The sequence below is a fragment of the Rhodococcus sp. UYP9 genome (assembly GCF_040547235.1).
Classification (GTDB): Bacteria; Actinomycetota; Actinomycetes; order Mycobacteriales; family Mycobacteriaceae; genus Rhodococcoides.
On record NZ_JBEPPH010000004.1, the window covers coordinates 402,149 to 517,491 of the forward strand.

Genomic DNA, 115,343 nt, shown 5'->3' on the forward strand with positions numbered 1-115,343 from the left:
CGTGGGCGCGAACACGGTGTTCGCGTCTTCGACGACTATGCGCACCACCCGACGGAGGTCCGTGCGGTGCTGACTGCGGCACAGCAACTCGTCGCTGGAGTCGCGGGTCCAGACGAGCGTGGACGGGTGATCGTGGTCTTCCAACCGCACCTGTATTCGCGGACGGAAACTTTCGCTTCGGAGTTCGGTACGGCGTTGAGCCTTGCCGACGAGGTGGTCGTACTCGATGTGTACGGCGCGCGCGAAGAACCGCTCCCCGGGGTTACGGGTGCACTGGTGGCAGCGGCGGTGACCGTCCCGGTCAACTATCAACCGGATTTGTCTTTGGTGGCCAAGCAGGTTGCCGCGCTGACCGCCCCCGGAGATGTGGTCATCACCATGGGCGCGGGCGATGTCACGATGTTGGCCGGACCCATTCTCGATGCGTTGCGGTCGAAGACCGACTTCAGGATCGGGCAAGGTCGGGCATCGGAGTGACCGATCGGCCCGAGCGGGGGAGTCGACGCCGTGCCGCCAGGCCTGATCGCACGTCCAAGGCAAGACCGAAATCCGTGGCGACACCGAAGAATGGCGAATCCACCGGAAGGTCGACGGCCGGTGCGAATTCCGCGGCCGCATCGCACGAGGCGAAGGATCGCGAGCGCAGGCGCGAGGCTCGAGAAGCGGAACGTCTGCGTGTCTCGCGGTCGCGTCGCAAACTCGGACTGATCGCGGCGGCGGTGGTGGCTGTGATCGTGGCGGGATTTGCCCTGGTGTATCTCACCCCGGTGTTGTCCGTCCGCAAGATCGAGGTCACCGGAAACGTGACGGTGTCCGAGGAAGAAATTGTCGCCGACCTCGACATCCTGCTGGGGGAGAAGCTCGTTCGGGTCGATGTTGGATCAGCTGCACAGCGAGTCGCGGCTATCCCGGCAATGGCGTCGGTACGTGTTCAGCGGATGTATCCGTCGACCGTGCGGGTGACGGTGACGGAACGAGTGCCCGTGGCATTCGTGGACGAGCCGGACGGAACTCACTTGCTCGACAAGGACGGCGTCGACTTTGCCGTCGGTACGCCACTGCCAGGAGTCGTGCGCTTGGTGACCGATACGCCCGGTCCAGGGGATGCAGCTACGACAAGCGGACTGGCCGTACTGGATTCGATGCCTGACGCTCTTCGTGGTCAAGTCGGCGAGGTTCGCGCGACCTCGATATCGGAGGTGTCGCTGTCGTTGCTCGACGGGAGGACACTCGTATGGGGGAGTAGCGATAATTCGGAGCGCAAATCTGCTGTGGCGCTTACATTGTTGTCTCAGCCTGGACAGGTTCTGGATGTATCGAGCCCAGATCTACCCACCATCAAGTAGCTGTTCGGGTGACCGACAGGTACGGTCTGAAGCAAAATCTTTTCGCGGTGCCCGGCGCGCCTAATGGCAGAAGGTTGCACCGATCAATAGCGTTCATCAAGTCGAGTACTTGACATAACTCTAAGCCTATGGTTCAGGTTGAGACTTTTCCCGTACCTGACAGTCCAGACAACAACCACGGAAGGCGAGAGCCCATGACGCCCCCGCACAACTACCTCGCCGTAATCAAGGTCGTCGGCATCGGCGGCGGCGGCGTTAACGCGGTCAACCGAATGATCGAACAGGGACTCAAGGGAGTCGAGTTCATCGCGGTCAACACCGATGCTCAAGCACTTCTCATGAGCGACGCCGACGTCAAACTCGATGTAGGTCGCGAGCTGACTCGCGGACTCGGTGCCGGAGCGGACCCCGAAGTTGGTCGCCGCGCGGCAGATGATCACAAAGACGAGATCGAAGAGGTCCTCAAGGGGGCCGACATGGTTTTCGTCACCGCAGGTGAAGGCGGTGGCACCGGTACCGGTGGCGCGCCCGTCGTCGCCAATATCGCCCGCAAACTCGGCGCTCTGACTGTCGGAGTCGTCACACGACCGTTCTCGTTCGAGGGCAAGCGTCGCGGCGGCCAGGCCGACACCGGAATTCAGCAGCTTCGCGAATCCTGCGACACACTGATAGTGATCCCCAACGATCGGCTACTGCAGTTGGGAGATGCGGCCGTCAGTTTGATGGATGCATTCCGAAGTGCGGACGAGGTACTGCTCAACGGCGTCCAGGGAATCACCGATCTCATCACGACTCCAGGGTTGATCAATGTCGACTTCGCAGATGTGAAGGGTGTCATGTCCGGCGCCGGTAGTGCCCTGATGGGAATCGGATCTTCACGCGGTGAGGGTCGGGCCATCAAGGCGGCGGAATCTGCCATCAATTCGCCGTTGCTCGAAGCGTCGATGGAAGGCGCCCGAGGCGTACTGCTGTCGATCGCCGGCGGGTCCGACCTGGGTCTGTTCGAGATCAACGAGGCTGCTTCTCTGGTGCAGGAAGCCGCTCACATCGACGCCAACATCATCTTCGGTACAGTCATCGACGACTCGCTCGGTGACGAGGTGCGGGTCACCGTGATCGCCGCCGGTTTCGACGGTGGTACCCCCACGCGTCGACCTGTGGAAGCTGCGCCCGGAAATACGCGCGGATCCGTCGGTTCGGCCCGATCCGGCGAAGTGTCCTCGTCGAGGCCATCGGATTCGACCAGTTCGGCGGGAGTTTTTCGTGATTCCGCAGGTGCTCCGAGTGGAAGTAGTCTTCCGCCGCTACCGAATTCGGAGTCACGCAGTGCGCCGTCGAACGGTGTGCCCGGAACTGGGCGACGTGTATCGGTGTCCGAAGAAGAGGGCGAAGACGAGGTCGACGTACCGTCGTTCATGCGTCGCTGATCCGAACACTCATAGAGGGATTGCACCTACCGAGAGGAATGTCGCGCTGAACGGCAAAGTCCGCAGGGTTACCACCACCAGAGCGGGTGGGGTGTCGGCGCCGCCGTTCGACACTTTCAATCTCGGCGACCATGTGGGTGATGCTCCGGAGGCGGTCGCGGCAAACCGCGAACGACTGGGTCGGGAACTGGGCCTGGGCGTCGACCGCTTGGTGTGGATGGAACAGGTGCATGGTCGCACCGTCACGGTGGTGGACGGTCCGGTCTCCGAGACCGTACCGGTCACCGACGCAATCGTGACGACCGTTCCCAATCTTGGCCTGGTGGTACTGACTGCAGATTGTGTTCCGCTTCTGCTGTCCGACGACGAGGCAGGTGTGATCGCCGCAGTCCATGCAGGGCGGGTGGGTGCCCGAATCGGCATCGTGCCCAAGGTGCTGGAGGCGATGGTTTCGCTAGGAGCAGACCTCGGACGTGTCGGTGCTTTTCTGGGGCCGGCAGCAAGTGGCCGCCAGTACGAAGTGCCTGCGCATATGCGGGCCGACGTCGAGAGGCATCTACCCGGTAGTGCAACCACGACGGTTCGTAAGACGCCGGGTCTCGATATCCGTGCGGGCATTCGTAGGCAACTCGAGGCTTCCGGTGTATCGGCGGTGGTGGTAGATCCTCGGTGCACCATCGAGGACAGAACCCTGTTCAGTCATCGGCGGGAAGCACCGACCGGCAGGTTCGCCAGCGTGATCTGGATGGACACCGAGCCTGCTTGACTGGTGCCATGACTATCGCAAGTGACAGAGCCGTAGAGATAGAGAACGCACTGCTGTCGGTGCGAGATCGGCTGCGTGCGGCGTGTATCTCCGCCGGCCGCGCCGAAAAGGACGTGACGCTGCTTCCGGTCACCAAGTTCTTCCCCTCGAGTGACGTCGAAATTCTCTATCGACTGGGTTGCCGTGAGTTCGGTGAGTCGCGGGAGCAGGAAGCAACGGTCAAGGCACACGAGACGGCCGAGCACTTTGCCGACTCTCCCGCGAAATGGCACATGATCGGGCATTTGCAGAGGAACAAGGCGAAGTCGGTTGCGAAGTGGGCCTATTCGATCCACTCGGTAGACAGCGCGCGGTTGGTTCAGGCGCTTCAGAACGCAGTGCATCGTGCGCTGGGCGAGGGCGAGCGGACAACCCCTTTACAGGTGCTGATTCAAGTGAGTCTCGATGGCGATGTTCATCGGGCCGGCATCGAACGCGAACAACTGGACGAACTGGTCGACCTCGTCGCATCGGCAGAGAATCTCTCACTTGCGGGTTTGATGGCGGTCCCGCCGATCGAAGCCGACCCTGATAGTTCGTTCGCCGCTCTCGCCGAACTGCACCAGCGTGTTCTGGTCGATCATCCGGAGGCGGTCGAACTGTCTGCGGGCATGACCGGCGACCTGGAAGCAGCTGTGCGACACGGATCGACGTGCGTGCGTGTCGGTACCGCAATACTCGGTTCGCGGCCGATAACCTCGCCTGTAGAGACCACGGTTCACATCAGTCACAACTGACCCAATGTGAACCTGGAGACGACACGCTGAACACCCGCCCGGGAGTGAAGCCCGAATGGCCAGTTTTGAAGGAAGGCAAGGATCGATGAGCACCCTGCACAAGTTCAAGGCGTACTTCGGCATGGTTCCACTCGCGGACTATGAAGACGACTACCTCGACGAACCTGATACTCATCGGGTTTCGCGGGGGCGCGACACGTACGCCGAACTCGACGAGCGCGGCGACCGTGAATTCGGTGGCCCCAGCTTTACTTCTCGACGGCCCGCGCATGCCAATCTGGACGACGCCGAAGACTACGACGACTTCGAGGCGCCTCGGTCGGCTCCTGCTCTGGCACCCATCGGGGGCAGAAGTTCGCGCGGTTCAACCGGCGGAGGTGCTCGGCCGACGGCGACGCGTGGAAACCTCGCCGTCGATACCAGGATGGATGTACGGGCGGAAACTCGTCGAAGCCCGATCGTCGACGACGGAGGCCCCTTGTCCAAGATCACCACGTTGCAACCACGCGACTACAGCGAGGCGCGCACCATCGGTGAGCGCTTTCGTGACGGGACCCCCGTCATCATGGATCTCGTCGAGATGAGCAATGCCGACGCGAAGCGGTTGGTGGACTTCGCCGCGGGACTGGCGTTCGCACTGCGTGGCTCCTTCGACAAGGTCGCGACGAAGGTGTTTCTCCTCTCGCCCGCTGATGTCGACGTCTCGCCTCAGGAGCGTCGTCGGATCGCCGAAACCGGCTTCTACAGTCAGCAATGACTCGGACGAGTTGTGCGATAAGTCCGCGGCTCGATCGGGCGTCGGGGGTCTCTGACCTGGTCGCTTTGATCGAGCCGCTTTTTTCGGGCACAGTATGAGACGTGGCCTTGTTTGCGGTTCTCTATTTCGTACTTTTTATGTTCTGGCTGCTTCTCATCGGCCGCATCATCGTCGAATTCATCAGAACGTTCGCCCGCGACTGGCGTCCCACTGGAATTGTGGTGATATTGCTGGAAGCGATTTTCACGGTGACCGACCCGCCGGTCAAGCTGCTTCGCAGACTGATACCGCCGGTGAATCTCGGCGGAGTTCGACTCGACTTGTCGATCATGGTGTTGCTCTTCGGGGTGTTCATCCTGATGACTGTCGTGAGAGGGCTGGGATCGTAGGGTTCGATACTTTGGTACAAGACTTCGGGGACGCGAGCGACCAGCGCGACCGATGTGACAGAATGGACGCCAGTTACAGTTTGATTGTTCCGGACCGTATGGAATGGGATATAACTGAATGCTTGCTCTACCGCCTCAAGACGCGTGAAGGGATCCTTCCATGCCGCTGACTCCAGCTGATGTGCACAATGTCGCGTTCAGTAAGCCGCCGATCGGAAAGCGCGGCTACAACGAAGACGAGGTAGATGCATTCCTCGATCTCGTCGAGCAAGAGCTGTCGCGACTGATCGAAGAAAATGCTGATCTGCGCCAGCGAGTGGGCGAGCTCGATCAGGAGCTGTCCGACTCCAAGAGTTCGGCGCGACAGCCCGGCTCCGGCCAATCCGGCTCCGGCCAATCTGCACCCGTTCAGCAAAAGGTGCCAGAGCCGCAGCGACCTCCGGAGCCGCAACGCCCGGTCGAGCCTCCCAAGCCTGCACCTGTGGTGGCCCCAGCTCCGGCTCCCGTTGCCGCGTCGCAAAGCGCCGATTCCAACATGCAGGCGGCCAAGATCCTGGGCCTTGCTCAGGAAATGGCAGATCGTCTGACGAGCGATGCGAAAACCGAGTCGGAGCAGTTGCTCGGCAACGCGCGGACCAACGCCGAGCGCCTGGTCACCGATGCGCGTACGCGCTCGGAGGCAATGGTCACCGATGCTCGTCAGAAATCCGAGTCGCTATTGTCGGATGCGCAGACAAGGTCGGAGACCCAGCTCAGGCAGGCGAAGGAGAAGGCCGACGCACTTCAGGCCGATGCCGAACGCAAGCACACCGAGATCATGGCGACGATCAACGAGCAGCGATCTGTTCTGGAAGGTCGCATCGAGCAGCTCAAGACGTTCGAGCGCGAGTACCGGGTCCGTCTCAAGTCGTACCTGGAATCGCAGCTCGAAGAGTTGGAGAATCGCTCCTCGGCCCTGCCTGTGGACAATGGCAAGGACGGCTTCAACCAAGAGGGACAGTCCTCCGGGTACAGCCAGTCGTACGCCAAGGGCAACAACTAGAGGTTGTTTGCTTCACGCACGGCGCGCGACGGCTCGCTCCGGACCTGACGGTCGCTTGCCGGCGCATCCGGAACGAGGTGTGGTGTGCTTGTACTGACGCTGTGTGCGGCGGCAGTGGGGTTTGCCTTGCTGGTCATCGCTTTGATGACCGGCTCGGTGATCTGGGCTTGGGGCTGTATCGCAGTATGTGTAGTTGGTGCGGTTCTATTGCTGACGGGCGCGTTGGCCGGCAGGAAATCTCCTCCCGATCATCTCTCCCCGCCGAAGCATTAGTTCCTGAGCATCATCGGGTCTGGAAGTTCGATCGAAAGAAGTCAGGCGTTGATCCGGCGATCACCGGGGAGTCTTCGGAAGAACGGTGAGCCTTTACGGCCTGCTCAGTAGAACCGAACGGGTGGGCCCGTTACAGCCAGCGTGAGTGGCATCGGATCGTCCTGTGCGGGCGAATCCGATGCAAACGGGGTGGTACCGCGGTACCGACGTAAAGACACGTCGGACATCGTCCCCGTGCCGACTACGTTCCGCTCACACGAGCGGATGGCACGAGGAGTCATCATGACCGACGATCACACATCGACAAGCGATTCCTACCCGCTCGTCGACATCTACGGCACGAAAGCCGGCAGCGTATCGTTCCCCGATCTCGAGAAGAAGGTCCTCGACGCCTGGGCGGCGGATGGAACCTTCCGCGCCAGCGTGGACAATCGTGAAGGCGCCGAAGAATTCGTCTTCTACGACGGCCCTCCGTTCGCCAACGGACTGCCGCACTACGGCCATCTTCTGACCGGATACGTCAAGGATCTCGTACCGCGCTTCCAGACGATGCGGGGCATGAAGGTCGAGCGACGATTCGGCTGGGACTGCCATGGGTTGCCGGCCGAACTCGAAGCCGAGAAGCAACTCGGGATCAAGGACAAGTCCGAGATCGACGAGATGGGTCTGGCGAAGTTCAACGCTTACTGCAAGCAGTCGGTCCTGCAGTACACCGACGAATGGCGCGACTACGTGACCCGTCAGGCACGCTGGGTCGACTTCGACAACGACTACAAGACCCTCGACCTCGACTTCATGGAGTCGGTCATGTGGGCATTCAAGACACTCCACGACAAGGGGCTCATCTACCAGGGCTTCCGAGTTCTTCCGTACTCCTGGTACGAGCAGACGCCGTTGTCGAACCAGGAGACCCGTCTCGACGACGCATACAAGATGCGTCAAGATCCGGCCGTCACCGTGCGAATGGCGCTCTCCGCGCCGGGTTCGCCACTCGACGGCGCCGATGCTTTGATCTGGACGACGACGCCGTGGACCATCCCGTCGAATCTCGCGATGGCGGTGCGTCCGGACATCGACTACGTGCAGGTCGAGGACGGAGAAGGCGGACGCGTCGTACTCGCACGTGATCGAGTGGCTCATTACGCTCGGGAGCTGGGGGAGAACCCGACGGTGTTGTCCGAGCACACCGGTGCCGATCTTGTCGGGCTGAAGTACACGCCCCCGTTCGACTTCTTCATCGGACATCCCAACTCGCATCGTGTGCTGTCCGCCGACTACGTGACTACCGATTCCGGTACCGGAATCGTGCACTTGGCGCCCGCATTCGGTGAAGAGGACATGGACGTGGCGACGGCCAACGGTATCGAGGTGGTGCAACCGCTCGATCCGGGTGGAAAGTTCACCTCGATGGTGCCGCCGTACGAGGGCTTGATGGTGTTCGATGCGAACCCCGTCATCATCAAGGATCTGAAGGCCTCGGGACGGTTGCTGCGTCACGAGACGATCGAGCACTCCTACCCACATAGCTGGCGGAGTGGTCAGCCGCTCATCTACATGGCGGTTCCGTCGTGGTTCGTTGCGGTGACCAAGTTCCGCGATCGCATGGTCGAGTTGAACCAGGAGATCACGTGGGTCCCCGAACATATCAAGGACGGGCAGTTCGGTAAGTGGCTCGCGGGTGCGCGTGACTGGAACATCAGCCGAAACCGCTACTGGGGCAGTCCGATTCCGGTGTGGACCTCGGATGATCCGGCGTATCCGAGACTCGACGTCTATGGCAGCCTCGATGATCTCGAGCGTGATTTCGGTGTGCGACCGACCGATCTTCATCGTCCCTACATCGACGATCTGACGCGGCCGAATCCCGACGACCCGACCGGCAAGTCGACCATGCGTCGTGTTCCGGAGGTATTGGACTGCTGGTTCGAGTCCGGTTCGATGCCGTATGCGCAGGTGCACTTTCCGTTCGAGAACGAGGAGTGGTTCGCCACTCACAACCCCGGCGATTTCATCGTCGAGTACAACGGTCAGACGCGTGGATGGTTTTACACGCTGCATGTCCTGGCGACGGCCCTGTTCGATAGGCCGGCCTTCAAAACCGTTGCAGCACACGGGATCGTCCTCGGCGACGACGGCTTGAAGATGAGCAAGTCCAAGGGGAACTATCCGGATGTGAAGGAAGTGTTCGACAGGGACGGCTCCGATGCCATGCGGTGGTTCCTGATGTCTTCTCCGATCCTTCGAGGCGGAAATCTCGTGGTGACCGAGCAGGGCATCCGCGAGGGTGTTCGTCAGGCCTTGCTGCCGATCTGGAACGCGTGGAGCTTCTTGCAGTTGTACGCGGACAAGCCGGGCGTGTGGCGTACCGATTCGCCGCATGTTCTCGATCGGTACGTGCTTGCGAAGCTGGCTGCGACTCGCGATGCGATCACCGATGCGTTGGAGGGAAACGACATCGCAGGTGCGTGCGACGAGCTTCGCGTGTTCTGTGATGCATTGACCAATTGGTATGTGCGACGCTCGCGTTCGAGGTTCTGGAGTGAGAACGTCGATGCGATCGACACACTCCACACAGTGCTGGAAGTTCTGACGCGGATCGCGGCACCGCTTCTGCCGTTGATCAGTGAAGTCGTGTGGCGTGGTCTTACCGGCGGGCGTTCGGTGCACCTGATGGACTGGCCTGACGCGGGTGAGCTGCCTTCCGATCCCGAACTCGTCGATTCCATGGATGAGGTTCGAACCATCTGTTCCACTGTGCTCGGTCTACGTAAGGCGCAGAATCTTCGAGTGCGCCTGCCGCTGCCCGAGGTGACCGTCGCTGCCGAGAACGCGGAGCGGTTGCGTCCGTACGCCGACATCATCGCGGACGAGGTCAATGTCAAGAAGGTGGATCTGACCGACGACGTTGCAGTGCACGGCAAGTTCGAACTTGTCGTCAACGCTCGTGCGGCAGGTCCCCGCATCGGTAAGGACGTTCAGAAGGTCATCAAGGCCGTCAAGGCCGGTGAATGGTCCGAGGACGCGAACGGTGTTGTCAGCGCTGCGGGCATCGAGCTGCTGCCCTCCGAGTACGCTCGCAAATTGGTTGCTGCCGAGCCGGATTCGACGGCTGCGTTGCCCGGAAACGCCGGCCTCGTCGTGCTCGACTCGAATGTCACAGCCGAACTCGAAGCCGAGGGTTGGGCGAAGGATCGTATCCGCGAATTCCAGGATGCACGCCGTAACCTCGGGCTGGAGGTGTCGGATCGGATCGATATCGTCGTCGAGGTACCGGCTGATCGACGCGACTGGCTCGACACTCACCGGGAACTCATCAAGGGTGAGGTCCTTGCGCTTACCTTGGTGGATGGGGATCCGGGCCCGGACGCGATCGAGCTGGGCGAGGGTGTGCGCGCATTGGTCAGCCGGGCGCGATGACGGCAGCCGCATCGATGGAAGATGCTGTCCGCGAGATTCTCTCCTCGGCTCGCGGTGGCGTCGTGAAGATCGTGGTCGTCGGCGAACCGGTGCTTCGGGCGCCGGCCGCGCCATTGGTCGATCAACTCGAGATTCGGACACTCGAGAGGCTCGTCGAGGTCATGCGGGCGACGATGCACGATGCGCCGGGCGTGGGATTGGCTGCTCCGCAGATCGGTATTCCACTGCGGATAGCGGTGATCGAGGACATGTACGAGGTGGACCCGGAGATGGCGGAGGCGCGCGAGCGCACGCCGGTGCCGTTTCAGGTTCTCGTCAATCCCACGTACACCGCGATCGGGGATGCTCGACGCTCGTTCTTCGAGGGGTGTCTGTCGGTGCCCGGGTATCAAGCAGTCGTTTCGCGTCCTGCGGCCGTTCGGCTCGAATGTGTCGATTCGAACGGCAAGGAGATCGACGAGATCTTTCGCGGGTGGCCGGCACGGATCGTGGCGCATGAGACCGATCACCTCGACGGCACGGTATATATCGACAAGGCCGTCACCAGATCCCTGGCAGCGAACGAGGTCTACGCCGAACTGTGGCGCGATCCGTCACCACAGCGGGCGGCAGCGGCGTTGGGCTTCGAGCTCAGCCAAGAGTGAGAGACCGGCCGGGGGAGACAGCGGTGGAGTGTCGTGATGCAGGCGAGGTTCATCGCACATGACGGAGGCGCGCAGCGCGCGGTGGGTCCTGCATCTCGACATGGATGCGTTCTTCGCATCCGTCGAGCAGCTGACCCGTCCCACGTTGCGGGGTAGGCCGATCCTGGTCGGTGGGGCCGGTGGACGCGGGGTCGTTGCCGGATGCAGCTATGAGGCGCGAGTTTTCGGTGCTCGCTCGGCCATGCCCATGCATCAGGCACGACGGCTCGTCGGGGGAGGTGCCGTCGTGTTGCCGCCTCGAGGTTCGTTGTATCAGGCGCTCAGTCGCCGAGTGTTCGACGCGCTGCGTACTCCGATGCCGATCTTGGAACAGTTGTCGATGGACGAAGCGTTCGGGGAGCCGTCCGAGCTTGCGGGTGCGACGTCGGCGGAGGTACTCGACTTCTGCGAAGCACTGAGGACTCTGGTGCGTGAGGAAACCGGACTGGTGGCGTCGATCGGCGCGGGTACCGGAAAGCAGATTGCAAAGATCGCATCCGGGCTGGCCAAGCCGGATGGTGTCAAGGTGATCACTCCGTACGAGCAGACGGAGTTGATGGCGGCATTGCCCGTGCGCAAGCTTTGGGGGATAGGTCCGGTGGCGGAGGAGAAGCTTCGCAGGCTCGGGATCGACACGATCGGCACCTTCGTCTCCACTTCGGAATCGGAGGTTGCCTCGATTCTCGGGGCGACGGTCGGACCGAGCCTGCACCGACTTGCGCGGGGAATCGACGATCGCGCGGTGGCCGAGCGAGCCGAAGCGAAGCAGGTCAGCGCCGAAACTACGTTCGCACATGATCTCGTCACGTTGGCTCAACTGCGCGCCGCAGTGGAATCGAGTGGCGACGCCGCCCATCGTAGGTTGTGCAAGGACGGCCGAGGCGCTCGAACTGTCGTCCTGAAATTACGTAAAGCGGACATGAGCATCCTCACGCGCTCGGTGACTCTTCCATACGCAACCGTGGACAAGCAGACGATCGTTGCCGCGGCCCAGCGGCTGGTGCTCGATCCGGTGGAATTAGGCCCGATTCGCTTGGTAGGGGTGGGTTTGGCGGGGTTGTCGACCGTGCAGCAGGGCTCGCTCTTTCCTGAGCTCGACTACCACGCAGACGATGTTCTCGACGATCCGACGACCGCACCGGATCCAACGCCTATCTCGACGGAACCGAGCCCGAGGTGGCACCCCGGGATGGATGTAAGGCATCCTGAGTACGGACACGGATGGATACAGGGGGCAGGCCATTCCGTGGTGACGGTTCGTTTCGAGACCCGATCTTCCGGACCGGGTAGGGCTCGTACTTTTGCGGAGGGGAATGAGTTGCTCCTAGTAGCAGACGCGCTCGACAGTCTCCAGTGATGCAAGTTCCTACCGGTCGGTAAGCGAATCTGGCCGGTCGGTACCCGAATCTGGCCGTGCGAGATTTCGAATGGCATAGTGGGGCACCCGAGACGAACTATGACAAGTTGACCCCGCAGTGATCGACAGTGATCGCTGGCGATCAGAGTGAAAAGGACAAGCACTTGAAGCTTCGTAACACCCGCAAGGCCATGGTTGCAGGCATCGCGATCGCCGCAGCGTTCACGATGACCGCGTGCGGATCGGACGATGGCGGCGACGCTCCAGCCACCACCACTGCTGCGGCATCTTCCGCTTCAGCCGCACCCGACGCGAGCGGCGACTACCCGCCGGTTCCGACGGCGGAGGAACTCAACGCGGAACTGCTTCGCGGGCTCGATCCAGCCGTTCCGGTGGAGGAGAAGGCCGAACTGATCCAGGGTGCAGAGGCCGATCCCGACCTCATCAACCAGGTCGCGGCCGCAGCCGTACAGAACGGTGCGACGATTGAGCTCACCAGTGTCGACGACTTGGGTGACGGCACGCTCAATGCGGGCGCAACGCTGACGATCAACGGTCAGGCCAACCCCGGCAACTTCACCTTCGTCGCCGAAGACGGAAAGTGGAAGCTGTCGAAGGAGAACGCGTGTAGCTTCGTACAGCTCGCGCAGCTGACATCGCCCGCGTGCGCTTGATTTCGTAGCACTCGGTCGGATAGATGCCGGTGTCGTCCCTCTCGGGACGGCACCGGCATTTGCGTGTCCGGATAATCATGTTCGAGGAGATATCGCGAACGCGTCGTCTCACACGCCTCGGTCGGCGCCTCTGATCCGATCCACCGCGGTTGTGGCCAGGTCGGTCATGAGGGATGGATCGAAGGCATCCTGGCTAGTCCCGACAAGTTGTACGACCGTCGAATCGACCACGGCAACCACGACGTCCGACACCAGTGTGTAACCGCCACTGTCGATGGTCAGACGCACCGAGACCGACGCGTCGCCGACCGTTTTCTGCTCGCGACCCTCGAGTCGGTAGTCGACGCGCACTCCATCCGCATCGGTGCCGGAGTATTCGGTGCACTGAGCGAAAGTGTTTTGAAGTGCAGTGAAGGCCTCTGCTGCCCCACGGCCGGGGTAGCTCGCCGCGTCCTCGTCCAGCGAGGAGAAGTTCGGACCCGAGTAACGCACGTCGGCCCCAGCGGATGCACCGGGCAGCTGTTGCTCGATGGGTGCAACTACATTGCCGCAGGCTTCGGGATCGGTGCCCGATCGGTCCGGCGCGTCGTACTCGGGAGCCGGATCCATGCCGAGATCACGGACCGGGTCGGGAATCGGTGCAAACCCGTCGGGGAATAGATCCATGGTGAGCATCGCCGACTGTAGCGCCGCCGAATCGGTGATCGGTGATCCAAACAAGGGATCGGGTGCGGCGACAACCGGGCCGAGTGTGACCTTCGCCGCGGCATCGGACGCAGTATCGGACCCAACGCACGCGGCGGCTGACAACGCCGTCGCGACGGCCACAGCAGTGAGCAACAGTGGACGCGAGCTCATGGCGTGGTCCATCGAACGGTGTCGCTGATGTCCTGACGCAGGACGGTCGATCCTTCGGGGTCGCTGTACTGCTGTTTGCCGCCGACGGTGACCTCACCCGACAACGGAAGTGGTTTGCCGGCGTCGACTTCCAGGGTTCCCGTTCCCGTCATGGTGTAGGAATCGATGGTCAGTGAACCGGCGTCGTCGGGCAGTTCCAGCGTGGTCGACTCGGGTGTCTGGTCTATTCGCAGGTCGATGGTCATGCGATCGCCGTCCCGTGATCTCAGCGTTGCGGTCGTCACCTGGTTGAGCGTCACTCCGCTGATGATCTGTTGTTCCACGGTCCACACGGCGCCGACGCCGATCTCGGCGTCCGGATACGAGACCGACCTGTACACGGCCTGGTTCAGCGCCTGTTCGATGGCCGCACGTGCTGAATCCTGCGTCTCGTCCGACGGTGTGATCGTCAGCGCAGTGATCGCCCCGGCATCGGTCATCGTCAAGCCGGCAGCCGAACCTTCCGCTGGCGCCAACGCGTCGGTGAGTCGTTGATCTGCTGACGTCGCTGTGCCGACGCGAAGGTTCACCGTGTCGGAGGAGTCCATGTCTGTCGCGGTCAACGGCAGGGTGAGCTCGGGGGTGGAGAAGTCCTGCACTGCTTGGTCGTCGATCTGCTGAGTCACTGCCGAACGGGTGGAAAGCTGAACCGTCTGATCGCCGCTACGCACAGCGGTCACGGTCGATCGTGGTTCCGCACCCGGATCCAGCAGAGTTGTCGTCACCGGGGTGACGGGCAGCGAAACGCCGGAGGTAGGGGACGGGGTCGTCGCTGCCGACGTGTCCTCCCCGGAGGAGGTGCACGCCGTCATGAGAGTGGCGATTGCGGCGACGGCGGCAAGTCCGCGTAGACGTCGTACGGAGGTTTCGGAAGTCGAGATCACGGCACCCAGATTACGGACACGGCTCCCGTGCGAGTGGTCGCCGCCGGTCCGGATGTGTGGTGCGAGGCCTGGATGCGACATGATGGGGGTGTGAGTGAAGACCGCCCGACCGATCCGACCAGCCCCGACAGTACTGCCGACAAGCCCGACCCCGCGCGCACAGACGCGCATATCCCTGCGGAATCCGCGAAGTCGGACGGCGTGCCCGACAAGCCGCTGCGGACCCGGATGCTGGTTGTGATCGCGTTCGTCGTGCTCGCTTTCGACCTTGCAACCAAGATCGCCGTCGTTCATTGGATTTCGCCGGGCAGACCGGTCGAGATCTTCGGCGACGTCGTCACCTTGCGTCTGGTGCGGAACCCCGGCGCCGCGTTCTCCATGGCAACCGGTATGACCTGGTTGCTCACCATCGTGGCGGTGTGCGTCGTGATCGGCGTGATTCGGATCGGACGGACATTGCGTTCGCCCTGGTGGGCCCTCGGTCTCGGTCTCGTTCTCGGTGGCGCGCTCGGAAACCTCATCGATCGCTTCTTTCGTTCTCCAGGGCCGTTGCAAGGGCACGTGGTCGATTTCGTGTCGGTGGGGTGGTGGCCGGTGTTCAACGTCGCCGACTCCTCGATTGTGTGCGGCGCGATTCTTCTGGTCGCGTTGAGCCTGTTCGGGCTCGAACCGAACGGTCGACGTACCGAGTCGAAGAAGAACTCCACAGCGACGACGGCGGTAGAAAAATGAGGGAATCACGTTCGATGCCGGTTCCCGACGGACTCGACGGCATGCGTGTCGACGCAGGCGTCTCTCGGCTGCTCGGCTTCTCCAGGACCGTGGTGGCCACGCTCGCGGAAGAGGGCTCGGTGGTAGTCGACGGTGCCAAGGTCGGTAAATCCGACCGCCTGTCGGCAGGCACCTGGCTCGAGGTCGAACTGCCTGAGCCCGCCCGTGAGTTGACGGTGGTGGCGCAGTCGGTCCCGGGAATGGCCATTCTCTACGCCGACGACGATATCGTCGCGGTGGACAAGCCGGTCGGAGTGGCTGCGCATGCGAGCGTCGGCTGGACCGGCCCCACCGTGATCGGTGGACTGGCTGCTGCCGGGTATCGGATCTCGACGTCCGGATCACACGAGCGTCAGGGCATCGTGCATCGTCTCGATGTCGGTACCTCGGGTGTGATGATGGTTGCCACGTCGGAGCGCGCGTACACAGTACTCAAGCGCGCGTTCAAGGAGCGCACCATCTCCAAGCGGTATCACGCTCTGGTGCAGGGACATCCGGACCCGAGCAGCGGGACGATCGATGCCCCGATCGGGCGCCACGGCAGCAACGATTGGAAGTTCGCTGTACGTGCCGACGGCAAAGCCAGTGTGACGCACTACGACACGATCGAGGCTTTTCAGGCTGCGAGCTTGTTGGACGTGCACCTCGAGACCGGTCGCACTCATCAGATTCGGGTGCATTTCTCGGCGCTCCGGCATCCTTGCTGTGGCGACCTGACGTATGGGGCGGACCCGAAACTCGCAGCACGGCTCGGTCTGGAGCGTCAGTGGCTGCATGCCAAGTCGTTGGGATTCACTCACCCATCCGACGGCCGATGGTTCGAGATCGAAAGTGAGTATCCCGCCGATCTTCAGCACGCGCTGGAGGTATTGCGCAAGGCATGAGACGGTTCGGCGGGGCACTCGAGGCGGGCGTACTGGTGGCAGTCGTGGTTGGACTGCTCTGGTTGGTCGGGGCGATGAATCCGCTTCCGCGCCCCGGGGTGAACACCGATCGACTCGGGCCGGACAACGGCGAGATGGTGTCGGATTACCTCGACATGGCGCGGGGGACCCTGCGCGGTGTCGATGACGGCAATCCGCGTTGGGCTCTCGTTTCTTTCGACACGCCTCTCTCCCCGCAGCGGCTGGTCGCAGTTGCCGATGGTGCACGGATCGCGCGGGTACTTCTGCGAGTGCCGATGGACCGCGTGCAGAGTCAGGTGATCGACATCGGTGTCGCGGGGAGCGAGCAATCCGTGCTGCGGGCGGAGAGTCTGGCGGCGTCGCGGCTCGGCATGAGCGCCGGGCAGTGGGACCGCCAATCTCAGATCGACGCTGCATCGGCGGCGCGGCTCGGCTCCGGTTGCGACTGTGTCGTCGGCGCGGTACTCCGTGCCACTCCGTCGGCCTTGCTTTCCATCGAGAACACCGAGGGAGTACGAGCCGTCGAAGCGCTGCCTGCCGACGCGATTGCCGGGCGCTTCGCGGTGCGAGTACTGCTTCCTGAATTCGTTGCCGTCGTGGGACCCCTTCCCGACGACGGGCCCGTGCCCCCGCCGCGATGACGGCGCCTTCCGTCTCTTTCGTCACACCTGTCACGAGAGCTGCAGGACACGGTCATCGTTCCCTCAGGACACACCGACAGCATGGAAAATCTGTCGGCTCGAACGCTTAGAGTGGGTGGGCTTCGGTATGGATCCTTCCCGCTGGCGCGATAGGCACTGCCCGAAACTTTCGACCGAGATTCACACACAGTTCGACCTTCAGGAGACATGTTCGTGGCTGACTCGTTCGTTCATCTGCATAACCACACCGAGTACTCGATGCTCGACGGGGCCGCGAAGATCGCGCCGATGTTCGCCGAGGCCGGGCGCTTGGGGATGACCGCGGTCGGGATGACCGACCACGGCAACATGTACGGCGCGAGCGAGTTCTACAACGAGGCCAAGAAGGCCGGCATCAAGCCGATCATCGGCATCGAGGCGTACGTCGCGCCCGAGTCCAGATTCAACAAGAAGCGTGTGCTCTGGGGCGACCGGAGTCAGAAGTCCGACGACGTGTCCGGCAGTGGCGCGTACACCCACATGACGATGGTGGCCGAGAATGCCACCGGTTTGCGCAACTTGTTCAAGTTGTCCTCGCTGGCATCCATCGAGGGCCAGTTGGGCAAGTGGGCACGGATGGACGAAGAGCTGATCGCCACACACGCGGAAGGCATCATCGCCACCACCGGGTGTCCGTCGGGTGAGGTGCAGACGCGACTTCGGCTCGGTCAGGATCGCGAGGCGATGGAGGCTGCCGCCAAGTGGCAGGAAATCTGGGGCCCGGAGAACTTCTTCGTCGAGTTGATGGACCACGGGTTGTCGATCGAGCGTCGAGTCCGCGAAGGTCTGCTCGAGATCAGCAAGAAGCTCTCGATCCCGCCACTCGCCACGAACGACTGCCATTACGTCACGAAAGACGCAGCGGTCAATCATGAGGCGCTGCTGTGTATTCAGACGGGCAAGACTCTCAGCGATCCCACCCGCTTCAAGTTCGACGGCGACGGTTACTACCTCAAGTCGGCAGCAGAGATGCGCGAACTATGGGACGACCAGGTTCCTGGCGCCTGCGACAGCACGCTTGCCATTGCCGAGCGCGTCCAGCCCTACGACGACGTGTGGGCCCACCGTGACCGTATGCCGATCTTCCCCGTCCCCGAAGGACACACCCAGGGGACGTGGCTTCGACACGAGGTCATGACCGGGCTGGACCGCCGATTCCCCGACGGCCCGACCGAGGAATACCTCGCCCGGGCCGAATACGAGATCGGCGTCATCCTCGAGATGGGGTTCCCGGCGTACTTCCTCGTCGTCGGAGACCTCATCAACCACGCAAAGGCCGTCGGCATCCGGGTCGGGCCCGGCCGTGGCTCGGCTGCAGGCTCTCTCGTGGCGTACTCGATGGGGATCACCAATATCGATCCGCTTCCGCACGGACTGTTGTTCGAGCGGTTCCTGAACCCCGAGCGCGTGTCGATGCCCGATATCGATATCGACTTCGATGATCGCCGACGCGGTGAGATGGTCCGCTATGCAACCGAGAAGTGGGGCAGCGACCGCGTCGCTCAGGTCATCACCTTCGGAACCATCAAGACGAAGGCCGCGATCAAGGACGCCGCGCGTGTTCAGTTCGGGCAGCCGGGGTTCGGTATCGCCGATCAGATCACCAAGGCGCTTCCGCCTCCCATCATGGCCAAGGACATTTCGGTTGCCGGGATCACCGATCCGGCGCACGAGCGGTACAAGGAAGCCACCGAAGTCCGTGCGCTCATCGACTCCAATCCCGACGTCGCGACGATCTACAAAACGGCCAAGGGCCTCGAAGGGCTGATCCGTAACGCCGGCGTGCACGCCTGCGCGGTGATCATGTCCTCCGAGCCGCTCACCGACGCGATCCCGGTCTGGAAGCGTGCGCAGGACGGCGCGATCATCACCGGCTGGGACTACCCGTCGTGTGAGGCGATCGGCCTGCTCAAGATGGACTTCCTCGGCCTGCGAAACCTCACCGTGATCGGTGATGCAATCGAGAACATAAAGGCCAACAGAGGTATCGACATCGATCTCGATGCGTTGCCGCTCGATGATCCGGCGACGTTCGAATTGCTCTCGCGCGGAGATACTCTCGGCGTGTTCCAGCTCGACGGCAGTGCGATGCGAGATCTGCTTCGACGCATGCAGCCCACCGGATTCGAGGACATCGTCGCAGTTCTCGCGTTGTACCGCCCGGGCCCGATGGGGATGAACTCGCACAACGATTACGCAGATCGTAAGAATGCTCGACAAGAGGTCAAGCCCATCCACGCCGAACTCGAGGAACCCCTCAAGGTGATTCTCGGCGAGACCTACGGCCTTGTCGTGTACCAGGAGCAGATCATGCAGTTGGCGCAGAAGGTTGCCGGGTACTCGCTCGGCCAGGCCGACCTGCTGCGTCGGGCAATGGGTAAGAAGAAGCTGTCGGAGCTGGAGAAGGCGTATGCCGGTTTCCGGCAGGGCATGCTGGACAACAGTTTTTCCGAGGCAGCTATCAAGGCGCTGTGGGATACGGTTCTGCCGTTCGCCGGTTACGCGTTCAACAAGTCGCACTCCGCCGGTTACGGTCTGGTGTCCTACTGGACGGCGTACCTGAAGGCGAACTACCCCGCCGAATACATGGCAGGGCTTCTTACCAGTGTCGGCGACGACAAGGACAAGGCAGCGCTGTATCTGGCCGACTGCCGCAAGCTCGGTATCACCGTGTTGCCGCCGGACGTCAACGAATCCGAACTCAACTTCGCCTCTGTCGGCACGGACATTCGTTTCGGTCTCGGCGCAGTGCGCAACGTCGGCACCAACGTCGTGGCCTCCATTCTTCGTGCGAGGTCGGAGAAGTCGAAGTACACCGATTTCTCCGACTATCTCCAGAAGATCGATGCGGTCGCATGTAGCAAGAAGGTCACCGAGTCGCTCATCAAGGCGGGCGCCTTCGATTCACTGGACCACCCTCGAAAAGGGTTGATGCTCATTCACGCCGACGCTATCGATGCGGTGATGGGCACCAAGAAGGCCGAGGCGATCGGGCAGTTCGATCTCTTCGGCGGCGAGGACGCCGACGAGTCGATCTCGGCGGTGTTCAACGTGCGTGTTCCGGACGAGGAGTGGGATTCGAAGCATCGGCTGGCACTCGAACGAGAAATGCTGGGTCTGTATGTGTCCGGTCACCCACTGTTGGGTGTCGAGCACATGTTGAATGCGCAGTCGGACACCAACATTCCAGCGATTCTCGAAGGGGACGTCAAGGACGGCACCCAGGTCACCATCGGCGGAATTCTCGCCTCGGTCAACCGGCGCGTCAACAAGAACGGCCTTACCTGGGCATCGGCGCAACTGGAGGACCTCGTCGGCGGCATCGAGGTGCTGTTCTTCCCGCAGGCGTATTCGGTCTTCGGCGCAGATGTGACCGAAGATTCCGTGGTATTGGTCAAGGGTCGAGTATCGGTGCGTGACGATCGGATTTCACTGATCGCCAACGATCTCGCGGTACCGGACCTCTCGGCTGTCGGAGTTGCGAAGCCATTGGCCGTCAGCCTGCCGACCCGTCAGTGCACGGCGGACAAAGTCGGAGCACTGAAGAAGATATTGATGTCTCACCCGGGTACTTCGGACGTGCATCTACGTCTGGTGGGCGGAGACAAGGTGACCGCAATGAAGCTCGACGACAGTCTGCGGGTTACCCCGACGTCGGCGTTGATGGGTGATTTGAAGGCACTGTTCGGTCCTGGCTGCTTGGCAGGCTGACCGCTTCCGCGAGCTTCAGGGACCACCAGGCGAGGACCGTCGCACCTGCGCTACCGAGCACGGCCACCTGTAGGGAAGTGGTCAGTGCTAGAGCGCCGAGGAACACCAGAACGCCTACGGTAAGAGCTTCGAGCTTGTACACCGGCCACGGTGTGCCGGCGATGTCCACTGTGCGCAAGCGCGTACGCGTACCGGCTGTCGTCTCGGCGTGGGTCATCTCGTTGCTCCGATCGGAGGTGGCGAATTCTTGTTCAGGTTATACGTACCCAGGGTTTCGGGCTACCGAACTTCGGTGTCGGATATCCCTGTCATCGCGCAACCGGGAAGAAATCGACACTGGTGGCATGGGGGCCCGAGTAGGTGTTGACTGGACGCCATGCCGTTGACAGGGGAATACGAACCGAGCACCTCCGACTGGGCCCGCAAGCAGGCCGAACTTCTCGAGGAATCGGGGGGCACCCAAGGCACATCCATGAATGGAATGCCGGTAGTTCTGCTGACCACCAAGGGGAACAAGACGGGCAAGCTCCGTAAAACACCGTTGATGAGGGTCGAGCACGACGGTGAGTACGCCGTCGTTGCGTCATTGGGTGGAGCTCCGAAGCATCCGGTCTGGTACTACAACGTGGTGGCCGATCCGAATGTCGAATTGCAGGACGGTACGGACAAGGCCGACTACGTAGCGAGGGAGGTCACCGGCGAGGACAAAGCGGTGTGGTGGGAGCGCGCTGTTGCGGCGTACCCCGACTACGCGGATTACCAGAAGAAGACCGATCGCGACATACCAGTCTTCGTTCTGAGCCGGGCCTGAAACCTGCCGGTAGCAGTTCGCATTTCGCCGTGGAGTCCCGTTCATCGAGAGCGATTCATTGTCACGGCGCAAAGCGAATTATCGTCTACTCGTGACCCGCAACCAAACTTTCCCGCACCTTCTCGCCTCCGGGACCATCGGTCCTATGACCGTTCCGAACCGCGTCGTTCTTCCCGCAATGGATATGAACCTCAGCCATGACGGTGAAATCGAGAGTGGCGACATCGATCATTTCGTCGCGCGTTCGGCCGGCGGAACCGGGCTGATCATCACCGGATGCTGCGCTGTTGCCTACCCGGTGGGATGCACCAGCCGCAAGGAGCCGGGGCTCTCGGAAGACCGGTTCATCCCCGGAATCAAGGCGCTGGCCGACGCGGTGCACGCCACTGGCAGCAAGCTGTGCGTGCAGATGACGCACCACGGCAAGGTGGCGCGAATCGACACCCTCGACGGCCGACCGCAACTGGTGCCGTCCATGCCGAAGCCTCCGAGTGACATGAGTGCGATGGCCGATTGCACGCCCGAAGAACTGGGCAAGATGGGTGCTATCAACGAGGGCAAGAAGGCGACCTACCACGAAGCCACCAAGGAAGATCTGGATTGGCTGGTCCGCATGTTCGCCGAGGCTGCCGGACGGGTGAAGGCAGCGGGCGGCGACGCCGTCGAGATTCACTGTGCCCACAACTACGTCCTCGGGGCCTTCCTGAGTCGGTACACGAATCAGCGCAGCGACGAGTACGGCGGTTCCTTGGCGAATCGGGCTCGCCTGACGTGTGAAGTTATTCGGGCGGTCGAGGCGGAGGTCGGCGATTCGCTCGCCGTCATCGTGCGTTTGGCCGGTCAAGAGTATGGCGAAACCGACGGGCTGACCGTCGACGAAGCCGTTGCGGCCGCAAAGATGTTCGAGGAGGCCGGCGCTGACGCCATCCACGTCACCGGTACCGCACTGAACGCTTTCGCCAACTTCACCGACGGCCCCCTGCCCGACAAGGTCGGCTTTTACACCGATAATGCAACGCGAATCAAGCAGGCGATATCGATCCCCGTGATCACCGTCGGACGTATGCTCCCCGACGTCAGTGAGAAGATGATCGCCGAAGGACGCACGGACTTCGCGGCGATGGGTCGCCAGCTGCTCGCTGATCCGGACTTGGTGAACAAGCTCGAGGCCGGAACGCCGGAGCGCGTCCGTCCCTGCATCAATTGTTATGTGTGCGTTCAGGAGAACTTCTGGGACGAGACTCCGTTGTGTGCGGTGAATCCTGCCCTCGGTGACGAAACACTGCTTCCATTCGTGCGTACCGCCACCCCGAAGCATGTGGTCGTGGTCGGGGCCGGCCCCGGTGGACTCGAAGTCGCCCGTGTCGCCACCGAGCGTGGACATCGAGTTACGGTCGTGGACAAGGCCGATCGGCTCGGCGGCACGCTGTGGTTCTCGAGCCTTACGACCCCGGACAACGGGCGTTTACTGAAGTGGCTCGAATCGGAGACCTCGCGGCTGGGCGTCGATATCCGGTTGAACACCGAGGCGACGGTCGCTTCCATCAAGGCGCTCGACGCCGACGTGGTCGTCGTTGCCACCGGTGCTGTGCGTGAGCGGCCCTCCGTTCCCGGTGGCGATCTCCCGCACGTGCACACCGGCGATACGCTGCGTGCCTTGATGACCGGTGCCGGTGACACTTCCCAGGTGCCGCCGTTCCTGCGGACGATGGCCAAGCTGGGTAAGTTGTCCGGCATCACCAAGCGTCCTGCTCTCATCCGCGCCGTGACCCGCAAGTTCCTGCCGATGGGCAAGAACGTCGTCGTGGTCGGTGGCTCGCTCGTGGGGCTCGAGCTCGCAGAGTTCTTGGCCGAGCGTGGACGGAATGTGACGTTGCTCGAAGAAGGGCAGCAGCTCGGCGTGCCGATGGCGATGCCGCGTCGCTGGACTGCGGTTCGCCATGCGAAGGAGCACGGTGTGGTGATCCACCGCAACGCGACCGTGCAGCGAATCACCAAGGACCACGTCGAGTTCCGAGTCGGTGACCAGACGTTGACCGCGCCGGCCGCCATGGTCGTCGTCGCTTCGGGTGTTTCGGCGCAGGCTCCGCTCGCCGAAGCGCTGACGGGTGTAGTTGCCGATGTGCAGGTTGTGGGTGACGCTGTCTCGGTCGATTACATCGAGGGTGCGATTCATACGGCCTGGAAAGTCGCCACGGCTCTGTAAGCCACGGACTGCAGCCGACCTCGAGGTGATCGGGGTCGGCCGCAGCGGGTCTTCGGAAGCGCAATGGATGCCCGGTTCGAATCGGGAACTGTGCTGGTGGCAGCATGGACGAGTGTCCAACTCGCCTGATGTAGTCGTAGCCAACAGTCACACGTTCGCAGTCACTGCGGACGATATCGACACGGCTGCGCGACGAATTTCGGGCGTGGTGTCCGCGACGCCGTTGCAATACTGCGAACGACTCTCTGCTGTTACCGGTGCGCAGGTCTATCTCAAGCGCGAGGACCTGCAGATCGTTCGCTCGTACAAGATTCGCGGTGCCTACAATCTGATGGCGCAGCTGAGCCCTGAGGAGTTGGCGGTGGGGGTAGTGACTGCCAGCGCCGGGAACCACGCGCAGGGTGTGGCGTTCGCGTGCCGTTCGATGCAGGTGCACGGCCGGATCTATGTTCCTGCCAACACTCCCAAGCAGAAGCGTGACCGCATCCGCGTCCATGGTGGTGAGTTCGTCGAACTGATCGTCACGGGGGATACCTTCGATGCTGCCAGTGCCTCTGCCGCGGCAGATGTCGCGCGAACAGGCGCAACAATGGTTCCACCGTTCGACGACGCACGGACGGTGGCAGGGCAGGGAACCATCGCAGCCGAGATCATCGAGCAGCTCGGTGCCGCACCGGACACCGTGGTCATGCCGGTGGGTGGTGGTGGCTGTATCGCAGGCATCTCGACGTACCTGCGCGAGCGCTCCCCGGCGTCCGCATTGGTCGGTGTTGAGCCCTCCGGAGCCGCATCGATGACGGCCGCACTCGTCGCAGGCGGGCCGGTGACGCTGGCGGAGATCGATCCCTTCGTCGACGGCGCCGCAGTTCGTCGGATCGGTGACGTGCCCTACGCGGCGCTGCAGAACCTGGGTGCCGAGGTTGTCTCGCATGCGTCGCTGCCGCTCATGGCTGTGCCTGCTTTTCGGCCGGGAACCCTCGACGCCGGCCCGTTTCTCGTCACGCAGATCGACGAGGGGGCCATCTGCACGGCCATGCTCGATCTCTATCAGAACGAGGGTGTGATTGCCGAGCCCGCCGGCGCGTTGAGTGTCGCTGCGCTGCATCAGATTTCGGTTGCGCCGGGCAGTACTGTGGTGTGCCTGATCTCCGGCGGCAACAATGATGTGTCGCGATACGGCGAGATACTCGAACGTTCCCTTGTGCACCTCGGACTCAAGCACTACTTTCTCGTCGACTTTCCGCAGGAACCAGGCGCACTTCGTCGTTTTCTGGACGACGTCCTCGGCCCGGACGACGACATCACCCTGTTCGAGTACGTCAAGCGAAACAATCGTGAGACCGGCGCGGCGTTGGTCGGCATTCAACTCGGGGTCGCGTCAGGGCTCAGTTCGCTTCTCGAACGTATGCGCTCGTCTCATCTGCAGGTCGAGCAGTTGGAGCCCGGAACACCCGCATATCGCTATCTGACGTGATCGGTTCCGAGTAGCCGTTCGACGACCTGTTGATGCAATGTCGGGTCCACCGGCGGCAGATTCAGTAGCGCGCCCAGGTAGATGCCGTCGCCGACGAGTCGCACGATCTCGGCGTGCACCGGGTCGTCGATCTCGGCCTGGAGGCTCTCGTCCCAGAGTCGCATCATGTCGATGACGGCTTGTTGTATCTCTCCAGGCTTGCCGTCGACGCTGCGCAGTACGGCGAGGGTCGAGCGGTAGAGTGCCGTTTCCTTGTCCGAGATCGATCCGGGTGGCTGCAGATACCAGTGGGCGACGGTGGATCCGCCACGTTCGGCTTCGGCCCTTTGTTCGTCCGAACGCTCACCGAGTCTGCGGACCATGGCGGCGATCATCGCGTCCTTGGTGTTGAAGTGGTAGAGCAATCCGCCCTTCGAGACCCCGGCCGACGCGGCGACACTCTCGAGTGTCACCTTTGTCGACCCTTCGTCGAGGAGCAGTGTCTCGAGTGCGTCGAGTATTCGATCACGTGTGTCTGACGACATATATATCACTGTACCGACTGGACGGTGCACTGCTATTCTGGGTAACTGTACCGTCTGGACGGTCCAGTCACAAGGTTGTCGAACCGAGGAGAAGTTCGTGAACGAGTCGAGCATGCCCAGCATGCAATCCGCCCCTGACCGGCGGGCCACCACACAGGACTGGCTCGGGCTGGTGGTGCTCGCGTTCGCGGTGCTTCTGATCGCGGTCGACGGCACTGTGCTCGACCTTGCGCTGCCGTTCATCAGCTCCGACCTTGCGCCGACCAGTAATCAGCTGCTGTGGATCATCGATGTCTATTCGTTCGTGTTAGCAGGTCTACTCATCACGATGGGCACTCTCGGTGATCGGATCGGCCGTCGTCGACTGTTGCTCATCGGTGCTGCTGGATTCGGCATCGCATCGGTTGTTGCTGCATTCTCCGTCAGCCCCGAGATGCTCATCGCAGCACGGGTTCTGCAGGGCGTATCCGGTGCGACACTGATGCCTGCGACTCTGGGCCTCATCAGAACGATCTTCACCGACTCGCGTCAACGGATCATGGCGATCGGGATCTGGGGCGCTATGGCGGGCGGTGGTGCTGCCGCTGGTCCGCTCGTGGGTGGGTGGCTTCTGGAGCACTTCTGGTGGGGATCTGTGTTCCTCATCAACATCCCGGTCATGCTGGTGCTGATTGCGCTGGGGCCGCTGGTGATCCCAGAGTCGAAGGATCCGAACCCGGGCAAATTCGACCTCGTGAGCTCTGCCTTGTCTCTGGCTGCGCTCGTGCCCTTGGTTTTCGCAGTCAAGGAGACCGCGACCCATGGTTTCGATACGGTCAACGCCGTCGCTGCAGCCATCGGTATCGCTGCAGGTATCGCGTTCGTGAGGCGTCAGCGCACGCTGGAATCACCCATGATCGATCTTCGGCTCTTCGCCAAGCCGGCGTTCTCGACGGCGGTGTTCACCAACTTCCTGTCGGTGTTCGCGCTCGCCGGAGTCCTGTTCTTCGGCGCCCAATATCTACAGCTCGTCCTGGGAAACAGCCCACTCCAGGCCGGACTGCTGCTACTTCCGGGCACAGTCTCGAGCATCGTGACCTCCTTGATCGCGGCCTACCTGGTGCGCATCTTCTCGCCGGGGACGGTGCTCGGAACCGGGTTGGCCGTCGCTGCAGTAGGCGCGGCTCTGCTGATCGGACTTCGTGCCGACGGTGGACCCGGACTGTTCATCGCCGGCTTCGTCCTGGTCGGTGCCGGCGCTGGTACAGCGCTGACCCTCACCTCGGACCTGGTCGTGAGCGCGGTCGAGCCCGAGCGTGCAGGTGCGGCGTCCGCAGTATCGGAGACCGCGTACGAACTGGGCATCGCGCTCGGCGTTGCCATTCTCGGAACGGTCGTCATGTCGTACTTCCGCCGAGGCCTCGACGTGTCCGGGCTCGATCCGGTTCAGGCGATCTCCGCCCAGGAGACACTCGGTGGATCGGTTGCCGTCGCCCACACGCTTCCTACCCAGGCCGCCGAACTTCTGTCCGAGTCCGCTGACGCGGCATTCATCAGCGGCATGCACGCTGCGTCGGTGGCTACCGCTGTAGTCATGGCTGCCACTTCGATTGCGGTATTCGTGCGGCTGCGAGGCACCACAACGCATGCGTGACGGGTCGGCTCAGCTAAGCCTGTCGACGGTGTCGTTCACGACTTCGTCGCTGCAGGCACGTTGGCTGCGAGGATCGTGAACGAATGGCCAGGGATGGTTGTGGCCGAACCTGTTTCGTACGAGGTCGGCGGACTCCAGGACAGGAGAGGGATGCCGCCGACCGGGACCGTCACCTCGTGCGGTGCAAGGTTGCAGGCCAGCCGAAGCGATCCGCGGTGCAGTACGATCCAGCGTTCGTCCTCGTCGTAGTCGACGGAAAAGTTCTCGAGCCATGGATCGGTCAACTCTGAGTATTCACGCCGTAACGACAGCAGATCGCGGTAGATCTGCAGTAGCTGCGCGTGATCGCCGGTGCCGAGTTCGGACCAGTTCAGTGTCGATCGCTGGAATGTCTCCGGGTCCTGAGGGTCGGGAATGTCCGCGCTGTCCCAACCGTGCGCGGCGAACTCCGCTTTGCGGCCCTCAGCAGTAGCCTTACCCAGTTCGGGCTCGGGGTGTGAAGTGAAGAATTGGAACGGCGTCGATGCGCCCCACTCTTCGCCCATGAACAACATCGGTGTGTAGGGGGAGGCCAACACCAATGCGGCCTTGACTGCCAACTGGCCGGGTTCGAGATAGAAGCCCGGTCGATCACCGATCGCACGGTTGCCGATCTGATCGTGTGTCGTGGTGTACGTCACGAACGAACTCGCCGGAATTCGGCGGGTGTCGATAGGACGGCCGTGTGTCCGGCCACGGAAGCTCGAGTACGTTCCCGCATGAAAGAACCCATGGCGAAGGGTCGTCGCCAACGTCTGCAGTGAACCGAAATCTCCGTAGTAGCCCTGTCTTTCACCGGACACCGCAGCGTGGATGGCATGGTGAATGTCATCGTCCCACTGCGCATCCAGGCCATAACCGCCGCCGGACCGCGCAGTGATGAGGCTGGGGTCGTTGAGGTCGCTCTCAGCGATCAGAGTCAGTGGGCGTCCGAGATGAGCCGACAGTCGGCGTGTGTCCACTGCCAATTCTTCGAGCAGGTGGACGGCAGTGTGGTCGACGATGGCATGGACTGCATCGAGGCGGAGACCGTCGATGTGGAATTCGGAGAACCATCGAAGCGCGTTCTCGACTGCGTAGCGCCGCACCGGCCCCGAATCGGCCTCGGAGTAGTTGATCGCTTGGCCCCACGAATTGGACCCCTGAGCGAGATACGGTCCGAATCGGTCGAGGTAGTTGCCGGATGGGCCGAAATGGTTGTAGACCACGTCGAGTACCACTCCGAGTCCCCGTCGGTGGCAGGCATCGACGAAGCGCTGCAACCCTTCCGGCCCACCGTACGGCTCGTGAACGGTGTACCAGAGCACACCGTCGTAACCCCAGTTGTGGGTGCCGTTGAATCCGTTGACCGGCATCACCTCGACGAAGGTGACACCGAGGTCGACGAGGTGGTCGAGTTTGGCGATGGCCGCGTCGAATGTGCCTTCGGGAGTGAAGGTTCCGATGTGCAACTCGTACAGTGCGCCACCGGGCAGTTGACGGCCGGTCCATGTCGAATCGGTCCACTTCGACTCGTCCACACTGTGCAGCTGCGAGGGAGCATGCACCCCGTCCGGTTGACGCGGCGAACGGGGATCCGGAATCACGGTGTCGTCCTCGTCGAGGAGGAACCCGTATCGACTGTCCGGCCGAGCCTGCTTATCGGTGAACCACCAACCGTCGGACCGGCGCTCCATGTCGTGGACGTCGCCGTCCAGATGCAGTCGAACCTTCTCGGGGGTCGGTGCCCACACTTGGAAACGGTGGATCATGGGTGCAGCTCCTCAGTTCTCGCGTACCAGTAATGCCACGGGCAGCGAAGCGAAAAGCACCTCCGCTGAAATCTCGCCCGTGAATACGGAATCGGTCAGACGATCGCGCCACTGTCCGTCGGGGAGTACCACCGCTGTCGATCCCCAACCCTGTGATGCGAGTGTCAGCGAATGGCGGGTGGCAAGCGCGATCACATCAGGTTCGGCGAGTACCGATCCTCGGGCGAATCCGAGAACGTGCGTTGCAGCGGATCCGACGGCGTAGACGGGTGCGTAAGTTCCACCGACGAAACTGTCGGGCCGCTCACGCCGGAGTCGGAGGGCGGTGCGGACGATATGAAATTTCGCCGTACCGCTGCAGTCGACGACGGGTATGCCGGTGTCTGCGAGATGTTCACGACGCACCGAGTAGTCGACGGGACGCCGATTGTCCGGGTCGACGAGCGAATCGTCCCACAGTTCGGTGCCCTGGTAGACGTCGGGCACACCGGGCCCGAGAAGGTGCAGAAGCTTTTGTCCGAGTGCGTCGTTGCGGCCGTGGGGATCGAGCCGCGAGACCAGCATGCTGACCGATTCAGCGATCGACCCCGCCGTGATGGAGTCGAGCCAATCGTGGACCGAGGCTTCGAATGTCGTTTCGACGTCGTTCCATCCGGTGCGGAGACCGGCTTCGCGGACGGCTTTTTCGGCATAGGCGTGCAGCCGTGCTCGAAATTCTTCGGTGATCGTGCCGTCCGCGGGCCACACGCCGAATACGTTCTGCCACAGGAACAGTCCGGTTGCCCCATCCGGGCTCGGCGCGAGCAGTTCCCAGTCTGTCAAGCATCGCGCCCAGAGTTCGGGCGTCTGCGACAGCACGCCGATGCGGGCGCGAACATCCTCTCCACGCTTGGTGTCGTGTGTGGACAGCGTCGTCATCGCGGCGGACCACCGTACTGCTCGATCCGCGGATGCGAGATGGAACTGCGCTGGGCTGATACCGAATTCGGCGGGATCACCGCCGACCTCCTGCAGCGAGATGAGCCGCGTCGCGCGATAGAACAAGCAATCCTCGACGCCCTTGGCCGTCACGGCCCCGCAAACCTGCTCGAACCGCACGGCTGACTCGGTGCCACGAATCAGCGCGGTCGTCACCGCATCGAGGCCTGCTTCGAGGGCCGGGTCGCTCGCGCTGACCTCGCCGACGACTCGAGCGACGGTGCCGGCCAGAGGGCCGTAATCGGATCTGTAGTACGGCATCCGAGCCACCAGGGCGACCACCGCAGCGCTGATGTCCTCGTGAGAGATGGCTGTCGAAGACTCGCGCGCGATCGCACGGCTCAGACGAGAAACCTCGGGTGCGAGATCGCCTTGTGCGACAGAGATTTTCAATGCCCGCTCGGTCTCGTGCAGCCATCTCGCATCGTTGACCACACCCGTGTAGACCCGCGACAGCTCGCCGAGTGCCTCCGCGCCGTCCGGGTCGACGAACACCCCACCGAGATCGGCAAGAGCGTCGTATCCGGTGGTTCCGTCGACCGGCAGAGACTCGTCCAGGGGTTCGCCGCGCGCGAGGATCTTCTCCACTACCAGCCAACGGTCCGGCCCGATCACCTCGCGGAGTTCGGTCAGATAGCCGGCTGGATCGGCGAGGCCGTCCGGGTGATCGACTCGCAACCCGTCGACGAGCCCGTCCGACATCCAGCTGCTCACCTGCTGGTGGGAGGCTGTGAAGACGTCGTAGTCCTCCTGGCGAAGTCCGGCAAGACCGTTGACCGAGAAGAATCGTCGGTAGCCGACCAGGCCTGCCTTCCAACTGACCAAACGGTAGGCCTGACGGGCGTGTACTTCCTCCGCATTACCGTTCTCGGTTCCCTCGGCGATGGGAAACCTGTGTTCGTAATATGCGAGCAGAGGCTTCTCACCGGAGACGTCGATCACCAGTTCTTTCGTGTCCTCTTCGGATCCGAGGACCGGCAGGGCGATTTTTCCATCGGTGCCGTTGTCGCTGCGCCAGTCGATGTCGAACCAGTCTGCATAGTCGGAATCTCTGCCGCGAGCGAGAACATCCCACCACCAAGCGTTCTGCTGTGGGTCCTCGACACCGACGTGATTGGGCACGATGTCGACGACGACGCCCATTCCCCGTGCGTGAAGCTCGGCCACGAGCGCCTCGAATGCTGCCCGACCACCGAGAGCGGACGAGATCGTCTGTGGATCCACGACGTCGTACCCGTGCGTCGACCCTTCGGTAGCGCTCAGGATCGGAGAAAGGTACGCGTGGGTGACGCCGAGATCGTCGAGATAGTCGACGAGGTCTCGGGCGTCGTCGAGAGTGAATCCATCCCCGCGCAGTTGAAGTCGATACGTGCTGGACGGGATCGGCATGGGTCAGTCCGTCTTTCGTAGAACGAGGAGTGACCGGGCGGCCACCTTGACCGGTGTACCCGCTTCGATGACATTCTCACTCACCCCGGTCGGCGTGGCAGTGTCGAGTGCGACGGTCCATTCCTTCGCGTAGTTCCCATCGGGTGTGACGAACTCGATGCTCTCGTGATGTGCGTTGAAGCACATCAGGAACGAGTCGTCGACTACTCGTTCGCCTCGCTGATTCGGTTCGGGGATGCCCTCGCCGTTGAGGAACACCGTCAGGCTCTTGCCGAATCCGCTGTCCCAGTCCTCGGGCGTCATCTCCTCGCCCGAAGGCGTCAGCCACGCGATGTCGCGTGCCTGCTCACCGCTACGAATCGGTCGACCCTCGAAGAATCGACGGCGGCGAAACACCGGATGGTCGTTGCGCAGCGCGATGGCATTGCGGGTGAACTCGATGAGGTCGGCATTGGTCTCGGCGAGCGACCAGTCCATCCACGCCAACTCCGAGTCCTGGCAGTAGACATTGTTGTTGCCCTGCTGCGTTCGGCCGAGTTCGTCGCCGTGCGCAATCATCGGCGTGCCCTGGCTGAGCAACAGCGTGGCCATGATGTTGCGGACCTGGCGACTGCGGAGTTCGAGAACCTCGGGGTCGTCGGTCGGGCCCTCGACGCCGCAGTTCCACGAACGGTTGTGACTCTCACCGTCGTTGTTGCCTTCGCCGTTGGCCTCGTTGTGTTTGTCGTTGTAGGACACGAGGTCGTTGAGCGTGAAGCCGTCGTGGGCGATGACGAAGTTGATGCTCGCCCCTGGGCGACGTCCCGTCGCCTCGTACAGGTCCGAGGATCCGGTCAATCGCGATGCGAACTCACCGAGAGTGGCGGGTTCGCCGCGCCAGTAGTCGCGCACGGTGTCGCGGTACTTGCCGTTCCACTCGGTCCACAAGCCAGGGAAGTTTCCGACCTGATATCCGCCTTCGCCGATATCCCACGGCTCGGCGATCAGTTTGACCTGACTGACGACCGGATCCTGTTGCACCAGATCGAAGAACGCGCTCAGACGGTCCACGTCGTGGAGTTCACGTGCCAGCGTCGACGCGAGGTCGAAGCGGAAACCGTCGACGTGCATCTCGGTGACCCAGTAGCGCAGCGAATCCATGATGAGCTGCAGGGTGTGTGGATGCCGGGCGTTGAGGCTGTTACCGGTGCCGGTGTAGTCCATGTAGTGCTGTTCGTCGCCGTCGACCAAACGGTAGTAAGCGGCGTTGTCGATGCCGCGAAAGCTGATGGTCGGGCCCATGTGGTTGCCCTCGGCGGTGTGGTTGTAGACCACGTCGAGAATTACTTCGATGCCGGCAGCATGGAACGCCCGAACCATCGCCTTGAACTCCGTCACTGCGCCACCGGCGGTGGGATTGGACGAGTAGTCGGCGTGCGGTGCAAGGAATCCGAAGGTGTTGTAACCCCAGTAGTTTCGTAGACCTTGATCGAGCAGGGTCTGATCCTGCATGAATTGGTGGACCGGCATCAATTCGATCGCGGTGATCCCGAGGTTCAGCAGGTGGTCGATGATCGCCGGGTGCGCCAGCCCCGCGTACGTGCCGCGAAGCGACTCCGGGATGTCGGGATGTGCCACCGTCATACCTTTGACGTGGGCTTCGTAGATGACCGTCTCGTGGTACGGGCGTTTGGGCGCTCTGTCGGACTGCCAGTCGAAGAACGGATTGATCACCACGCTCGTCATGGTGTGACCGAGGGAGTCGTACTGCGGGAAGTCCTCGCGCGGCGAATCGTCGTGCGCGATCGGCTCCTCTTCGATCACTTCGCCGTCCGGATCGTCGAGATCGGTCTCGTCTTCGAAGGCTGTGCCGGCGCTCTGCGCCACCGGTTCCGCGGGAATGTCGGCTGCGGCTTCGGGGACGTCGAGGCTGTAGGAGAACAAGGAGCGGTCACCGTCGAAGTCGCCTTCGAACGCTTTCCCATACGGGTCGAGGAGCAGTTTGCTCGGATCGCACCGGTGCCCGTTGCTCGGATCCCACGGTCCATGAACGCGGAATCCGTACTTCTGCCCGGGTACCACCGAGGGCAGATACCCGTGCCAGACGTAACCGTCGGACTCCTCGAAACGGACTCGAGTTTCGGTGCCGTCGTCGGCGATCAGGCAAAGATCGACAGCGTCGGCGACCTCGGAGAAGAGTGCGAAGTTGGTACCTGCACCGTCGTAGGTTGCTCCCAGTGGATAGGCGGAGCCCGGCCAGACTGCGATCTCGAGTGTTTCGGTGGGAGCGTCCTCAGGCATGGGCCAACCTTACTGTGGCCCGGTGCAACCGGCTCACCACCAACCGGTCGCCGACGCAATCTGCCGACTCAACTCGGGGGTCAGAGTACGAACGTAGGTTGCGGTGAGGTGGTGCTCGTCGCGATAGACGAGGACGTTCCCCTGGATCACCCGGCATACCGGACCGTCGCACAATGCGTTGGAAAGGTCGAGTAGATGTACCGCTGGGTAACGGAACGACGCGGCCAGCGCCGGGTCGAGTGGGGACAAAGCGTTCTGGCGGGGCACTCCGCACGAGGTAGCAGTGCCACCTTCGGCCAAACAGTCGGCCGCTCGGTACGCAACGCCGTCGCGATCGAGCCATGGATTGTCGCGGATGCCGAGAACCGGTACTCCGTGATCAGCCAACTGGGCCCACACCTGTACGTACGAATCCGGGGTGAAGTCGCCGGGGCCGTCGGGGCGTGGGCGCGTCGAGTTGGAGAAGACGTAGTCGGGTTTGCTTCGCTCGATCTCGCCGAGAACGGAGTCGGTCCAGTCGAGACAACCGGGGTATTCGCTGTCGCCGAGCACCGGCATGCTTCCGACGGTGAGTGGACAGCCCATCTTCAGATAGGTGACGACGCGGAAACCCTTCTCGCGTCCCAGTTGATCGAGGGCGGTGATCCAATGTTCGGCGTGCGAACCTCCGGCCAGGGCTATCGTCCGTTCGGCCTCCTTGTTCCCGTACTCGCAGCTGATGACATCACGGGTATCGAAGTCCGCGATGCATCCCTCGATCGTCGTGATGGGGAGGTCTGCGGGAGCGGAGAACAATGCGGGTACTACTTCGGCGTCCTCGGCGAGTGCGCCGTCGGTGAGGACGAGTGCGCCCGGATGCGTCGATGCATCGACTATGGCGCCGGCTTGCAGGTCAGCGACGGAGCGGTCGATGTAATAGTTCCATCCGACCGAACCACAGACCACGACCGCTGCCGTCGCTGTTGCCACGACGGTGATCAACACCTTGGGAATCGACGGTCTCGGCGCTTGCAAGGGCTTTTCGACCAACCGAACTGTTGCCATTGCGAGAAGTACCGACAAGCCGACGACGACCAAACCCAGAGTCGGGCCGGCGGATGGCTCGCCGGTCAAGAACAGTGCGAAGATCAGGATCGGCCAGTGCCACAGGTACAAGGGGAAGGCAATCGAGCCCAGCCACACTCCGAACCGTGTGCTCATCAGCCGCGCGACGGGGGTCGCCGGGCCGGCGAGAATCAGCGCGACGGTCGCCGAGACGGGCACCAGCGCCCACGGGCCGGGGAACTCCCGGACGCCGTCGAGAACGAACCCGCACAAGGCGATGGCCGTCAGTCCGGCGAAGGCGAGCAGCGTACGCGCCGACCGACCGACCCACGACTGCCCGTCTCGCCATCCGTGTGCCGGACGATCACGGGCTTGGCGGACCGCGAACAATGCTGCGATTGCAGCTCCGACCAGGATCTCCCACAAGCGTGCTCCGGTGTCGTAGTAGTTCCACGACTGCATTTCGCTGGCACCCTCGGCTGCATAGACGAAGGACAGGAGCGCGGCACCTGCGAACAACAGGAGGTAGAGACCGGCAGGCGGGCTCATCTTCCGCCCTCTCCAGGAGCGACGGACGATCCAAGCGAGGCCGAAGACGACGGTGATCGCGAGCAGATAGAACTGGAACTGCACGGCAACGGACCAGAGATGTTGAACCGGGCTGACACTTTGGTCTGCTGCCAGATAGTCCTGAGCCGTCCAGGCAAGTTCCCAGTTCGTGTAGAAGAACACAGCAGACATCAGCTGATCGCCTACGTCGGCCCATCGAGTGCGGGGCAGAAGAGTCAGGGTGGCAACGGCGACTGCAGCCAGAACCACCATCAGCGGGGGGCCGAGTCTGCGCAGAATTCGCCGAACCCGTGTGATCGGATCGATACTTCCGCCGGAGTGCGCGGTGCGAATGAGCGAGGCAGTGAAGAAGAAGCCGCTCAACGTCAGAAAGACGTCGACGCCGCCGGAGACCCGTCCCATCCAGATGTGGAAGACGACGACGAGGGCGATAGCGATCCCACGAAGCCCGTTGAGATCGACTCGCACGTCGGAGGTCGAGGTCGGGCGCGGTGGGGCCGTCGCCTTGTTCTCGTCGCCGGCGAGAAATTGGGGCTGGACATGCATGGGAAGTTGAATGCTCCGACTTTTCGGCGGTACTCGGTCGTTGATGAGGCCTGCTCGCGCCACGATACTGGTCCACCTCACCAGACGAGCAATCAGCGGATCGTCACCGGGATTTCGAGTAACGCGCCTTCACGTGCAGTGGCCCCGAGCTCGAGCTCGGGGCCACTGCACGTGAAGATGTAGTCGTCAGCTGGTGGCGGCTTCGCGGTGCGGAAGCTTCCAGCCGGGACGAACGAAGTGACACGTGTAGCCACTCGGGTAGTTCTGCAGGTAGTCCTGGTGCTCGGGCTCTGCCTCCCAGAACGGTCCGGCCGGTTCTACTTCGGTGACGACCTTGCCCGGCCACAGACCCGACGCATCTACATCGGCGATCGTGTCGAGGGCGACGCGCTTCTGCTCCTCGCTCGTGTAATAAATAGCCGAGCGGTAGCTGACACCGACGTCGTTGCCCTGACGGTTCTTGGTGGAGGGGTCGTGGATCTGAAAGAAGAACTCCAGGATGTCGCGGTAGGAGATCTGCTCCGGATCGAAGACGATTTCCACAGATTCGGCGTGGGTTCCGTGATTGCGGTAGGTCGCGTTGGCGACATCACCCCCGGAGTATCCGACGCGAGTCGAGGCCACGCCCGGCCGATGCCTGATCAGTTCTTGTGCTCCCCAGAAGCAGCCTCCGGCGAGGATGGCGGTCTCGGTAGATGTAGTCACTTCTGCGCTCCTTCGTCTGAACTATCTTCGATGCTGTCGAACTGTGCGCGATAGTCACCGTAACCCTCGGCTTCGAGGCGATCGAGGGGGATGAACCGGAGCGCTGCCGAGTTCATGCAGTACCGCAAGCCACCGTCGACCTTCGGACCATCCTTGAAAAGGTGTCCCAGGTGAGAGTCGCCGGTCGCAGACCGTATTTCGGTGCGCACCATCAGGTGGCTGAAATCCCGCTTCGCAACCACATTCTGCGGCTCGACGGGCTTGGTGAAACTGGGCCACCCGGAGTGAGACTCGAATTTGTCCGCCGAGGAGAACAACGGCTCGCCCGTTACGACGTCCACGTACAGACCGCGCTCGTGGTTATCCCAGTATTCGTTGTCGAAAGCTCGCTCGGTGCCGTTCTTCTGCGTGACTCGGAACTGCTCGGGAGTCAATCGATCGAGTGACTGCTCGTCCTTGCTGTACGAATGCGACATCTTCTCGTCCTTCCTGCGGTTCTCTTCGCTGAAGAACCCCGTTGAATCAACAACTGGGTCTTTGCATAATTCCCGTGTCCTCCGGTTCACCCGGCCGGGCTTGCCGCTTCAGTAGGCTGGGAGAAAGAAGTGCCGAGGCACCGTTGATTCTTCTTCGTAGGTAGGGATTGGTAGATGGCATTGGGTTCTGATCGACTTTGGCGAGTACTCGGCCGTTCGGCGCAGAAGGGTCAAGCTCGCTCGCGAAGTCGGGTGGACCTGGCGTCCGAGCACGAGGACTGGGCGCGCGGTCTCACCGACTCCGAGCTCACCGCGGCGGCGACATCGCTTCGCGTCGACAAAAGCGAAGACCTCGATGTTCCGCGCTACCTGGCGCTCGTTCGTGAAGCGAGTGATCGCGCTGTCGAGCTACGGCCTTTCGACGTTCAGTTGCTCGCCGCCGTCCGAATGATGGCGGGCGACGTGGTCGAGATGGCAACCGGTGAGGGAAAGACGCTCGCGGGCGCGGTCGCGGCAGGCGGATACGTGCTCTCCGGCCGTAAAGTGCATGTCATTTCCATCAACGACTTCCTCGCCCGACGCGACGCCGCCTGGATGGCTCCGTTGTACGAGATGCTGGGGCTGACGGTCGGGTGGGTCACCGAATCCTCGACGTCCGAGGAACGGCGGAAGGCGTATGCCTGTGACGTCACGTATGCCTCGGTCAACGAGATCGGATTCGACGTTCTTCGTGACCATCTGGTCGACGACATCGCCGATCTGGTAGCGCCGACCCCTGATGTCGCGCTGATAGACGAGGCCGATTCGGTACTCGTCGACGAAGCACTCGTTCCCTTGGTCCTTGCGGGATCGGTACCGAAGGATGTGCCCGCGTCGAAGGTGTTCGAGGCAATTCGCGGCTTGGCGAAGACCGCCGATTTCGACACCGACGCCGACGGCAGAAATGTCTTTCTCACCGACGAGGGCGCAGCCCGGTTGGAAAAAGAATTCGGCGATATAGATCTGTACTCCGAGGAGCACGTCGGTACCACTTTGGTTGCGGTCAACGTGGCACTGCATGCGCAGGTTCTTCTCCAGCGTGATGTGCACTACATCGTCCGAGACGGGAGGGTCCAGTTGATCAATGCATCTCGTGGGCGCGTCGCGGAGTTGCAACGGTGGCCGGACGGTCTTCAAGCGGCGGTCGAGACCAAGGAAGGACTGAAGCCGACGGAGACGGGGGAGATTCTCGACACGATCACCGTGCAGGCTCTGATCGGTAGATATCCGACGGTGTGCGGAATGACCGGCACTGCGCTTGCCGCCGGTGAACAGCTCAAGAAGTTCTACGGGCTCGGTGTCTCGTTGATTTCGTCCAACCAGCCGAACATCCGAATCGACGAGCCCGACCGTGTCTACGACACTGCCTCGAACAAGAACGCGGCGGTGGTGGCCTTCGTGAAGGAGGTTCACGAGCGCGAACAACCGGTTCTGATCGGTACTCACGACGTTGCCGAATCCGAGGACCTGGCCGAGCAACTTCAGAAGCAGGGCGTTCCGGTCGTCGTATTGAACGCGAAGAACGACGCCGAGGAAGCGGGCGTCATCGCAGCTGCCGGCGTGATCGGAGCCGTCACGGTGTCGACTCAGATTGCCGGACGAGGAACCGATATCAAGCTTGGTGGACCCGGTTCCGACGCGAAAACAGCCAAGGACCGAGTAGCCGAACTCGGCGGGCTGCTCGTGGTCGGAACCGGTCGGCACACGACCGAAAGGCTCGACAATCAACTTCGTGGCCGCGCAGGCCGCCAGGGTGATCCGGGACGTTCGGTGTTCTTCTCCAGCTGGGAGGACGACGTCGTGACGGCGAATATCGGACCCAAGGAGCAGCCCAAGAAACACGACGACACCGGGCTGATCACTTCGGCGGGTGTTGCCGGAAAGATCGACCATGCGCAGCGAATAGCCGAGGGCACGATGCTCGAGGTGCATTCGCGGACGTGGCTGTACAACCAGCTCACCGCTGCGCACCGCGACATCCTCGACCGTCGACGTACGACGCTGCTCGCTAGCGCTGAAGCGTTGGAGCTTCTCGCATCCGTTGCACCGGACCGTGCTTCGGGGCTCCGCGCCGAGGTATCGGAGGACACACTGGTCGTGGCAGCGCGTCGAATCGTGCTGTTTCATCTCGATCGGGCGTGGTCGGACTACTTGGCACACCTCGCCGATGTGCGCGAGAGCATCCACCTGCGCGCACTCGGTCGAGAGAATCCATTGGACGAATATCACCGCATCGCTGTCGAGGCGTTCAAGACCGTCTCGGACAAGGCGATGGAACAAGCTCAGGTGACGTTCGAGACGGCCGAGATCACATCCGAGGGAATCGATCTCGACAATGCGGGTCTGCAACGCCCAACGTCGACCTGGACGTACATGGTGCACGACAACCCGTTTGCCTCGAGTGCGGGCAACAGTGCCGGGCTGGGCGCCGTCTTCGGCGGCTAGAGCCGCGCGGAGGCACCCAGATTGTGCCGGACTCCGTCGATGAACAGCCCCAGGCCGAAATCGAATCTGCTTGTCGAATCAGGACTTTCGAACAGCGGGGACGCCTCTTCGGTGAGGGCGCCGACGGAGTCCATCTGCATACGTGACTGCTCGTCGACAGTCTGGCCCAGCACGTAATACAGCAGCGTGTCCGCAGTGAGCTCGGCGTCGCTGCGGCTCGAACCTGCTCGGATGCAGACTGCGGCGAGCCGCTCGCGAACCCGGTTGGTGGTCAGTCGCGACGCATAGGTCGCGGCAACCAGTTCGGCGCCGTCTCGGCGTGAAAGCAAGGCATCGCGCAAGCGGTGGGCAAGTTCGCGCACCTGCTCATCCCATCCGGTACGGGTCGGGGGTGCATCGACGTCGGTGAGAAGGTGATCGGCGATCGCGCCGAGCAGTGTCTGCTTGTTGGGAAAGTGCCAATACAGCGCGCCGGGTTGGACGTGCAGAGACGTTGCCAGCCTGCGCATCGTCAAATCGCCGAGCCCGTATTCGTCGAGGATCGATATCGCGCCGTCGAGGACGTCCGCTCTCCGCAGTTGCACTCGGCACTCCTGTTCTTCGGTTCGGCTTTGACAGTATCCGACCGCCAGCATAACCTGAACGCCGTTCAACTTGAACGGTGTTCAATTATGCCCGTACGACCTAAGGAGCAGTTCGTGACCCAGATATCTGTGCAGTCCGACATTGTCGACAGAGCGCGTGCGCAAGTGCTCGAGAACGGTGAAGGGCTTACACAGAGCCAGGTGCTCGAGATTCTTCGGTTGCCGGAGGAACGGTTGGAGGAAGCACTGGCGCTGGCGCACGAGGTGAGAATGGCCTGGTGTGGACCCGAGGTGGAGGTCGAGGGGATCATCAGTCTCAAGACCGGCGGCTGCCCCGAGGATTGCCATTTCTGCTCCCAATCAGGCCTGTTCGAGTCGCCGGTTCGCGCTGCGCGCCTCGACATTCCCTCCCTCGTGGAGGCTGCCAAACAGACGGCCAAGTCCGGAGCCACCGAATTCTGCATCGTCGCGGCCGTTCGCGGTCCGGATGAGCGACTGCTCGCCCAGGTGGCAGCGGGTATCGAGGCGATTCGCAACGAAGTCGACATCGACATCGCGTGCTCACTCGGGATGTTGACCCAGGAGCAGGTCGATCAGCTTTCCGCCATGGGAGTTCATCGCTACAACCACAATCTCGAAACTGCCCGCTCGTATTTTCCAAAGGTTGTCACCACCCATACGTGGGAAGAGCGTTGGGGCACATTGGAAATGGTGCGAGCGGCAGGAATGGAGGTGTGCTGCGGAGGGATTCTCGGGATGGGGGAGTCGCTGGAGCAGCGAGCGGAGTTCACCGCGGATCTGGCTGCTCTGGAGCCGGACGAGGTGCCACTGAACTTCCTCAATCCGCGACCGGGCACTCCGTTCGGAAACCTCGACGTACTTCCGCCGTCCGAGGCACTTCTGGCTGTTGCCGCATTCAGGCTGGCGCTGCCGAGGACGATTCTTCGATTCGCCGGTGGGCGCGAGATCACCTTGGGTGACCTCGGCGCGCAGAAGGGCATTCTCGGCGGTATCAACGCCGTGATCGTCGGCAATTACCTGACCACTCTGGGACGGCCTGCGGAGGAAGATCTGGACCTCCTCGGAGAGCTTCGGATGCCGATCAAAGCCTTGAATTCGACCATCTAAGGTAAAGGCGTGACTACCGATCAGCGCTACAGCCTGCACACGGGAAAGCCTCTGATCCCCGGTGTGGACGAGACCGTCACCGAGGCGGCTCGGCTAGGTCTGGAACCGCCACGGTTCTGCGCCGAGTGTGGTCGACGCATGGTGGTGCAGATTCGTCCGGACGGATGGACCTCGAAGTGCTCGCGTCACGGATCGAACGACTCCGCGACTTCGGGAAGGCGATAGGGCCAGTGGAATCGACGATGGAATCGGACCGCGCCACCTTCGACGGGGGTGCGGCACCGATACCTCGGTTCCGGATCTTGGCCATCACTGTCGCCGTTGCTGTCGGGGTCGGCGCTCTCGCCGGCGTGTGTTGGGCACTTGCGGCCCCGGCGGAACATCTCGTCGTTCTCGCACCCGGACGGGGTGCGCCGTTGACCGGCGAGAGCCTGCACCGGTTCGATTCGGTCGCCATCTTCTTGTGCATCACCCTCGTCGCAGGTGTACTTCTCCCGGTCGGATTCTGGACGTGGACCGAGCGCCGCGGCCCGGCAATGGCACTGGGGTTGGTGCTGGGGTCCTTGCTGGGGTCGGCAACGACGCTGGGCCTCGGGGTATGGATGTCCGGAATCCTGCACAGCCGACCCGACGATCCCGCCGTCGGATCCGTTGTGGCGCGGGCTGCAGGCATGGAATCCCCGCTCGTGCTGATCGTGCAGGCTCTGGCGACCTCGTTCGTCGTACTTCTCCTTGCCGCCATGAACCCGCACGACAATCTTCGATTCACGCTGCACGACGAGGAACCGGAGCCCGGAGCGAATTCTGTCGCCGAGGGCAGGGCTCCGGGTCCACTGTGGAACGACGAACCTTCTGATCTAACTGGGCGGGCGTAAAGCGGCGAACTCGTCGGTGACGCGCAAGGAAGCGTCGGCGAATCTGTAGAGAGCGGGTGGACGACCTCCTGCCTTGCCCGACGGCGAGGTCTTGCCCGTTGCCTCCAGTACTTTTCGACGCCCGAGTACGCGCTGGAGATTTGTCGCATCCACCTGGTAGTCGAGGGCAGCGGCGTAGATCTCGCGCAACGTGGACATGGCAAATTCGACTGGCGCAAGCGCGAATGCGATGTTGGTGTAGGAGAGTTTCGCGACCAATCGCGTTCGTGCGTGTCGGACGACTGTCCGATGGTCGAAGGACATGTCGGGAAGCCGCGCGACCGGATGCCACTCGGTGTCTTCCGGCAGTTTCGGATCCGTGGAGATCGGGACCAGGCCCAGGAAGGTCGAGGCGATCCGTCGGTCTCCGGGTACCCGATCGGGGTCGCTGAAGATGGACAGTTGTTCGAGGTGGGCGACTTTTCGGACGTCTACCTTCTCAGCGAGCTGGCGGCGAGCGGAGGAGGGGAGGTCCTCGTCGGATTCGAGGACACCGCCGGGCAGCGACCATGAGCCCAGTTCCGGCTCGAGTGCACGCTGCCAGAGCAGGACTCCGAGTTCGGGGCTCTGGCCTGCGGTGAAGGTTCGAACCTGGAACACCGCGATGAGTACTTCATGGACGGTGCTACGATGAATCATGTTTTCGATCATAAGTCGAAAACCCCATCATAGGAAATCCGGACTTTTCGGGCCGGATGATCGGCGAAGGAGTTCCGCCATGGCGAGCAGTGCAACCGGCTACGAGACCAGTGGCTCCACGGCCACTGCTGCGACGGCCAGTGCGTCGACAATGAGCGGCTCCAAGCAGCTGGAATCGAGCTGGGCTGGAGTGTCCGGCATCTTCGACGGACCGGGTGGATACGGCGGCGTGGAGCCGACGCAGGAGTGGGCGGCCGAGATCAAACGGCTTGCGCGCCTGCGGGGAGCCACCATTCTGGCTCACAACTACCAGGTTCCCGCCATCCAGGACATCGCCGATCACGTCGGGGATTCGCTGGCACTCTCGCGGCTGGCCGCGGAGGTTCCGGAAGACGAGATCGTCTTCTGCGGTGTGCACTTCATGGCGGAGACCGCCAAGATCCTGAGCCCGAACAAGACCGTCCTCATTCCGGATCAGCGTGCCGGCTGCTCGCTTGCGGACTCCATCACCGCCGAGCAGCTGCGCGAGTGGAAGTCCGACTACCCGCACGCCGTAGTCGTGTCCTACGTCAATACGACCGCAGAGATCAAGGCACTGACCGATATCTGCTGCACCTCCTCCAATGCCGTCGAGGTCGTCGAATCGATCGACCCGAGCCGTGAAATCCTGTTCTTGCCGGACCAGTTCCTCGGTGCGCACGTCAAGCGGATCACCGGTCGAGAGAATCTCCACATCTGGGCAGGCGAATGTCATGTCCACGCCGGCATCAATGGTGACGAACTCGCCGAGAAGTCTCGAATGCATCCCGATGCCGAACTGTACGTCCATCCCGAATGTGGTTGTGCCACATCGGCTCTCTACTTGGCAGGCGAGGGTTTCGTCACGCCGGACAAGGTCAAGATTCTCTCCACCGGCGGGATGCTCGACGCCGCACGCACCACCGGCGCCAAGCAGGTACTCGTTGCAACCGAGATCGGCATGTTGCATCAACTGCGGCGTGCAGCGCCGGACGTCGACTTTCAGGCAGTCAACGACCGAGCATCCTGCGGCTACATGAAGATGATCACCCCGGCTGCATTGCTGCGCTGCCTCGTCGAAGGTAAAGACGAAGTGCATGTGGATCCCGAGACCGCACACATTGCGAGTAAGTCCGTGCAACGGATGATCGAGATCGGTAACCCCGGCGGCGGCGAGTGACACTGTCCTTCGGGGGGAGGGCCACGCCGGTCTCGATCACGTGGGAGGCGTCGGCCGATCTCGTGGTGGTCGGCGGTGGCGTCGCGGGCCTCAGTGCAGCAATAGCAGCCGGCCAGCGGGGACTGCGGGTCATCACCGTGAGCAAGGGCGGTTCGGCGGACACCGCGACGCAGTACGCCCAGGGCGGGATCGCAGTCCCTGGTTCGGGCGCCTCCGGTGATTCCATCGACGATCACGTTGCCGATACCTGCGTGGCCGGAGCCGGCTTGTGCGACGAGCCTTCGGTTCGTTCCATCGTCTCCGGGGGTCCCGACGCAGTAGCGGCGTTGGAAGCCTTGGGTGCGGTCTTCGACCGAGGCGCCGACGGCACGGTGGCGCGGACGCTCGAAGGCGGGCACTCGAGAAGTCGGATCATTCATGCGGGAGGTGATGCGACCGGTGCCGAAGTGCAACGGGCGCTTGATGTCTCGGGGCAAGCTGTATTGTTCGGTACCGCTGCCGTGTCCGTGCTCACTGCGCGAGGTGAGGTCAGTGGACTGCTCGCATCCTCTGCCGAGGGATTGGGCGTGATCCATTGCCCTGCGGTACTGGTGGCCACTGGTGGAGTGGGTCAGTTGTACTCGTGCAGTACCAATCCGCCGGGCTCGACTGCCGACGGAATTGCCCTCGCGCTCGCTGCCGGTGCGGAAGTGTCGGATCTGGAATTCGTACAGTTCCACCCGACGGTGCTGTTCGCTCCAGGCTCGGAGGGACGACGACCACTGGTCAGTGAAGCTGTACGCGGCGAGGGCGGGCACCTGGTCGATCTCGACGGCATCAGGTTCATGGGCGGTGTCCATCCGCTCGGGGACCTGGCTCCACGCGATGTGGTCTCGCGAGCTATCGCCGAACGACTGCGCATCACCGGGACCGACCATGTTCTGCTCGACGCACGCGCGATCCCCGGGTTTTCCAGACGGTTTCCTACCGTCACCGCCTCATGCCATGCAGCCGGAATCGATCCCGCCGAGCACCTGATTCCGGTCGCCCCCGCGGCGCACTACTCCTGCGGTGGCATCGTCACCGATGTGTGGGGCCGCACCACTGTGCCGGGTCTTCTCGCTGCAGGCGAGGTGGCACGAACTGGTCTTCACGGCGCAAACCGATTGGCGTCGAACAGTCTTCTCGAAGGACTGGTCGTCGGAAGACGTGCTGGAACTGCAGCCCTGGAACGAGTCGGCAGCCCCCGCGTCGATGCCGAACCCGCCCTGCCGTCGATGCGCACAATGCCGCGACGAGAACTACAGGCTCTGATGACCGAGCACGTGGGAGTGGTCCGCGATGAAAACGGCCTGGCCCACACGGCGTCGGTGCTGGGCTCGGCTGTGGACGCGGCATGGACGCACACTGCACGCTCCCGCGATGCCGTCACTCTGATCGAGGATGCAGCACTCACGGTGACCGCATCGGCAGTGGTGAAGGCAGCAGCTGCTCGATCCGAAAGTCGTGGGTGCCATACCCGTCTAGACCATCCAGCACCTTCGGATGCACTGCGGCACAGCACGCGAATTCGTCAGGCCGAGGACGGTTCACTCGAATTCGTATTGTCTTCCAACAAGATACGGCCGCCGGCCATGACAGGAGTGAGTTGACAGTGAGTGCACTGACCGATCAGGGACTCGACCCACATGAGGTGCGTGCACTCATTCGAACCGCCCTCGACGAGGACCTGCGCTACGGGCCGGACGTGACGACTATCGCAACGGTCCCCGCCGACGCCATCGCGTCGGCATCCGTCGTCGCCCGCCAGGCAGGGACTGTGGCCGGGATCGACGTAGGGCTGCTCGTCCTGGACGAGGTCATCGGTGAAGGGGCATACGAGGTTGTCGATCGAGTTGCAGACGGAACCGAAGTCGAAGCCGGACAGTCGATTCTGAGCCTGACAGCGCCGACGCGTTCGCTGTTGACAGCGGAACGGACGATGCTGAATTTGATGTGCCATCTGTCCGGCATCGCCACCACCACCGCGGCATGGGTTGCCGAAGTCGCCGACAGTGATGCGAAGATCCGTGACAGCCGCAAGACCTTGCCTGGTCTTCGTGCGCTGCAGAAGTACGCCGTCCGCGCCGGAGGAGGAGTGAACCATCGCATGGGTCTCGGTGACGCTGCGCTGATCAAGGACAACCATGTGGCCGCTGCCGGCTCGATAGTCGCCGCTTTGCGGGCAGTTCGCGCTGCCGCACCCCATATCGCCTGCGAAGTCGAAGTCGACAGCCTCGAGCAGCTCGACGAGGTACTCGCCGAGGGAGTCGAATTGGTGCTGCTCGACAACTTCGCGCTGTGGCAGACCCAGATGGCGGTCCAGCGACGCGTGAAACTCTCACCGCACACCAAGCTCGAGTCCTCGGGTGGACTGACATTGGATGTGGCGCACGACTACGCGAAGACCGGTGTCGATTTCCTTGCGGTCGGGGGTCTCACTCATTCGGTGACTGTTCTCGACCTCGGGCTCGACATGTAGGTTGTGTTGTCGATGGTCGAAACACAGAGTGTGCGGGTCGACAGTTGGGTCTGGGCTGTCCGGCTGTTCAAGACACGGTCGGCTGCTGCGGCAGCCTGCCGATCCGGTCATGTCCGCGTCAACGGCACCCCGGCCAAGGCCGGGCAACGTATCGGTCCCGACGACGAGATCCGCTTGCGTGTCGACGGCGCGGAGAAGATCGTCGTCGTCACGCGAGCAATCGCCAAACGTGTCGGTGCCGGTGTCGTGGCGGAATGCATGATCGATCGCAGCCCACCGCCACCGCCGAAGGAAGTTCTCGCCTCGCAACCGCGGCGAGACCGCGGTGCAGGACGGCCCACGAAACGCGAAAGACGCGACCTCGACAAGCTCCGAGGTATGTGAGCCGAACTATTTGGTTGTCGACGAAACGGCACCAGAACGTGGAGGTCCGGGCACAGGACGTCCACAACGTTTACGTCGGTTCGACACGATCGAAGCCAATCCGACTTGTGCGTCGTGTGGGAATGACGGCCCCGTAAACGGGCCGCGCCCTGAGTTTGACCGCAGGGGTGGTTCGGGTAGCGCAGCACCGAGCGCTGAACAATCAGCGGTCGGAGTTGGCCAACTTCTCTTTGCTGTGTGCATGACCTGTGGTCGCCGGGGTAAGTGAACACCCTTTTTGCCGAGTGAACCCCCAAGCTCTTTCGAGAGCAAGGGGGTTCACTCGACAAAAAGGGTGTGCGGTCAGCGCGACAGCAGTCCCGAATTCGAGGCGTTCGTCTCGAGGCCCCTACTCGATCCAGGCCTGGTCGAGCAACATGATGGCGTCGAGTGACGGGACTACACCGTAGACGTTGTCGGTCCATGGCACGAAACTGTGACCGGCCGCGAGCGGCAGGAACGGAGCCGTCGAATTGACCTCCGTCTGCAGGTCGGCTAATGCCGCGCGCTTCGCATCGTCGTCCTTCGCTGTCTGGACAGCACTCAGGATTTTGTCCATCGTCGGGTCGTCGACTCCGATGATGTTGTTACTCGAGGTGCTGTTCAAAGCGCTGTACAGGCGCGTGAACGGGGCTGGATCCGCGATGCTGTACGAGCCGGTGGAAATATCGAAGTCTTTGTCGACGTAAAGGCGCTTGACGACATCGGTGACCGATGCTCCGTATTCGATGGTCACGTCGATACCGACCGGCTGCAACATCGCCTGAATGGAAAGAGCCGTGGCCTGTCCGGACTGCGTCTGGGTTGTGAAGTACGTGATCTTCCCGTCGAAGCCGTCTGCTTTTGCCTCGTCGACGAGTGCCCTCGCCTTATCGGTATCCAGCGGCACAGGGGCGATGTCGTTGTGCCACTTGGACCAGGACTGGAACATCTCGGTGCCGGGCATGCCCTCACCGTTCTTGGCGCGCGTGTCGACGACGGTGGGGTCGATGGTCATCTGCATTGCTTTGCGCACCCGTACGTCGGCACCGGGACGGCCCTCGCGTTGGTTGATCTGCACAACGGAGTTGCCGAGGCTGACGGTCTCGAGGTACCCGGGCAGGGTGGCCATGGCAGTGTCCACGGCGTCGTCGTTGATGAGGAACGCCATCTGAATGCCCCCGCTGTTGAGTGCGTCGATCTTGGGCTGGTCATCCTTGATGGCTACGAACTTGAGGGTGTCCAAGTTCGGTTTGCCGTTCCAGTAGTCCTCGCGAGCTTGAAGCACCAGGTCGGCTCCGGGGGCGAGGCTCTCCATCGTGTATGCGCCGGCCCCGATCGGCTTGAACGTGCCGTCTGGCTGATCCGAGCCGGCAGCGACGACCATGCCGTGGCCGAACGCAAGCATGGAAGGGAACTCGGTCCAGGGCTGGTTCATCGTGTAGGTCACGGTGGAGGCGTCGGTGGCCTCGACGGACTTGACGCCGGCGGTGAACGCCTGGCTGTTGCCGCCACGATTCGTATTGAAGCGGTTGGTGCTGGCGACGACGGCTTCGGCGTCGAGCGGGGTGTCGTCGCTGAACTTGACGCCGTCACGGAGCTTCAAGGTCCAGACCGTCGAATCGTCGTTCGCGTCGAGTGATTTCGCCAGCTGCGGCTCGAAGGCTTCGGTGGTTGCGTCGTAGCGGACAAGTAGGTCGTAGACCGCCGCCATCTCGGTGCCGCCCGTGGAACCCGCGGGCTGGGTCTTGGCGGGATCGAGCGTGGAGACTGGGGAGTAGCCGGCGAAGCTCAGCGTGCCGCCCTCAACCGGATCGCCGCCCTTGCCTTGATCGCCGACAATGCCGATAGACCCGGGCGCGGACTGGGCGTCGGTCGAACCAGAGCCGTCGTTGTCGCTGTTACTCGTGCAGCCTACGAGTAACAGGCCGCTGGCCATGGTGGCGATGGCAATAGTGCCAAATCGTCGTTTGCCAGGAAATAGCATCGTGCTCCTCCAGCTTGTTCGGGGCGGTCCATCACGTGATTTCCACTTGATCAAGCGCTTGATTTTCTTGTAGCAGCAGAAGGCTACCAAAAACAGAGGGAGGCCGAGGGGTAAACGAAATCCTACGGATAGCATCCGGACGGAGGCGCGCGCACGGACTGATGACCGTCCGACTTCGGCATGAGTGGCTACGAGCAAACAGCTCTCAACTTCATCACCGCCGATGGCTACTATCGTCAAGATGAATGCCAACTGAACTTGCTGCGCCGCTGGATGGCACTGGGGCATCTCAGGACGTCGCCTACCGAAGCTTCGCCCCGGACAGGGTCGCGTAGACGCTAGGCCCCACGTTGCGGTTGGCCGTAAGACATAAGTGGCTCCGAGACCAATGGTCCATTACCAGCAAGAGGACAAAGCATGCAGAACATCGATCTTTCAGGCCGCTCTGCCATCATTACCGGGGCAGGTTCGGGCCTCGGCCGGGCCGAGGCATTGGGCCTGGCAGCACTGGGTGCAAGCGTCGTGGTCAATGACGTCGGCCCAGCGGGCGAAGCTGTAGCGCGCGAGATCGAGACATCGGGCGGTCGGGCCGTCGCTGTGCTCGGCGACGTCAGTGATTGGTCACTCGGAGAGCGACTCGTCGAGGCCGCGGTAACGAACTTCGGCAGCCTGGACATCGTGGTCAACAATGCTGGCATTACGCGCGACACGATGCTGTTCAACATGACCGAGAAGCAGTGGGACGATGTGATCGCCGTCCACTTGAAGGGACATGCTTCGGTTTCCCGCGCCGCAGCTGTGCACTGGCGATCAGCCTCGAAGGCGATCGGCGGACCGGTGTACGGCCGTGTGATCAACACTGCGTCGGAGGCGTTCCTTTTGGGTGGGGCCGGCCAAGCCAACTACGCTGCGGCCAAGGCTGGCATCGTTGCGTTGACGCTGTCGACCGCCCGTGGGCTATCGCGCTACGGGGTGACGGCGAACGCGATTTGCCCGCGCGCTCGCACCGAGATGACGGCCGCAGTCTTCGGCGAGGGCACGGAACGCGACGGTCTGGACATCATGGCCCCCGAGCGGGTCGCCACGTGCGTCTCGTTCCTCGCCGCCCCGGCCGCGGAGAAGGTCAACGGCCAGGTCTTCATCGTCTACGGCGACATGGTCGCGCTCATGGCGCCACCTGTCGTACAGGAGAAGTTCGTGGCTGCGAACGGGAGTTTCTCGGTGGCTGAATTGGCAGAGCAAGTCGTCCCGTACATAGAGGATCTTCCGGAGGGACAGAGCTACGCGGCGACCAGCATCAACGCGCTGGATACCACTGGAGCGATCGCAGGGGGCCAGTAGCACGGGCGACCAGCGCAGTCGGCCTTTCGGCAGGCAGTATCCGCCACCTCGAAGCGACTTGCAGCAAGAGTTGATCGACCCATCACCATCGTGGTTGGTGGTGATGGGTCGATCGGGTGGACTCTCACGTTGGCAATTGCTACGCGAACAGCGAACGACTCTCGCCGCTGCCGTCGACGGAACCAGCTCCTGGGTTCAGGGATTCAGGGGTCGATTGGTCCATGTCCCGTTCGGCCGCGCGAACCACCCACCAGCGGCATCGCTGCCTCCATCGACGTGCAAGGTGGTGCCGGTGACGTACCGGGACATCTCCGAGGCCAGAAACAGCGCCGGCCCCGCTACGTCGTGCGGGGTACCCGGGCCGCCCAGTGGGGCCCACCGGGGCCAGCGGTGCCGATCCTGTTCGGCGACCAAATTCGTGTAGGGCACCTGCGGGGTTTCGATGAGGTCGGGCGCAATGTTGTTGACCCGGATGCCATGAGGACCCACCTCCAGTGCGAGGCTGCGTGTGAAGTGCCGCAGCGCCGCCTTGTAGGTGGCGTACACGGTGTGGCCGGGGATACCGCGGTGTGCTTCGACGGTGGTCAGGTTGATTATGGACCCGCCTCGTTCACGCTCGATCATGCCCGGCAGTACCGCGTGCGTAGCGCGCATGGCGTGGCCGAGGTTGATCTCTCCGAGTTGGACCCACTCGCTGGGGTCGGCCTCGACGAAGGTGATCGGGGGCCGCAGGAAGTGGCCGACGTTGTTGACGAGGATGTCCGGCTGATGCGCGGCGAGATCGAGCGCCACGGCCGGGTCGGTGGCGTCCGCGATGACGGCCGTGATGGCCGGCACCTCGCGGGCCAATGCGGCAGCCGCCACATCGTTGTCGACCACCACCACCGCAGCCCCGTGCGCTGCGAACAGCCGGCTGATTGCGGCCCCGATTCCCTGTGCCCCGCCGGTGACGATGGCCGACTTGCCGATGAGCAGCTGCCCGAGCAGCGCGTCGGTGTCGGTCATGCCAGGCCGGCGCGGGTCTGGGCGACCATCTCTGCGATCGCGCGGGGCGCGTCGCCCTGGGTGTAGCCCAGTGCCGCGGTCTGGGCCGGATCCGTCTCGTAGGAGATCGTGTTGCCGCGGCCCTGCACGATGAACGCGTCGGGGAGCATCGGGTGCTCCTCATCGCGCGCGACGAGCGTGATGGTGCTGCCCGCCGCGTCGAAAATCATCTGGAAGTACTCGCGGAAGGCGAGGTTCGCGTCGCCCAGCAGATACGCCGTGCCGGTCTCGGCGTTGCGCAGCGCACCCCCGACCGCCTCGGCGAGTGAGCGCACCGACATGTAGTTGGTGCCGCCCGCGGGGGTGAAGTTCGGGATCTCCGGCTTTTTGCCGTCGGCCCAATCGAGGAATCGGCCGATGCGTGCCATCGAGGGGCCGGGGGTTACGCCGAGGATGTTGGGCGCGTTGAGGGTGGAGACGGTGAACTGGTCGTCGCCGAGAGCTCGAGCGCGCTCATCGGCCAGCGCGCGGGCGCGGACGTAGTCGTCGGTCTCGACCAGCTCCGGCAGGACCTGGTGGTAGTAGCTTCCGAGTTGGACGAAGTTCGGGACGCCCGCCTCCTTGGCCAGCGCGGCGAACCGCGGCACGCCACCGATCTGCATCTTCTCCCAGAACTCGGCCCGGTCGGTGTCTGCGGGGATGTGTCGGATGTCGTTGCCCGCGGCGAAGACGATTCCCTCGAACGGAGCCAGGTCCGAGGTGTTGAAACCTCCCTCGCTGTAGTCGCCGAGCAGGACGGGGAACTCGTTGGCGACCGTGCCCGGCGCCGGCTCGTTGCGGGCGGCCACTGTCACGTCGTCGCCCTGCTCGCGCAGGTATGTGGCGGTGGCGGTGCCGATCATGCCGGTACCACCGATAATCAGTACCTTCATCAGTCTCCTTGGATTTTCAACGATTCGAGGCCACTGGGCGGCCAGTGCTGTTTGTCGGGTTCGCTTGTCGAGGGGGGAGTGGTCCGACGATGAACCCTCTGAACTAGGACTGTGTCAGTTCGTTGCTGGTGTGGCTTCGGGTAGGTGGGCAGGCAAGAGCGCGGCGCGGCCGTGGCTGAGGAAATCGGCCTCGATCGCTGCCCGCTTGACGTCATCGAGTTTGCCGTAGGAGCTGGTCTTGCCGACCCGGATGTAGACGGGGTCGTGGGTGTTCCACGCGGCACTGCGAAGCGGTGCCTTGTTGACCTTGCCGCTACCGGTCAACGGGATCTGGTCGATCACCCGCACATAGGTGGGCCACCACTTGACACCCATCTCCGGCTGCTCTGCGAGAAACGCTCCGAAGTCCGCGGCATCGAACTGCTCGCCCGCGGCCATCTCCACTGCGCACATCACTTGATCACCCGTGCTGGGGTCGGGCACCGCGAATACGGGTGCCGCAGCAACACCAGGGACGCGCTGGAGAACTCGCTCCACCGGTGCCGCGGAGAAGTTCTCGCTATCGACCCGTAGCCAATCCGAGGACCGTCCGGCGAAATAGAAAAACCCCGCCGCGTCTCGGTAGCCCAGGTCGCCGGACCAGAAATCCTCGCCGCGGACGCGGTCGCTCATCGCCTCGGGGTTTTTGTAGTAGCCCTCGAACGTGTGGGCAAGGCCAACGGCGACCATCTGGCCTACCGCCGCGGGATTGGTGAGCCGGCCGCTCTTGTCGAACTCCGCCCGCGGGCACTCCTCCCCGGTCTGCTCATCGAGCACCCGGATATCGAGGTCGCCCTGAGGCCTACCCAAAGAATAGGCCGGGGAATCGGGGGTGCGACCAAGGCGGAACACTCCTTCGCTGAGCCCGTAGCCCTCCATGACCTCGCAACCGAACCGCTCGGTGAAGCGTGCGACATCAGCTTCCGAGGCCTCGGTGCCGAAGGCAAGCTCGAGGGTGCCCGTCCGGTCGCGGGGATTCTCCGGCTGGCTGAGGACGTAGGACAGTGCCCGACCGACATAGTTGACGTAGGTCGCCCCGAAGCGGTGGATATCGTCGGCGAACCTGCTGGCGGAGAACTTTCTGGTCATGCCCACCGTCGCACCGACTCGCATGGCGACGGCTAGGTTCATCATCACGGCGTTGCCGTGGAAAAGCGGCATGGACAAGTAGGTGACCGAATCCCTGCGCATCGACACCCGGTCGACGAGTACCTCGGCCAGCCGGCCCAGTCGGCCCTGGCCGACGATGACAGCTTTGGGTGCGCCGGTCGAGCCCGAACTGAACAGGAGCAATGCCAGCTGATCTGGCGTCGTGATGGATTCGGGCAGGCCTGCGCCCCGGTACGGGGCCAGCGTTTCCAGGTAGGACGGCTGGTCGACATTGAGGACCAGCTCCGGTGGCACCCCATGGCCGGTGCCCTCCACCAGGTGCGCGAGCTTGTCCTCGGTGATGATGATGTCGACGTCGGCGTGCTGGATGTCGTGCGCCAACTCGGGCCCGCTGCGGCTGGCGTTGATGCCGACGACGGCCGCACCGGCGAGCGGGCCCGCGGCGAGCCAGAAGACGAAGTCCGGCACGTTCTCCAGGAGCACGCCGATGTGGATTTGGCGGTCGGCCGGCGCGGGCGAGACGAGACCCACGAGGGCTGCTGCGCGGTCGGCGCCTTCCTGGACGACCTCGCGCCATGTCCACGACTGGTCCTCGAACCGGAGCCCGACCTTGTCGTCCTCGGCGCGAAGCCGGACGATTTCGGTGAATGTTTCCAACGTGCACTCTCCAAGATGATTGTGGCGCTCGCCGCCAGGGATGGGGCGGCACCAGGATTGAACAAATTTTCTGGGGCTAGGGTCAGCTCGCTGCTAGTCCTTCTCGAGCAGGCCCTCGGGGACGGAACCTGGGGGGTTGAAGTTCAGGTAGGGCAGCAGGAATCCCTCGTCGTCGAGGTCCGCGGGCTGCCAGCCCTCGAGCAGGCCCGAGCCATCGACGGCCTGGACCGGGCGGCCGAACTCCTTGAGCAGCGGGAGGCTGTATGCGACGCGGCCAGTGACCTTGTCCAGGTTCTCGCTGGCGAGCAGCAGCGCGGCCTCGGCCATGGTGTCCTCGGGCTCGGAGGGCCAGCCCGGCACCGCGCCGGCGGCGTGCTCGGTGGCGACGCCGCGGTTGGGGGCGAGCGAGCTCACCGCGATGTTGTCCTCGTAGAGCTCCATCGCGGAGCCGGTGCTGATGCGGTCGAGCATGGCCTTGGTGCCGCCGTAGAGCACGGAGCCTGCCAGCGGGTGGAAGGCGAAGGGCGGCCCGACGCGGGGGCCGGCCTGGCGCGAGGAGATGTTGACGACCCAGCCGGCTCCGCTCTCGCGCATGCCGGGGATCACGGCCTTCATCAGGTCCCAGGTGTTCCACAGGTTGGTCTCGACGGAGTCCTGGAACCACTCGCGCGACATATCGGCGAACAGCGTGTCGTAGCGGCGGGCCGCGGCCACGTTGTTGACCAGGGCGTCCACCCGACGGCCGAACCTGTCCTCGATCTCCGCGATCAGGGCGATGCGGTCCAGGTTCGGGTTGCCGAGGTCGACGGCGAAAGCGGCGGCACTGCCGCCGCTGGCGGTGATCAACTCCACTGTCTCCTCGAGTGAGCCCTGCAGCGCGCCGTCGCCCGCCCGCAGGGTGCGGGAGACAGCGGCCACGGCGATGCCCTCGGCCGCGAAGCGCCGCGCGATGGCCCGGCCGATCCCGCGGCTGGCGCCGCTGACCAGCGCGAGGCCCGGCTTGTGATCCTGAGTTGTCACGATGTGCACACCTATCTCTCGGGGGTTGGTGAACAGATATCTCTAGAAGCTGTGTCGACTGCGCAGCGCGTCGGGGAGGGCGCCGACCTGGATCAGCTGCTTGCCCTGGTTGCGGCCCGTCAGGACGTCCGCGAGGGCACGTGGGGCGTTCTCGATGCCGGCGATCACATCCTCGCGATACCGCAGCCGGCCCGCTGCGATGTGGCCGAGGGCCAGCTCGCGGTAGACCGGGTATTCGTCGTAGTGGTCCTGCACCACGAATCCCTGAATTCGCAGGCGCTTGCGCAGTACGGGCCGCAGCGCGGGACCGTGCTCTGCCTCCGCGGCGTTGTACTCGCTGGCCATGCCGCAGATCACGACCTGGCCGAAGTCGTTGAGGCGCTCGAAGACGGGGTCGAAGGCGGGGCCGCCGACATTGTCGAAGTACAGGTCGATGCCGTCGGGGCACGCTCGGTCGAGGCCTTCCGTGATGGTCTCGGCGGACCGGTCGACGCAGTCCGCGTAGCCGAGTTCGCGCACCACATAGCCGGGCTTGTCCCCGCTGGCGATGCCCACGACACGGGCGCCAGCAAGCGCGGCCAGCTGGCCGGCCACCATGCCGACGGCGCCGCCGGCCGCGGAGACGAGCACCGTGGAGCCGGGCTGGACGGTGGCGGCGAACTTCAGTCCGCAGTAGGCCACGAATCCCGGCCGCCCCAATACGCCGAGCTCGGCAGCCAGCCGGAAGCCGGGGCCGGGGGTCAGCTTGTCCAGCAGGTCGCCGGCCACGGTGTGGTACGTCTGCCAAGAGTTGCCGCCGCGCACCAGGTCGCCAGGCCGGAATCGCGGGTCGCGCGACTCTACGACCTCTCCGACCAGGGCGCCGTCGAGCCCGCTGCGCGGCGGCACTACGCCGGCGAGCACGACATCGCCGACCCGAGCGACCTGGCCGAGGGGGCCAGGCCCGGAGTCTGCGGCGGGTAGCCGGCGGCGCGCGCTTGGGTCGATAGAGAGATAGCACGCCCGGAAGACGACGTCGCCGTCCCGGGGTGTGCTCATCTCCACTGGCTCGACGAGAAAATCCCCCGGCTGGGGGAGGCCCCGCGGTGCGCGCAGCACGCGCACCGCGAGGTTCTCGGGCCTGGTCACTCAGGCGAGCCGATCGACGCGCCCTTCTCCAACGCGTCGCCCAGCTCAGTGCCGATGGCGCCCGCGCTGCCGAGGCTGAACGCGATCTGCCGGCCCCACAGGAAGTAGCGGTGGATTGGGTAGCTGATGTCCGCGCCCATGCCGCCATGCAGGTGCTGGGTGGCGTGGACGGCGCGCAGGCCGCCCTTCGAGGCCCAGTACTTCGCGACGAGAGCCGCGGCCTCCGCCTCGTCCTCCTTGCCGAGGTCCATCAGCCAGGCGGCGCGCTGGGTCGTGAGCCGGATGCTCTCGGTGTCGAGATAAGCATCAGCGGCGCGCACGGCGACGGCCTGGTTCGTCGAAAGCGGACGACCGAACTGGACACGCTGCGAGGTGTAGGCCGCGGTCTGCGCGAGCGCCTCCGAGCACACACCAATGGCGATCGACGCGAGTGCGACCCGTGCGCGGCGGACCGTCCACGCCAGGATCTGCGCGCCGTCGCCGGGAAGAACGTCGCCGGCGGCCACGGAGACGCCGTCGAAGCTCACCGCTGCGCTGCTCTCGTAGCTGGTGACGCTGAGCGGGGTGCGGGCCAGGCCGTCGGCGTCGGTGCGCACCAGCACGACGGCGACGTCGCCGTCGGGTAGTCGGACCGGCGCCAGCAGCGCGGCGGCCACATCGGCGGCGGGCACGGACGCGATTTCACCGTGTAGGCGCCAGCCTTCACCATCGGCCTCGGCGCGCACGGGGACGTCGTATCCGAAACCCGTCTCGAGCGCGCCGGTCACGATGTGTGAGCCGTCGATCAGACCCGGCAGCCAGGCCGAGATCTGCTCGGGGCTACCGAACTCGGCAATGGGAAGCGCCGCGCCGGCGATCGAAGACCAGAGGGGCACGGACGCCACGCGGCGACCCTGCTGCTCCAGCACGGCCATCAGCCCGAGCATGCCCAGGCCGGCGCCGCCGGCTTCTTCGGGCAACGCGATGCCCAGTAAGTCGGAGTCCGCAAGGCTCTTCCACAACTTGGCGTCATGGCCGCCGCTCTGCTCCACCGTCCGCAGGTGCGTCACATCGGACTGGGCGGAGAAGATCTGGTCTGCCAGGCCGCGGACGTCGGACAATTCGTCATTGAATTCGAATTCCATGTTACTTCGCTCCCGTTGTCGTCTTGGTGGCGTCGGTCTTGGCGGCGTCAGGGCGGCGACGCGCACCCATCGTCATACCGAGGGTCTTGCCCGCGACGATCTCCCGCATGACCTCGTTGGTGCCGCCGCCGAAGGTGTTGTTCTGCGCACGCCGGCCGAGCTGCTCGACGCGGCCCTCGAGGGCCGCGCCCGGGGTGCCGGGGCGCAGCAGGCCCTTGGCACCAAGGACCTCCTGCAGCATGCCGTAGGCGCTGACGACGCCCTCGGTACCGAAGATCTTGGCGGCCGCGGAGTCGCCGCCGCCCAAGGTGTTCGAGGCTACGTCCGCAACGAGGCGCAGGTTCATCAGGTCCGCAGCGCTGAGCAGCGCGTACACCTCGGCCATCTTGTCGCGCACCCACGAGATATCGAAGACGACGCCCTCGCCGGCGGGCTCGGCTTTAGCCCACTCGAGCACCTCGGCGAACATCTCGTTGGCGATGCCGCCGCGCGCGGCCAGTGCCACCCGCTCGTGGTTGAGCTGGTTGGTTATAAGGCCCCAGCCCTGGTTCAGCTCACCTACCACGTTGGACAGCGGCACTCGCACGTCCTCGTAGTAAGTGGCGGAGGTGCTGATGCCGCCGACGGTGTGGATCTCGGTGACCGAGAACCCGGGTGCGCTGGTGGGGACAAGCACCACGGAGATGCCCTTGTGTCGGGGCGCGTCGGGGTCGGTTCGCACGGCCAGCCACACCCAGTCGGCGAACACTCCGGCACTGGTGTAGATCTTGTTGCCGTTTATGACCAGCTCGTCGCCCTCGACGCGCGCCCGGGTCTCCAGAGCCGCGAGGTCGGTGCCCGCGTTGGGCTCGGTGTAGCCGATCGCGAAGATGAGCTCGCCCGCCAGGATCGGTGGCAGGAAGAAGTCCTTCTGCTGCTGGGTGCCGTTCTTGATCAGCGCGGGGCCGACCGTGTTCAGAGTGACCAGCGACAGCGGGGCGTTCGCGCGCACGACCTCGTCGTAGAAGACGTAGAGCGCCTCGGGGTCCTCGCCCCGGCCGCCGAACTCCTCGGGCCAGCCGAGGCCGAGCCAGCCGTCGGCACCCATCTTGCGCAGAATGCGATCGAAGGTGGGTCCGCCCTCGGTCTGTGTGACCAGGTCGCGGCGGTCCTGTTCGTTGATGTTTTCGGCGAAGTACGCGCGCAGCTCCGCGCGGAGGGCCTTCGAGTTGTCGGACAAGTCCAAGTACATGTAGGTGTCTCCTGTTCAGGAATTTCTACGGAGTTTTCAAGGGGTTCATGAAGGGTGGGTCGTCAGCGTGGCAAACCCAGCACTCGTTGTGAGATCACGTTGAGCTGGATCTCCACGGTGCCGCCACCGAAGAGGACGGCGGGCAGACCGATGTGGTCGATCACGTGGTCGGCGTCCGGATCCAGGACCGCAGCCTGTGGGCCCAGCAGCCGCAGCAGTTCCCGCGAGCCCTCGCGCTGGGCGAGTGCGTTGTAGACCTTGGCGACGCTGATCTCCGCCCCCGGACTCTGACCGGAAAGCCGAGCCAACACGCCGCGCAGATTGAGCGCAGACAACGCGAGCTCGCGGCTCGTGCTGTAACCCAGGGCCCGCACGGCGTCCCCACGGGAGCAACTGTGCGCGCCCTTCGCCAAGACATCGCGGAAGCGGTTGCTCGAGCCATGGTCCAGGGCTCCGCCCATGCTCAGTCGCTCGTTCGAGAGTGTTGTCACCGCGAGGCGCCACCCTTTGCCCGGTTCGGAGACCAGGCACTCGTCGGGCACGAAGACTTCGTCGAGGAATACCTCGTTGAACTCGGAGAACCCGGTGGCCTGCCGAAGCGGACGCACATCGACACCGGTGCTGCGCATGTCGACCAGGAAGTACGAAATACCCTTGTGCTTGGGCGCATCCGGATCCGTCCGCGCCAGGCACACTCCCCAGTCGGCCTCGTGAGCCATCGAATTCCATACCTTCTGGCCCGAGAGAATCCAGCCGCCGTCGACTTTGCGGGCAGCGGTGGACAGCCCCGCAAGGTCCGAGCCCGCGCCGGGTTCGGAAAACAACTGACACCAGACGATCTCGCCACGCAGCGTCGAGTGAACGAACCTCTGCTGCTGCTCAGCGCTGCCGTACTCGAGGATCGTGGGCAAGACCCACTCACCGATCACGGTTGTCGGCTGCTTCAGCCCGCGCACCGCGAATTCCTGCGCGATGACGGCCTGCTGTTCCGGGCCTGCGCCGAGACCGAACGGCTTCGGGTAATGAGGCGCCACCAGGCCCGCGTCAGCGAGTAGAGCGCGCCGACTGCCACCACGCTCCGGCGCCCAGCCCTCGCTGCGCACAGCGTCGTCGGGCAGTGCGTCGAGTTGGTCGAGCACGGCGGCTACCTCTGCCCGGAGCGCGGGCAGGGTGTGCGCTCCGATGAAGGAGAAGTCCCGGGTCGTGGTGATCGCGAGTTCGCCGAGTCGCTTGGCCCACATCTGATCGGAACCGGCGAGGGTGGCCAGGCTGATCGCGCGACGCCAATACAGGTGCACATCGTGCTCCCAGGTGAAGCCGACCCCACCCAGAAGCGTCACACATTCGAGGGAGTTGTCGATGCCTGCCGCCAGCGCGGCGACCACCGCCTGCGCGGATACGAGCGCACGCTGGTCGGCATCGTGCTCCTGTGCGCGGGCGGCATCCCATGCCGCAGCACACGCCACCTCAGCCCGCACCAGCATCATCGCGGACTTGTGCTGGACGGCCTGGAAGGTGCCGATGGCCTGGCCGAACTGCTCACGGGTTTTCACGTAGTCGACGGCTGTCGAGAGCGTCCACGACGCGATACCACTCGCCTCGGCAGCAAACAGGGTGTTACGCACCCATTCTGCATCCGCATCAGTGATGTCACCCAGTACGTCGGCCTGCGCAACCTCGTACCCGTCGAGCGTGAGTACCCCGATGGCACGGGTCAGGTCGACGCCTTCCTCGGCGGTCACCGCAGCAGTCTCGCCCGACACCAGCCGGAACCATACCGACGAACCGTCGGAGTCGCGTGCGCGGACCAGCACGATCTCCGCACCGGGCAGACCCAGTGTGGGCTCGGACGCACCCTGCACGAGCCAGCCGCTGTCGGTGCGTTCAGCGGTCAATCCAGAGCCGAAGGCGGTCGCGCCCGTCGCGCCGCCCGCGAACTCCTCGAGCAACCCAACCGCAGCCCCCGCGTCGCCCACTGGGCCGAGGGCCCGCGTGAGGACGGCGCTGGTGATCACGGTCGGTAGGAATGGTCCCGGATAGAGGGCTTTTCCCAATTGCTCGACGACAACGGCCAACTCGGTGATACCGGCCCCGTCCCCGCCGCTCTGCTCGGGTAAGTGGATGGCATGCAGGCGCTGTTGCACCAGCTGATCCCACGTGTCCGGCCGCTCGCCGGCCGCAAGCCCGGCGGTGTTCGCGCGGCCGTGCGCGATGGCGTCGGCGCGCACGCCGAAAGCCGTCACCGAGTCGGCGAGGTGCCGATGTTCCTCTTCGAGTGCTAATGCCACGATGTGCCCCTCAGATCCGCTCGAGAATGAGCGCGGTTGTCGACGCGGAGGCACAGATGGCCACCATCGCCGTGGATGCGTCGCGGCGCTCGAGCTCGTCGAGTGCCGTCGCGAGCAGCCGGATGCCAGTCGCACCGGCGGGGTGACCGACCGCGATCGCGCCCCCGTTGACGTTCAGCCGGTCCTCGCTCACGCCGTGCACCTGGGCGAAGGACATCGGGACCGACGCGAAGGCCTCGTTGATTTCGAACAGGTCGATATCGGCGATGGTCATGCCACTGCGCTCGAGCACTTTGCGGCCTGCGTCGATCGGGCCGTCGAGTAAGTACTCCAGATCACCTCCGATGATGCACTGGGCAACAATCCGTGCCCTGGGTTTCACACCGAGGTCTCGAGCTCGGGCGGCGGACATCAGCAGGGCAGCGCTGGCACCGTCGGAGATCTGCGAGGAACTGCCCGCCGTATGCAAGCCACCATCGAGGACGGGTTGCAGGCGTGCCAGCCCCTCCAGGTTGGAATCGCGCAGACCTTGGTCGCGGGTGACGCGGACCGGCTTCTGACCCGGTTCGAGACTCGGGACCGTGACGGGGATGATCTGCGCATCGATCCGGCCCGCGTCCCATGCCGCCTTCGCGAGCTGCTGCGAGCGCAGACCGAACGCGTCGAGATCCTCTCGTGTGAACCCGCGGTTGCGGGCTATGCGGTCCGCACCCGTGTACTGGTCGGGATACTCGACCGACCAGGATTCGGGCCGCGGCGTGCCCAGGCCCGTGCCGACCTTGGCGGTCAGCGGTGCACGAGTCATCAGCTCTACTCCGCAGGCGACGCCCACATCCGTTGCGCCGACTGCGATTTGACCAGCCAGCAGCTGCACAGCGCGCTGCGCGGTGCTGCACTGGGCGTCGATTGTGGTCGCACCGGTATGCGGGGGTAGACCGGCGTGCAGCCATGAGGTGCGGGCGATATTGCCGTACTGCTCACCCAGAGGGGTGACGCAACCGCCGATGACCTCCTCGACGATCTCCGGATCGATCCCGGCGCGTTCGAGCACTCCGCGCTGCGCCAAGCCGAGCAGCTCGGCGGAGTGAATGGTTGACATCCAACCGTTGCGCTTGCCGAACGGGGTCCTGGCAAGGTCGACGATCACCGGTGTCATGACAGCTCCTCAATTTTGTCCAAGACGTTCCGTCGAGGCTCATCCGAGACGTTCCGTCCGGGGTTGTCCCAGGACTTACCGTCCAGCCCGCGGGTGGTCAGGTTCCACTGGTCGATGAGGTCCAAGCTCACGCACACTCGCCCCGTCACGTCGGCGGCGCAATCGCAGAGCGCGAGAACCCCCTCGACCATCTCCTCGATGGCCTCGACCTGATCTGGACGGATAGTGGCACCGACCAATGCGGTGGCGCCCTCGCTGAGCACGGCAGCACGCGGCTGGACGGTATTGACCCGCACGCCCGTGCCGTACAGCTCCGCGCCCAAGCCGTGCGTGATCCGGTTCAGGGCGGCTTTGGATGCGCCGTAGACCGCCATCGATGTGCCAGGGGGCACCAGGTCGAATGGCGGGCCCTCGTGGTGGCGGGCCGTTGCGCTGGAGACGTTGACGATCCAGCCCTCGCCGGCCTCGACCATCGACGGGGTCGCCGCCTGCATCAGGTCCAGCGGAGCGTGCACGTTCGCTTCGAACGTGAGTTGGCGCCGCCGCAGCGGGTAGTCCGCCAGCGGCTGGTAGATCGCCGCTGCCGCGTTGTTGACCAGAATGTCGATCGGGCCGCCGAGCAACTCGGCCGCCTTCGCGATCACCTGCGAGCGTTCCTCGGGGTCGGTCAGGTCGACGACGATCATCTCGACCCTGCGGCCGTATCGGCGCAGCCGTTCGGCGGTCTCCTCCAAGCTGCCGGGCAGGCGCCCGCCCGGACCGAGAGTGCGCGCGATGAGAACCACGTCGGCACCCTCGGCGGCAAGCCGCTCCGCGACGCCCGCGCCGATGCCTCGGCTGGCACCGGTGACGACCGCGCGTCGTCCCTCGAATCGCTTGCCCACCATTTACTCGAACTTCGAGGCGAAGCGGTGGATGCTCTGACCGATGCGGACTACCTCTTCATCGGTGAGACCGTGGCTCATGCCCAAGGTCATGCCGCGGGCGAAGACCTCGTCGGCCACCGGCAACCCCTCTGGGGGCTGACGGAACTCGATGTTGTTCATCATCGGGTGACGGGTGATGTTGCCGCTCCAGACGGTGCGGGTGTCGATGCCGTCGGCCTCGATGGCCTCCTGCATCTGGCTACGGGTGAAGGGTGCGTCGGCGTTGATCATCACCGGATAGCAGAGCCACGCGGTGTCCAGGCCTTCGAGCTCGACGGGCGTGGTGAAGAACTTCGGGAACGCGCTGTAGGCCTCGGTGTAGGCGGCCCAGGTTGCCTTGCGGGTCTTGTAGTTGTCGGCGAGCTTGTCCAGCTGCACGACGCCGTACGCGGCCCCCAGCTCGGAGGGCTCGAAATTCCACGGCATTACGGCGTCGAAAATGAAGTCGTTGTCGTAGTCGACACCGTCGAGCTGCTCACGGAAGACGCGACCGACATCCTTGCCGCTGCCGAACAGGTTCGGTTCGCTGCGTCGGCCCCAACGACGCAGGAGCAGCGCCTTGTCACGGCTGGCCTCGTCGTCGACCAGGACCATGCCGCCGGTGCCTGCGCACGTGATGATGTGCGCCATCGAGAAGCTGGTGACGCTGATGTCGGCGCGGGCGCCGGTGGGGGTGCCGCGGAGCGTCGGGCCGATGGCGTCGCAGCAATCCTCGATAATTTTGAGACCGTGGCGATCGGCGATTTCGCGGATCGCGTCCCAGTCGGGGCAGTTGCCGGCGAGATTCGGTAACAGGATGGCACCGGTCTTATCGGTGATCATCGCCTCGATCTTGCTGACGTCGATGTTGACCGTGTTGGGCTCCACGTCCACGAAGACGGGGATCATACCGGCGCGAACGATAGGCGCGATATCAGTGGAGAAGGTCAGGGGAGAGGTGATGATCTCGCTGCCCTTGGGCAGGTCCAGCAGTTCGACGGCGACATACAGGCCCGAGGAGCCCGAGTTGACCATCACGCCGAACTTCTTGCCGCTGAGTTCCGCGATACGTCGCTCCATCTCGGCAACGTTCTTGCCGATGCGCAGGCCCTGGTGGCCACTGCGCAGTACGTCGACAACTGCCTGGATCTCTTCCTCGCCGTGCGTTGCGCGGGCGTAGGTGATGCGGTCGGTCATGGGAAACTCCTAAAAGGCTGATCGTGAAACTAGAAGGTGGGAGTGCTAGCGGTCGGCGGAGAGCACGAGAGCGCTGTGGGGTACGGGGGAGCCGCCGGTGACCAGTACGTTGTCCAACGTCTTGGTGGGCTGGTTGACAGATGTGCCGCGGATCAGGCGCACGCCCTCCGCGATGCCGTTGACGCCGTGGATATAACCCTCGCCGAGCTGGCCGCCGTTGGTGTTGATGGGCAGGCGGCCGCCGAGTTCGAGGTTGCCGTCGGCGATGAAGTCCTTCGCCTCGCCCTTGCCGCAGAAGCCATACTCTTCGAGCTGGAGCAGCACCATCGGAGTGAAGGCGTCGTAGAGGATCGCGGCGTCGATCTCGGCGGGGCTGAGGCCGGACTGGCTCCACAGCTGCTGGGCGACGAGGTCGACTTCCGGCATGGAGTCGATGTCTTCGCGGTAGTAGCTGCTCATAGAAATCTGCTGCGGGCCCACGCCCTGCGCTGCGCCGGTGATGATGGCGGGCTTGTTCGGCAGGTCGCGCGCACGCTCAGCGCTGACGATGACCAGTGCGACGCCACCGTCGGACTCCTGGCAGCAGTCGAGCAGCCGGATCGGATCGGCGATCAGGCGCGAGTTCTGATGATCCTCGATGGTGATCGGCCGCTCGTGGAACCAGGCCTTCGGATTGTTGGCTGCGTGCTTGCGCGAGAGCACCGAGATCGCCCCGAAGTCCGCGCTGGTGGCTCCGTACTTGTGCATGTACAGCTTGGCCAGGAACGCCTCCTGCTGGGCGGGGGTGAGCAATCCGTAGGGGTTGATCCAGTTGCGGTACTCCTGGTCCGTGTTCTGGTTGTACGCGAAGGCGGGCGGGCCTTGGCCGAATCGGTGTCCTGACCGTTCGTTCATCGCGCGGTACACCACGACGACGTCGGCCACCCCGGTCGCGACCGCGAGCGCGGCCTGCTGCACGGGCGCACACGCGCCACCGCCGCCGTGCGGGATGCGGCTGAAGAACTTGAGCTGAGGAATGCCGAGCGCGCGGGCGACGGCGATCTCGGGGTTGTTCTCCATGGTGAAAAGGGAGAAACCGTCGACCTCCTCGATTCCGATCTGTGCGTCCGCGAGTGCGGCGACGACCGACTCGCAGGCCAGCTGCCACTCACTGCGTCCGGAGTTCTTGGAGAACTCGGTCGCGCCGATACCGGCGATGGCGGCGGCGCCTGAGAATCCGCGGGTCATGTGCTCTCTCCTTGTTGTGGGGTCGGCTCCACGGTCACCGTGGCGGTCACATGGGGGCCCCGCGCGTTGCTACCGATCACCTTGACGGTCACTGCGTCGCCGTCGACCGCGGTGACCTCGCCGGTGAACGTCATGGTGTCGCCGGGGAAGTTCGGCACGCCCAGGCGCAGGGAAGTCTTCTTGATGCGGGAGGCGGGCCCGGACCAGTCGGTGATGTACCGGTCGATGAACCCGTTCGTGGAGTTGATGCTCATGAAGATGTCGGGGGTGCCGCGCCCCTGGGCCGCGCCCGGGTCGTGGTGGACGTCCTCGTAGTCCTGCGAGGCCATCGCGGCCGCGACGATCAGCGTCCGGTTCAGCGGAAGATCGAGCTCGGGCAGCTGGTAGCCGACCTGGCACTTTGGCATGCTCATGATTGGGCCTCCCCGTCGAGACCGGCTGCGCTGCGGCGGCGCAGCTGCGGCAGGATCTCCCCGTGCGCGTGCTCGGAGAACGCGACCTCGAGTTCCATACCGAACTCGAGTTCGTCGTGGTCGATGCCGGCGATATCGGCAACCAGCCGTGTGCCCTCCTCGAGATCCACCAACCCGACGGCCAGTGGGTACTCGAACGCGGGGTCCTTCGGGTGGTGTAGCACTGTGAAGCTGTGCAGCGTGCATTGACGCGTCGACTCCACGGTGTCCCACTCGAAGGACCGGCACGCTGGGCATGCCGGGGCCGGGGGGTGGCGCAGCGTCTGGCAGTCGGCGCAACGCTGGATTTCCAGTCGACCTTCCTTGGCCGCGGTGAAGAAGAAGTCGTTGTCTTGCGTCACGGTCAAGCGGGGGACCGAGGTGTGTCGATCCTGTTCGGTGCTCTCGCTCACGAGTGGGTCTCCTGACTGTTGGGGTTGAACCGGAGCAGTCGGAACCGCTCCTCTACCAGCGTGTCGCCGACATCATTGACGTAGTTCTTCAGCAGAGTGATGAAGCATCCATGCCCGAGGCCCGTCCTTTTGAACGGCGAGATCGATTCGATAGTGAAGTAGGCCGTCACGTGATCGCCTGGGTACAGCTCTGCGAAGTACTCCTGCTCGACGTTGGTGGCTACCACCGAGGTGAAACCGGCGTCGTCGAGCAAGGCGAGCAATCGCGAGTAGGCGAAGTCCTCGATCGCGCCTTCCGCGCGCAGACGCTGCACCTCGCGGTAGCGGCGGTATCCGGACATGACCCAGGTGGAGATCATCGCGGGTGGACAGATGACATCCCTACGGCCAGTTGCGCGCGCAGCCTCAGGGTCGACGTAGATCGGGTTGAAGTCGTCATGGGCCTCGGCCCAGTTGCGGATCATGGCGGCATTGACGTCATAGCGAGCCACGCGGGGCGGCTCGGCTTCCACCCCGATGAAGTCGGCGAATTGTTTTTCCAAGTGTTCCACTGATGCCCTCCGCAATTCCTACTTGAGCAAGCGCTTGATTTTGAGAGTATCAGCGCCTCGCGGAAATGAAAACTACGGTCTGAGCGAGAGGCCCGCGAGGCATACCAGCGCGTCCAGTCGGTTACGCTGAGCCCACGTCGCCGGCTAACGAGGGGTGCATAACCTAGCCATGGGATTCTTGCGGCCGTAGCCGTGAAGATGCTCTGGTACGCCTCCTGGGGGCGCATCTCGCTGGCTCCAGGCACCAAGAATTCATGACGCCGAGGCATCGGTGTGACTGTGTCCGACAACAGACAAGAAGTGATCACGTGACAACAACGACCCCGGACCGCAGGGCGCAGATCCTTGATAGCTCGGCGGAGTTGTTTGCCAGGAAGGGCGTCGCGGGAACCACGGTGCGCGACATCGGTGAGGCGGCTGGAGTCTTCTCCGGGAGCCTGTACCACTACTTCAAGTCGAAGAACGCGATCGTGGCCGAGTTACTCGCTGATTTGATGGGCGATATTGCGGCAAGGTTCGAGCTGATCGAGGCGACAGCGTCGAGTCCCGTCGAGATCATTCGGGGGCTGATTCGTGAGACGCTCACGGTGATAGAGCTGCATCCGTACGCGACCGCGATTTACCAGAACGATCGCAACTACCTTCGTGAACACGAACTACTGGAACCGGTCGACCGTGCGTCTCGCGGGATCCGCGAGCACTGGCTCGAGGCAATCAAGCGGGGCACGGAGGAGGGCGCGTTCCGGGTCGATATCGCGCCGGAAATCTTCTACCGGACCGTGCGAGACACCCTGTGGTCGACCACTCATTGGCCGGACCGAAAGCAGTACACGCTGGCAGAGTTCTCCGAGCTCATGGCGACACTATTTTTCAGTGGTTTCTGCCTCGTCCTGGACGAGTAGCTCGGACGAGACTCCGAGCGCGGCGGGCGGCTCCGTGTCTCGTCCAGCGAGATCCGCACGATGGCGCGCCCTTCGCTGTGGTTACAGTCGCCGTCGATGCAAGCGCCCCTGCTTTCATCATTGATAGGAGGCCTGATGGGCACCCCCGTAATTGTCGATGCTGCCCGATCGCCCAGTGGCAAACGCGGCGGTTGGCTGTCCAGCTTGCACGCGGCACAACTGCTCGGACAGGTTCAACGTGCGGCGCTGGAACGCGTCGGTGTCGAATCCGAACTGGTGGAGCAGGCTATCGGTGGCTGCGTCACCCAAGCTGGTGAGCAGGCCTCCAATGTGACCCGCACGGCCTGGCTCAATGCCGGGTTATCCGAGCAGACCGGCGCTACCACTATCGATTCCCAGTGCGGTTCGGGGCAGCAGGCAGCGCACCTTATCGCCGGTCAAATCGCGCTGGGCACAATAGACGTGGGCATGGCGTGCGGGGTCGAGATGATGTCGCGGGTGCCACTGCTGTCGAACATTCCCGAGGGTCTCGGCGGGCCGAAGCCGGCCGATTGGACGCTGGACCTACCGAATCAGTTCGTCGGTGCAGACAGGATCGCGCGCCGTCGGTCCTTCACCCGTGAGGATCTCGACTCGTTCGGGCTGCGTTCGCAGCAGCGTGCTGCTGCGGCGTGGAGCGAGAAACGCTTTCATCGTCAGATCATTCCGATCACAGTGCCCGGGCCCGACGGTTCCGCTGTCATCGATCGCGACCAAGGCCTGCGGGAAACCTCCATGGACGCACTGTCCGCGTTGCGTCCGGTGATCGACGGTGGGCTGCACACTGCAGGCACGGCCTCGCAGATCTCGGATGGTGCAACCGCGGCGATACTGATGGACGAGTCCCGCGCCCGGGACCTCGGACTGCGTCCGCGCGCCCGCATGGTGAGCCAATGCCTGATCGGTGCCGAGCCCGAGTTCCTCCTCGACGGGCCTGTGCAAGCTGCCCAGCGGGTGCTCGATCGGGCCCGGATGAGCATGTCCGACATGGATCTGGTCGAGGTCAACGAGGCTTTTGCCTCGGTGCCCATGTCGATGGCGCAGATGCACGCGGTGGACCCGGACAAGCTCAATGTCAACGGCGGCGCGATCGCGCTGGGCCATCCGGTGGGCTCGACCGGCATCAGGTTGATCGCCGCGATAATCGACGAGCTCGAGCTTCGCGACCAGCAATTCGGATTGATCGCCGTCTGCGCGGGCGGCGCCATGGCCAGCGCAGCGATTATCGAGCGGCTATGACGGGCAACGCGCAGGCGAGCGGGCTCGCTGGCAAGGTGGCGGTGATTTCGGGCGCAGGCCGCATCAGATCCATCGGCCGCTCCATCGCGATGGAACTTGCGCGCGAGGGCTGCGATCTGGTGCTCACGGGCACGGGGCGCACTCCCGACCGGTACACGGACGAGGAACGGGCCAGCGGATGGCGGGACATCGAGTCGGTGGCCGAGGAGGCGCGGGGCCTCGGAGTCCGCGCGCTCACCGCGGTACTGGACGTCTCCGACGAGGCTGCGGTCGATGGGTTGCTGGAGAAGGTGGTCGCGGAGTTCGGTGGAGCCGACATCCTCGTGAACAACGCCGCGGCCGCTCGCGCTGGGGACCGCGTCCCGGTCACGGACCTGGCGGCGGACGTCTGGGATTTCGTGATGCGGGTGAACGTGCGCGGGACCTTCTTGATGAGCAGGGCATTCGCTCGCCAATTCGTTGCTCAAGGTCGCGGCGGCACCATCGTCAACATCTCCTCCATTGCCGGAAAGATCAGCGGTGCCAACGCGGCGGCGTACTCCGCCTCGAAGGCTGCGGTGCAGTCCCTGACTTCGTCGATGGCCAAGGAATTGGGCAGCGAGCAGATTCGGGTCAACGCGCTGTGCCCGGGGATCGTGTCCACTTCACGTCTGGACGATCTGACGGCCGACCAGTGGGGCGTGCTGATCGAAGAGCGGGTGCCGTTGGGCCGGGCCGGTACCCCGCAGGAAATTGCGTTTGCTGTGGCATTCCTGGCCAGCGACAAAGGACGGTGGATTACCGGGCAGTCGTGGAACATCGACGGCGGCCAGATGACGATTCGCTGACGGGCCGCGTAGTTGGCAGCGCTGTGCGTATATGCGCGCAAGGCGGCTGTTCACTAGTGACCAGCTGTGGACCCCGGTAGGTTCGGCTCCTCGAAGGGCGTGACGGCCCGGGCCCGACTGGCCACTCCTGGTCTCGTCTGGCAGGTCGGACGCCTTGTGGCCTGGAGTGTTGATTTCGCCCGCGGTCCAGTGACCGCGGGCGACCTAGTTGCGCAATCCCTGTGGCGTGCATCGACGCACATATTCCTCTGTGACTGGTTTCACGCTGTTCGTGTTTTTTTCGTCCGACTGCTGTTAGGTTTGAATCAAGCGCTTGCTCAACACATGCTCGGTTTCGAGTTGTACCGGAAGAATCGGACTCGGCTTTCGGTGCCGGTGAAATAGCTATCACCTAGGCCGCGCTGCAGGTGTCCTCTGCGCACTGCGCGTCCCAGAGTTTTCCGGTTGATCGTTCCCCGGTTCTGCATCGCCGCTGAGCGGTCCCACAGATAGGAATCACCATCGAGAAAGTAAGGAAGCCTTATATGTATCGCACCAAGGAATTGCTGTGGAAGTCGATCGCGGTACCCTTCGCGGCCACGCTGCTGCTTGTCGGCTGCGCCAGCGGGGCCGACACCGGTAGTGGGGCCGCCACCGACCAGTTGAGCGAGGGCATGAGGGGGGCCACCGACAGTGGTGATCCCGTCTCCGGAGGAACCCTTTCCTTCGGGGCGTACTCGGAACCGGCGGCGCTGGACCCAGCAGTGGCGATCGCCGCAGTCACCACGGGTGGCATAGAGATGCTGAACATCTACGATTCGCTGCTGCGATTCGACACCGAGTCCAACGAATTCGTTCCGCAGATGGCGCAGAGCCTCGACCATGATGACGACTTCCGGACCTGGACCCTGACGTTGCGGGACGGCGTGAAGTTCTCCAACAACATGCCAGTGGATGCGGCGGCGGTGCAAGCGAGCCAGGAACGTTATGCGGCAAAACCTGCTCCGGAGGCGGCGCTATGGAACGACAGCGTGGAGAGCATCGAGACATCGGGCGACAAGACCGTTACCTACACACTCAATAAGTCCTGGGCCGACTTTCCTGGGTTGCTCACAACCGGACCGGGCATGATCGTCTCCACCGAGTCGGACGGTCCGGACGGAAAGTTCACACCGATCGGGGCAGGGCCCTTCACCCTTGCTACCTGGGCTCAGGCCGACAGTATGACGTTGTCGGCACGAGAGGACTATTGGGCAGGCGAGCCGAACCTGGATGCGCTGCGCATTGTGTATCTCCCTGGGACACAGGTCGGACTGGAAACCATGTACAACGGCGGCATCGACTCGACGTTCGTCCGCGAGCCCGACGAGGTCGATGAGGTCGTGGAGCGCGGGATGAGCGGCTATGTGAACATGACCGCCGCCGGAAACGCCGCGCTCATCAATGCCTCGGAGGGCCGTCCCGGCGCTGATCCACGTGTGCGTCAGGCGATGCAGCTTGCCGTTGATCCGCAAATCATCACCCAGCGCGCATTCGACGATCCCGACCTGGGAAACGGCACGATTTTCCCGGAGTATTCGCGCTGGCACACGCAGACCCAGGCCACGCCTGTTGCCCCTGAAAAGGCCAAGCAATTGCTTGCGGAGGCAATGGCAGACGGGTATGACGGCAAGCTCGAAGTGATCGACGCATCAGACCCGGCTTCGCAGCAGACTGCGCTCGCCGTCGAAGCGCAACTGGAAGCGGTTGGCTTCGATGTCCGGGTCAACCTGATGCCGACAATCGGTGACCAGGTCCGCACTATTGCCAAGGAACGGAACTACGACCTCGCGGCATGGGGTCTTGCCTACCGCGAATCCGACCCATTTCCGAAGATGCAGGCAACGATGCACAGCGAGGGCAAGCAGGTCTATGGGATGTACACCAGCCCAGAAATGGACTCGCTGATCGATGAACTGCAGTTGGCCTCCGACAAGGACAAGAAGGCTGAACTGGTCGACCAGATCCAGCAGCAGGTCAACAAGGATGTGCCCTACTTGGTCTACAGCTCCTTCGCTGAGTTCGTCGTCTGGAATCCCACCGTGCACGGAGTAGTGGGCTCGTCCAATTCGATGGTGCTCTTCGGGACGGCGTGGAAGTCGTAGTAGCTCTCAGGCGGTCGCGGATGGGCAGCGTCGAGAGGTGCTGCCCATCCGTGGCGGTGAAAATATCTACCCGGCCGAGGGGGGAGTGCTGATCGAGCACTCTGCGGTGCGTCAACGCGTGGTGCGCCCTGGTCAACAAGTTATGGAAATTCCCATTTCTAGGGTCGCCGCGGCCGCTTGCCAGAAGAGAAATTTTTCTTGCTTCCTCGGGCGCCCTTGGCCGGCTGGCTCGCCTTCGCGGCCAGTTGTTGCTTCTTCTTGGCCGCACTGTTGTTGCGGTTCGCTGCACTGGTGGGTGGCGTCGGAGTTCCCCGCGAGCTTCGGACAGAGCGGCCGCGGACGATGCCGACGAAGTCCTCGACCTCTTCGGTGGTCTTGTCGATGAGCCATGCAATGGCGACGGGGGAGCCCGCTACGCCGTCGATCGGGCGATACACGAGGTCCTTGCGGCTGTGCAATCGGGCGATGGACTGTGGCATAACGGCGATACCCAGCCCTGCGGCAACGTACTCGACCAGTTCGGCGTGTGAATTCACCTGCGGCGGTGCCAGTCGCGTGCCGTCGGCGATTTCGGTGGCGATCGACGCCCATTCGGGAACCTCGGACGGTTCCTGCAGCAGGTGCTCGTCGGCGAGGTCTGTCACGGCGATGCGATCGAACGCGGCGACTGGGTGGTCCTTGGGAACGACCACCACCGTCACTTCCTCGTAGAGGCCGATGACGCTGAGATCGTTCCGGTCGACCGGGAGTCGAACGAAACCGACGTCGACCACGCCCGATCGAAGCGAAGACTCCTGCGTGTCGGCTGTGGTGGGGACCAGCTCCAATGCGATGTCTGGGAATCGCTCGGACCAGATTCGGGTCCACTTGGCCGGCGTCACGCCTTCGGTGAAACCGACGGTGAGCGTGGCTGACTGCTCGTTCGACGCGTTGGCACGCAGCAATTCATCTTCCTCGGCGACCATCACGCGTGCGGTCTGGAGGAAGTCGGTGCCGCGATCGGTGAGCTCTGTCGGCGACGCGCCGGGGACGAACAACGAGTAGCCGAGTTCGGTTTCGAGTTCGATGACCGCGGCACTCAACCGCGTCCGGGCGATGTTCAAGGTTTTGGCAGCGCGAGCGAAATGCAATTCTTCCGCGACGGCGATGTACCAGCGGAGGGACTGCACGTCGAAATTCACATCTCAACAGTAGGCGACTCGGGCCGTTGTCCTGGACAGTGGCGTCCGGTCCAGCTGTGGGCAGATAGGCTGTCGGGGTGAGCCCGGAGAATAAACCACAGCAGATGAAGCCCCTTACCGCGGCGAACAAGCTCGGCATCTACCTTCCCGCAGCGCCGGAAGAGTTTCAGGCCGCGTCCATTTCCCGCGCCGAACTGGACGCATTGCGTAAAGAACCGCCGCAGTGGCTTGTCGACCTCCAAGAGAACGGCCCGTTCCCGAAGGACGTCATTGCGCGCAAGCTCGGGGTGTCCATCGCAGGTCTTGCACGAGCCGAGATCACCGACGCCCTGACCGAAGCCGAGATCGGCCAGCTTCTTCGAGAGCAGCCCGAGTGGCTGGTTCGAGAGCGTCGTACGCAGGATGAGGTCCGCGCGGAAGCCGTGCGGGTCAAGGCGAAGGACGAGGCTCGACGGGCCGCTACCAACCGGCCACAGAAACAGCGGTAGTACAGGCGTTTATTGCGCCAGGACGCCGTCGAGGTAGACCCATCGGTTGTCCTCGCGAACGAATCGAGAAGATTCTCTGAGCACCCCGTTGCCATCGGGATGGCGATAGAACGCACTGAACTCGACCTCGCCCGTCTGGTCCATGAGCCCTCCTTCGGAGGTTCGGTGGACGTCCAATCGATACCAGCGTTGCTGCGGGTCGAGCGTCAACTCGGTCGGAGCCGTCGAACTGTGCCAGGTCTTCAGCAGGTAGTCGGCGTCGCCGACGCTGAATGCGCTGTAACGCGATCGCATCAAATGTTCGGCCGTCGGTGCGGTCGCTGTTCCGTTCAGAAACGGTTCGCAACAGCGGTCGAAGGGCTCACCGCGCAGACATGGGCAACTTCGACTCATATTCCGCAAGCCTCGATGTGGGTCGTCACGCCGCCGTTCCCGCTCTGATCGATCGACTTCACTGGGGCCATCGGTCCATTGAACATCGTCGAACCGTAGCGGCTCGCATGGATGGGCCGAATACGGGTATGAGCACGTCATGGCTTCCACACAGATCGTCGACCAAGGACCTCGCATCGTGGCTCGTCGGATCGAGGTACGAGCGCCCGCCGCCGATCTCTTCGCTATCGTCGCGGACCCACATCGGCACGGTGAACTCGACGGCTCGGGCACGGTGAAGGACACGGTCAAGGGACCGGATCGATTGAACCAGGGCGCCAAGTTCTCGGTCGGAATGAAGCAGTACGGCGTTCCGTACCGAATCACCAGCACGGTGACCGACTTCATCGACTCCGGCACCAGCAAGGTAATCGAATGGCGGCATCCCCTGGGGCATACGTGGCGGTGGGAGTTCGAGGAGAAGACACCGGGTACGACCACGGTCACGGAATCGTTCCGCTACGCAGCCGCCAAGGCGCCGAAAATGCTCGAGATGTTCGGGATGCCGCAGAAGAACGCGGATGGAATCAGCGCGACTCTGGACAATCTGGCACGTCGGTATTCCTGACCTGCTCATCGGTAGGTATGTGCGGGAGGACTCGACCCCCTCACCGGGTTCGTTACAGGTCGGTGATTGTCGGCCCCGATCGCTATCGGCAGTGATACTGTTCGCCGAACTAACGTCAAAGCATCGCCGGAGGGCGGACGCGTGAAGATCAAGAACGCAATCGTGACATGCACAGCGGTGATGTTGTGTGCGTTGACGCCGTCTGCGGTAGGTGTGAGCGTCGTGTCCGCCGAGGACCTACCCGTGACGTCGGCGACATCCGGTGATGGTTCGCGCATCGTGTCGTCCACCCGCATCGATGATCGCCGGTCGACGCTGGAGGTCTACTCGGCGGCCATGGACAAGAACATTCCAGTCCAGGTGATGACCCCCGCAGATGGTTCTGTTCCACGGCCGGTTCTCTACCTGTTGAACGGAGCGGGAGGCGGCGAGGACTCCGCAACGTGGCAGTCCCAGACGGACTCGACCGAGTTCTTTGCCGACAAGAACGCTTTCGTGGTCACACCACAGTCCGGAAAATGGTCCTACTACACCGACTGGATAAGCGATGATCCAGTCCTCGGTCGAAACAAATGGCAGACCTTCATCGGCGAAGAACTTCCACCGTTGATCGATGCACAGTTCGATACCAACGGAATTCAGTCGATAGCGGCCCTCTCCATGTCCGGCACCTCGGTTCTGAACTTGGCCATCGCCTATCCAGGTCTCTACAAGGGCGTGGCCGCCTACAGCGGATGCGCGCAGACGTCGGATCCGCTCGGGCAGCAGTTCGTGAAGTTGGTTGTCGAGTTGTACGGAGGCGGAAACGTCGAGAACATGTGGGGACCGCTCGACGGACCTGTATGGCGTGAAAACGATCCACTCCTCAACGCTGAAAAGCTGCGTGGCACCGAGATCTACATGAGCACCGGCACCGGGCTACCCGGCATCCCCAACGACACACCGCTGAATCCTCGATTCGCGGAAGGCAAGGCCACACTGTTCCCGGACCAGCTACTGGTCGGCGGCGGTATCGAGGCCGTCGTGAATTTCTGCACTTCGAACATGGCCAAGGAGCTGTACCGACTCGGAATCCCTGCCGAGGTGAATTTCCGTCCCGTCGGAACGCACTCCTGGGGCTACTGGCAGGACGACCTCCACGCGTCGTGGCCGATGCTGGCGCATTCGCTCGGTATCTGAGCTCGGCATCTGGGCTCGGCATCTGAAAGGGCGCCACTTCTGTCACTCGGCGCAGCCGTACGCCTCGAGCTGGCCCACGGAAATCGACTCGCGGTGCAGCTTCTCCACGCTCTGAGGTCGGACCTTGGTGAGCGTTCCCGACACGAAGCGGTAGTCGAGCGCAGGACGTGAAGCAGTAGCCGAATCCGGGGGAACTATCCTGGAGGTTCGCAACCGAAATCTTTCGACCCTCGAAGGGAACACTATGTCTGCCCGCATCGAGCTCGCTCGCGTGGATCTACGCGGTCGAACTCCATCCACTGCCGAACTACGCGGCGCTCTCCCACGAGGTGGAGTGGATGTCGATGCTGTTCTGCATCAGGTGCGCCCTGTCGTCGAGGCAGTTCGCGATCGTGGCGCCGACGCCGCACTCGACTACTCCGAGCAGTTCGACAGCGTCCGCCCGGACCGGATTCGCGTCCCTGCTCAGGCACTCGTCGACGCTCTTACCGAGTTGGACCCCGCAGTGCGCGAGGCACTCGAAGTCGCCATCGCACGGACACGATTGGTTCATGCCGAACAACGGCGCACCGACACCACCACCACTGTGGTCCCCGGTGGAACGGTCACCGAGAGGTGGATCCCGGTCGACCGCGTCGGACTCTATGTTCCCGGCGGCAACGCCGTCTATCCCTCCTCGGTCGTCATGAACGTCGTTCCCGCTCAGACCGCGGGCGTCGGTTCCTTGGTCGTGGCATCCCCACCGCAGGCCGCGTTCGGCGGATTGCCGCACCCGACCATTCTGGCCGCCGCGCACTTGCTCGGCGTCGAGGAAGTGTGGGCTGTCGGTGGCGGGCAAGGTATTGCGTTGCTCACCTATGGCGGCACGGACACCGACGGAACGGAACTGGCGCCGGTGGACTTGATCACCGGACCCGGCAATATCTACGTCACTGCAGCCAAGCGGCTGTGTCGGGGACTGGTCGGAATCGATGCCGAGGCAGGCCCCACCGAAATCGCAATTCTGGCCGACGATTCCGCTGACCCGAAACACGTCGCCGCCGACATGATCAGCCAAGCCGAGCACGACGTCATGGCGGCGAGTGTGCTCGTCACCACGAGTCCGGGGCTCGCCGACGCCGTCGACGCCGCCCTCGAGGCACAGCTCGCGTTCACCAAGCACGCCGAGCGCGTAGCGACAGCATTGTCCGGCCAGCAGTCCGGAACGATCCTCGTCGACGACATCGAGCAAGGCCTTGCCGTCGTGAATGCGTATGCGGCCGAGCACCTGGAGATTCAGACGAACGATGCCGCTGCTGTCGCTGCGAAGGTGCGCAGTGCGGGCGCGGTATTCGTCGGCGCCTGGTCTCCGGTCAGTCTCGGTGACTATTGCGCTGGCTCGAATCACGTTCTCCCGACGGCGGGTTGTGCCCGTCACTCGTCCGGACTCAGTGTTCAGACGTTCCTGCGTGGAGTCCACGTCGTCGACTACTCGGAAGCGGCATTGAAGGATGTCGCAGGTCACGTGATTGCGCTTGCCAATGCCGAGGATCTGCCAGCACACGGTGAGGCAGTCCGGCTTCGTTTCGAAGGGCTATCGTCGTGAGCGGTGTCGTTGGGCAGTCGATCACCGTCGACGATCTGCCGATACGGGACAGTCTGCGCGGGCAGTCGGCGTACGGCGCGCCGCAGCTGAACGTACCGGTGCAGCTCAATACCAACGAGAATCCGTACCCACCTACCCAGGCCCTGGTGGACGACGTCGCCGAGTCGGTCCGTGCTGCAGCAGCTCAGCTGCACCGGTACCCGGATCGCGATGCCGTCGCTCTGCGTACGGCACTTGCCGAGTACCTGACCTCGCAAACCGGAATTGCGATGGACACTGCCAATGTCTGGGCCGCGAACGGGTCCAACGAGATTCTTCAACAGCTTCTGCAGGCATTCGGCGGGCCGGGGCGAACATCGCTGGGCTTCGTGCCGTCGTATTCGATGCACCCGATCCTCGCGTCGGGAACTCAGACCGACTGGGTCGAGGCGAATCGGCGAGACGACTTCTCGCTCGATATCGACTACGCAGTCAGTGTGATCGGCGATCGCAACCCCGACGTCGTCTTCGTGACGAGCCCCAACAATCCGACCGGGCACAGCGTCGGTGAAGCGGATCTACGGCGGATACTCGACGCTGCGGATGGCATCGTCATCGTCGACGAGGCGTACGCGGAGTTCTCGGCACTGCCGAGCGCACTGGGTCTGATCGGGGACTACCCGAGCAAGCTCGTGGTCAGTCGGACCATGAGCAAGGCCTTCGCTTTCGCCGGTGGCAGACTCGGCTATCTTGCTGCAGCGCCGGCCGTGGTGGAGGCAATGTTGTTGGTGCGCTTGCCATATCACCTTTCTGTCATCACCCAGGCCGCGGCGTTGGCTGCTCTTCGGCATGCAACGGAAACTCTCGGAAGTGTTGCGCGTCTGTCGGCCGAACGCGATCGGGTCATGGCTGCGCTGACCGATATGGGATACGACGTCATTCCCAGTGATGCCAATTTCGTCCTCTTCGGCCGGTTTGCCGACTCATCGGCGACGTGGCAGCGCTATCTCGACGACGGGGTGCTGATCAGGGACGTCGGCATCGCCGGCTATCTGCGCACCACGATCGGCCTCGACGCCGAAAACGATCGATTCCTCGAGGTGAGTGCGAGACTCGCTCGCACCGAACTGCATACCGAACAAGAAGTGGAGTCCATCAGATGACCACGGCGCCCAGGATCGCGCGTATCGAACGCGCGACGAAAGAGTCCGATATTTCGGTCGAACTGAATCTCGACGGCACCGGTGTCGTCGACATCTCCACTGGGGTGCCGTTCTTCGACCACATGCTCACTGCCCTCGGCACACACGCCCGGTTCGACCTCACGGTGCACGCCAAAGGTGACATCGAGATCGAAGCCCATCACACCGTCGAGGACACCGCGATCGTGCTCGGCCAGGCGCTCGGTCAGGCGTTGGGTGACAAAGCGGGGATCACCAGATTCGGTGATGCGTTCATTCCGATGGATGAGACGCTCGCACATGCGTCGGTGGATGTTTCCGGCCGGCCGTATTGCGTGCACACCGGTGAGCCCGACTACATGGTCCATTCGATCATCGGCGGCTATCCCGGAGTTCCGTACGCGACGGTGATCAATCGTCACGTCTTCGAGTCGTTGGCGATGAATGCACGCATCGCGCTGCACGTGCGTGTGTTGTACGGGCGGGATCAGCATCACATCACCGAGGCCGAGTTCAAGGCGGTGGCCCGCGCGTTGCGTGAAGCAGTCGAGTACGACCCGAGGATGACTGGAATTCCGTCCACCAAGGGCACTTTGTGATTTCGGTTTGAGTTCGTTGTTCGCCATCCGCGGGCTTCCCGCAGCGATGGTCATGGGCGCAGCGGCATTCGGCGGATTCGGTCTTCTTCTGCCCGTGGTTCCACTGGCGATTTCCGAGAACGGCGGGTCGGACGCGTTGGCCGGCGCAAGCACCGCGATCTTCATGGCCACCACCGTGGCTACGCAATTGTTGGTTCCTCGCCTTCTGCGTCGCTTCGGCCACCGACTCGTACTCGCTGCCGGTTGCGCATTGTTGGGTTTGCCGGCGATCGTGTTCGCCGTATCCGTAGCCGCGGGACCCGCGTTGGCTATTTCTGCCGTGCGCGGCGTCGGCTTCGGGATGCTCACGGTTGCGGGTGCAGCCTTGGTCGCCGAATTGGCTCCGGCGGCGCAGTTGGGCCGAGCAACGGGAGCTCAGGGAATCGCTATCGCGTTCTCTCAAATGGTCACCCTCCCCGTGGGTCTTGCTGTCTTCTCCGTTGCCCCGACCCTCGTGTACGTCCTCGGGGCACTGGTCCCAATGATGGGGTTGATCGGGATCGCATTTCTGCCTCGAATTCGTCCGGTACCTCAGTCGAGGGGGTCCCATGTCGGAATTCGAACCAGCAGAGCGCAGTTTGTCATCCCGTGCCTCGCCATCGCAGCGGCGTCGGCGTCGTTCGGGGGACTGACGACTCTGTTGCCGATCGCAGAATCCGAGCGCGCTTCGTTGATCGGTATCGCGCTCTCGGTTGTCAGCGGGGCGATGCTCGTCGGCCGTTACGGGGCAGGTTGGATCGCCGATCGGATCGGAATCGGCCGGTCGCTTGCACCCGCATTGGTGGGAGTTGCGGTGGGCGTGGCGGTCTTCGCCTTCGCGGTGTCGGGCAGTACTCCAGGTGCGGTGTTTCTCATCGCCGCCGTCGTATTCGGTGTCGGATACGGAGCCACCCAGAACGACAGTTTGGTGATGGTGTTCAACGCCGCCGGACCGGAGCGGTACAGCCAAGCCAGCGCCGCCTGGAACATCGGTTTCGACGCAGGCACCGGGGCAGGGGCAATGGCGCTGGGGCTCATCGTCGGAACGGCCGGGTACACCGCCGGTTTCGGGATGGCCGCAACCGTGGCCGCGATCATGGCGGTAGCGGTGGCGATATCGGCTCGAAGAGCGACCGATAGACTCGCGGCATGAAATCTGTGGTGTTGCTCGACTACGGCTCGGGCAATCTGCACTCCGCGAAGCGGGCGCTGGATCGAGTCGGCGCGGACGTCACCGTCACTGCCGACCCAAAAGCGGCGCTCGCATGCGATGGCCTCGTCGTTCCCGGGGTGGGCGCGTTCGCTGCGTGCATGGAAGGTCTGCTGGCGGTCAAGGGTGATCGGATCATCGGTCAACGGTTGGCTGGTGGACGCCCGGTGCTCGGCATCTGCGTCGGAATGCAGATCATGTTCGAACGGGGTGTCGAATTCGGAATCGAGGCGGCTGGCTGCGGTGAGTGGCCTGGCACCGTCGACCGGCTTGCGGCGCCTGTTTTGCCTCACATGGGATGGAACACCGTCCGCGCTCCTGAGAAGAGTGTCTTGTTCGACGGTATCGATGCGGAGACGCGCTTCTACTTCGTTCACTCGTACGCAGCGCAGCGTTGGGAACTCGAGCCGTCGGAGGTCTTGGCAGCGCCGATGTTGACCTGGGCCGACCATGGTGGCGATTTTCTCGCCGCCGTCGAGAACGGGCCGTTGTCGGCCACCCAGTTCCATCCGGAGAAGTCCGGGGACGCAGGGGCTGCCCTGTTGAAGAACTGGGTCGATTCGCTATGAGAAAGCGCGATCGCGAGTTCTCGTTCGGACGTCTCGCGATCGCGTCTCTCGGCAGCGCCACACTGATGTTGGTGATCACTACAGTGGTCATTGCGCTGCTTCGCCCAGGCCCGGGGTGGGGTCTGCTCATCGTGGCGATCGGTATCACGGCAGCCATCACTGCTATGGGTGTCGTCTCGACACGGATGACGCGGCGCGGGCTCGGCCCCGAGGAATGAGGGTTCCCGGCTCGATGCGGGACTGGCCCGCCCCGACGTTCGGGTGAGGCAGATGGACCAGTAGTATAAGCGCACGTGAGCCTGGTCCTATTGCCTGCTGTAGATGTCGCAGGCGGCGAAGCTGTCCGTCTCGTTCAGGGAGAGGCGGGGAGCGAAACCAAGTACGGATCCCCGCGGGATGCCGCACTTGCGTGGCAGAGGGACGGTGCAGAGTGGGTGCATCTGGTCGATCTCGACGCAGCCTTCGGTCGTGGTTCCAACCGCGAGTTGCTCGCGGACGTCGTCGGTGAGCTGGATGTCAAGGTGGAATTGTCCGGAGGTATCCGCGACGACGAGTCACTGCGAGCTGCGCTCGCCACTGGTTGCGCACGGGTGAACCTCGGCACTGCAGCCCTCGAGGATCCTGAGTGGTGTTCGCGTGCCATCGGTGAATTCGGCGATCGTGTGGCAGTCGGTCTCGATGTGCTCATCGTCGACGGTGCGAACCGGTTGCGCGGCCGTGGTTGGGTCAGTGACGGCGGTGACCTGTGGGAGGTTCTCGAGCGGCTCGAGCGCGACGGATGTTCGCGGTACGTCGTTACCGACGTGACCAAAGACGGAACGTTGACCGGACCGAACCTCGAACTCTTGAGCCAGGTGTGCGCCAAGACGGACGCACCCGTCATCGCCTCTGGCGGCGTCTCGACTATCGATGATCTTCGCGCTATCGCAGGCTTGGTCGGCGTCGGTGTCGAGGGCTCGATCGTCGGAAAAGCTTTGTACGCAGGACGTTTCACATTGCCGGATGCCCTCGCGGCAGTATCCGGATAGCAGGATGAGCCTCCCTCTGGACCCACAGCGACTGCTGAGTATCGCAAGCGGATTGCTCGACGGCACACACGATCGGTTCGTCGCCGGTGTCGGTGCCCCCAGCGCCGTCCAGAAGGGGCCCGATGATTTTGCCACGGCCGTCGATCTCGAGCTGGAACGACGGTTGAGTGCGGAGCTGTTCGAGCAGACCGGGATTCCGGTGCACGGCGAAGAGTTCGGTGGTCCCGATCTGAACGAAGGCCCGGTCTGGGTCCTCGATCCGATCGACGGCACGTTCAACTACTCGGCCGGACTGCCCTCTGCCGGAACACTGTTGGCACTTCTCGACGACGGTGTGCCGGTGCTCGGCTTGACGTGGCTGCCGCTGATTCAGCAACGTTTCACCGCTACCGTAGATGGGCCGATTCATCTCAACGGCATTGCTTTACCCCGTCTCGAGGAGCGATCGCTCAGGGACTCGATGATCGGCTTCGGCGCGTTCAACATTGCGAGCCGGGGACGGACGCCTGGGCTGTACCGGGTTCGGATTCTCGAAGAGCTCTCCCGGGTGTCCTCTCGCATCCGAATGCACGGGTCCACCGGAATCGACTTGGCGTACACCGCCAGTGGAGTTCTCGGCGGATGCGTCGTGTTCGGACATCAAGCGTGGGACAACGCCGCAGGCGCGCTGCTCGTCGAGGCAGCCGGGGGTGTGGTCACCGACCTGGCCGGCGAACCGTGGACCATCGAGTCGAAGTCGGTCGTGGCGGCGTCGCCGGGTGTACACGAAGAACTGTTGAACGTGATCAGTGCATTGGGAGATCCAGCCGACTTTCTCGAAGGGCGAGTTCGATGACCGTAGCCGTGCGTGTGATTCCGTGTCTGGACGTCGACGCCGGACGCGTCGTCAAAGGTGTGAATTTCGAGAATCTTCGCGATGCCGGTGATCCGGTGGCGCTCGCCGCCGCCTACGACGCCCAGGGAGCCGACGAACTCACATTCCTGGATGTGACGGCATCCACGTCGGATCGAGGCACGATGCTCGATGTCGTCAGTCGAACAGCCGAGCAGGTGTTCATCCCGCTCACCGTCGGTGGCGGGGTGCGGACCGTGGACGACGTGGATCGTTTGCTGCGTGCAGGAGCGGACAAGGTCAGTGTCAACACTGCAGCTATTGCTCGGCCGGAATTGCTACGCGAGTTGAGCGAGCGATTCGGATCGCAGTGCATCGTGCTCTCGGTGGACGCACGAACCGTTCCCGACGGGCAACCGGATACGCCCTCGGGGTGGGAGGTGACCACGCATGGTGGAAAGCGTGGGACCGGGATCGATGCGATCGAATGGGCAACGCGCGGTGCGGAACTCGGAGTCGGTGAGATCCTGCTCAATTCGATGGACGCCGACGGCACGAAGGCAGGCTTCGACCTGCCGATGATCGCAGCTGTTCGCGCTGCCGTGCACGTCCCGGTCATTGCTAGCGGGGGAGCAGGCTCGGTGGAGCACTTTTCACCGGCGGTCACTGCAGGTGCAGACGCAGTTCTCGCGGCCAGCGTATTTCACTTCGGTGATCTGACGATCGGTCAGGTCAAAGCCGCAATGCGCGGCGACGGCATCGTTGTTCGCTGAAAGGTATAACGGAGAAGATGACTCTCGACCCGGCAATCGCAGCCCGTCTCAAGCGAAACGAGGCGGGCCTGTTCAGCGCGGTCGCCCAGGAACGCAGCACGGGCAGCGTGCTCATGGTGGCGTGGATGGATGACGAGGCGCTCGCACGCACCCTCGAGACCCGCAAGGGTACGTACTACTCCCGCTCACGTGAGCAGTACTGGGTCAAGGGAGAGACGTCGGGACATACGCAGTACGTGCATGAGGTGCGCCTCGATTGCGACGGCGATACGGTCCTGCTGGTGGTCGATCAGGAAGGTGCCGCCTGCCATACCGGCGACCACACGTGCTTCGATTCGGACGTATTACTGAGCTGACTGCTGCTGGGCTGACGTCTTGCCGGTCTGGCGACTCAGGCTTTGCCTGTTCCTTCGGCAATTCCTTTGTCGAGTTGCCGAAGCATGACTTCGCTGAGTGCGGCTAGTCGAGCGACTTCGGAGTCCCCGAGTCCTTCGAACAGCAATGCTTGAACTGTGGCGACGTGACCGGGCGCGGATTCGACGACCTTGTCCATCCCGCTGTCGGTGAGCACTGCGTACGAACCTCTGCTGCCGGGGATGCTCTCGCGGCGCACCCAGCCCACCTTCTCGAGTTTGGTGACCACGTGCGAGAGGCGGGACAGGGAAGCGTTGGCGAACTTGGCCAGATCGCGTAGCTGGATACGCCGATCCGGATGTTCGGAGAGTACGGACAGTACGAAGTAGTCGAAGTGGGTAAGCCCCGAATCTCGTTGCAGCTGAGTATCGAGGGCGGCAGGGAGCCGCGTCAGGAGCGCTACCAGCGATCGCCACGCAGTTTGCTGATCGTCGGTGAGCCAACGAGGTTCGGCGCCTTCTGCCGTCACGTTCATCGACCTGTCCATCGCGGTGAGCCCTTCCTTCGAACACGATCACTCGTCGAGACAAGTCTGTCACTCTTCGTGAAAATGAACGTCTCCGCCACGGCTCTTCGGTATCCGGGGTCTACTTCTTCGCTCGAGCTCGTAGGAATTCGAGGGCATGGTCGGCGTGCGCTTCGAACCGAAATTCGCTCGAAAAGGACTCGAGCAGGGTGCGATCTGTGTCGATGACGAAAGTGGACCGCTTCACCGGAGACAGCTTGCCTAGAAGTCCGCGTTTCACGCCGAATTGCGTAGCGACGGAACCATTCTCGTCGGACAGAAGTGGGTAGTCGAAGGATTTCACATCGGCGAACTCGGCCTGCTTGGCGACGGTGTCGTTGCTGATTCCTGCTCGTGACGCACCGACCTCGGCGAATTCGGCTGCGAGATCGCGGAAATGGCATGCCTCTGCGGTGCATCCGGGAGTCAGTGCGCCTGGGTAGAAGAACAGCACCAGCGGACCGTCCTTCAACAGGCCATCGAGCGAACGTGGCGTGCCGCTCTGGTCCGGAAGTGTGAAGTCGAGGACTTTGTCGCCTGGTTTCATGCACGGAGGCTACCGTGCGGCGAGAGTCGAGTGCAGCACCTGAGAGAATGGGGGTATGCATGGCGAGACCACGACAGTGCCCGGTGCTCACGACGGCGTCGACAGGGGGGCGACGACCAGTCGGGCGGAATTCCGAGCGCTTGCCGCCGAACATCGCGTCGTTCCGGTAGTACGGAAGGTTCTCGCCGATTCCGAAACACCTCTGTCGGCGTACCGAAAGCTCGGCGGCGATCGTCCGGGCACCTTCCTGTTGGAGTCGGCGGAGAACGGCCGATCATGGTCGCGCTGGTCGTTCATCGGTGCAGGCACCCCTGCAGCGTTGACCGTCGAAGACGGGGAAGCAGTGTGGCGTGGGAACGTCCCCGCCGGTGTCCCGTCGGGTGGTGACCCTCTGGAGGTCCTGGGCGAGACTCTCGAACTGCTCCGTTCCGAACGCTTGCCGGACCTGCCGCCGCTTACCGGTGGAATGGTGGGGTACCTCGGGTACGACGCGGTCCGCCGGATCGAACGACTCCCCGATCATGCCCAGGACGACCTGCATGTACCCGAGATGGTCATGCTGCTGGCGACTGATCTCGCCGCGGTCGATCACCACGAGGGTGCAATCACACTGATCGCCAACGCGGTCAACTGGGATGGCACCGTCGACCGCGTGGACGAGGCGTACGACGACGCGATCACCCGGCTGGATCGGATGTGTGCGGATCTGGCAGCGCCCGCCTCGTCCACGGTGTCGACGATGGCACGCCCGAAACCCGAGTATCGGCGGCAGCGCACGTCCGAGGGCTTCGGCAAAGATGTGCATCGGCTCGTCGAGGAGATCGAGGCCGGCGAAGCCTTTCAGGTGGTGTTGTCACAGCGCTTCGAAATGGACACCGACGCGGCTCCCATCGACGTCTATCGGATGTTGCGTGCCTCGAACCCGAGTCCTTACATGTATTTGATGCACGTACCCGGTGCCGACGGTGAGACGGCGTTCTCGATCGTGGGTTCGAGCCCCGAGGCACTGGTGACCGTCGTCGACGGTCTGGCGACGACGCATCCGATCGCGGGAACCAGGTGGCGCGGTGACTCCGAGGAGGAGGATGTTCTTCTCGAGAAGGATCTGCTGGCAGACGAGAAGGAGAACGCCGAGCACCTGATGCTCGTCGATCTGGGACGCAACGACCTCGGCCGAGTCTGCACGCCGGGCACCGTTCGGGTCAGCGAGTATCGGCATATCGAGCGCTACAGCCACGTCATGCACCTCGTGTCGACCGTTGCCGGCCGCCTCGCGGAAGGCAAGCAGGCACTGGACGCGGTCAAGGCGTGCTTCCCGGCGGGCACGCTGTCGGGTGCCCCCAAAGTACGGGCCATGGAATTGATCGACGAGTTGGAGCCGACCAGACGCGGCGTGTACGGGGGCATCGTGGGGTATCTCGACTTCTCCGGTGATGCCGACACTGCGATCGCTATTCGCACCGCGCTCATCAAGGATGGGACGGCCTACGTGCAGGCGGGAGCCGGTGTCGTGGCAGATTCGGTGGCCGAGTACGAGGACACCGAGGCCAAGAACAAGGCGATGGCGGTACTCGGTGCCGTTGCGGCCGCGCAGTCGCTGCGCCCGGTCGGAGGTACAGACCTGTGAGTGAGGATGCGACACCCGGCAAGGCCAGATCGGACTCGTCGAGCGTGAATCCCATCGATTCGGACGCGACATCGCCGAAGGGCAGTCGGTCCCGCTCTGGAGCAGCGGCCGTTGTTCTCCTACTCATCGGTGCAGCCTGCCTCTGGGGAAGTTCGAGGATGACGTGGGTACATGTCACTTCGTTCGACGGTCTGGGGGAGGAACGATCGACGGATCTGCTCGGTAGTGCGTGGGCTGCGGCATCCACGCCGCTTGCACTTGCACTTCTGGCGGCCGTCGCAGCGTCCTTCGCAGTCAAGGGAATTGCGTCGAGAGTCCTCGCAATTCTCGTTCTGCTCGTTGCCGTCGGCGCAGGCCTACCTGCACTCGAATCTCTGCTGGGCGAAGTCTCCGATTCCAAGGCGGCCAGTATCGCCGAACTCCCGGCACGTGCGGAGGTGACCTCGACGGTTGCGTTCGCCTTGCCCGCTGTCCTTGCGTTGATAGGCGCAGTGAGTGCCCTGTTCGCCGCCGTTGCACTGTTTCGGAAACCGACCACGCGGAAGGTATTGTCCTCGAAGTACGACGCCCCAGCCAGTCGCCGCGAGGAAGTTGCGCGTCGGGCCAAGTCTGCCGCAGACGGCACTGGGGCAAACGGGGAGGGAGAAGACTTGACCGAACGAATGCTGTGGGATGCCCTCGACGCGGGCGAGGATCCTACCGACGAGTCCGGCCCCCGGAATTCGTGACACAGAAACCGCCCTCTACGCTAGTGAAGACCTCGATGAGTTTCCTCACATCAGGTCACCGATGGAAAGGACTCGGGTCACCATGACTGTTCTCGATTCGATTCTGGACGGTGTTCGCGCCGATGTCGCAGCACGCGAATCGGTCGTCGATTTCGCTGCCGTGAAGGCTGCCGCTTTGAAGGCTCCTGCACCGCTCGATGCGACCGCGGCACTGCACGAGGACGGAATCGGCGTTATCGCCGAGGTCAAGCGCGCAAGTCCGTCGAAGGGTGCATTGGCCGATATAGGCGACCCGGCTGTACTGGCTCAGGCATACGAGCTGGGCGGGGCAAGAATCATCAGCGTTCTCACCGAGGAACGCAGGTTCAACGGTTCGCTGGCCGACCTCGACGCCGTGCGCAAAGCAGTGAGCATTCCGGTGCTGCGCAAGGACTTCATCGTGGGGCCCTATCAAATTCACGAAGCGCGTGCCCACGGAGCAGATGTCATTCTGCTGATCGTCGCAGCGCTGGAACAGCAGGCTCTGGCATCTCTGCTCGATCGGACCGAGTCGCTCGGTATGACAGCTCTCGTCGAGGTACACACCGAAGCCGAAGCCGATCGGGCTCTCGAAGCGGGCGCCACCGTCATCGGGATCAACGCCCGCAACCTCAAGACCTTGGAGATCGACCGAGACAGTTTCGGCCGAATCGCTCCCGGACTGCCCAGCGAAATCATTCGGGTCGCCGAGTCCGGCGTCCGCGGAACGGCAGATCTTCTCGCCTACGCAGGTGCAGGTGCCGACGCTGTGCTCGTGGGCGAGGGACTCGTGACCAGTGGTGATCCGCGTACTGCCGTATCCGATCTGGTGACCGCAGGAACGCATCCGTCCTGCCCTAAGCCTGCTCGCTGATTCACGACCTACCGGCGCTTGTTTGCGCCGGTAGGTCGTGTAAGGCGGGTACTAAACCCCGAATTTCGGTCGTAGCGGTCGCTGGGGCAGACTGGAGAGGTGACCAGCCACCTTCAGAGCCCCCGTTTCAAGGGCGGCGATCTACCCGAGAGCAGCCTCGGGTTGACCGACCGCAGCAAACACGATCCCGATATCGGCGGGCACTTCGGTGTGTACGGCGGGCGGTACGTTCCAGAGGCGCTGATGGGCGTCATCGAAGAAGTCACCGTCGAATACGACAAGGTACGCAGTGACGAGGAATTCCTGGCAGAGCTGGATCGACTCCAGCGCGACTACACCGGGCGACCCTCCCCGGTGTTCGAGGCCACTCGGTTGTCCGAGCATGCCGGCGGCGCAAGGATTCTGCTCAAGCGAGAAGACCTGAACCACACTGGTTCTCACAAGATCAACAATGTCCTCGGGCAGGTGCTGCTCGCCAAGCGAATGGGCAAGACGCGGGTCATCGCGGAAACCGGAGCAGGGCAACACGGTGTCGCGACGGCCACGGCGTGTGCACTGCTGGGGCTGGAATGCGTCGTGTACATGGGTGAGGTCGACACCGAACGTCAGGCTCTCAACGTTGCACGAATGCGGTTGCTCGGATCTTCGGTCGTGGCTGTCACCTCGGGGTCGCGGACGCTGAAGGATGCAATCAACGAGGCCTTGCGCGACTGGGTCGCGCATGCGGACGATACGTATTACTGCTTCGGAACCGTGGCCGGCCCGCACCCGTTTCCATCCATGGTCCGCGACTTTCAGCGGATCATCGGACTCGAAGCGCGCCAGCAGGTTCAAGCGTCGACCGGACGCCTTCCCGACGCCATTGCCGCCTGCGTCGGCGGCGGATCGAACGCTATCGGGATTTTTCACGCGTTCATCGACGACCCGTCCGTCCGCCTCGTCGGATTCGAAGCTGCAGGAGATGGCGTCGACACCGGTAGGCACGCGGCCACCATCAGTGGCGGCTCCCCGGGCACTTTGCACGGGACGTACTCATACCTTTTGCAGGACGAAGACGGCCAGACCACCGAATCACACTCGATTTCAGCGGGATTGGACTACCCGGGCGTCGGTCCGGAGCATTCCTATCTGCACGACATCGGGCGCGCGGAGTATCGGGGTATCACCGATACCGAGGCCATGGAGGCTTTTCGACTGCTGTGCAGGACAGAGGGCATCATTCCGGCGATCGAATCTGCGCATGCGATCGCGGGCGCGCTGAAGCTGGGACGAGAACTCGGCAAGGACAAGATCGTGCTGGTCAACCTCTCCGGGCGCGGCGACAAAGACGTCGATACTGCGGCCGAATGGTTCGGTCTGGTGGACGCAGACGGTGAAGCGCACGTAGACGGCGAAAAGGGTGACCCCGCATGACCGAACGACCTTCCAGGCTCGGCGCCACGTTCAAAGCGTGCAAAGACGAGAATCGGGCCGCACTGATCGGCTACCTCCCGGCGGGATTCCCGACGGTCGAGAAGTCGATCGAGGTCTTCGAGACCATGGTGTCTTCAGGCTGTGACATCGTTGAGGTCGGTATTCCGTACTCCGACCCCGTCATGGACGGGCCTACCATCCAAGCTGCGGCAGATACCGCACTTCGTGCTGGTGCTCGAGTGCGTGACGTGTTCACGGTCGTCGAGAGAGTCTCCGCGAGCGGCGGCAAGGCAATCGTGATGACCTACTGGAATCTCGTGATGCGATACGGCATCGACGCTTTCGCCCGGGATCTCGCTAGTGCAGGTGGCCTCGGCATCATCACTCCCGATCTGATCCCTGACGAAGCCGACGAGTGGATCGCTGCCTCGGATGCACACGATCTCGATCGCATCTTTCTCGTTGCACCGTCTTCGACCGAAGAGCGATTGGCCAGCACAGTGAAGGCCAGCCGTGGATTCGTCTACGCCGCGTCGACCATGGGCGTCACCGGGGCTCGTGATGTCGTCAGCTCGTCCGCCCCTGAACTGACTGCCCGGATCCGCAAGCATTCCGACATACCGGTGGGTGTCGGTCTCGGTGTGCGATCGGGTGCGCAGGCCGCCGAGATCGCAAAGTACGCCGATGCAGTCATAGTCGGTTCGGCTCTGGTGTCCGCAGTCGACAAGGGTCTGGATGCCGTCGCGGCTCTGACCAGCGAACTCGCCGAGGGTGTCCGTTCGGCTAACGTAGCCCTGTGACTTCCGTCTTAGGACCCTCGACTGCAGTTCTGGCGTACATTCCCAGTCCGCCGCAAGGTGTTTGGTACATCGGACCGATAGCGCTCCGTGCATACGCTCTCTTCATCATCGTCGGGATCGTGGTCGCCGTCGTCTGGGGTGATCGCCGGTGGGTGGCCAGAGGTGGAACCAAGGGCACAGTGCTCGACGTCGCCGTCTGGGCAGTGCCTTTCGGCCTGCTCGGTGGCCGCATCTACCACGTCATCACCGATTGGAGCACCTACTTCGGGCCGGGTGGTGACCCGGTTCGCGCGCTCAAGGTGTGGGAAGGCGGGCTCGGAATCTGGGGTGCAGTTCTCCTCGGAGGAGTCGGCGCCTGGATCGCTTGTCGTCGTCGCGGAATCCCGTTGCCCGCGTTCGGCGATGCGGTCGGACCGCCGATCCTGCTCGCCCAGGCGATCGGCCGTATCGGTAACTACTTCAACCAGGAACTGTACGGACGAGAGACCACGCGAGCCTGGGGCCTGGAGATCTTCGAACGCGTCAACTCCGCCGGCCGCCTCGATCCTCTGACGGGTGTATCGAACGGCGTGCTCGAAAAAATCGTTCATCCGACGTTCCTGTACGAGCTTCTGTGGAGCCTCGCCATCGTTGTGCTGTTGGTGGTCGTCGACCGTCGATACGCCATCGGCCACGGGCGCTTGTTCGCTCTCTACGTCGCCGGATACTGCGCCGGTAGATTCTGGGTCGAACTACTTCGCGACGACTACGCCACGCATATCGCAGGAATTCGCGTCAACACCTTCACCTCGGCCATCGTGTTCGTTCTGGCGGTTCTCTACTTCGTACTGGCAAAGAAGGGCCGCGAAGATCCGGCAAGCCTCGAGTCCAAGGACCACACGAGCGCCTCCGCCGATACGGAAAAGACCGGGTCGGAAGAGTCCGAGTCGACAACCGAGAAGACGACTGATGCGGCGGTCGAGCTCGAGAAGGACTCTGCCCCGACGTCAGGTCGTGAGAAGGATTCCCCCGGTAAGTGAGGCAGGCGACCCGCAGCTTTCGGCGGGCGCCGAAAGCTGAAGGATCTGACGGTATGGATGTGGCAGGCTGTGCTGGCTGCCATCGATTTCGAGCAAGGAGTAGCCGGTGAGCGAGCCCGACAACAAGCCCGAGAGTGGGTCCTCCGATGAGGGATCCAACAGCGAGACGGAACGAATCGAGACGCCACCCGATTTCGGCACGCCGTTCGACTACGACGCAACTGCCGAGGCGTCGTTGTCCGAGCAGCCTGCAACTTCGGAGACCGGACCGGTGACCGGTGCAATCGGATCGGGATCGGGTTCGGGCCCTGGATGGGCCGTGCATTCTGGTATCGGCAATGGTCCGGGGTGGGGCGAGTCGCCGAGCTATCCACCTCTCGCCGCCTCCGACCCCGCCTCCGACAATGGGCCAGGTTCCGGAGTCAGTTTCGACAAGCCGAATACGGCACCGTCGCAAGGCGATACTTCGCCCGAACAGAACTTCGGCGCATCTCCTTACGGCCAGTCGGGCCCGGTGTACGGGGCGCCGGATCCTGGCTACCCGCAGCCGAACCCCAACGAGCAGTATTACGACCAGTACCAGGGCGGCGGTTACGGTCCACCGCCATCGGGACCGCCACCGGGAGGATTTCCACCGCCACCCGGATATCAGCCGCAGCCGGGATACCCACCACTGCCCGGTTACCAGCCGCAACCTGCCTACGGGGGTTATCCAGGAGCACCGTACGGAGTCGATCCCATGGCGCCGTACGGTAGGCATCCTGTCACCGGTGAGCCGTTCTCGGACAGGTCCAAACTGACAGCGGGTTTACTCGGAATCCTTCTGGGTGCTTTCGGCGCGGGACGCTTCTACCTCAATCAGCCGGGCATGGCGGTCGCTCAGATCGCAGTCACGTGGTTGACCTGCGGAATCGGCGGGATCTGGCCGCTGATCGACGGGATCATGATGCTGACCGGCAGCGTGCGAGACCAGCACGGGCGGCCTCTTCGGGACTGACGCTTCGCGCGATGACCCGCATATCGCTACGGCAGGGAACGGGCGGTCGACGATTCCGGTGTTCGTATGCGGACCGAAGTACGGCAACAAGTGGTGGGGCGCGGCCCCACCGCTCTCTCGAGATTCTCCGTGAGTTCGCCATGTTGGTTGTTGCTCTGCCGCTCACTCTCGTCGGTCTCGCGCTGGCGACGGTTTGTTTCGCGCTTGGTGTTGTCGCGGTTGCGACACTCGTGTTGGCGCCACTTGCATTGGTGTTCGCGAGCATCGTGCAGGCGAGTGCGACCGCGCGGCGTGCTGTCCTTGCCGCCGTAGTGGGGGTGCCGCTTTCCCCGCCGAACCGGCCCGCGGTGTCGTCGCGGCGGAACCCGTACGTCCTGGTTGTTGCCAAGCTTCGCTCCGGTCGGATGTGGCGGGACTTGGGTTCACACCTGACCTCGCTGCTCGCGGTCGTTCTGTCGATCGGGGTGGCGACAGGGACTATCGCCCTGATAGTGCGTGCCGTGGTGTGGCCGGCTTACGCCGTGGGAAACCCGTCGTTCTACGAATTGGCATGGGGCGGGCCAATACTCGCTGGAGCTATGGCGGTGCATTGCGTGCCGGGTGTGGTTCTGTTGGTCGCCGGGCCGTGGTTGTTGCGGTGGCTCACCCGACTGTGTCTTCTTGCCGCTGGTGTCGAACGGGACACCGGACATCCTGGCTCGATCGGCGGGACCCTGAGTAGGGCAAGCAGCACCGGCCTCTGAACCGATGCAGTTGCTTTCACCAGCGCCTGCGTCTTATTACTCATCGGTAGATTTTTGTTGGCCGCCTCTGCCGACGAGTCGAAGCGACACACCGACTAGGCTCGTGTTCGTGAGCCGACGTACGAAGATCGTTTGCACCCTTGGACCTGCGACCGCTACCAGTGAGCGAATCCGTGAACTCGTAGAGAGTGGAATGGATGTCGCCAGACTGAATTTCAGCCACGGTGATCACCCCGATCATCAGGCGAACTACGAGAGGGTTCGAGAGGCATCGAATCTCACCGGCAAGGCCGTGGGAATTCTCGCCGACCTCCAGGGCCCGAAGATTCGCCTCGGTCGATTCGCCGAGGGTAAAACCACCTGGGCCGCCGGTGAATTGGTGCGCATCACCGTCGACGAGGTCGAAGGCACCCATGATCGGGTGTCGACGACCTACAAGGAGTTGGCACAGGACGCCAAGGAAGGTGACCGCCTGCTTGTCGACGACGGCAAGGTCGGGCTCGTCGTCACCGGCGTCGAAGGGAACGACGTTCTGTGCCGGGTCACCGAGGGCGGACCGGTCAGCAACAACAAGGGCGTGTCCCTGCCGGGTATGGACGTATCGGTTCCGGCGCTGTCGGAAAAGGACATCGCGGACCTCGAATTCGCCCTGGACCTCGGCGTCGACTTCATTGCTCTGTCCTTCGTCCGTTCGCCTGCCGACGTCGAACTCGTCCACTCCATCATGGACCGAGTCGGCCGCCGAGTGCCGGTCATCGCCAAGATCGAAAAGCCCGAAGCAGTCGACAATCTCGAAGCCATCGTTCTTGCATTCGACGCTGTGATGGTCGCCCGCGGCGACCTCGGCGTCGAGTTGCCGCTCGAACAGGTACCCCTGGTGCAGAAGCGTGCCATTCAAATCGCTCGCGCCAACGCGAAGCCCGTCATCGTCGCGACTCAGATGCTCGAGTCGATGATCGAGAATTCGCGGCCTACGAGAGCTGAAGCGTCGGACGTGGCGAACGCGGTTCTCGACGGCACCGATGCAGTCATGCTCTCCGGTGAGACCTCCGTCGGCAAATACGTCATGGAGACCGTCCGTACGATGGCTCGGATCGTCGAAACAGTCGAGACCGAGGGTGACGGCGTTCCGCCCTTGACACACACCCCGCGTACGAAGCGCGGCGTCATCTCCTACGCCGCCCGGGACATCGGTGAGCGACTCGACGCCAAGGCGCTTGTGGCATTCACTCAGTCCGGAGACACCGTACGACGCTTGTCTCGTCTGCATACCTCGCTCCCGCTACTCGCGTTCACCTCGATTCCGGAGGTGCGTAGTCAGCTTGCGTTGAGTTGGGGGACCGAGACATTCCTGGTTCCGGAAGTCGAAACCACCGATGCAATGGTGCTCGAAGTGGACAAGGCCTTGCTCGAACTCGGCCGGTACAACAAGGGCGATCAGGTCGTGATCGTCGCCGGTGCGCCCCCCGGCACAGTAGGCTCGACCAACTTGATCCATGTGCACCGAATTGGGGAAGAGGACCGGTAAGTGGCAGATGTGGGGGGACCCGGTGCCGCGGCATTACCCGGGACCGATGTGAAGACGGATCTGCAGACGCTTCTCGAGTTGCTCGACCTCGAGGAGATCGGTGAAGGTGTGTACCGGGGGGTGCACCCGCGCCAGGTGGGCAGCCGCACCTTCGGCGGTCAACTCGTCGCTCAAGCTCTTATCGCTGCCGGTAAGACGGTCGCGGGCACCAGCCGCGATGTGCACGCTGTCAACGCACACTTCATCCGTGGCGGAGACGTCAAGAAACCCATCGACTATCACGTGTCCATCCAGCGCGACGGACGCGCATTCGCCAACCGCCAGGTCACCGCGATTCAGGACGGCAACGAGCTGTTCGTGATGTTGGCCGCGTTCCAGGACTTCGGTAAGGGGCTCGAGCACAGCGTCGAACTACCCGATGTGCCATACCCGGATGCGTTGCCTCCGCTCGGCGATCACTTCATCGGATACGAAGATCGCCTGCAGATGTTCGTCAACGCACTCAAGCCGATCGACATGCGTTACGCCAACGACCCGACCTGGATCATGCAGGGAACCGGTGAGAGGCTCACGCACAATCGGGTGTGGATGAAAGCCGACGGCGAACTTCCCGACGCGTCGATCTACCATGCGGCCACGATGGCGTATGCGTCGGACACGACAGTGCTCGACTCCATCATCACCACTCACGGGCTTTCATGGGGGTTCGATCGGATCGTTGCGGCGACCGTCAATCACTCGATCTGGTTCCACCGGCCGTTCCGATTCGACGAATGGGCGCTCTACGCCACCGAATCACCGGTAGCTGCCGGCTCGCGGGGCTTGGCCACCGGTCGGTTCTTCTCGATGGACGGGCTGTTGTTGGCCACCGTCGTCCAAGAGGGTCTCATCCGACACTTTCCCAAGAAAGAACGACTGGCCACGTAGTTGTCAGGCAGTGCCTCGAGAGGACCGACGGTCGCTGACGATGGAGCGCGTCAGGGACGGTCGCTGACGATGGAGCGCGTCAGGCGCCGTCCTCCACCGGGAGGACAAGGTCGCCGAGGGTGCCCAAGGGCTGACATGAACGGTGGGTGATCCGCCAACCCGCATCCGTGCGCAACCACCTGTCGTCGTATATCCCTACGAAGTCCCAGTGCTGCACCGGGCGCCCAGGCGCGGAAAAGTGTATGGCCCGGATGTAGCTCGTCGACGTGGCCCGGTCTCCATCGACACGGACGCGGTAGTTGCCGGTCAAGTGCTGGGTGGGCCCGCAGCGGCCGAGATAGCGGATGGTGTTGGCGGTGATCGCAGGCAGACCCTGCTGACCGTAACCCTCGGCGTCCTCGGTGAAGATCTCGCCGAGGCGGTGCCACTCCTTGTGGTCGAGGATCCAGGCGATTTCGGTGAGCTGCTCGACGATCTCCTGGCGGTTCTCATTCATTGCATGCTCCATGGGTGGCTGGGATCATTGTTCTCTCACCGAAGATATAACCGCAGAGACGACCTGAAATACCAACGACGGCCCAGCGCAACCGAGTTCAGCGGTCGACGACCGCCCACGCAGCGAGCTTGGTCTCGAAACTCATGGACGCGTGCGCCGGACTCGTCGACGGGAGCAGAGTCGTCGTGACTTCGGTGGTCCGCACCGTCGTCGGCGCGTACCGGCGATAGCTGGCTTCGGCCTTGGCGCCGTTGAAGAAGATCCGCTCGATCGACGGGTGAGAGTCGAGGAGCGCGGCGATTTCGTTGATCTCGATGGAGGATTCGACGATCGCGGAGTCGAGGCTTCCTGTCCGCGTGCACAGCTTCATCACATCCCAGACGGCGATGCCGTGGCGTCGTAGCGCGGCAACGCGATCTTCGTAGTCCAGGTTCGGTCCGGCCTCGAACAGTTCTCCCATGATCCGCCAGAACGTATTTCGTGGATGTGCGTAGTAGGCCTGGGCTGTCAGCGACGCGATTCCCGGCATCGATCCGAGTATCAGCGTGTGCGCATTGTCCGAGACTATCGGCGCAAAGCTGTGGATGGTGGTCATGATCGAAACAATCTCACGTTGCGAAAGCGCTGCATGGGTAGCAGTGGCTGACGGACAATGACCATCATGTTGGACCCACGAGTACTCGACAACCATGAGCTCGATGCAGAACTGGCTGCACTCCGGCGGGGGCGTGACGCCTCGATGGACGAAGGAGCCGGAGACGACACGTTGGCCGAGGCGGATCGGCTGATCGAGAGGTTCGAAGCGGAGATAAAGGCACGACACCAGGATTCCAGCCTGCAGGACTAGAGGGAGGACTGACATCTGACGGCGATCGTCAATGCGACGCAGGCGGCTCCGGCTGCGCCTGTGCGTGCGTGGTTCCACGCAATCCAGCTGTCCAGGTAGGCCGACCAGACCTGAGCGCCTGCCGGGGAGTCTGCACTTGCTGTCGCCAACGTGTCATTGAGCGGGACGTTGACGACCATCGTGACCACGGCGCAGCCGAAAACATACAGAATTGCGCCGACCACTACGAGGCTCTGCGATCCGGTGCCGAACCAGATGGATCCGGCGGCCGCGACGATCGCGGCAACGGCACTGCCGATAAACAAGGTCAGGAAGCTCGGTGACACGATCGAGACGTTGATCTGCTGCATCGTCGCGATTGCCGCCGACGGTGGTTGATTCTTCAGCGCAGGCATGACGCAGATCGAGAAGGCGAGCAAGACTCCAGCAATGAGGCCGCAGCCGATAGCAGCAACCATGGTTGCGACGGCGGTCGTTCGTTCGATCACGAGCGGCTCCCCGCTACGGACAACGACGCAGCGAACGCTTCGATGCTCGTGGGCGTGGTGTTCGCGGATGTGCGAGGTACCGGCTCGGTCAGTTCACCGCAGTTGAACGCCCGGGTCATGTCCACGTAGTGGTGGGAGTACTCGAGCGAAAATCCGATAGTTGTCAGAACCGATGCCATGTCGGCGTACGACAGTTGGACATACCGCGGATCGGTGATGCCGAGGTGCCTACCCAGAATGGTGGTGGCTTCGATGTAGCTCACGTCACGTTCACCCAGGAGCTCGCGGACGGCATAACCGTCCCAATCGGGGTCGACGAGCGCATCTGCTGCGGCGGCCGCGATATCACTGGCCGAGATCATCGGGATAGGTAGATCCGACACGATCGAATCGACGTGGCTGCCTTGCTGGACAAGCTGGTCGACGGCTGCCAGCAGATTCTCGAAGAAGGACACCGGACGCAGGGCCGTCACGCGAACGCCGGTGAGGGCACGCAGTCGAGCCTCCTGGCGATGCAGCGCGCCGATCACTCCCGGTGCGTCGGGTCGGTCGGCGCCCAGGCTGCTCAACGTGACGACCGTGGATATTTTGCTCACGGATATGGCCGATGCAATCGACACCCCGAATCGGTCCTGTTCGGCCGAATAGTTTTCGGTGAACGGATTGCTGGGGACCATCGCGAACAGCGCGGAGCACTCGCGTAGCAGCTCAGCGAGCTGAGCGGTGTCCGCGAGATCGAATTCCCGCACGTCCGCGCCGCGCTTCGCGAGATCATCCAGCGTCCTCGCGCTTCTTCCCAGGACTCGAACAGGCAGGCCGCCATCGAGTAGGACGTGTGCGATCTTGTTGCCGACGTGTCCGCGTGCACCCATCACCGTGATCATGAGGTTTCCTTCCGTTGCTATTGGTGGATGGAACCCAGTTTGATCTGCCGGTCCAAGACTTTCTATGACTCAAGATCGCTGTTTCATGCTCAATCGTCCAGATTGGGTTACGGTCGGTGTATGCGAGGAGAAGATCCATGGAGATCGTCGGACCCGTTGGGTGAGGCGCTGCATTTTCTCCGGATGACGGGCACGTTCTATTGCCGATCCGAGCTGTCCGAGCCTTGGGGCCTCGAGATGCCGGTGATGGAGGACTGCCTGTGGTTCCATGTCGTCACCAGCGGTAGATGCCTGCTCAGCGTCGAAGGTACTCAGCCACGTTATTTGGTTCCCGGTGAGTTCGCTCTGATACCACACGGTCTCGGGCACATGCTGTCCAGCGATGTCGATGCGGCGGAGGATGCGCCCATGGTCCACGACCTACCGCACGACTACCTCAGCGATCGGTACGCGGTCATTCAACACGGGAGTGGGGGCGCGGCAACAACATTGGTCTGTGGTGCAGTACGTCTCGACCACCCGTCGGCGGTTCGATTGATCCGATCGCTTCCACCGCTGGTCGTCGTCGAATCTGAGCCGTCACCACACCTGTCCTGGATGCACAGCACGCTCGGCTTGGTCGCTGATGAGGCGCGGCAACGTCGGCCCGGGGGAGAGGAAGTCATTACTCGGTTGTCGGACATCCTTGTCATACAGGCACTTCGGTCATGGATCGAACATGATTCAGCGTCGAAGGTCGGTTGGCTCGGTGCACTGCAGGATGTAAGCATCGGGCCCGCATTGGCATTGATTCATCGAGAACCCGACCATCGATGGACGGTTGCGTCTTTGGCTACAAGGGTGTCGATGTCGAGGTCGGCGTTCTCAGCGAGATTTACGTCGATGGTCGGCGAATCGCCGATGCATTATCTTGCGGAGTGGCGAATGCGGAGCGCTCATGATGCTCTTCGGTCCCATGATGTATCCGTGGCGGAACTGGCCAAACGTAGCGGCTACCAATCCGAAGCAGCATTTTCGAGAGCATTCAAACGGATGCTCGGAGTCTCGCCGGGAAGCGTTCGACGCCGTATCGACGTCTCGCTGGTGCCGTGACCGATTCGACGGATGAAAGTCACGAAATGCCTGTCCTGAGTCTGATCCCGCGAACAAAGGCGCGCTCGACGAACCTGAGCTCGGTCAGTCGGTCATCGGGCGGTCGACATATCCGGTGGTGTGCTGTGTGTCCGCACTGCACTGGTAGTAGACCCACTTGGCGTCCGAGGTGCCGGCGGGATCACCGAACCGGTGAGTGACACGCTCCGCACATAATGTGCCTGCGCCTCTGTCATGGCAACGAAGATTGCTAGGTATGTACATGGCCCCACCATAGGCCCTATCCGCAAGGCCGTTTACCAGGAGTTTTTAGGTATGGCTTATTCGTCTCGTCCCTGTGATCACGCATAAGTCGGGTTGCACGAAGGGGAGTAGCGCGACATTCGGGCTGGTGTCCTCTTCGATCTCGAGGATTCGTTCGATCAGGCCGCGGTGCACCGAGCACACCACTTGTGGATGCGCCACCGCCGAGTCGCGAAACGGACAGGCTCGCAATTCGATCGTTCCCTGGGCATCGGTGTGTGGGTCGAAGCCGAGTTGGTCGAGGACGGTCAGCAGCTCGACTCTGTTCGTTCCGGCCATCGTGTTCTGGGCAATGATGTCGTCTGCCCACTGCCTTCCTGCGTCTTCCGCACTCGCGCGGCCACCGTCGTCGTGGGTCGCCAACGCCTCGGCCAGTACGTCGATGAGTTGTACTTGCGAAGTCTCGCTCCGCACCACTGGCGTGGCAGTGTAGAAAGTTCGGGGCCGTCCGCGACGCTTCTCCGAGATCGGCTGGCGCCGAACCATTCCAGAGCCTTCGAGATGGTCGAGATGAAACCGAACAGTGGTGAGATGCAGGTCGATTCTGGTGGCTATGCTCAGCGCGTCGAGTGGATCGCGAGACTCGACGAGCATGTCGAGTATCTGCCGCCGCGTTTCGGATGCGAGCGCGGCGTGATGGGCATTGTCGCTCCGATCAGCCATTGTTTGAAAGTATCACTATCCGCTAAATTCAGACATCACAGACCCGCTTGGACGCTGCGCGTACTCACGGATTCGTTCTCGCGACGTGAACTCGCGTGAAGCCGTCGATGAATCGAGTAGGCGATCCGGCGCGCCTGGGTCTTGGCTGCCTCGGCCTTCTGTCCGGCGAAGCTCTCGTCTACGTTGGCGACCCAGATTTCGAGCCACCGGTCGAAGTGTTCCTGCTCCAGTGGGAACTTATCGTTCAGTGCGACGTGGAGTTGGAACGCGTTGCGCTTGTACTTGCCTACGCGAAACAGCACTGTTTCCCAGAAGTCGCACATGATCGGCAGGTGATGGCTTAGATCCATGACCGCGATCTCGGTGAATATCGGACCGATCAACGGGTCGGCGAATGCTCGTTCGTAGAAGTCGCCGACCATGGTCTCGACGTCGTGCCGGTCTCTCAAGTCTCGCATCATGCTATCGATCCTAGTTGATTAAAAAGCATTGTGATACTTTCTATTCATGGAAGCGGCAACTCACACGTTGGTAACCAAAAATACCGATGACGCGCAGCACGTGCGTCCGGTCGAGAAGGGCAAGGTCAAGACTCGCCGTGTCTTCAAGGGGCCGGGAGTGACGATGATTCGTTTGACCATCGATTCCGGTGCCGTGATGACCGAGCACACTGCGGCGGTACCCATTGTGTTGCAGTCTATTTCAGGAAATGCCGTGATCGAGGTCGGCGGCGAACGGATCGACATGTCGGCCGGGGCGATAGTTCATGTCGATGCGCGCGTTCCGCACTCTGTCGAAGCGATCACCCCAGCTCACCTACTGCTCTTCTTGCTCGAACGGGCTCCGTCCGAGAAGGCGAAGACGCCAGAAGCCATCCAGGAGCCGGCGCGATCCGATGTGGTCCTCGCCAGCACCGGCGCCGATGCCGCCGCTATCGAGGCAGTCCTGAATCGGCACGCTGAAGTATCCGGCGCGCTTTCCGGCTACGCGACGCGTGTGATCGACGCCGCGAGTGCGGGGGATGAGGGCTTGGCCGTCGGGACGCGTATCGAACTCCTCGCGTGGTGCAGCGGTCCGTTGGCCGATCTCCTCGACGCCGAGGCAGCAGATTTCGGTCGGGCTTTGCGCGAGATCGACGAGGCATTGGCAGATCGAGTCGTCCACGAGCGCGACGCGGTCGTTGCATCGAGCCTCCGAGTAGCGGAAGCACAGTCCGCCGTCGAGGGCGCTGCCGAGGTCGCGGGTCTGCGGGTGTACCTCGGCCAGTACCTGCGTACCTATGAAAGTCGCGCGCTGCCTGCTCTCGCGCAGTCGAAAGCGGCATCCTTGGCAGCTCTGTGGGCGAAGGTCGAAGCCAAGACGTCGACTGTCGCTGCAGGAGTGGACCATGCGGCAACCGATCATGTCTGTGAATGCGGGGTCGTGGACGAGCCGGCGACCGCCTGACTACGGATGAAGGTAGACGCCCTACGCGTCACTTACGTTCTGGGCGTGTGCTTCGTCATCACCGGTGGGCTCGTCGCTGCGGTGACGGGCCCACTGGACCTCGAGCGAGGAAGTTGGCTCGCGGCTTACTCGGTATTGGTGTGTGGTGTCGCACAATGCGCACTAGCGGTCGGCCACACGGTCACCGGCGCCCCCGCTCCGACATCACAGCTGTCATGGATTCGGCTGGCCGGCTGGAATCTGGGCAATCTGTTGGTGATTGTCGGTGCGCTACTACGGGTTCCGATCCTCGTCGATATCGGGGCGGTCCCGTTGGTGATCGCATTGGTACTCAGTCTTCGATCGACCCGGCACGCTGGCCGGCGGACGCCCGCGATGGGATATCGACTGGTACTTCTCGTACTGATCGTGAGCATTCCGATCGGAGTGACTCTGAGTCACGCTCGGGCCGCAACGGCGCCCGCCGAACCCGCTCATGGCACGATCGAATCCTGGTAAGCGGAAGGGCAACCGATGCTGCGAAAGGCGCCGAGCGAAACACGACACCCTGGCGGGTGTCGGTTCACAGTGAATCTTTGACCTGTACTACGTGGTGCCCTCGGTGAGACTCGAACTCACACTGGACGGGTTTTGAATCCGTTTCCTCTGCCAATTGGGATACGAGGGCTGGCATCTTCAAGCAACGATTGACGAGTCTAGAAGATGCGCCGCGGGGGTGTTGCACCGGTACCCTTCAAAGGCTCGAGCACTGATGGGCGATGACTGTCGAAGGAGACTGGTACGTATGAATGCTCCTGTTGCGCAAGGTAGTGGCAAGCCCGCACTTCGTGTCGTAGTTGCCGAGGACGAATCTCTGATTCGCCTCGACCTCGTGGAAATGCTTCGCGAGGAAGGGTACGAGGTGGTGGGTGAGGCGGCCGACGGTCAACGGGCGGTGGATCTGGCCATCGAACTTCGACCCGATCTGGTGATCATGGATGTGAAGATGCCTCGTCGCGACGGCATCGACGCCGCATCGGAAATTGCCGAGAAGCGGATCGCACCTGTGGTGATCCTGACCGCATTCAGTCAGCGAGAACTCGTTGAGAAGGCGCGCGATGCGGGTGCCATGGCTTATCTGGTGAAGCCGTTCTCGAAGGCGGACCTGATACCGGCCGTCGAACTTGCGGCCAGTCGATACACGGAGATCTCGTCGCTGGAGAGCGAGATCGTCGATCTGCAGGAGCGACTCGAGACGCGGAAGCTGATCGAGCGCGCGAAAGGCAAGTTGATGGAGTCTCAGTCGCTGACCGAGCCTGCGGCGTTCAAGTGGATTCAGCACGCAGCGATGGACCGTCGAACGACGATGAAAGCCGTGGCACTCATCATCATCGAGACTCTGGACAACACTGCGTAAGCGAGGGTTTTCGGCTTCGGTGGAGGGCTCAGGCTACAGCCACGTAAAACTTTTGCCCATCAGGTCACAGTAAGGTCACGAGCCTCGTTCTCGCTGATCGCAAATCGCCTCGGACAGCTACCGTCTGATCCACACAAGAGCCTCATACGACTCAGGTGTGCTTCATAGCGATGAGCAAACCAAGGAGACCCTAGATGGCAAAACGGACCTACGTCCGCACGGCTGCGGTGTTGGGTGCTGCATCATTGGCACTGTTCGGATGTTCCTCGAACGACGATTCGAATTCGAGTGACAGCACCAGCGCCGCCGGCGGAAGCTCGGCAGCAGAAGAGACGGTCTCGACCGACTGCACGCCCGAAATGGCCACTGCGGGCGCAACGCCTGTCACCACTCCGCTTGTCGTGGGAACTCTGCTCCCCGAGACCGGAACTCTCGCGTTCCTCGGGCCGCCTGAGGTTGCAGGTGTCCAACTCGCCATCAACGACGTGAACGAGGCCGGTGGCGTACTCGCCCAGCCCGTCCAGCTCATTCCCGGCGACTCGGGTGACACGACCACCGATACCGCGACGACGACCGTCGACCGCCTGCTCGCCGGTGGCTCCGACGTCATCATCGGTGCAGCGTCGTCCTCGGTGTCTCTCAAGGTCATCGACAAGATCGCCAGTGCAGGCGTCGTCCAGTTCTCGCCGGCCAATACCTCCGATCAGTTCGTTTGCTATGCCGACAAGGGGCAGTACTTCCGTACCGCACCGACCGACGTGCTGCAGGCACAGGCGCTCTCGAAGCTCATCGCCGAGGACGGCGCACAGCGCGTGTCCATTCTCGCGCTGAACGATCCCTACGGAACGGGCCTCGCCAGCAACACCGTCGATAATCTCGAGGCGGCAGGCATTCCGTCGGATCAGATTCAGAAGATCATCTACGATCCCAACGCACAGTCGTTCAACGCCGAGGTGGACGACGTCAAGACGTTCGCACCCGATGCCGTCGCGATTATCGGCTTCGAGGAATCGGCGAAGATCATCACCCGTATGCACGAGGTCGGCATCGGACCGTCCGACGGAATGGCTGTCTTCGGCGTCGACGGCAACATGGGTAACGCACTCGGCGAATCCGTGGCAAAGCCGTTGCTGGACACGATGAGAGGTACGACGCCACTCACCGACGTCGGCCCGGCATTCCAGGACCGACTCAAGGCCATCAACCCGGCCCTGGTGGACTTCAACTACGCGGGCGAGTCCTACGACGCGGTGGTGATTTCAGCGCTGGCAGCCGAGGCCGCAAAGTCGACCGCAGGTACCGATATCGCGGCGAACATCAACGCAGTCACCAAGGGCGGCGAGAAGTGCACGACCTATGCTCAGTGTCTTCCGCTGGCAAAGGCCGGAACCGACCTCGACTACGACGGAATCACCGGTGCGCTGAACTTCACCGACGGCGGCGAACCCGCCACCGGTTCCTACGGCAACCTGGTCTTCGGGCCGGACAACACACTGACCACAGATGGATTCATCGTCGTTGGCGAGTGATCGACTGATTCAACTAGGGAGCCCCGTTCTGCTCGGCAGAACGGGGCTCCCGTTGTTGTGCCAACAGCATTCTGTGGCGCGCAGATGTGAGAGCTACGCGGAACTGGCAGGTACGTCAGGGGCTCTGTGTTGCAGGAGCTTTCGGCCCTGCTCGTGGGGACTCGGGAACACAGTCGCGCGTGCCGGACGCTATTACTGAGGGGGAGTATGCGATGGATCAGTTGGCGTTCTATCAGCAGAAGCTGGAGTACGAGATCGATTCGTGGGATCTGTACGCGGCATTGCAGTCTCAGGGGGAGCTGGGTACCGATGTCGTCGTGGTGGACGGGCGCAGCACGGTTGCGTATGACCGGGAGCATATTCCTGGTGCCGTGAGTATTCCGCATAAGACTATTTCGCAGGAGTCCCTAACGGGTTTCGACAGGGCGCCACTCTATGTGACGTATTGCGATGGGATCGGCTGCAATGCTTCCACCAAGACTGCGATGAAGTTGGTGAGTCTCGGCTTTCGGGTGAAGGAGATGCTCGGCGGGTTGGATTGGTGGAAGCGTGATGGTTACGCGACAGAGGGGCAGGATGGTCGGCCTGGGGTCGAGGTACCAGCGTGCGGGTGCGATGGCGAGGCCGGCTGACGACAGGCCCGGAGCTGGCTTTGTCGATGACGACCAAGGATGTCGACGGGTTCTCCGAAAGCGAGGAATCGCGCAGACGCCGACACGGAAACAACCGTGTCGGCGTCCTGCGTAGCGTGCGAGGTGCGGTTACTTCTCCTTGCTTCCTGCCAACGTTCCGAGGTACAGCTCGATCACCTTCGGGTCGTTCATCAGATTGGTCCCGGTGTCGGTGTAGGCATTTCGGCCCTGATCGAGGACATAGCCTCGGTCGCAGATCTGAAGACACCGACGCGCGTTCTGCTCGACCATGATGATCGAGACGCCTGCCGCATTGATCTTCTTGCAGCGAATGAACACTTCGTCCTGGAACATCGGCGACAGGCCCGCCGACGGCTCGTCGAGCAGCAGCACCGACGGTTCCATCATGAGCGCGCGACCCATCGCGACCATCTGGCGTTCACCGCCGGACAGTGCGCCCGCCTTGACCCTTTTGCGCTCACCCAGGAGTGGGAAGAGTTCGCTGACGAACTCGAAGCGCTCAGCGAACTTCTTGGGACGCAAATAGATTCCCATTTCGAGATTCTCTTCGATGGTCAGCGACGGGAAGACGTTCTGCGTCTGCGGGACGTATCCGACGCCTTTCGTCACCAGCACGTGCGCTTCGGCCGAAGTGATGTTGTCACCGCGCAGCTTGACCGAACCTTCGCGCACGGGAATCAGCCCGAACAGAGTCTTCAGAAGTGTCGACTTACCTGCCCCGTTGGGGCCGATGATGCCGACGATCTCACCGTCGCGAAGGAAGAAGTTGCAGTCACTGAGGATGTTGACGCCGGGAATGTATCCCGCAACCAAATTGTCGGCTCGCAGTAGCGCGCCTTCGGCCAGCCGAGCATGCTCTGCCGGGGTCGCGGCAAATTCTGCGGCGGTCAACTTTTGTGTACCGGGTTCGCTCATTTGTCGTCTTCTCCCTTGGCAGGCCTGTCAGCCGCAGCAGAGCCTCTAACGACGTCCGGAGCGAAAAATTCGGGTTCCGACAGGTCACCGCCGGCCTCGAGCTCTTCGGCCTCTGCCTGCGCGAGTGCTTCGGCCAGTTCGGCGGTCGCACCGACGGGGTTGCCGTTCTCGTCGAATTCCAGCGCCTGGTCGTGGTGACTTCCCAGGTACGCGTCGACGACAGCGCCATTGTTCGACAGTTCCTCGGGCGTGGATTCGGCGATGACACTGCCCTGTGCCATAACGACGACCCAGTCGCTGATATCTCGGATGACGTCCATATCGTGTTCGACGAACACCACGGTCATTCCGTCGTCGCGCAGTGATTTGATATGCCCCAACAGGCTTTGTGTGAGAGCAGGATTGACGCCTGCCATCGGCTCGTCGAGCATCACCACAGCCGGGTCGGTCATGAGCGCACGGGCCATTTCGAGCAGTTTGCGCTGCCCGCCCGACAATGAGCCGGCGAGATCGTCTGCCTTGGCGTCGAGCTTGAATCGAGCCAAGAGATCGTAGGCGCGTTCGGTGATCTCCCGTTCCTGGGCTTTCCACGTCCATGGCATGAACGTGTTGAGTATGCGTTCGCCCTTCTGCCCGGTGGCGCCGAGGCGGACATTGTCCAGGACAGTGAGCTTCGAGAGTGCTTTCGTCAGCTGAAAGGTGCGCACGACGCCTTTGCGGGCAACCTGATGCGGATGCATCTTCCCGAGTGACTGGCCATCCATCGACCAGGTGCCGGTGTCGGGTCGATCGAAACCGGTCAGCAGATTGAACAGCGTGGTTTTGCCTGCGCCGTTCGGTCCGATGAGTCCGGTGATGCAGCCGCGCTGAATCTCGAGGTGGGCAACGTCGACCGCTTTGAGCCCGCCGAACGTCCGTGAGACGCCGTCGACGACCAGGGTTGGGTCGGGCTTCGGTGCGCCGGGAGTGCTCGGTACGCCTGCGAACAGTGCTCTTCGCTCTTCGGAGCTGAGAGCTTTGGCAGCGCGTGCGGCCAAAGCCGATGAGGTGTCAGGCATTGAGTTGGACCTCCCGCTTGTTCCCGAGAATACCCTGGGGTCTGAAGACCATCAGAACAGCGATCAGGATCCCCAACAGTACGAATCGAGTCGCACCGACCTGCTGCTCACTGAGGTCCAGCAGGGGATCGGGGCCGGTGATCGCCTGGCGAAGGATGGCGTCGGGGATCGATAGTAGGAACCAGAACAACATGGCACCGAGCACCGGTCCGAACACCGTCGCGGCACCGCCGAGAATCAGAGCTCCGAATGCGAAGAAGGTCTGCGCGGTGGAGTAGAAGTCCGGGTTGATGGATTTGGTCTGCAGTGCGTTGAACACGCCGCCCATGCCGCCGATGACACCGCCCATGACAAGGGCCTGCATCTTGTAGACGAACACGTTCTTACCCAGCGATCGCGCAGCGTCCTCGTCCTCGCGCACAGCCTTGAGGACGCGGCCCCACGGGCTGTGTGTGAGCAGGTACACGAAGCCACAGAGAACGAGTACGAGTGTCCAACCCACCACCATCGACCATAGGTCGTCGCCATAGAATTTGACGCCCAGGAACGAGTACTGCTTCCCCGAGTCGAAGGGACTCAGCGACGTGAACGGATCAGCGAAACCGAACAGTCCGTTGGTCGATGCGGTCACCGAATCCGTTGCGGTCGAGCGGAAGACGAGTCTGAGTATCTCCGAGGCCGCGATCGTGACGATAGCCAGATAGTCAGCCCGCAGCCGGAGCGTCGGGATGCCGAGGACGAGCGCGAGCAGTCCGGCCGCACCGAGACCGACGAGGATACCGACCCACAACGGCTGCTGATAGGTGACCGTCATGATGCCGACGCCGTATCCGCCGAGCAGGGCGAACCCGATCTGGCCGAAGTTGAGTAGTCCCGCATAACCGAAGTGCAGGTTCAAGCCGATGGCGAGTAATGCGTAGAAGATTGCGGACGGACCGATCAGCTGCGCGAGTGAAACTTGAAGAGCTGCAAGAATATCCATCGATTCACCCGATCCTTTGCCGCGAGCCGAGTATGCCCTGAGGTCTGACGACGAGGATGAGAATCAAGACGAGCAGGCCTCCGATGTATTTGAGATCGGGATTGATGAACATCGTCGACCACTGCACGAGCAGCCCCACGATCACGCAGCCGAGGAGCGCTCCGTATGCAGTTCCGAGCCCGCCGAGGGTGATGCCGGCGAACATGAGGAGTAGCAGCTTGAAGCCCATCTCCCATTGCACGCGACCGCCGAGTTCGGACAGTCCGAACAGGACGCCACCGAGAGCAGCGAGCCCGCCGCCCATGCACCAGACGAATGTCACGACGCGTTCGACATTGATGCCCGACGACGCCGCAAGGTCACGGTTGTCCGCGACGGCGCGCATCGCTTTGCCGATCCGCGTGCGTTGCAACATGAGCGCGACGCCGACGAGCACGACGATGCTGATGATGATGCACGCCAGATTGACGTTGGTGATGGCGAACGGACCCCACTCGTTCTGGGTCTGAGCCTGGTAGTCGTCGAAGGGCTCGGCGCGGTCGGAGAAGAAGATGAGGATCAGGTACCGCAGTGCGATCGCAAGGCCGATGGACACCACCAGTTGTGCGATCAGCCCGGTCTTGCGTTTTCGCAGTGGTCTCCAGATGGCCGCGTTGTTGAGCCATCCGATGGCGACGCCGACGATGACGGCCAGGATCGTGGCATAGATCAGTTGAATACCCATGCTGACGTTGAACACCCAGGCAGCTACAGCCCCGAGAGTGACCAGTTCACCGTGCGCGAAGTTGGTCAGGCCGGTGGTGCCGAAGATCAAACTCAGACCGACTGCAGCGAGGGCGATGACGAGACCGAAACGGAAGCCGTCGACCGTGGTCCTGATGAATTTCTCGTAGAAGGGAAGCTCATTTGAGGTGCGCGCTTCACCGAACGAAAAGATCACGGTGTTCGTGCGGCCGGCCGCAATCTCGCGCTGCACTTCGCCCTGAACGCTGACTCCGTCGGGAAGCGTCTCGGAGTCGACCTCGAAAGTGTATGACCCTGGGGATAATTCGAGAGTCCAGCGTCCACCTTTCTCGGATGTCGTTCGAGCGACCTCGTCGCCGGTCGAATCGCGCGCCAGTACGTCGACGTCGGTCAGGCGTTCGCCACCGTTGTTGAGGCTGCCGCTGACGGGAACCGCGTCGGCGGCCGGCGGTTGAGATGTCGACGACGACGGTGGGGGAGTCGGCGTCGGTTCCTGGGCCAGCGCGGTGCCGCCGAACGTCACGGCGGCTATGGATCCGAGGATCGCCAGGAGGAGGGCTTGCTTGATGAAGCGAAGCGGGGTTCGGCTGCGATGCCGAAGTCGAATCTTCCTACGGGTCCATCGAACAATTGGGGCCACGCACGTCCTCCGGACGGTTGTCGGTTGAGCCTCGAGACCTCGGCTGCTGCAATTGTGGGACTGTAACCGTTGAAAGCGCACGAAATCGGAGTCTTGAATTTCCGGAAAGTATCGTTTGTGTTTCGAACTACCCGGTCGGTGGTTCGGGCCGGGAGTCGCATCCACTGACGCGGTGTCGGAGCTTCTACTTAGACTGGTCAACCGTGAGCCCCATAACCGAGCACAGTGCAGCATCGAAACCCTCGACCGGCAGTTCCGCCGACGGTGAGCAGCCGACGCTGTTGCTGATCGACGGTCATTCCATCGCCTTTCGCGCGTTCTTCGCGCTGCCCGTGGACAACTTCAAGACCACCAGCGGCCAGACCACCAACGCGGTGTACGGGTTCACCTCCATGCTGATCAACCTGCTCCGAGACGAGAAGCCGACGCATATCGCGGCGGCATTCGATGTGTCTCGGCAAACATTCCGGGCCGAGCGGTTCCCGGCCTACAAGGCGAACCGAAGTAAGACGCCCGACGAGTTCGCCGGCCAGGTGGACATCACCAAGGACGTCCTCGGTGCCATGGGCATCCCGGTGATGGCCGAAGCCGGCTTCGAAGCTGACGACATCATCGCGACATTGGTGACTCAAGCGGAAGCACTCGGCTACCGGATCCTCGTGGTGACGGGGGACCGAGACGCGCTGCAGCTCGTCACCGACAACGTCACTGTGCTGTATCCGAAGAAGGGTGTCTCCGAGCTCACGCGGTTCACCCCGGAAGAGGTCACCACCAAGTACGGCCTCACACCGGCGCAGTACCCGGATTTCGCTGCATTGCGCGGAGACCCGAGCGACAACCTGCCTGGTATCCCCGGTGTCGGGGAGAAGACGGCCACCAAATGGATCGTCGAGTACGGCTCACTGGAAGAGCTTGTCAACAACGTCGACAAGGTCAAGGGCAAGGTGGGTGACTCGCTGCGAGCCAACCTGTCCGGTGTGGTGCTCAACCGCGAACTCACCGAGATGGTGCGTGACGTTCCACTTCCGTACACGCCGGATCAGTTGGAACTGGCGCCGTGGGATCGCGAGAAGATCCATGCGCTGTTCGACGATCTCGAGTTTCGAGTGTTGCGCGATCGGTTGTTCGACACCCTGTCCTCCACGGAGCCCGAGGCCGAGGAAGGCTTCGACGTCCGTGGAGGCACCGTGCCGGTGGGTGAGCTCGCACAGTGGCTCGCGGTTCACGCCTCCACGGGGGAGCGTCACGGCCTCTCGGTCGTCGGCCCGAGACGACCGTTCGACAGCGATGCGCTGTCGATCGCGATCGCCGCATCCGACGGCGAAGGGGGCTTCGTCGATACCAGCTCTTTGGATCCATCGGACGAGCAGGCACTGGCGGCATGGTTGGCCGATGCCGGTCAACCGAAAGCGCTCCACGAAGCAAAATGGGCAATCCACGCGTTGCGTGGTCGCGGGTGGACCCTGGGCGGCTTGACCAGCGACACTGCACTTGCCGCGTATCTTGTCCGCCCGGGTCAACGGACGTTCAACCTCGACGATCTGTCGCTGCGGTATCTCAAGCGCGAACTGCGCGTCGAGGATTCCGTCGAAGGCCAGCTTTCACTGCTCGACACCGAGGACGTCGCGGAAGCGGCCGTGGCGGAGGGCGAGATACTGCGCGCCCAAGCAATTCTGGATCTTGCTGCCGCACTGGACGACGAGTTGGCGGCGATCGAATCGAGTTCACTGCTCTCGGAGATGGAACTACCGCTGCTGTCGTTGCTCGCGGACCTCGAGGCGACCGGCATCGCTGTCGATGAAGCGCATCTCGGTGAGCTGCAGAGCCAGTTCGCCGACAAGGTGAGCGAAGCCGCCAATGCTGCCTACGAAGTCATCGGCAAGCAGATCAATCTCGGTTCCCCGAAGCAGCTGCAAGTGGTGCTGTTCGACGAACTCGAAATGCCGAAGACGAAAAAGACGAAGACCGGCTACACCACCGATGCCGATGCGCTGCAAGGGTTGTTCGAGAAAACCCAGCATCCGTTCTTGAAGTTTCTGCTCGATCACCGTGATGCGACACGCATGAAGGTCACCGTGGACGGGTTGCTCAAGTCGATCGCCGACGACGGACGAATTCACACCACGTTCAATCAGACCGTGGCAGCCACCGGCCGGTTGTCGTCCACCGACCCGAACCTGCAGAACATTCCGGTTCGAAACGAGGCTGGACGCCACATCAGAGACGGCTTCGTCGTGGGCGAGGGGTACAGCACGCTCCTGACCGCTGACTACAGTCAGATCGAGATGCGAATCATGGCCCACGTGTCCGGTGACGCCGGCCTCATCGAGGCGTTCAACACCGGTGAAGACCTGCACAGTTTCGTAGGCTCGCGCGCGTTCGGCGTGCCCATCGAGGACGTCACCCCCGAACTACGCCGACGTGTGAAGGCCATGTCCTACGGACTTGCCTACGGCCTCAGTGCTTTCGGCTTGGCCGCGCAGTTGAAGATTTCTACCGAGGAGGCCAAAGCGCAGATGGAGGCCTACTTCTCGAGGTTCGGTGGGGTTCGTGACTACCTGCGAAACGCCGTCGAAGAGGCGCGAAAGGTTGGGTACACCTCGACTCTCTACGGCCGCAGGCGCTACCTACCCGACCTCAACAGTGACAACCGCCAACGTCGTGAGGTTGCCGAGCGCGCTGCGCTCAATGCGCCGATTCAGGGAACTGCAGCGGACATCATCAAGGTGGCGATGATCGACGTGCACAACTCTTTGGCGGAATCGGGCCTCCGATCACGAATGTTGTTGCAGGTGCACGACGAACTGGTCCTCGAGGTCGTCGAATCCGAGCGGGAGCAGATCGAGCATTTGGTTCGAGACAAAATGTCCTCGGCCATCGAGCTTTCCGTTCCGCTCGAGGTGTCCGTCGGCACCGGAACGAGCTGGGACCAGGCTGCACACTAGACAGCAGCCTGCACACAGGAAACAAGAAAGCCGGTCGCGTATGCGAGCGGCTTCTTGTTCGTTCAGGCCTGAATCATTCGGCTGGGGCGTCGGCTTTCTGCTCTTCGATCTGTGCCTTCACCACGTCCATGTCGAGCGCCTTGATCTGCACCACCAGATCTTCGAGTGCTGCCGCAGGCAGTGCACCCGGCTGCGCGAACACGAGAATTCCCTCGCGGAACGCCATGATCGTGGGAATCGACTTGATGTTGGCAGCGGCGGCGAGTCCCTGCTCTGCTTCCGTGTCCACCTTGGCATGCACCACGTCTGGATGCTCCTCGGAGGACTTCTCGAATGTCGGTGCGAACTGGCGACACGGACCGCACCAGGACGCCCAGAAGTCGACGAGTACCACGTCGTTGCCTCCGACGATGTCGTCGAAGTTCTGCTGAGTCAATGTCTGTGTAGCCACGCCTGCCCTTTCGTCGGTGTTTTCGTTCTCTAGAGTCCCTCAACGCACCACTAGGCCGAAAGCTTCCCGACCCTGCAGGCTGCGCCCAGTTGTCAAGCCGGTTGCGGTGACGCGCGGAAGGTTCGCCGATAAGAATTGGGTGTCGTGCACCGCACACGCACGAAATGCTGACGCATCACCGCTGCGTTGCCGAACCCGACGCGTTCGGAGATGACGTCCATCGACAGATCCGAATCTTCGAGTAGGTGCTGAGCCGCCAGAACACGTTGGTCGTTCAGCCACCGGGCGGGAGTGGTCCCGGTCTCGGCTTGAAACCGGCGCGCAAAAGTCCGGGCGGACATGTTGACCCGCGCCGACAGCTTCTGCACCGATAGGTCGTCGCCGAGGTTCTCCGTCATCCAGTCCAGAAGCGGAGCAAGCGTCTCGATTTCGGTGGTGGGCAGCGGAGTGGTGACGAACTGGGCCTGCCCGCCGTCACGGTGCGGTGGCACGACCATGCGGCGAGCTATCCCGTTGGCAACCTTGCTGCCCTGCTCTTTGCGAACGATGTGCAGGCACAAGTCGATTCCGGCTGCGGTGCCTGCGCTGGTGAAAACATTGCCGTCGCCCACATAGAGAACGTCCCGGTCGACCTCGGCAAGCGGATACTCGGCGGCAAGCCTGGCCGAGTTGCGCCAATGCGTCGTACATCTTCGTCCGTCGAGAAGCCCAGCTTTGCCGAGCACGAATGCGCCGTTGCACAGGCTGGCGACGCCGGCGCCGCGTGCAACCGCGGCGCGCAACTTGACGAGCAGCGGCTCGATCGAGGCGTCGTACTCGCTGGTGCACAGGTAGCTGCCGTCCTCCGAGGAGTATGTGCCTCCAGCCGGAACGACGATCAGATCGGCCTCGTCGAGCTGTGACAGGTCATAGGGGACGTCGATGGTGAAGCCGAAACGGGTCCGGATGGGTTCGGCTACACCGGCGATGATCGAGAAGTCGTAAGTAGGTAGACCCTCGTCGGATCTGTCGAAACCGAAGACCTCGCATGCCACTCCGAGTTCGAACTGCTCGGTCAGCGGCAGGAGTGGCACGACTACTCGTTTCAGCACGAAACCAAGTATGGCAGAAAACCGAGGTAACGTGTCATAACCGCCACTGTTGCGCGATATCACCTGGCAGCAGGCTTGCCACATGACCATTGCACTGCTCATCCTGGCTGTTCTGACGGTGATCCACGGGGCGATATCCCTCGGATACTCTCCCGATACACACCGGGAGGAGAGCCAATTCGGTGACTACCGGTTCTGACGGACGATCCATTCGCGCTTGTCTTCGCCGTCCCACCGTCTCAACGCCGACGTGGTGCCGACGAGATCGGGTTGCGCAGAGTCGAGACGGAGCAGAGCCTCGGCCAGTTCGACGCGAGTCATGCGTCGTGCGAGTGTGACGTGCGGAGTCCACTTTCCCGGTGCGGTATGCGAACGAGAACCGTCCGCGTCGCCTACCACATCGGATACGCGCGCGTGGAGATCGATGAGTCTCCTCGACGGCACGACCAGTCGAGCCAGCGTCGCGTGTCTGCCACGGAAGACCACGAATGCACCAAGTCTGACGGGCATGTCGACCAGAAGGTATTCGTCGTGCACCCGGGTGTCGAACTCGTTCATCTCGTCGGCAACCGACAACGTGATGTGTGGACGATTCGAGATGCCCTTGTGCCTGCCTTGGCTGGGTAAGTCTGCCTCGAGCAGTAGTTGCCATTCCCGTCTGACGGCAGCGTCGAGCGTGTCGTCGAGGAGCAATTCCAATGACTGGACCATAGTGAGTCATGATGTCTCACATGGCGCACGAAGACGCTCGGACACTGAGAATCGGGTCGATGCTCGGCGACGGGATCGGCCACGAGATCGTGCCTGCCGCGATGCGCGTCGTCGACGCCGCAGTGGGCGCGGAGACTTCGCTGCGGGTCGAGTGGGTCGAACTACCTCTCGGACGTGAGGCGATCGACTCGCACGGAACACCGATCCCGGACTCGACGCTCGACGAGTTGGCGACACTGGACTCGTGGATTCTCGGGCCGCACGACAGTGCGTCCTACCCTGAGCCCTTTCGTTCGCAGCTCACGCCGGGTGGTGTGGTGCGCAAGAAGTTCGATCTTTTCGCCA

Annotated in this window: 112 protein-coding genes and 1 tRNA gene (2 of these 113 running past the window's edge); 66 read left to right on the forward strand and 47 right to left on the reverse strand. The window is 63.0% G+C overall.

Features of this window, described 5'->3' with window-relative positions; translation table 11 throughout:
• The 13 genes from murC to ABIB36_RS14715 form a co-directional block, all read left to right on the forward strand.
• Positions 1-477, forward strand: the 3' end of a protein-coding gene (murC, locus tag ABIB36_RS14655; protein WP_354562086.1) for a UDP-N-acetylmuramate--L-alanine ligase. The gene continues 1,008 nt to the left of window position 1, outside the view; 477 of the gene's 1,485 nt are visible here — the last part of the coding sequence; its start codon lies off the left edge, out of view; the stop codon is at positions 475-477.
• The gene (locus ABIB36_RS14660) at positions 474-1,346 is read left to right on the forward strand and encodes a cell division protein FtsQ/DivIB (protein ID WP_354562088.1); all 873 of its coding nucleotides are present in this window, start codon (positions 474-476) and stop codon (positions 1,344-1,346) included. Before murC ends, ABIB36_RS14660 begins: the two co-directional genes overlap by 4 nt.
• 194 nt (positions 1,347-1,540) lie before the next feature.
• Positions 1,541-2,773, forward strand: a complete 1,233-nt coding sequence (ftsZ, locus tag ABIB36_RS14665; RefSeq protein WP_084346765.1) for a cell division protein FtsZ — start codon at positions 1,541-1,543, stop codon at positions 2,771-2,773.
• A 46-nt stretch (positions 2,774-2,819) separates the two neighbouring features.
• Entirely contained in the window at positions 2,820-3,539 is a 720-nt protein-coding gene (pgeF, locus tag ABIB36_RS14670) for a peptidoglycan editing factor PgeF (RefSeq protein ID WP_179142282.1), read from the forward strand.
• Between the two features lie 8 nt (positions 3,540-3,547).
• Positions 3,548-4,315: a YggS family pyridoxal phosphate-dependent enzyme gene (locus ABIB36_RS14675; protein WP_143542102.1), complete on the forward strand. Its 768-nt coding sequence runs from the start codon at positions 3,548-3,550 to the stop codon at positions 4,313-4,315.
• Positions 4,316-4,400: 85 nt separating this feature from the next.
• Positions 4,401-5,072, forward strand: a complete 672-nt coding sequence (locus ABIB36_RS14680; RefSeq protein ID WP_354562091.1) for a cell division protein SepF — start codon at positions 4,401-4,403, stop codon at positions 5,070-5,072.
• Between the two features lie 101 nt (positions 5,073-5,173).
• Positions 5,174-5,461: a YggT family protein gene (locus ABIB36_RS14685; protein WP_084346610.1), complete on the forward strand. Its 288-nt coding sequence runs from the start codon at positions 5,174-5,176 to the stop codon at positions 5,459-5,461.
• Positions 5,462-5,621: 160 nt separating this feature from the next.
• Positions 5,622-6,503 carry a DivIVA-like cell division protein Wag31 gene (gene wag31, locus ABIB36_RS14690; RefSeq protein WP_084346609.1) on the forward strand — a complete coding sequence of 294 codons (882 nt, stop codon included), beginning with the start codon at positions 5,622-5,624 and terminating at the stop codon, positions 6,501-6,503.
• Positions 6,504-6,587: 84 nt separating this feature from the next.
• Complete coding sequence (locus tag ABIB36_RS14695; protein WP_084346608.1) at positions 6,588-6,776, forward strand: hypothetical protein; 189 nt, start codon at positions 6,588-6,590, stop codon at positions 6,774-6,776.
• Between the two features lie 282 nt (positions 6,777-7,058).
• On the forward strand, positions 7,059-10,193 hold the full coding sequence (gene ileS / locus ABIB36_RS14700; protein ID WP_354562095.1) for an isoleucine--tRNA ligase: 3,135 nt from the start codon (positions 7,059-7,061) through the stop codon (positions 10,191-10,193).
• Positions 10,190-10,837, forward strand: coding sequence for a peptide deformylase (locus ABIB36_RS14705; protein WP_354562098.1), 648 nt, complete (start codon positions 10,190-10,192; stop codon positions 10,835-10,837). Before ileS ends, ABIB36_RS14705 begins: the two co-directional genes overlap by 4 nt.
• 58 nt (positions 10,838-10,895) lie before the next feature.
• Positions 10,896-12,233, forward strand: coding sequence for a DNA polymerase IV (locus ABIB36_RS14710; protein ID WP_354562100.1), 1,338 nt, complete (start codon positions 10,896-10,898; stop codon positions 12,231-12,233).
• A 164-nt stretch (positions 12,234-12,397) separates the two neighbouring features.
• The gene (locus ABIB36_RS14715; protein ID WP_354562103.1) at positions 12,398-12,907 is read left to right on the forward strand and encodes a WKL family lipoprotein; all 510 of its coding nucleotides are present in this window, start codon (positions 12,398-12,400) and stop codon (positions 12,905-12,907) included.
• 108 nt (positions 12,908-13,015) lie between these two features.
• On the opposite strand, the gene ABIB36_RS14720 is transcribed toward ABIB36_RS14715, so the two are convergent.
• Both ABIB36_RS14720 and ABIB36_RS14725 read right to left on the reverse strand, forming a co-directional pair.
• Positions 13,016-13,765: a hypothetical protein gene (locus ABIB36_RS14720; RefSeq protein WP_354562105.1), complete on the reverse strand. Its 750-nt coding sequence runs from the start codon at positions 13,763-13,765 to the stop codon at positions 13,016-13,018.
• Complete coding sequence (locus ABIB36_RS14725; RefSeq protein WP_502944942.1) at positions 13,762-14,616, reverse strand: hypothetical protein; 855 nt, start codon at positions 14,614-14,616, stop codon at positions 13,762-13,764. Before ABIB36_RS14725 ends, ABIB36_RS14720 begins: the two co-directional genes overlap by 4 nt.
• A gap of 144 nt (positions 14,617-14,760) precedes the next feature.
• Between ABIB36_RS14725 and lspA the strand changes: the two genes are divergently transcribed.
• From lspA to ilvA, 7 genes are all read left to right on the forward strand, one after another.
• On the forward strand, positions 14,761-15,420 hold the full coding sequence (gene lspA / locus ABIB36_RS14730) for a signal peptidase II (RefSeq protein ID WP_502944939.1): 660 nt from the start codon (positions 14,761-14,763) through the stop codon (positions 15,418-15,420).
• Entirely contained in the window at positions 15,417-16,343 is a 927-nt protein-coding gene (locus ABIB36_RS14735; protein ID WP_354562109.1) for an RluA family pseudouridine synthase, read from the forward strand. Before lspA ends, ABIB36_RS14735 begins: the two co-directional genes overlap by 4 nt.
• A complete protein-coding gene (locus tag ABIB36_RS14740; RefSeq protein ID WP_354562112.1) occupies positions 16,340-17,005 on the forward strand; it encodes a hypothetical protein in 666 nt (221 codons plus the stop codon). Before ABIB36_RS14735 ends, ABIB36_RS14740 begins: the two co-directional genes overlap by 4 nt.
• Positions 17,006-17,218: 213 nt before the next feature.
• The gene (gene dnaE, locus ABIB36_RS14745; protein WP_354562114.1) at positions 17,219-20,755 is read left to right on the forward strand and encodes a DNA polymerase III subunit alpha; all 3,537 of its coding nucleotides are present in this window, start codon (positions 17,219-17,221) and stop codon (positions 20,753-20,755) included.
• A gap of 376 nt (positions 20,756-21,131) precedes the next feature.
• On the forward strand, positions 21,132-21,566 hold the full coding sequence (locus tag ABIB36_RS14755; RefSeq protein WP_354562118.1) for a nitroreductase family deazaflavin-dependent oxidoreductase: 435 nt from the start codon (positions 21,132-21,134) through the stop codon (positions 21,564-21,566).
• Between the two features lie 145 nt (positions 21,567-21,711).
• Positions 21,712-23,772, forward strand: a complete 2,061-nt coding sequence (locus ABIB36_RS14760) for an oxidoreductase (protein ID WP_354562282.1) — start codon at positions 21,712-21,714, stop codon at positions 23,770-23,772.
• Between the two features lie 112 nt (positions 23,773-23,884).
• Positions 23,885-25,246: a threonine ammonia-lyase IlvA gene (gene ilvA / locus ABIB36_RS14765; RefSeq protein WP_084346600.1), complete on the forward strand. Its 1,362-nt coding sequence runs from the start codon at positions 23,885-23,887 to the stop codon at positions 25,244-25,246.
• Here the strand turns inward: ilvA and ABIB36_RS14770 are convergent.
• Positions 25,234-25,770 (reverse strand): TetR/AcrR family transcriptional regulator, encoded by a 537-nt coding sequence (locus ABIB36_RS14770; RefSeq protein ID WP_084346599.1) that lies wholly within the window; start codon positions 25,768-25,770, stop codon positions 25,234-25,236. The two genes, ilvA and ABIB36_RS14770, sit on opposite strands and share 13 nt — an antisense overlap.
• 112 nt (positions 25,771-25,882) lie before the next feature.
• Here ABIB36_RS14770 and ABIB36_RS14775 point away from each other — a divergent pair, with 112 nt between their 5' ends.
• Positions 25,883-27,403 (forward strand): MFS transporter, encoded by a 1,521-nt coding sequence (locus ABIB36_RS14775; protein WP_084346757.1) that lies wholly within the window; start codon positions 25,883-25,885, stop codon positions 27,401-27,403.
• A 35-nt stretch (positions 27,404-27,438) separates the two neighbouring features.
• Here ABIB36_RS14775 and treZ read toward each other — a convergent pair whose 3' ends face one another.
• The 6 genes from treZ to msrB form a co-directional block, all read right to left on the reverse strand.
• Positions 27,439-29,190, reverse strand: a complete 1,752-nt coding sequence (treZ, locus tag ABIB36_RS14780) for a malto-oligosyltrehalose trehalohydrolase (RefSeq protein WP_354562284.1) — start codon at positions 29,188-29,190, stop codon at positions 27,439-27,441.
• A gap of 15 nt (positions 29,191-29,205) precedes the next feature.
• Complete coding sequence (treY, locus tag ABIB36_RS14785) at positions 29,206-31,560, reverse strand: malto-oligosyltrehalose synthase (RefSeq protein WP_354562122.1); 2,355 nt, start codon at positions 31,558-31,560, stop codon at positions 29,206-29,208.
• A 3-nt stretch (positions 31,561-31,563) separates the two neighbouring features.
• Entirely contained in the window at positions 31,564-33,840 is a 2,277-nt protein-coding gene (glgX, locus tag ABIB36_RS14790) for a glycogen debranching protein GlgX (RefSeq protein WP_084346596.1), read from the reverse strand.
• Positions 33,841-33,873: 33 nt separating this feature from the next.
• On the reverse strand, positions 33,874-36,000 hold the full coding sequence (locus ABIB36_RS14795) for an acyltransferase family protein (protein ID WP_084346756.1): 2,127 nt from the start codon (positions 35,998-36,000) through the stop codon (positions 33,874-33,876).
• 186 nt (positions 36,001-36,186) lie between these two features.
• Positions 36,187-36,705: a peptide-methionine (S)-S-oxide reductase MsrA gene (msrA, locus tag ABIB36_RS14800; RefSeq protein WP_084346595.1), complete on the reverse strand. Its 519-nt coding sequence runs from the start codon at positions 36,703-36,705 to the stop codon at positions 36,187-36,189.
• A complete protein-coding gene (gene msrB / locus ABIB36_RS14805; protein WP_084346594.1) occupies positions 36,702-37,181 on the reverse strand; it encodes a peptide-methionine (R)-S-oxide reductase MsrB in 480 nt (159 codons plus the stop codon). The genes msrA and msrB overlap by 4 nt, the downstream gene beginning before the upstream one ends.
• A 174-nt stretch (positions 37,182-37,355) precedes the next feature.
• Between msrB and secA2 the strand changes: the two genes are divergently transcribed.
• Complete coding sequence (gene secA2 / locus ABIB36_RS14810; RefSeq protein WP_354562127.1) at positions 37,356-39,665, forward strand: accessory Sec system translocase SecA2; 2,310 nt, start codon at positions 37,356-37,358, stop codon at positions 39,663-39,665.
• Here secA2 and ABIB36_RS14815 read toward each other — a convergent pair.
• The gene (locus tag ABIB36_RS14815; protein WP_084346592.1) at positions 39,662-40,249 is read right to left on the reverse strand and encodes a TetR/AcrR family transcriptional regulator C-terminal domain-containing protein; all 588 of its coding nucleotides are present in this window, start codon (positions 40,247-40,249) and stop codon (positions 39,662-39,664) included. The genes secA2 and ABIB36_RS14815 overlap by 4 nt on opposite strands.
• A gap of 114 nt (positions 40,250-40,363) precedes the next feature.
• On the opposite strand from ABIB36_RS14815, the gene bioB reads away from it, so the two are divergent.
• From bioB to ABIB36_RS14830, 3 genes are read left to right on the forward strand one after another with little or no spacing between them, the layout of a single operon-like run.
• Entirely contained in the window at positions 40,364-41,377 is a 1,014-nt protein-coding gene (gene bioB, locus ABIB36_RS14820) for a biotin synthase BioB (RefSeq protein ID WP_084346755.1), read from the forward strand.
• A 9-nt stretch (positions 41,378-41,386) separates the two neighbouring features.
• Positions 41,387-41,602, forward strand: coding sequence for a biotin synthase auxiliary protein BsaP (gene bsaP / locus ABIB36_RS14825; RefSeq protein WP_084346591.1), 216 nt, complete (start codon positions 41,387-41,389; stop codon positions 41,600-41,602).
• Between the two features lie 17 nt (positions 41,603-41,619).
• Positions 41,620-42,252, forward strand: coding sequence for a DUF2567 domain-containing protein (locus ABIB36_RS14830; RefSeq protein ID WP_084346754.1), 633 nt, complete (start codon positions 41,620-41,622; stop codon positions 42,250-42,252).
• Here the strand turns inward: ABIB36_RS14830 and ABIB36_RS14835 are convergent.
• Positions 42,235-42,930, reverse strand: coding sequence for an NUDIX hydrolase (locus ABIB36_RS14835; RefSeq protein ID WP_084346753.1), 696 nt, complete (start codon positions 42,928-42,930; stop codon positions 42,235-42,237). The two genes, ABIB36_RS14830 and ABIB36_RS14835, sit on opposite strands and share 18 nt — an antisense overlap.
• Positions 42,931-43,081: 151 nt before the next feature.
• Between ABIB36_RS14835 and nadA the strand changes: the two genes are divergently transcribed.
• The 4 genes from nadA to ABIB36_RS14855 are packed head-to-tail and all read left to right on the forward strand — an operon-like array spanning position 43,082 to position 47,012.
• The gene (gene nadA / locus ABIB36_RS14840) at positions 43,082-44,128 is read left to right on the forward strand and encodes a quinolinate synthase NadA (RefSeq protein WP_354562287.1); all 1,047 of its coding nucleotides are present in this window, start codon (positions 43,082-43,084) and stop codon (positions 44,126-44,128) included.
• Positions 44,129-44,130: 2 nt separating this feature from the next.
• Positions 44,131-45,759: an L-aspartate oxidase gene (locus ABIB36_RS14845; protein ID WP_502944943.1), complete on the forward strand. Its 1,629-nt coding sequence runs from the start codon at positions 44,131-44,133 to the stop codon at positions 45,757-45,759.
• 2 nt (positions 45,760-45,761) lie between these two features.
• On the forward strand, positions 45,762-46,628 hold the full coding sequence (gene nadC / locus ABIB36_RS14850) for a carboxylating nicotinate-nucleotide diphosphorylase (protein ID WP_502944940.1): 867 nt from the start codon (positions 45,762-45,764) through the stop codon (positions 46,626-46,628).
• A gap of 12 nt (positions 46,629-46,640) precedes the next feature.
• On the forward strand, positions 46,641-47,012 hold the full coding sequence (locus tag ABIB36_RS14855) for an RNA-binding S4 domain-containing protein (protein ID WP_084346750.1): 372 nt from the start codon (positions 46,641-46,643) through the stop codon (positions 47,010-47,012).
• A gap of 388 nt (positions 47,013-47,400) precedes the next feature.
• On the opposite strand, the gene ABIB36_RS14860 is transcribed toward ABIB36_RS14855, so the two are convergent.
• A complete protein-coding gene (locus ABIB36_RS14860) occupies positions 47,401-48,969 on the reverse strand; it encodes an ABC transporter substrate-binding protein (protein WP_354562136.1) in 1,569 nt (522 codons plus the stop codon).
• Between the two features lie 465 nt (positions 48,970-49,434).
• Here ABIB36_RS14860 and ABIB36_RS14865 point away from each other — a divergent pair, with 465 nt between their 5' ends.
• Complete coding sequence (locus tag ABIB36_RS14865; RefSeq protein WP_084346588.1) at positions 49,435-50,358, forward strand: 3-oxoacyl-ACP reductase; 924 nt, start codon at positions 49,435-49,437, stop codon at positions 50,356-50,358.
• Between the two features lie 195 nt (positions 50,359-50,553).
• On the opposite strand, the gene ABIB36_RS14870 is transcribed toward ABIB36_RS14865, so the two are convergent.
• The 15 genes from ABIB36_RS14870 to ABIB36_RS14940 form a co-directional block, all read right to left on the reverse strand.
• Positions 50,554-51,363 carry an SDR family NAD(P)-dependent oxidoreductase gene (locus ABIB36_RS14870; protein WP_354562139.1) on the reverse strand — a complete coding sequence of 270 codons (810 nt, stop codon included), beginning with the start codon at positions 51,361-51,363 and terminating at the stop codon, positions 50,554-50,556.
• Positions 51,360-52,274, reverse strand: coding sequence for an NAD-dependent epimerase/dehydratase family protein (locus ABIB36_RS14875; protein ID WP_084346586.1), 915 nt, complete (start codon positions 52,272-52,274; stop codon positions 51,360-51,362). The genes ABIB36_RS14870 and ABIB36_RS14875 overlap by 4 nt, the downstream gene beginning before the upstream one ends.
• Before the next feature lie 114 nt (positions 52,275-52,388).
• Positions 52,389-54,080, reverse strand: coding sequence for an AMP-binding protein (locus ABIB36_RS14880; RefSeq protein ID WP_354562142.1), 1,692 nt, complete (start codon positions 54,078-54,080; stop codon positions 52,389-52,391).
• A gap of 93 nt (positions 54,081-54,173) precedes the next feature.
• Positions 54,174-55,100, reverse strand: a complete 927-nt coding sequence (locus tag ABIB36_RS14885) for an SDR family NAD(P)-dependent oxidoreductase (protein WP_354562144.1) — start codon at positions 55,098-55,100, stop codon at positions 54,174-54,176.
• A 42-nt stretch (positions 55,101-55,142) separates the two neighbouring features.
• A complete protein-coding gene (locus ABIB36_RS14890; protein WP_084346584.1) occupies positions 55,143-56,228 on the reverse strand; it encodes an MDR family NADP-dependent oxidoreductase in 1,086 nt (361 codons plus the stop codon).
• Entirely contained in the window at positions 56,225-57,352 is a 1,128-nt protein-coding gene (locus ABIB36_RS14895) for an acyl-CoA dehydrogenase family protein (protein ID WP_354562146.1), read from the reverse strand. Before ABIB36_RS14895 ends, ABIB36_RS14890 begins: the two co-directional genes overlap by 4 nt.
• A gap of 1 nt (position 57,353) precedes the next feature.
• Positions 57,354-58,583 carry an acyl-CoA dehydrogenase family protein gene (locus ABIB36_RS14900; protein ID WP_084346582.1) on the reverse strand — a complete coding sequence of 410 codons (1,230 nt, stop codon included), beginning with the start codon at positions 58,581-58,583 and terminating at the stop codon, positions 57,354-57,356.
• A gap of 62 nt (positions 58,584-58,645) precedes the next feature.
• A complete protein-coding gene (locus ABIB36_RS14905) occupies positions 58,646-60,871 on the reverse strand; it encodes an acyl-CoA dehydrogenase family protein (protein WP_084346581.1) in 2,226 nt (741 codons plus the stop codon).
• A 10-nt stretch (positions 60,872-60,881) separates the two neighbouring features.
• Positions 60,882-62,027, reverse strand: coding sequence for a steroid 3-ketoacyl-CoA thiolase (locus ABIB36_RS14910; RefSeq protein ID WP_084346580.1), 1,146 nt, complete (start codon positions 62,025-62,027; stop codon positions 60,882-60,884).
• Entirely contained in the window at positions 62,024-62,914 is an 891-nt protein-coding gene (locus tag ABIB36_RS14915; RefSeq protein WP_084346579.1) for an SDR family NAD(P)-dependent oxidoreductase, read from the reverse strand. Before ABIB36_RS14915 ends, ABIB36_RS14910 begins: the two co-directional genes overlap by 4 nt.
• The gene (locus ABIB36_RS14920) at positions 62,915-64,129 is read right to left on the reverse strand and encodes a DegT/DnrJ/EryC1/StrS family aminotransferase (RefSeq protein WP_084346578.1); all 1,215 of its coding nucleotides are present in this window, start codon (positions 64,127-64,129) and stop codon (positions 62,915-62,917) included.
• Between the two features lie 45 nt (positions 64,130-64,174).
• Complete coding sequence (locus ABIB36_RS14925; RefSeq protein WP_084346577.1) at positions 64,175-65,356, reverse strand: lipid-transfer protein; 1,182 nt, start codon at positions 65,354-65,356, stop codon at positions 64,175-64,177.
• On the reverse strand, positions 65,353-65,769 hold the full coding sequence (locus ABIB36_RS14930) for a hotdog family protein (protein ID WP_084346576.1): 417 nt from the start codon (positions 65,767-65,769) through the stop codon (positions 65,353-65,355). Before ABIB36_RS14930 ends, ABIB36_RS14925 begins: the two co-directional genes overlap by 4 nt.
• Complete coding sequence (locus ABIB36_RS14935; protein ID WP_084346575.1) at positions 65,766-66,221, reverse strand: Zn-ribbon domain-containing OB-fold protein; 456 nt, start codon at positions 66,219-66,221, stop codon at positions 65,766-65,768. Before ABIB36_RS14935 ends, ABIB36_RS14930 begins: the two co-directional genes overlap by 4 nt.
• Complete coding sequence (locus ABIB36_RS14940) at positions 66,218-66,772, reverse strand: FAS1-like dehydratase domain-containing protein (protein ID WP_084346574.1); 555 nt, start codon at positions 66,770-66,772, stop codon at positions 66,218-66,220. Before ABIB36_RS14940 ends, ABIB36_RS14935 begins: the two co-directional genes overlap by 4 nt.
• Before the next feature lie 308 nt (positions 66,773-67,080).
• Here ABIB36_RS14940 and ABIB36_RS14945 point away from each other — a divergent pair, with 308 nt between their 5' ends.
• The 4 genes from ABIB36_RS14945 to ABIB36_RS14960 all read left to right on the forward strand — a co-directional run bounded on the left by ABIB36_RS14945 (position 67,081) and on the right by ABIB36_RS14960 (position 71,902).
• The gene (locus tag ABIB36_RS14945) at positions 67,081-67,674 is read left to right on the forward strand and encodes a TetR/AcrR family transcriptional regulator (protein WP_256895568.1); all 594 of its coding nucleotides are present in this window, start codon (positions 67,081-67,083) and stop codon (positions 67,672-67,674) included.
• Between the two features lie 135 nt (positions 67,675-67,809).
• Positions 67,810-68,952 carry a steroid 3-ketoacyl-CoA thiolase gene (locus ABIB36_RS14950; RefSeq protein ID WP_084346572.1) on the forward strand — a complete coding sequence of 381 codons (1,143 nt, stop codon included), beginning with the start codon at positions 67,810-67,812 and terminating at the stop codon, positions 68,950-68,952.
• Positions 68,949-69,779, forward strand: coding sequence for an SDR family NAD(P)-dependent oxidoreductase (locus ABIB36_RS14955; RefSeq protein WP_084346571.1), 831 nt, complete (start codon positions 68,949-68,951; stop codon positions 69,777-69,779). The genes ABIB36_RS14950 and ABIB36_RS14955 overlap by 4 nt, the downstream gene beginning before the upstream one ends.
• A 524-nt stretch (positions 69,780-70,303) precedes the next feature.
• Entirely contained in the window at positions 70,304-71,902 is a 1,599-nt protein-coding gene (locus ABIB36_RS14960) for an ABC transporter substrate-binding protein (RefSeq protein WP_084346570.1), read from the forward strand.
• Between the two features lie 158 nt (positions 71,903-72,060).
• On the opposite strand, the gene ABIB36_RS14965 is transcribed toward ABIB36_RS14960, so the two are convergent.
• Positions 72,061-73,083 carry a LysR family transcriptional regulator gene (locus ABIB36_RS14965; protein WP_354562152.1) on the reverse strand — a complete coding sequence of 341 codons (1,023 nt, stop codon included), beginning with the start codon at positions 73,081-73,083 and terminating at the stop codon, positions 72,061-72,063.
• 77 nt (positions 73,084-73,160) lie between these two features.
• Here ABIB36_RS14965 and ABIB36_RS14970 point away from each other — a divergent pair, with 77 nt between their 5' ends.
• Positions 73,161-73,571: a DUF5997 family protein gene (locus ABIB36_RS14970; protein ID WP_084346568.1), complete on the forward strand. Its 411-nt coding sequence runs from the start codon at positions 73,161-73,163 to the stop codon at positions 73,569-73,571.
• Positions 73,572-73,580: 9 nt separating this feature from the next.
• Here ABIB36_RS14970 and ABIB36_RS14975 read toward each other — a convergent pair whose 3' ends face one another.
• Positions 73,581-73,964, reverse strand: a complete 384-nt coding sequence (locus ABIB36_RS14975) for a YchJ family protein (RefSeq protein WP_354562155.1) — start codon at positions 73,962-73,964, stop codon at positions 73,581-73,583.
• A gap of 139 nt (positions 73,965-74,103) precedes the next feature.
• Here ABIB36_RS14975 and ABIB36_RS14980 point away from each other — a divergent pair, with 139 nt between their 5' ends.
• Entirely contained in the window at positions 74,104-74,571 is a 468-nt protein-coding gene (locus ABIB36_RS14980) for an SRPBCC family protein (protein WP_354562158.1), read from the forward strand.
• Between the two features lie 180 nt (positions 74,572-74,751).
• The gene (locus tag ABIB36_RS14985) at positions 74,752-75,750 is read left to right on the forward strand and encodes an alpha/beta hydrolase (protein ID WP_084346748.1); all 999 of its coding nucleotides are present in this window, start codon (positions 74,752-74,754) and stop codon (positions 75,748-75,750) included.
• A gap of 42 nt (positions 75,751-75,792) precedes the next feature.
• On the opposite strand, the gene ABIB36_RS14990 is transcribed toward ABIB36_RS14985, so the two are convergent.
• Entirely contained in the window at positions 75,793-75,963 is a 171-nt protein-coding gene (locus ABIB36_RS14990; RefSeq protein ID WP_354562160.1) for a hypothetical protein, read from the reverse strand.
• 31 nt (positions 75,964-75,994) lie between these two features.
• Here ABIB36_RS14990 and hisD point away from each other — a divergent pair, with 31 nt between their 5' ends.
• From hisD to hisI, 10 genes are all read left to right on the forward strand, one after another.
• On the forward strand, positions 75,995-77,335 hold the full coding sequence (gene hisD, locus ABIB36_RS14995; protein WP_354562162.1) for a histidinol dehydrogenase: 1,341 nt from the start codon (positions 75,995-75,997) through the stop codon (positions 77,333-77,335).
• Complete coding sequence (locus tag ABIB36_RS15000; RefSeq protein WP_354562164.1) at positions 77,332-78,477, forward strand: histidinol-phosphate transaminase; 1,146 nt, start codon at positions 77,332-77,334, stop codon at positions 78,475-78,477. Before hisD ends, ABIB36_RS15000 begins: the two co-directional genes overlap by 4 nt.
• The gene (hisB, locus tag ABIB36_RS15005; protein WP_084346562.1) at positions 78,474-79,094 is read left to right on the forward strand and encodes an imidazoleglycerol-phosphate dehydratase HisB; all 621 of its coding nucleotides are present in this window, start codon (positions 78,474-78,476) and stop codon (positions 79,092-79,094) included. Before ABIB36_RS15000 ends, hisB begins: the two co-directional genes overlap by 4 nt.
• A 46-nt stretch (positions 79,095-79,140) precedes the next feature.
• A complete protein-coding gene (locus ABIB36_RS15010) occupies positions 79,141-80,265 on the forward strand; it encodes an MFS transporter (RefSeq protein WP_354562290.1) in 1,125 nt (374 codons plus the stop codon).
• On the forward strand, positions 80,262-80,891 hold the full coding sequence (gene hisH / locus ABIB36_RS15015; RefSeq protein ID WP_084346561.1) for an imidazole glycerol phosphate synthase subunit HisH: 630 nt from the start codon (positions 80,262-80,264) through the stop codon (positions 80,889-80,891). The genes ABIB36_RS15010 and hisH overlap by 4 nt, the downstream gene beginning before the upstream one ends.
• Positions 80,888-81,109, forward strand: a complete 222-nt coding sequence (locus tag ABIB36_RS15020; protein WP_354562168.1) for a hypothetical protein — start codon at positions 80,888-80,890, stop codon at positions 81,107-81,109. The genes hisH and ABIB36_RS15020 overlap by 4 nt, the downstream gene beginning before the upstream one ends.
• A gap of 75 nt (positions 81,110-81,184) precedes the next feature.
• Complete coding sequence (gene priA / locus ABIB36_RS15025; protein ID WP_084346559.1) at positions 81,185-81,919, forward strand: bifunctional 1-(5-phosphoribosyl)-5-((5-phosphoribosylamino)methylideneamino)imidazole-4-carboxamide isomerase/phosphoribosylanthranilate isomerase PriA; 735 nt, start codon at positions 81,185-81,187, stop codon at positions 81,917-81,919.
• Positions 81,920-81,923: 4 nt separating this feature from the next.
• Positions 81,924-82,754, forward strand: a complete 831-nt coding sequence (locus tag ABIB36_RS15030; protein ID WP_084346558.1) for an inositol monophosphatase family protein — start codon at positions 81,924-81,926, stop codon at positions 82,752-82,754.
• Positions 82,751-83,524: an imidazole glycerol phosphate synthase subunit HisF gene (hisF, locus tag ABIB36_RS15035; protein ID WP_084346557.1), complete on the forward strand. Its 774-nt coding sequence runs from the start codon at positions 82,751-82,753 to the stop codon at positions 83,522-83,524. Before ABIB36_RS15030 ends, hisF begins: the two co-directional genes overlap by 4 nt.
• A 17-nt stretch (positions 83,525-83,541) precedes the next feature.
• Positions 83,542-83,880 carry a phosphoribosyl-AMP cyclohydrolase gene (gene hisI / locus ABIB36_RS15040; RefSeq protein ID WP_084346556.1) on the forward strand — a complete coding sequence of 113 codons (339 nt, stop codon included), beginning with the start codon at positions 83,542-83,544 and terminating at the stop codon, positions 83,878-83,880.
• A 35-nt stretch (positions 83,881-83,915) separates the two neighbouring features.
• On the opposite strand, the gene ABIB36_RS15045 is transcribed toward hisI, so the two are convergent.
• Positions 83,916-84,413 (reverse strand): MarR family winged helix-turn-helix transcriptional regulator, encoded by a 498-nt coding sequence (locus ABIB36_RS15045; RefSeq protein ID WP_084346746.1) that lies wholly within the window; start codon positions 84,411-84,413, stop codon positions 83,916-83,918.
• Positions 84,414-84,525: 112 nt separating this feature from the next.
• Positions 84,526-84,990 carry a peroxiredoxin gene (locus ABIB36_RS15050; RefSeq protein ID WP_084346555.1) on the reverse strand — a complete coding sequence of 155 codons (465 nt, stop codon included), beginning with the start codon at positions 84,988-84,990 and terminating at the stop codon, positions 84,526-84,528.
• A 55-nt stretch (positions 84,991-85,045) separates the two neighbouring features.
• On the opposite strand from ABIB36_RS15050, the gene ABIB36_RS15055 reads away from it, so the two are divergent.
• From ABIB36_RS15055 to ABIB36_RS15100, 10 genes are all read left to right on the forward strand, one after another.
• Positions 85,046-86,617, forward strand: a complete 1,572-nt coding sequence (locus tag ABIB36_RS15055) for an anthranilate synthase component I (RefSeq protein ID WP_354562174.1) — start codon at positions 85,046-85,048, stop codon at positions 86,615-86,617.
• Positions 86,618-86,661: 44 nt separating this feature from the next.
• Positions 86,662-87,345 carry a TIGR02234 family membrane protein gene (locus tag ABIB36_RS15060; RefSeq protein ID WP_502944944.1) on the forward strand — a complete coding sequence of 228 codons (684 nt, stop codon included), beginning with the start codon at positions 86,662-86,664 and terminating at the stop codon, positions 87,343-87,345.
• A gap of 82 nt (positions 87,346-87,427) precedes the next feature.
• Entirely contained in the window at positions 87,428-88,237 is an 810-nt protein-coding gene (trpC, locus tag ABIB36_RS15065) for an indole-3-glycerol phosphate synthase TrpC (protein WP_354562177.1), read from the forward strand.
• A 99-nt stretch (positions 88,238-88,336) separates the two neighbouring features.
• Positions 88,337-89,650 (forward strand): tryptophan synthase subunit beta, encoded by a 1,314-nt coding sequence (trpB, locus tag ABIB36_RS15070; protein WP_084346553.1) that lies wholly within the window; start codon positions 88,337-88,339, stop codon positions 89,648-89,650.
• Positions 89,647-90,450 (forward strand): tryptophan synthase subunit alpha, encoded by an 804-nt coding sequence (gene trpA / locus ABIB36_RS15075; protein WP_084346552.1) that lies wholly within the window; start codon positions 89,647-89,649, stop codon positions 90,448-90,450. The genes trpB and trpA overlap by 4 nt, the downstream gene beginning before the upstream one ends.
• A complete protein-coding gene (lgt, locus tag ABIB36_RS15080) occupies positions 90,447-91,469 on the forward strand; it encodes a prolipoprotein diacylglyceryl transferase (protein ID WP_354562180.1) in 1,023 nt (340 codons plus the stop codon). The genes trpA and lgt overlap by 4 nt, the downstream gene beginning before the upstream one ends.
• A gap of 106 nt (positions 91,470-91,575) precedes the next feature.
• Complete coding sequence (locus ABIB36_RS15085) at positions 91,576-92,466, forward strand: TM2 domain-containing protein (protein ID WP_084346550.1); 891 nt, start codon at positions 91,576-91,578, stop codon at positions 92,464-92,466.
• 140 nt (positions 92,467-92,606) lie between these two features.
• Complete coding sequence (locus ABIB36_RS15090; RefSeq protein ID WP_179142263.1) at positions 92,607-93,209, forward strand: sensor domain-containing protein; 603 nt, start codon at positions 92,607-92,609, stop codon at positions 93,207-93,209.
• Positions 93,210-93,318: 109 nt separating this feature from the next.
• Positions 93,319-94,737, forward strand: a complete 1,419-nt coding sequence (gene pyk, locus ABIB36_RS15095) for a pyruvate kinase (RefSeq protein WP_084346743.1) — start codon at positions 93,319-93,321, stop codon at positions 94,735-94,737.
• Complete coding sequence (locus ABIB36_RS15100; protein ID WP_084346548.1) at positions 94,738-95,664, forward strand: acyl-CoA thioesterase; 927 nt, start codon at positions 94,738-94,740, stop codon at positions 95,662-95,664. It begins immediately after the preceding gene.
• A gap of 79 nt (positions 95,665-95,743) precedes the next feature.
• Here the strand turns inward: ABIB36_RS15100 and ABIB36_RS15105 are convergent, their stop codons facing one another.
• Entirely contained in the window at positions 95,744-96,160 is a 417-nt protein-coding gene (locus ABIB36_RS15105) for a nuclear transport factor 2 family protein (protein WP_354562185.1), read from the reverse strand.
• 97 nt (positions 96,161-96,257) lie between these two features.
• Positions 96,258-96,755, reverse strand: a complete 498-nt coding sequence (locus ABIB36_RS15110; RefSeq protein WP_354562187.1) for a DNA-deoxyinosine glycosylase — start codon at positions 96,753-96,755, stop codon at positions 96,258-96,260.
• Positions 96,756-96,812: 57 nt separating this feature from the next.
• Between ABIB36_RS15110 and ABIB36_RS15115 the strand changes: the two genes are divergently transcribed.
• Positions 96,813-97,007, forward strand: coding sequence for a hypothetical protein (locus ABIB36_RS15115; RefSeq protein ID WP_354562190.1), 195 nt, complete (start codon positions 96,813-96,815; stop codon positions 97,005-97,007).
• On the opposite strand, the gene ABIB36_RS15120 is transcribed toward ABIB36_RS15115, so the two are convergent.
• Both ABIB36_RS15120 and ABIB36_RS15125 read right to left on the reverse strand, forming a co-directional pair.
• Positions 97,004-97,495, reverse strand: a complete 492-nt coding sequence (locus tag ABIB36_RS15120; protein WP_354562192.1) for an anthrone oxygenase family protein — start codon at positions 97,493-97,495, stop codon at positions 97,004-97,006. The genes ABIB36_RS15115 and ABIB36_RS15120 overlap by 4 nt on opposite strands.
• A complete protein-coding gene (locus ABIB36_RS15125) occupies positions 97,492-98,379 on the reverse strand; it encodes an NAD(P)H-binding protein (RefSeq protein ID WP_354562195.1) in 888 nt (295 codons plus the stop codon). The genes ABIB36_RS15120 and ABIB36_RS15125 overlap by 4 nt, the downstream gene beginning before the upstream one ends.
• 120 nt (positions 98,380-98,499) lie before the next feature.
• Between ABIB36_RS15125 and ABIB36_RS15130 the strand changes: the two genes are divergently transcribed.
• The gene (locus ABIB36_RS15130) at positions 98,500-99,471 is read left to right on the forward strand and encodes an AraC family transcriptional regulator (protein ID WP_354562197.1); all 972 of its coding nucleotides are present in this window, start codon (positions 98,500-98,502) and stop codon (positions 99,469-99,471) included.
• Between the two features lie 84 nt (positions 99,472-99,555).
• Here ABIB36_RS15130 and ABIB36_RS15135 read toward each other — a convergent pair whose 3' ends face one another.
• From ABIB36_RS15135 to ABIB36_RS15145, 3 genes are read right to left on the reverse strand one after another with little or no spacing between them, the layout of a single operon-like run.
• Positions 99,556-99,735: a hypothetical protein gene (locus ABIB36_RS15135; RefSeq protein WP_084346541.1), complete on the reverse strand. Its 180-nt coding sequence runs from the start codon at positions 99,733-99,735 to the stop codon at positions 99,556-99,558.
• A 45-nt stretch (positions 99,736-99,780) separates the two neighbouring features.
• Positions 99,781-100,437, reverse strand: a complete 657-nt coding sequence (locus ABIB36_RS15140; protein WP_084346540.1) for a helix-turn-helix transcriptional regulator — start codon at positions 100,435-100,437, stop codon at positions 99,781-99,783.
• Positions 100,438-100,472: 35 nt separating this feature from the next.
• Positions 100,473-100,898, reverse strand: coding sequence for a group III truncated hemoglobin (locus ABIB36_RS15145; RefSeq protein ID WP_354562201.1), 426 nt, complete (start codon positions 100,896-100,898; stop codon positions 100,473-100,475).
• 46 nt (positions 100,899-100,944) lie between these two features.
• Between ABIB36_RS15145 and ABIB36_RS15150 the strand changes: the two genes are divergently transcribed.
• Entirely contained in the window at positions 100,945-101,883 is a 939-nt protein-coding gene (locus tag ABIB36_RS15150) for a cupin domain-containing protein (protein WP_354562203.1), read from the forward strand.
• Between the two features lie 6 nt (positions 101,884-101,889).
• Complete coding sequence (locus ABIB36_RS15155) at positions 101,890-102,381, forward strand: hypothetical protein (RefSeq protein ID WP_354562206.1); 492 nt, start codon at positions 101,890-101,892, stop codon at positions 102,379-102,381.
• A 92-nt stretch (positions 102,382-102,473) separates the two neighbouring features.
• Here ABIB36_RS15155 and ABIB36_RS15160 read toward each other — a convergent pair.
• Positions 102,474-102,550: transfer RNA gene (locus ABIB36_RS15160), tRNA-Leu, on the reverse strand.
• 117 nt (positions 102,551-102,667) lie between these two features.
• Between ABIB36_RS15160 and ABIB36_RS15165 the strand changes: the two genes are divergently transcribed.
• The 3 genes from ABIB36_RS15165 (at position 102,668) to ABIB36_RS15175 (ending at position 105,440) form a co-directional block, all read left to right on the forward strand.
• Entirely contained in the window at positions 102,668-103,279 is a 612-nt protein-coding gene (locus ABIB36_RS15165) for an ANTAR domain-containing response regulator (protein WP_084346537.1), read from the forward strand.
• A gap of 194 nt (positions 103,280-103,473) precedes the next feature.
• Positions 103,474-104,808 carry an ABC transporter substrate-binding protein gene (locus ABIB36_RS15170; RefSeq protein ID WP_354562208.1) on the forward strand — a complete coding sequence of 445 codons (1,335 nt, stop codon included), beginning with the start codon at positions 103,474-103,476 and terminating at the stop codon, positions 104,806-104,808.
• Positions 104,809-105,020: 212 nt separating this feature from the next.
• Positions 105,021-105,440 (forward strand): rhodanese-like domain-containing protein, encoded by a 420-nt coding sequence (locus tag ABIB36_RS15175; protein ID WP_354562211.1) that lies wholly within the window; start codon positions 105,021-105,023, stop codon positions 105,438-105,440.
• A 129-nt stretch (positions 105,441-105,569) separates the two neighbouring features.
• Here ABIB36_RS15175 and ABIB36_RS15180 read toward each other — a convergent pair whose 3' ends face one another.
• Genes ABIB36_RS15180 through ABIB36_RS15195 form a run of 4 tightly spaced genes read right to left on the reverse strand, consistent with a single transcriptional unit; the run spans position 105,570 to position 109,728 of the window.
• Positions 105,570-106,376, reverse strand: a complete 807-nt coding sequence (locus ABIB36_RS15180; RefSeq protein ID WP_084346535.1) for an ABC transporter ATP-binding protein — start codon at positions 106,374-106,376, stop codon at positions 105,570-105,572.
• The gene (locus tag ABIB36_RS15185; RefSeq protein ID WP_084346534.1) at positions 106,373-107,434 is read right to left on the reverse strand and encodes an ABC transporter ATP-binding protein; all 1,062 of its coding nucleotides are present in this window, start codon (positions 107,432-107,434) and stop codon (positions 106,373-106,375) included. The genes ABIB36_RS15180 and ABIB36_RS15185 overlap by 4 nt, the downstream gene beginning before the upstream one ends.
• Complete coding sequence (locus ABIB36_RS15190; RefSeq protein WP_084346533.1) at positions 107,427-108,416, reverse strand: branched-chain amino acid ABC transporter permease; 990 nt, start codon at positions 108,414-108,416, stop codon at positions 107,427-107,429. The genes ABIB36_RS15185 and ABIB36_RS15190 overlap by 8 nt, the downstream gene beginning before the upstream one ends.
• Positions 108,417-108,420: 4 nt before the next feature.
• Positions 108,421-109,728, reverse strand: coding sequence for a branched-chain amino acid ABC transporter permease (locus ABIB36_RS15195; RefSeq protein WP_084346742.1), 1,308 nt, complete (start codon positions 109,726-109,728; stop codon positions 108,421-108,423).
• Positions 109,729-110,012: 284 nt separating this feature from the next.
• Between ABIB36_RS15195 and polA the strand changes: the two genes are divergently transcribed.
• Entirely contained in the window at positions 110,013-112,745 is a 2,733-nt protein-coding gene (polA, locus tag ABIB36_RS15200; protein WP_373270531.1) for a DNA polymerase I, read from the forward strand.
• A 73-nt stretch (positions 112,746-112,818) separates the two neighbouring features.
• Here polA and trxA read toward each other — a convergent pair whose 3' ends face one another.
• The 3 genes from trxA to ABIB36_RS15215 all read right to left on the reverse strand — a co-directional run bounded on the left by trxA (position 112,819) and on the right by ABIB36_RS15215 (position 114,998).
• The gene (gene trxA / locus ABIB36_RS15205) at positions 112,819-113,196 is read right to left on the reverse strand and encodes a thioredoxin (protein ID WP_084346531.1); all 378 of its coding nucleotides are present in this window, start codon (positions 113,194-113,196) and stop codon (positions 112,819-112,821) included.
• A 92-nt stretch (positions 113,197-113,288) separates the two neighbouring features.
• The gene (locus ABIB36_RS15210) at positions 113,289-114,287 is read right to left on the reverse strand and encodes a helix-turn-helix domain-containing protein (protein WP_354562217.1); all 999 of its coding nucleotides are present in this window, start codon (positions 114,285-114,287) and stop codon (positions 113,289-113,291) included.
• Between the two features lie 186 nt (positions 114,288-114,473).
• Positions 114,474-114,998 (reverse strand): 2'-5' RNA ligase family protein, encoded by a 525-nt coding sequence (locus tag ABIB36_RS15215; RefSeq protein WP_084346529.1) that lies wholly within the window; start codon positions 114,996-114,998, stop codon positions 114,474-114,476.
• Positions 114,999-115,018: 20 nt separating this feature from the next.
• Between ABIB36_RS15215 and ABIB36_RS15220 the strand changes: the two genes are divergently transcribed.
• A protein-coding gene (locus ABIB36_RS15220; RefSeq protein WP_354562220.1) for an isocitrate/isopropylmalate dehydrogenase family protein crosses the window boundary here: on the forward strand, positions 115,019-115,343 show its start. Its footprint extends 764 nt past the window's final position; only the first 325 of its 1,089 coding nucleotides appear in the window; its start codon is at positions 115,019-115,021; its stop codon lies beyond the right edge, outside the window.

Coding starts and splice junctions, on each gene's coding strand:
- ftsZ (WP_084346765.1), top strand. CDS start 1,541: ATGACGCCCCCGCACAACTACCTCGCCGTAATCAAGGTCGTCGGCATC.
- ABIB36_RS14675 (WP_143542102.1), top strand. CDS start 3,548: ATGACTATCGCAAGTGACAGAGCCGTAGAGATAGAGAACGCACTGCTG.
- ABIB36_RS14680 (WP_354562091.1), top strand. CDS start 4,401: ATGAGCACCCTGCACAAGTTCAAGGCGTACTTCGGCATGGTTCCACTC.
- wag31 (WP_084346609.1), top strand. CDS start 5,622: ATGCCGCTGACTCCAGCTGATGTGCACAATGTCGCGTTCAGTAAGCCG.
- ileS (WP_354562095.1), top strand. CDS start 7,059: ATGACCGACGATCACACATCGACAAGCGATTCCTACCCGCTCGTCGAC.
- ABIB36_RS14705 (WP_354562098.1), top strand. CDS start 10,190: ATGACGGCAGCCGCATCGATGGAAGATGCTGTCCGCGAGATTCTCTCC.
- ABIB36_RS14710 (WP_354562100.1), top strand. CDS start 10,896: ATGACGGAGGCGCGCAGCGCGCGGTGGGTCCTGCATCTCGACATGGAT.
- ABIB36_RS14720 (WP_354562105.1), bottom strand. CDS start 13,765: ATGAGCTCGCGTCCACTGTTGCTCACTGCTGTGGCCGTCGCGACGGCG.
- ABIB36_RS14725 (WP_502944942.1), bottom strand. CDS start 14,616: ATGACGGCGTGCACCTCCTCCGGGGAGGACACGTCGGCAGCGACGACC.
- lspA (WP_502944939.1), top strand. CDS start 14,761: ATGCGACATGATGGGGGTGTGAGTGAAGACCGCCCGACCGATCCGACC.
- ABIB36_RS14735 (WP_354562109.1), top strand. CDS start 15,417: ATGAGGGAATCACGTTCGATGCCGGTTCCCGACGGACTCGACGGCATG.
- ABIB36_RS14740 (WP_354562112.1), top strand. CDS start 16,340: ATGAGACGGTTCGGCGGGGCACTCGAGGCGGGCGTACTGGTGGCAGTC.
- ABIB36_RS14755 (WP_354562118.1), top strand. CDS start 21,132: ATGCCGTTGACAGGGGAATACGAACCGAGCACCTCCGACTGGGCCCGC.
- ABIB36_RS14760 (WP_354562282.1), top strand. CDS start 21,712: ATGACCGTTCCGAACCGCGTCGTTCTTCCCGCAATGGATATGAACCTC.
- ABIB36_RS14770 (WP_084346599.1), bottom strand. CDS start 25,770: ATGTCGTCAGACACACGTGATCGAATACTCGACGCACTCGAGACACTG.
- ABIB36_RS14775 (WP_084346757.1), top strand. CDS start 25,883: ATGCCCAGCATGCAATCCGCCCCTGACCGGCGGGCCACCACACAGGAC.
- treY (WP_354562122.1), bottom strand. CDS start 31,560: ATGCCGATCCCGTCCAGCACGTATCGACTTCAACTGCGCGGGGATGGA.
- glgX (WP_084346596.1), bottom strand. CDS start 33,840: ATGCCTGAGGACGCTCCCACCGAAACACTCGAGATCGCAGTCTGGCCG.
- ABIB36_RS14795 (WP_084346756.1), bottom strand. CDS start 36,000: ATGCATGTCCAGCCCCAATTTCTCGCCGGCGACGAGAACAAGGCGACG.
- msrB (WP_084346594.1), bottom strand. CDS start 37,181: ATGTCGCATTCGTACAGCAAGGACGAGCAGTCACTCGATCGATTGACT.
- secA2 (WP_354562127.1), top strand. CDS start 37,356: ATGGCATTGGGTTCTGATCGACTTTGGCGAGTACTCGGCCGTTCGGCG.
- ABIB36_RS14830 (WP_084346754.1), top strand. CDS start 41,620: ATGGAATCGGACCGCGCCACCTTCGACGGGGGTGCGGCACCGATACCT.
- ABIB36_RS14835 (WP_084346753.1), bottom strand. CDS start 42,930: ATGATTCATCGTAGCACCGTCCATGAAGTACTCATCGCGGTGTTCCAG.
- nadA (WP_354562287.1), top strand. CDS start 43,082: ATGAGCGGCTCCAAGCAGCTGGAATCGAGCTGGGCTGGAGTGTCCGGC.
- ABIB36_RS14855 (WP_084346750.1), top strand. CDS start 46,641: ATGGTCGAAACACAGAGTGTGCGGGTCGACAGTTGGGTCTGGGCTGTC.
- ABIB36_RS14860 (WP_354562136.1), bottom strand. CDS start 48,969: ATGGCCAGCGGCCTGTTACTCGTAGGCTGCACGAGTAACAGCGACAAC.
- ABIB36_RS14865 (WP_084346588.1), top strand. CDS start 49,435: ATGCAGAACATCGATCTTTCAGGCCGCTCTGCCATCATTACCGGGGCA.
- ABIB36_RS14870 (WP_354562139.1), bottom strand. CDS start 51,363: ATGACCGACACCGACGCGCTGCTCGGGCAGCTGCTCATCGGCAAGTCG.
- ABIB36_RS14875 (WP_084346586.1), bottom strand. CDS start 52,274: ATGAAGGTACTGATTATCGGTGGTACCGGCATGATCGGCACCGCCACC.
- ABIB36_RS14895 (WP_354562146.1), bottom strand. CDS start 57,352: ATGGAATTCGAATTCAATGACGAATTGTCCGACGTCCGCGGCCTGGCA.
- ABIB36_RS14900 (WP_084346582.1), bottom strand. CDS start 58,583: ATGTACTTGGACTTGTCCGACAACTCGAAGGCCCTCCGCGCGGAGCTG.
- ABIB36_RS14910 (WP_084346580.1), bottom strand. CDS start 62,027: ATGACACCGGTGATCGTCGACCTTGCCAGGACCCCGTTCGGCAAGCGC.
- ABIB36_RS14915 (WP_084346579.1), bottom strand. CDS start 62,914: ATGGTGGGCAAGCGATTCGAGGGACGACGCGCGGTCGTCACCGGTGCC.
- ABIB36_RS14920 (WP_084346578.1), bottom strand. CDS start 64,129: ATGACCGACCGCATCACCTACGCCCGCGCAACGCACGGCGAGGAAGAG.
- ABIB36_RS14925 (WP_084346577.1), bottom strand. CDS start 65,356: ATGACCCGCGGATTCTCAGGCGCCGCCGCCATCGCCGGTATCGGCGCG.
- ABIB36_RS14930 (WP_084346576.1), bottom strand. CDS start 65,769: ATGAGCATGCCAAAGTGCCAGGTCGGCTACCAGCTGCCCGAGCTCGAT.
- ABIB36_RS14950 (WP_084346572.1), top strand. CDS start 67,810: ATGGGCACCCCCGTAATTGTCGATGCTGCCCGATCGCCCAGTGGCAAA.
- ABIB36_RS14955 (WP_084346571.1), top strand. CDS start 68,949: ATGACGGGCAACGCGCAGGCGAGCGGGCTCGCTGGCAAGGTGGCGGTG.
- ABIB36_RS14960 (WP_084346570.1), top strand. CDS start 70,304: ATGTATCGCACCAAGGAATTGCTGTGGAAGTCGATCGCGGTACCCTTC.
- ABIB36_RS14975 (WP_354562155.1), bottom strand. CDS start 73,964: ATGAGTCGAAGTTGCCCATGTCTGCGCGGTGAGCCCTTCGACCGCTGT.
- ABIB36_RS14980 (WP_354562158.1), top strand. CDS start 74,104: ATGGCTTCCACACAGATCGTCGACCAAGGACCTCGCATCGTGGCTCGT.
- ABIB36_RS14985 (WP_084346748.1), top strand. CDS start 74,752: ATGTTGTGTGCGTTGACGCCGTCTGCGGTAGGTGTGAGCGTCGTGTCC.
- hisD (WP_354562162.1), top strand. CDS start 75,995: ATGTCTGCCCGCATCGAGCTCGCTCGCGTGGATCTACGCGGTCGAACT.
- hisB (WP_084346562.1), top strand. CDS start 78,474: ATGACCACGGCGCCCAGGATCGCGCGTATCGAACGCGCGACGAAAGAG.
- ABIB36_RS15010 (WP_354562290.1), top strand. CDS start 79,141: ATGGTCATGGGCGCAGCGGCATTCGGCGGATTCGGTCTTCTTCTGCCC.
- hisH (WP_084346561.1), top strand. CDS start 80,262: ATGAAATCTGTGGTGTTGCTCGACTACGGCTCGGGCAATCTGCACTCC.
- ABIB36_RS15020 (WP_354562168.1), top strand. CDS start 80,888: ATGAGAAAGCGCGATCGCGAGTTCTCGTTCGGACGTCTCGCGATCGCG.
- ABIB36_RS15030 (WP_084346558.1), top strand. CDS start 81,924: ATGAGCCTCCCTCTGGACCCACAGCGACTGCTGAGTATCGCAAGCGGA.
- hisF (WP_084346557.1), top strand. CDS start 82,751: ATGACCGTAGCCGTGCGTGTGATTCCGTGTCTGGACGTCGACGCCGGA.
- hisI (WP_084346556.1), top strand. CDS start 83,542: ATGACTCTCGACCCGGCAATCGCAGCCCGTCTCAAGCGAAACGAGGCG.
- ABIB36_RS15045 (WP_084346746.1), bottom strand. CDS start 84,413: ATGAACGTGACGGCAGAAGGCGCCGAACCTCGTTGGCTCACCGACGAT.
- ABIB36_RS15050 (WP_084346555.1), bottom strand. CDS start 84,990: ATGAAACCAGGCGACAAAGTCCTCGACTTCACACTTCCGGACCAGAGC.
- ABIB36_RS15055 (WP_354562174.1), top strand. CDS start 85,046: ATGCATGGCGAGACCACGACAGTGCCCGGTGCTCACGACGGCGTCGAC.
- trpC (WP_354562177.1), top strand. CDS start 87,428: ATGACTGTTCTCGATTCGATTCTGGACGGTGTTCGCGCCGATGTCGCA.
- trpA (WP_084346552.1), top strand. CDS start 89,647: ATGACCGAACGACCTTCCAGGCTCGGCGCCACGTTCAAAGCGTGCAAA.
- ABIB36_RS15090 (WP_179142263.1), top strand. CDS start 92,607: ATGTTGGTTGTTGCTCTGCCGCTCACTCTCGTCGGTCTCGCGCTGGCG.
- ABIB36_RS15105 (WP_354562185.1), bottom strand. CDS start 96,160: ATGAATGAGAACCGCCAGGAGATCGTCGAGCAGCTCACCGAAATCGCC.
- ABIB36_RS15110 (WP_354562187.1), bottom strand. CDS start 96,755: ATGACCACCATCCACAGCTTTGCGCCGATAGTCTCGGACAATGCGCAC.
- ABIB36_RS15115 (WP_354562190.1), top strand. CDS start 96,813: ATGACCATCATGTTGGACCCACGAGTACTCGACAACCATGAGCTCGAT.
- ABIB36_RS15125 (WP_354562195.1), bottom strand. CDS start 98,379: ATGATCACGGTGATGGGTGCACGCGGACACGTCGGCAACAAGATCGCA.
- ABIB36_RS15130 (WP_354562197.1), top strand. CDS start 98,500: ATGCGAGGAGAAGATCCATGGAGATCGTCGGACCCGTTGGGTGAGGCG.
- ABIB36_RS15135 (WP_084346541.1), bottom strand. CDS start 99,735: ATGTACATACCTAGCAATCTTCGTTGCCATGACAGAGGCGCAGGCACA.
- ABIB36_RS15140 (WP_084346540.1), bottom strand. CDS start 100,437: ATGGCTGATCGGAGCGACAATGCCCATCACGCCGCGCTCGCATCCGAA.
- ABIB36_RS15145 (WP_354562201.1), bottom strand. CDS start 100,898: ATGATGCGAGACTTGAGAGACCGGCACGACGTCGAGACCATGGTCGGC.
- ABIB36_RS15150 (WP_354562203.1), top strand. CDS start 100,945: ATGGAAGCGGCAACTCACACGTTGGTAACCAAAAATACCGATGACGCG.
- ABIB36_RS15155 (WP_354562206.1), top strand. CDS start 101,890: ATGAAGGTAGACGCCCTACGCGTCACTTACGTTCTGGGCGTGTGCTTC.
- ABIB36_RS15165 (WP_084346537.1), top strand. CDS start 102,668: ATGAATGCTCCTGTTGCGCAAGGTAGTGGCAAGCCCGCACTTCGTGTC.
- ABIB36_RS15170 (WP_354562208.1), top strand. CDS start 103,474: ATGGCAAAACGGACCTACGTCCGCACGGCTGCGGTGTTGGGTGCTGCA.
- ABIB36_RS15175 (WP_354562211.1), top strand. CDS start 105,021: ATGGATCAGTTGGCGTTCTATCAGCAGAAGCTGGAGTACGAGATCGAT.
- ABIB36_RS15180 (WP_084346535.1), bottom strand. CDS start 106,376: ATGAGCGAACCCGGTACACAAAAGTTGACCGCCGCAGAATTTGCCGCG.
- ABIB36_RS15185 (WP_084346534.1), bottom strand. CDS start 107,434: ATGCCTGACACCTCATCGGCTTTGGCCGCACGCGCTGCCAAAGCTCTC.
- ABIB36_RS15190 (WP_084346533.1), bottom strand. CDS start 108,416: ATGGATATTCTTGCAGCTCTTCAAGTTTCACTCGCGCAGCTGATCGGT.
- ABIB36_RS15215 (WP_084346529.1), bottom strand. CDS start 114,998: ATGGTCCAGTCATTGGAATTGCTCCTCGACGACACGCTCGACGCTGCC.